Annotated in this window: 101 protein-coding genes, 1 tRNA gene and 1 pseudogene (1 of these 103 cut by a window edge); 39 read left to right on the forward strand and 64 right to left on the reverse strand. The window is 71.9% G+C overall.

The annotated features are described in order from the left end of the window. Positions 1-2,413, forward strand: a pseudogene (locus tag ACIG5E_RS09410) (hypothetical protein); the annotation flags it as partial. A 117-nt stretch (positions 2,414-2,530) separates the two neighbouring features. Then, entirely contained in the window at positions 2,531-3,460 is a 930-nt protein-coding gene (locus ACIG5E_RS09415) for a cellulose-binding protein (RefSeq protein WP_188306039.1), read from the forward strand. 106 nt (positions 3,461-3,566) lie between these two features. Here ACIG5E_RS09415 and ACIG5E_RS09420 read toward each other — a convergent pair whose 3' ends face one another. After that, positions 3,567-3,878, reverse strand: coding sequence for a hypothetical protein (locus tag ACIG5E_RS09420; protein WP_380452942.1), 312 nt, complete (start codon positions 3,876-3,878; stop codon positions 3,567-3,569). Then, a complete protein-coding gene (locus ACIG5E_RS09425; protein ID WP_396532625.1) occupies positions 3,875-4,672 on the reverse strand; it encodes an alpha/beta fold hydrolase in 798 nt (265 codons plus the stop codon). Before ACIG5E_RS09425 ends, ACIG5E_RS09420 begins: the two co-directional genes overlap by 4 nt. 92 nt (positions 4,673-4,764) lie before the next feature. On the opposite strand from ACIG5E_RS09425, the gene ACIG5E_RS09430 reads away from it, so the two are divergent. Together ACIG5E_RS09430 and ACIG5E_RS09435 are read left to right on the forward strand one after the other, a co-directional pair. Beyond that, entirely contained in the window at positions 4,765-5,769 is a 1,005-nt protein-coding gene (locus tag ACIG5E_RS09430) for an ABC transporter ATP-binding protein (RefSeq protein ID WP_396532626.1), read from the forward strand. Between the two features lies 1 nt (position 5,770). Then, a complete protein-coding gene (locus ACIG5E_RS09435) occupies positions 5,771-6,538 on the forward strand; it encodes an ABC transporter permease subunit (RefSeq protein ID WP_396532627.1) in 768 nt (255 codons plus the stop codon). Between the two features lie 21 nt (positions 6,539-6,559). Here ACIG5E_RS09435 and ACIG5E_RS09440 read toward each other — a convergent pair whose 3' ends face one another. Further along, positions 6,560-6,883, reverse strand: coding sequence for an ATP/GTP-binding protein (locus ACIG5E_RS09440; RefSeq protein WP_396532628.1), 324 nt, complete (start codon positions 6,881-6,883; stop codon positions 6,560-6,562). 229 nt (positions 6,884-7,112) lie between these two features. On the opposite strand from ACIG5E_RS09440, the gene ACIG5E_RS09445 reads away from it, so the two are divergent. Beyond that, entirely contained in the window at positions 7,113-8,423 is a 1,311-nt protein-coding gene (locus ACIG5E_RS09445; protein ID WP_396532629.1) for an LLM class flavin-dependent oxidoreductase, read from the forward strand. Positions 8,424-8,513: 90 nt separating this feature from the next. Here ACIG5E_RS09445 and ACIG5E_RS09450 read toward each other — a convergent pair whose 3' ends face one another. Then, the gene (locus ACIG5E_RS09450; RefSeq protein WP_396532631.1) at positions 8,514-8,906 is read right to left on the reverse strand and encodes an SCO5389 family protein; all 393 of its coding nucleotides are present in this window, start codon (positions 8,904-8,906) and stop codon (positions 8,514-8,516) included. A 477-nt stretch (positions 8,907-9,383) separates the two neighbouring features. Between ACIG5E_RS09450 and nucS the strand changes: the two genes are divergently transcribed. Then, a complete protein-coding gene (nucS, locus tag ACIG5E_RS09455) occupies positions 9,384-10,043 on the forward strand; it encodes an endonuclease NucS (protein WP_355252708.1) in 660 nt (219 codons plus the stop codon). 4 nt (positions 10,044-10,047) lie between these two features. Here the strand turns inward: nucS and ACIG5E_RS09460 are convergent, their stop codons facing one another. The 5 genes from ACIG5E_RS09460 to ACIG5E_RS09480 all read right to left on the reverse strand — a co-directional run bounded on the left by ACIG5E_RS09460 (position 10,048) and on the right by ACIG5E_RS09480 (position 16,257). Then, a complete protein-coding gene (locus ACIG5E_RS09460; protein WP_396532632.1) occupies positions 10,048-12,342 on the reverse strand; it encodes an ATP-binding protein in 2,295 nt (764 codons plus the stop codon). 224 nt (positions 12,343-12,566) lie between these two features. Further along, a complete protein-coding gene (locus ACIG5E_RS09465) occupies positions 12,567-12,884 on the reverse strand; it encodes an STAS domain-containing protein (RefSeq protein ID WP_396532633.1) in 318 nt (105 codons plus the stop codon). Positions 12,885-13,278: 394 nt separating this feature from the next. Further along, positions 13,279-14,148, reverse strand: coding sequence for a 3-hydroxyacyl-CoA dehydrogenase family protein (locus ACIG5E_RS09470; protein WP_396532634.1), 870 nt, complete (start codon positions 14,146-14,148; stop codon positions 13,279-13,281). 256 nt (positions 14,149-14,404) lie between these two features. After that, entirely contained in the window at positions 14,405-15,055 is a 651-nt protein-coding gene (locus ACIG5E_RS09475; protein WP_396532636.1) for a response regulator, read from the reverse strand. Continuing rightward, positions 15,052-16,257: a sensor histidine kinase gene (locus ACIG5E_RS09480; RefSeq protein WP_396532638.1), complete on the reverse strand. Its 1,206-nt coding sequence runs from the start codon at positions 16,255-16,257 to the stop codon at positions 15,052-15,054. The genes ACIG5E_RS09475 and ACIG5E_RS09480 overlap by 4 nt, the downstream gene beginning before the upstream one ends. A gap of 156 nt (positions 16,258-16,413) precedes the next feature. On the opposite strand from ACIG5E_RS09480, the gene ACIG5E_RS09485 reads away from it, so the two are divergent. Continuing rightward, complete coding sequence (locus ACIG5E_RS09485; RefSeq protein ID WP_396532639.1) at positions 16,414-16,995, forward strand: hypothetical protein; 582 nt, start codon at positions 16,414-16,416, stop codon at positions 16,993-16,995. Here ACIG5E_RS09485 and ACIG5E_RS09490 read toward each other — a convergent pair. From ACIG5E_RS09490 to ACIG5E_RS09615, 26 genes are all read right to left on the reverse strand, one after another. Beyond that, positions 16,992-17,564: a cob(I)yrinic acid a,c-diamide adenosyltransferase gene (locus ACIG5E_RS09490; RefSeq protein WP_396532640.1), complete on the reverse strand. Its 573-nt coding sequence runs from the start codon at positions 17,562-17,564 to the stop codon at positions 16,992-16,994. The two genes, ACIG5E_RS09485 and ACIG5E_RS09490, sit on opposite strands and share 4 nt — an antisense overlap. Before the next feature lie 22 nt (positions 17,565-17,586). After that, the gene (locus tag ACIG5E_RS09495; RefSeq protein ID WP_030057523.1) at positions 17,587-18,087 is read right to left on the reverse strand and encodes a DUF2550 domain-containing protein; all 501 of its coding nucleotides are present in this window, start codon (positions 18,085-18,087) and stop codon (positions 17,587-17,589) included. A gap of 148 nt (positions 18,088-18,235) precedes the next feature. Next, entirely contained in the window at positions 18,236-18,619 is a 384-nt protein-coding gene (locus ACIG5E_RS09500) for a F0F1 ATP synthase subunit epsilon (protein WP_030282045.1), read from the reverse strand. Between the two features lie 184 nt (positions 18,620-18,803). Further along, the gene (gene atpD, locus ACIG5E_RS09505; RefSeq protein WP_396532641.1) at positions 18,804-20,249 is read right to left on the reverse strand and encodes a F0F1 ATP synthase subunit beta; all 1,446 of its coding nucleotides are present in this window, start codon (positions 20,247-20,249) and stop codon (positions 18,804-18,806) included. A gap of 2 nt (positions 20,250-20,251) precedes the next feature. Next, positions 20,252-21,166: a F0F1 ATP synthase subunit gamma gene (locus ACIG5E_RS09510; protein ID WP_396532642.1), complete on the reverse strand. Its 915-nt coding sequence runs from the start codon at positions 21,164-21,166 to the stop codon at positions 20,252-20,254. 32 nt (positions 21,167-21,198) lie between these two features. Further along, the gene (gene atpA, locus ACIG5E_RS09515; protein ID WP_360254007.1) at positions 21,199-22,773 is read right to left on the reverse strand and encodes a F0F1 ATP synthase subunit alpha; all 1,575 of its coding nucleotides are present in this window, start codon (positions 22,771-22,773) and stop codon (positions 21,199-21,201) included. Between the two features lie 157 nt (positions 22,774-22,930). After that, positions 22,931-23,746 (reverse strand): F0F1 ATP synthase subunit delta, encoded by an 816-nt coding sequence (locus tag ACIG5E_RS09520; protein WP_396532643.1) that lies wholly within the window; start codon positions 23,744-23,746, stop codon positions 22,931-22,933. After that, on the reverse strand, positions 23,743-24,303 hold the full coding sequence (locus ACIG5E_RS09525; RefSeq protein ID WP_396532644.1) for a F0F1 ATP synthase subunit B: 561 nt from the start codon (positions 24,301-24,303) through the stop codon (positions 23,743-23,745). The genes ACIG5E_RS09520 and ACIG5E_RS09525 overlap by 4 nt, the downstream gene beginning before the upstream one ends. A gap of 37 nt (positions 24,304-24,340) precedes the next feature. Then, complete coding sequence (atpE, locus tag ACIG5E_RS09530) at positions 24,341-24,574, reverse strand: ATP synthase F0 subunit C (RefSeq protein ID WP_350504378.1); 234 nt, start codon at positions 24,572-24,574, stop codon at positions 24,341-24,343. 84 nt (positions 24,575-24,658) lie between these two features. Continuing rightward, positions 24,659-25,471: a F0F1 ATP synthase subunit A gene (gene atpB, locus ACIG5E_RS09535; protein WP_396532646.1), complete on the reverse strand. Its 813-nt coding sequence runs from the start codon at positions 25,469-25,471 to the stop codon at positions 24,659-24,661. 285 nt (positions 25,472-25,756) lie between these two features. Continuing rightward, on the reverse strand, positions 25,757-26,200 hold the full coding sequence (locus ACIG5E_RS09540) for a hypothetical protein (protein WP_396532647.1): 444 nt from the start codon (positions 26,198-26,200) through the stop codon (positions 25,757-25,759). A 300-nt stretch (positions 26,201-26,500) separates the two neighbouring features. After that, positions 26,501-27,781, reverse strand: coding sequence for an MraY family glycosyltransferase (locus tag ACIG5E_RS09545; RefSeq protein WP_396532648.1), 1,281 nt, complete (start codon positions 27,779-27,781; stop codon positions 26,501-26,503). A 208-nt stretch (positions 27,782-27,989) separates the two neighbouring features. Next, the gene (glyA, locus tag ACIG5E_RS09550; RefSeq protein WP_396532649.1) at positions 27,990-29,273 is read right to left on the reverse strand and encodes a serine hydroxymethyltransferase; all 1,284 of its coding nucleotides are present in this window, start codon (positions 29,271-29,273) and stop codon (positions 27,990-27,992) included. A gap of 117 nt (positions 29,274-29,390) precedes the next feature. After that, positions 29,391-30,032 (reverse strand): protein-tyrosine-phosphatase, encoded by a 642-nt coding sequence (locus ACIG5E_RS09555; protein ID WP_396532742.1) that lies wholly within the window; start codon positions 30,030-30,032, stop codon positions 29,391-29,393. Between the two features lie 32 nt (positions 30,033-30,064). Further along, positions 30,065-30,712, reverse strand: coding sequence for an L-threonylcarbamoyladenylate synthase (locus tag ACIG5E_RS09560; protein WP_396532650.1), 648 nt, complete (start codon positions 30,710-30,712; stop codon positions 30,065-30,067). 134 nt (positions 30,713-30,846) lie between these two features. Then, the gene (gene prmC / locus ACIG5E_RS09565; protein WP_030282077.1) at positions 30,847-31,713 is read right to left on the reverse strand and encodes a peptide chain release factor N(5)-glutamine methyltransferase; all 867 of its coding nucleotides are present in this window, start codon (positions 31,711-31,713) and stop codon (positions 30,847-30,849) included. A 63-nt stretch (positions 31,714-31,776) separates the two neighbouring features. Continuing rightward, entirely contained in the window at positions 31,777-32,853 is a 1,077-nt protein-coding gene (prfA, locus tag ACIG5E_RS09570) for a peptide chain release factor 1 (protein ID WP_396532651.1), read from the reverse strand. 144 nt (positions 32,854-32,997) lie between these two features. Beyond that, a complete protein-coding gene (gene rpmE, locus ACIG5E_RS09575) occupies positions 32,998-33,219 on the reverse strand; it encodes a 50S ribosomal protein L31 (protein WP_030235761.1) in 222 nt (73 codons plus the stop codon). 139 nt (positions 33,220-33,358) lie between these two features. Further along, positions 33,359-34,489, reverse strand: a complete 1,131-nt coding sequence (locus ACIG5E_RS09580) for an LCP family protein (protein WP_396532652.1) — start codon at positions 34,487-34,489, stop codon at positions 33,359-33,361. Between the two features lie 140 nt (positions 34,490-34,629). Next, complete coding sequence (gene rho / locus ACIG5E_RS09585; protein WP_396532653.1) at positions 34,630-36,729, reverse strand: transcription termination factor Rho; 2,100 nt, start codon at positions 36,727-36,729, stop codon at positions 34,630-34,632. A 580-nt stretch (positions 36,730-37,309) separates the two neighbouring features. Beyond that, positions 37,310-38,248 (reverse strand): homoserine kinase, encoded by a 939-nt coding sequence (thrB, locus tag ACIG5E_RS09590; RefSeq protein WP_396532654.1) that lies wholly within the window; start codon positions 38,246-38,248, stop codon positions 37,310-37,312. Between the two features lie 368 nt (positions 38,249-38,616). After that, positions 38,617-39,714 (reverse strand): threonine synthase, encoded by a 1,098-nt coding sequence (thrC, locus tag ACIG5E_RS09595; protein WP_396532655.1) that lies wholly within the window; start codon positions 39,712-39,714, stop codon positions 38,617-38,619. 10 nt (positions 39,715-39,724) lie between these two features. After that, on the reverse strand, positions 39,725-41,017 hold the full coding sequence (locus ACIG5E_RS09600) for a homoserine dehydrogenase (RefSeq protein WP_396532656.1): 1,293 nt from the start codon (positions 41,015-41,017) through the stop codon (positions 39,725-39,727). A 137-nt stretch (positions 41,018-41,154) separates the two neighbouring features. Continuing rightward, positions 41,155-42,600 carry a diaminopimelate decarboxylase gene (gene lysA / locus ACIG5E_RS09605; RefSeq protein WP_396532657.1) on the reverse strand — a complete coding sequence of 482 codons (1,446 nt, stop codon included), beginning with the start codon at positions 42,598-42,600 and terminating at the stop codon, positions 41,155-41,157. A 90-nt stretch (positions 42,601-42,690) separates the two neighbouring features. Beyond that, positions 42,691-44,352 carry an arginine--tRNA ligase gene (gene argS / locus ACIG5E_RS09610; protein ID WP_396532658.1) on the reverse strand — a complete coding sequence of 554 codons (1,662 nt, stop codon included), beginning with the start codon at positions 44,350-44,352 and terminating at the stop codon, positions 42,691-42,693. A gap of 94 nt (positions 44,353-44,446) precedes the next feature. Continuing rightward, positions 44,447-44,866 (reverse strand): response regulator, encoded by a 420-nt coding sequence (locus ACIG5E_RS09615; protein ID WP_396532743.1) that lies wholly within the window; start codon positions 44,864-44,866, stop codon positions 44,447-44,449. Between the two features lie 181 nt (positions 44,867-45,047). Between ACIG5E_RS09615 and ACIG5E_RS09620 the strand changes: the two genes are divergently transcribed. Further along, a tRNA-Arg gene (locus tag ACIG5E_RS09620) sits at positions 45,048-45,119 on the forward strand. 124 nt (positions 45,120-45,243) lie between these two features. Here the strand turns inward: ACIG5E_RS09620 and ACIG5E_RS09625 are convergent. From ACIG5E_RS09625 to ACIG5E_RS09635, 3 genes are all read right to left on the reverse strand, one after another. Beyond that, the gene (locus tag ACIG5E_RS09625) at positions 45,244-46,242 is read right to left on the reverse strand and encodes a trypsin-like serine peptidase (protein WP_396532660.1); all 999 of its coding nucleotides are present in this window, start codon (positions 46,240-46,242) and stop codon (positions 45,244-45,246) included. Between the two features lie 105 nt (positions 46,243-46,347). Further along, complete coding sequence (locus tag ACIG5E_RS09630; RefSeq protein ID WP_396532662.1) at positions 46,348-47,265, reverse strand: carbohydrate kinase family protein; 918 nt, start codon at positions 47,263-47,265, stop codon at positions 46,348-46,350. A 179-nt stretch (positions 47,266-47,444) separates the two neighbouring features. Beyond that, a complete protein-coding gene (locus tag ACIG5E_RS09635) occupies positions 47,445-49,202 on the reverse strand; it encodes a DUF885 domain-containing protein (RefSeq protein WP_396532663.1) in 1,758 nt (585 codons plus the stop codon). A 197-nt stretch (positions 49,203-49,399) separates the two neighbouring features. Between ACIG5E_RS09635 and ACIG5E_RS09640 the strand changes: the two genes are divergently transcribed. Continuing rightward, positions 49,400-50,155: a TetR/AcrR family transcriptional regulator gene (locus tag ACIG5E_RS09640; protein WP_396532665.1), complete on the forward strand. Its 756-nt coding sequence runs from the start codon at positions 49,400-49,402 to the stop codon at positions 50,153-50,155. 66 nt (positions 50,156-50,221) lie between these two features. On the opposite strand, the gene ACIG5E_RS09645 is transcribed toward ACIG5E_RS09640, so the two are convergent. Continuing rightward, the gene (locus ACIG5E_RS09645) at positions 50,222-51,073 is read right to left on the reverse strand and encodes a fumarylacetoacetate hydrolase family protein (RefSeq protein WP_396532666.1); all 852 of its coding nucleotides are present in this window, start codon (positions 51,071-51,073) and stop codon (positions 50,222-50,224) included. Between the two features lie 273 nt (positions 51,074-51,346). On the opposite strand from ACIG5E_RS09645, the gene ACIG5E_RS09650 reads away from it, so the two are divergent. Beyond that, complete coding sequence (locus ACIG5E_RS09650) at positions 51,347-52,090, forward strand: MBL fold metallo-hydrolase (protein WP_396532667.1); 744 nt, start codon at positions 51,347-51,349, stop codon at positions 52,088-52,090. Here ACIG5E_RS09650 and ACIG5E_RS09655 read toward each other — a convergent pair. The 7 genes from ACIG5E_RS09655 to ACIG5E_RS09685 all read right to left on the reverse strand — a co-directional run bounded on the left by ACIG5E_RS09655 (position 52,001) and on the right by ACIG5E_RS09685 (position 58,814). Then, on the reverse strand, positions 52,001-53,260 hold the full coding sequence (locus tag ACIG5E_RS09655) for a serine/threonine-protein kinase (protein ID WP_396532668.1): 1,260 nt from the start codon (positions 53,258-53,260) through the stop codon (positions 52,001-52,003). The genes ACIG5E_RS09650 and ACIG5E_RS09655 overlap by 90 nt on opposite strands. 107 nt (positions 53,261-53,367) lie before the next feature. Continuing rightward, positions 53,368-54,357, reverse strand: a complete 990-nt coding sequence (locus tag ACIG5E_RS09660; RefSeq protein ID WP_396532669.1) for an ABC transporter substrate-binding protein — start codon at positions 54,355-54,357, stop codon at positions 53,368-53,370. 44 nt (positions 54,358-54,401) lie between these two features. Continuing rightward, positions 54,402-55,154, reverse strand: coding sequence for an amino acid ABC transporter ATP-binding protein (locus ACIG5E_RS09665; protein WP_396532744.1), 753 nt, complete (start codon positions 55,152-55,154; stop codon positions 54,402-54,404). Positions 55,155-55,198: 44 nt separating this feature from the next. Beyond that, positions 55,199-56,170 (reverse strand): amino acid ABC transporter permease, encoded by a 972-nt coding sequence (locus tag ACIG5E_RS09670; RefSeq protein WP_396532670.1) that lies wholly within the window; start codon positions 56,168-56,170, stop codon positions 55,199-55,201. Between the two features lie 28 nt (positions 56,171-56,198). Continuing rightward, positions 56,199-57,146 carry an ABC transporter substrate-binding protein gene (locus ACIG5E_RS09675; RefSeq protein ID WP_396532671.1) on the reverse strand — a complete coding sequence of 316 codons (948 nt, stop codon included), beginning with the start codon at positions 57,144-57,146 and terminating at the stop codon, positions 56,199-56,201. 10 nt (positions 57,147-57,156) lie between these two features. Further along, positions 57,157-57,654, reverse strand: coding sequence for a GNAT family N-acetyltransferase (locus tag ACIG5E_RS09680; protein WP_396532672.1), 498 nt, complete (start codon positions 57,652-57,654; stop codon positions 57,157-57,159). Continuing rightward, positions 57,651-58,814, reverse strand: a complete 1,164-nt coding sequence (locus ACIG5E_RS09685; protein WP_396532674.1) for an LLM class flavin-dependent oxidoreductase — start codon at positions 58,812-58,814, stop codon at positions 57,651-57,653. Before ACIG5E_RS09685 ends, ACIG5E_RS09680 begins: the two co-directional genes overlap by 4 nt. 606 nt (positions 58,815-59,420) lie before the next feature. On the opposite strand from ACIG5E_RS09685, the gene ACIG5E_RS09690 reads away from it, so the two are divergent. Both ACIG5E_RS09690 and ACIG5E_RS09695 read left to right on the forward strand, forming a co-directional pair. Then, positions 59,421-60,374, forward strand: coding sequence for an amino acid ABC transporter permease (locus tag ACIG5E_RS09690; protein ID WP_396532675.1), 954 nt, complete (start codon positions 59,421-59,423; stop codon positions 60,372-60,374). Beyond that, positions 60,371-62,296, forward strand: a complete 1,926-nt coding sequence (locus ACIG5E_RS09695) for an FAD/NAD(P)-binding protein (protein ID WP_396532677.1) — start codon at positions 60,371-60,373, stop codon at positions 62,294-62,296. The genes ACIG5E_RS09690 and ACIG5E_RS09695 overlap by 4 nt, the downstream gene beginning before the upstream one ends. Before the next feature lie 18 nt (positions 62,297-62,314). Here the strand turns inward: ACIG5E_RS09695 and ACIG5E_RS09700 are convergent, their stop codons facing one another. After that, the gene (locus tag ACIG5E_RS09700) at positions 62,315-62,767 is read right to left on the reverse strand and encodes a hypothetical protein (protein WP_396532678.1); all 453 of its coding nucleotides are present in this window, start codon (positions 62,765-62,767) and stop codon (positions 62,315-62,317) included. Positions 62,768-62,942: 175 nt separating this feature from the next. On the opposite strand from ACIG5E_RS09700, the gene ACIG5E_RS09705 reads away from it, so the two are divergent. Further along, on the forward strand, positions 62,943-65,228 hold the full coding sequence (locus tag ACIG5E_RS09705; RefSeq protein ID WP_396532679.1) for an FdhF/YdeP family oxidoreductase: 2,286 nt from the start codon (positions 62,943-62,945) through the stop codon (positions 65,226-65,228). Positions 65,229-65,307: 79 nt separating this feature from the next. On the opposite strand, the gene ACIG5E_RS09710 is transcribed toward ACIG5E_RS09705, so the two are convergent. Next, entirely contained in the window at positions 65,308-66,855 is a 1,548-nt protein-coding gene (locus tag ACIG5E_RS09710; RefSeq protein WP_396532680.1) for an NlpC/P60 family protein, read from the reverse strand. Positions 66,856-67,222: 367 nt separating this feature from the next. On the opposite strand from ACIG5E_RS09710, the gene ACIG5E_RS09715 reads away from it, so the two are divergent. Further along, entirely contained in the window at positions 67,223-68,407 is a 1,185-nt protein-coding gene (locus tag ACIG5E_RS09715) for an anion permease (protein WP_396532682.1), read from the forward strand. 26 nt (positions 68,408-68,433) lie between these two features. Then, positions 68,434-68,682, forward strand: a complete 249-nt coding sequence (locus tag ACIG5E_RS09720; RefSeq protein ID WP_396532683.1) for a hypothetical protein — start codon at positions 68,434-68,436, stop codon at positions 68,680-68,682. A 79-nt stretch (positions 68,683-68,761) separates the two neighbouring features. Here the strand turns inward: ACIG5E_RS09720 and ACIG5E_RS09725 are convergent, their stop codons facing one another. Both ACIG5E_RS09725 and ACIG5E_RS09730 read right to left on the reverse strand, forming a co-directional pair. Further along, positions 68,762-70,315 (reverse strand): MDR family MFS transporter, encoded by a 1,554-nt coding sequence (locus ACIG5E_RS09725; RefSeq protein ID WP_396532685.1) that lies wholly within the window; start codon positions 70,313-70,315, stop codon positions 68,762-68,764. Between the two features lie 161 nt (positions 70,316-70,476). Then, positions 70,477-70,926 carry a MarR family winged helix-turn-helix transcriptional regulator gene (locus ACIG5E_RS09730; protein WP_396532686.1) on the reverse strand — a complete coding sequence of 150 codons (450 nt, stop codon included), beginning with the start codon at positions 70,924-70,926 and terminating at the stop codon, positions 70,477-70,479. A gap of 112 nt (positions 70,927-71,038) precedes the next feature. Between ACIG5E_RS09730 and ACIG5E_RS09735 the strand changes: the two genes are divergently transcribed. Next, positions 71,039-72,100, forward strand: coding sequence for an ABC transporter permease (locus ACIG5E_RS09735; RefSeq protein ID WP_396532687.1), 1,062 nt, complete (start codon positions 71,039-71,041; stop codon positions 72,098-72,100). Positions 72,101-72,234: 134 nt separating this feature from the next. On the opposite strand, the gene ACIG5E_RS09740 is transcribed toward ACIG5E_RS09735, so the two are convergent. From ACIG5E_RS09740 to ACIG5E_RS09755, 4 genes are all read right to left on the reverse strand, one after another. Beyond that, complete coding sequence (locus ACIG5E_RS09740) at positions 72,235-73,458, reverse strand: ROK family protein (protein ID WP_396532689.1); 1,224 nt, start codon at positions 73,456-73,458, stop codon at positions 72,235-72,237. Between the two features lie 86 nt (positions 73,459-73,544). Then, positions 73,545-74,087 carry a GtrA family protein gene (locus ACIG5E_RS09745; RefSeq protein ID WP_396532690.1) on the reverse strand — a complete coding sequence of 181 codons (543 nt, stop codon included), beginning with the start codon at positions 74,085-74,087 and terminating at the stop codon, positions 73,545-73,547. 45 nt (positions 74,088-74,132) lie between these two features. Then, entirely contained in the window at positions 74,133-76,529 is a 2,397-nt protein-coding gene (lon, locus tag ACIG5E_RS09750; RefSeq protein WP_396532691.1) for an endopeptidase La, read from the reverse strand. Positions 76,530-76,694: 165 nt separating this feature from the next. Beyond that, positions 76,695-77,516, reverse strand: a complete 822-nt coding sequence (locus tag ACIG5E_RS09755; protein ID WP_396532692.1) for a rhomboid-like protein — start codon at positions 77,514-77,516, stop codon at positions 76,695-76,697. Positions 77,517-78,078: 562 nt separating this feature from the next. On the opposite strand from ACIG5E_RS09755, the gene ACIG5E_RS09760 reads away from it, so the two are divergent. The 7 genes from ACIG5E_RS09760 (at position 78,079) to ACIG5E_RS09790 (ending at position 88,637) form a co-directional block, all read left to right on the forward strand. Then, the gene (locus ACIG5E_RS09760) at positions 78,079-78,816 is read left to right on the forward strand and encodes a response regulator transcription factor (RefSeq protein ID WP_094742879.1); all 738 of its coding nucleotides are present in this window, start codon (positions 78,079-78,081) and stop codon (positions 78,814-78,816) included. A gap of 78 nt (positions 78,817-78,894) precedes the next feature. Beyond that, positions 78,895-80,025, forward strand: a complete 1,131-nt coding sequence (locus ACIG5E_RS09765) for a sensor histidine kinase (RefSeq protein WP_396532693.1) — start codon at positions 78,895-78,897, stop codon at positions 80,023-80,025. A 285-nt stretch (positions 80,026-80,310) separates the two neighbouring features. Next, a complete protein-coding gene (locus ACIG5E_RS09770; protein WP_396532694.1) occupies positions 80,311-84,060 on the forward strand; it encodes a multifunctional oxoglutarate decarboxylase/oxoglutarate dehydrogenase thiamine pyrophosphate-binding subunit/dihydrolipoyllysine-residue succinyltransferase subunit in 3,750 nt (1,249 codons plus the stop codon). 239 nt (positions 84,061-84,299) lie between these two features. Next, a complete protein-coding gene (locus ACIG5E_RS09775) occupies positions 84,300-86,219 on the forward strand; it encodes a protein kinase (protein ID WP_396532695.1) in 1,920 nt (639 codons plus the stop codon). Between the two features lie 51 nt (positions 86,220-86,270). Next, positions 86,271-86,453 (forward strand): DUF6104 family protein, encoded by a 183-nt coding sequence (locus ACIG5E_RS09780; RefSeq protein ID WP_396532696.1) that lies wholly within the window; start codon positions 86,271-86,273, stop codon positions 86,451-86,453. Positions 86,454-86,659: 206 nt separating this feature from the next. Next, positions 86,660-87,583 carry a DUF4097 family beta strand repeat-containing protein gene (locus ACIG5E_RS09785; protein WP_396532697.1) on the forward strand — a complete coding sequence of 308 codons (924 nt, stop codon included), beginning with the start codon at positions 86,660-86,662 and terminating at the stop codon, positions 87,581-87,583. Position 87,584: 1 nt separating this feature from the next. Further along, positions 87,585-88,637 carry a PadR family transcriptional regulator gene (locus ACIG5E_RS09790; protein ID WP_396532698.1) on the forward strand — a complete coding sequence of 351 codons (1,053 nt, stop codon included), beginning with the start codon at positions 87,585-87,587 and terminating at the stop codon, positions 88,635-88,637. A gap of 57 nt (positions 88,638-88,694) precedes the next feature. Here ACIG5E_RS09790 and ACIG5E_RS09795 read toward each other — a convergent pair whose 3' ends face one another. Together ACIG5E_RS09795 and ACIG5E_RS09800 are read right to left on the reverse strand one after the other, a co-directional pair. Further along, positions 88,695-89,657, reverse strand: a complete 963-nt coding sequence (locus ACIG5E_RS09795) for a zinc-binding dehydrogenase (protein WP_396532699.1) — start codon at positions 89,655-89,657, stop codon at positions 88,695-88,697. Positions 89,658-89,745: 88 nt separating this feature from the next. Further along, a complete protein-coding gene (locus tag ACIG5E_RS09800; protein WP_396532700.1) occupies positions 89,746-90,939 on the reverse strand; it encodes an NADP-dependent malic enzyme in 1,194 nt (397 codons plus the stop codon). 1,036 nt (positions 90,940-91,975) lie between these two features. Here ACIG5E_RS09800 and ACIG5E_RS09805 point away from each other — a divergent pair. The 4 genes from ACIG5E_RS09805 to ACIG5E_RS09820 all read left to right on the forward strand — a co-directional run bounded on the left by ACIG5E_RS09805 (position 91,976) and on the right by ACIG5E_RS09820 (position 95,430). After that, positions 91,976-92,908 (forward strand): ABC transporter substrate-binding protein, encoded by a 933-nt coding sequence (locus ACIG5E_RS09805; RefSeq protein WP_396532701.1) that lies wholly within the window; start codon positions 91,976-91,978, stop codon positions 92,906-92,908. A 36-nt stretch (positions 92,909-92,944) separates the two neighbouring features. Beyond that, the gene (locus tag ACIG5E_RS09810; protein WP_270144178.1) at positions 92,945-93,919 is read left to right on the forward strand and encodes an amino acid ABC transporter permease; all 975 of its coding nucleotides are present in this window, start codon (positions 92,945-92,947) and stop codon (positions 93,917-93,919) included. Next, entirely contained in the window at positions 93,916-94,713 is a 798-nt protein-coding gene (locus ACIG5E_RS09815) for an amino acid ABC transporter ATP-binding protein (protein ID WP_396532702.1), read from the forward strand. The genes ACIG5E_RS09810 and ACIG5E_RS09815 overlap by 4 nt, the downstream gene beginning before the upstream one ends. 114 nt (positions 94,714-94,827) lie before the next feature. After that, positions 94,828-95,430 (forward strand): CGNR zinc finger domain-containing protein, encoded by a 603-nt coding sequence (locus ACIG5E_RS09820; protein WP_396532703.1) that lies wholly within the window; start codon positions 94,828-94,830, stop codon positions 95,428-95,430. Here the strand turns inward: ACIG5E_RS09820 and sodX are convergent. Further along, positions 95,427-95,789 (reverse strand): nickel-type superoxide dismutase maturation protease, encoded by a 363-nt coding sequence (gene sodX / locus ACIG5E_RS09825; RefSeq protein WP_396532745.1) that lies wholly within the window; start codon positions 95,787-95,789, stop codon positions 95,427-95,429. The genes ACIG5E_RS09820 and sodX overlap by 4 nt on opposite strands. A 258-nt stretch (positions 95,790-96,047) precedes the next feature. Between sodX and sodN the strand changes: the two genes are divergently transcribed. The 6 genes from sodN to ACIG5E_RS09855 all read left to right on the forward strand — a co-directional run bounded on the left by sodN (position 96,048) and on the right by ACIG5E_RS09855 (position 99,388). Further along, positions 96,048-96,443, forward strand: coding sequence for a superoxide dismutase, Ni (sodN, locus tag ACIG5E_RS09830; RefSeq protein WP_045699892.1), 396 nt, complete (start codon positions 96,048-96,050; stop codon positions 96,441-96,443). 55 nt (positions 96,444-96,498) lie between these two features. Beyond that, a complete protein-coding gene (locus ACIG5E_RS09835) occupies positions 96,499-96,639 on the forward strand; it encodes a hypothetical protein (protein ID WP_396532704.1) in 141 nt (46 codons plus the stop codon). A gap of 91 nt (positions 96,640-96,730) precedes the next feature. After that, the gene (locus ACIG5E_RS09840; protein WP_396532706.1) at positions 96,731-97,114 is read left to right on the forward strand and encodes a nuclear transport factor 2 family protein; all 384 of its coding nucleotides are present in this window, start codon (positions 96,731-96,733) and stop codon (positions 97,112-97,114) included. A gap of 9 nt (positions 97,115-97,123) precedes the next feature. Beyond that, positions 97,124-97,600 carry a GNAT family N-acetyltransferase gene (locus ACIG5E_RS09845; protein ID WP_396532707.1) on the forward strand — a complete coding sequence of 159 codons (477 nt, stop codon included), beginning with the start codon at positions 97,124-97,126 and terminating at the stop codon, positions 97,598-97,600. A 230-nt stretch (positions 97,601-97,830) separates the two neighbouring features. Next, positions 97,831-98,241, forward strand: a complete 411-nt coding sequence (locus tag ACIG5E_RS09850) for an anti-sigma regulatory factor (RefSeq protein WP_396242274.1) — start codon at positions 97,831-97,833, stop codon at positions 98,239-98,241. A 154-nt stretch (positions 98,242-98,395) separates the two neighbouring features. Next, the gene (locus ACIG5E_RS09855) at positions 98,396-99,388 is read left to right on the forward strand and encodes an RNA polymerase sigma factor SigF (protein WP_396532708.1); all 993 of its coding nucleotides are present in this window, start codon (positions 98,396-98,398) and stop codon (positions 99,386-99,388) included. Between the two features lie 93 nt (positions 99,389-99,481). Here ACIG5E_RS09855 and ACIG5E_RS09860 read toward each other — a convergent pair whose 3' ends face one another. Then, the gene (locus tag ACIG5E_RS09860; RefSeq protein ID WP_396532709.1) at positions 99,482-99,898 is read right to left on the reverse strand and encodes a hypothetical protein; all 417 of its coding nucleotides are present in this window, start codon (positions 99,896-99,898) and stop codon (positions 99,482-99,484) included. A gap of 50 nt (positions 99,899-99,948) precedes the next feature. Between ACIG5E_RS09860 and ACIG5E_RS09865 the strand changes: the two genes are divergently transcribed. Both ACIG5E_RS09865 and ACIG5E_RS09870 read left to right on the forward strand, forming a co-directional pair. Continuing rightward, positions 99,949-100,920 carry a diacylglycerol/lipid kinase family protein gene (locus ACIG5E_RS09865; RefSeq protein ID WP_396532710.1) on the forward strand — a complete coding sequence of 324 codons (972 nt, stop codon included), beginning with the start codon at positions 99,949-99,951 and terminating at the stop codon, positions 100,918-100,920. A gap of 371 nt (positions 100,921-101,291) precedes the next feature. After that, entirely contained in the window at positions 101,292-101,543 is a 252-nt protein-coding gene (locus ACIG5E_RS09870) for a WhiB family transcriptional regulator (protein ID WP_014138019.1), read from the forward strand. A 464-nt stretch (positions 101,544-102,007) separates the two neighbouring features. Here ACIG5E_RS09870 and ACIG5E_RS09875 read toward each other — a convergent pair whose 3' ends face one another. From ACIG5E_RS09875 to ACIG5E_RS09900, 6 genes are all read right to left on the reverse strand, one after another. Next, positions 102,008-103,528: a sensor histidine kinase gene (locus tag ACIG5E_RS09875; protein ID WP_396532712.1), complete on the reverse strand. Its 1,521-nt coding sequence runs from the start codon at positions 103,526-103,528 to the stop codon at positions 102,008-102,010. A 437-nt stretch (positions 103,529-103,965) separates the two neighbouring features. Continuing rightward, positions 103,966-105,024 (reverse strand): SIS domain-containing protein, encoded by a 1,059-nt coding sequence (locus ACIG5E_RS09880; RefSeq protein ID WP_396532713.1) that lies wholly within the window; start codon positions 105,022-105,024, stop codon positions 103,966-103,968. Positions 105,025-105,298: 274 nt separating this feature from the next. Further along, on the reverse strand, positions 105,299-106,852 hold the full coding sequence (locus tag ACIG5E_RS09885; RefSeq protein WP_396532714.1) for a glycoside hydrolase family 3 protein: 1,554 nt from the start codon (positions 106,850-106,852) through the stop codon (positions 105,299-105,301). Positions 106,853-106,858: 6 nt separating this feature from the next. Continuing rightward, positions 106,859-107,686 (reverse strand): carbohydrate ABC transporter permease, encoded by an 828-nt coding sequence (locus ACIG5E_RS09890; RefSeq protein ID WP_396532715.1) that lies wholly within the window; start codon positions 107,684-107,686, stop codon positions 106,859-106,861. Next, the gene (locus tag ACIG5E_RS09895; protein WP_396532716.1) at positions 107,683-108,711 is read right to left on the reverse strand and encodes a carbohydrate ABC transporter permease; all 1,029 of its coding nucleotides are present in this window, start codon (positions 108,709-108,711) and stop codon (positions 107,683-107,685) included. Before ACIG5E_RS09895 ends, ACIG5E_RS09890 begins: the two co-directional genes overlap by 4 nt. 89 nt (positions 108,712-108,800) lie before the next feature. Next, positions 108,801-110,081: an extracellular solute-binding protein gene (locus ACIG5E_RS09900; RefSeq protein ID WP_396532717.1), complete on the reverse strand. Its 1,281-nt coding sequence runs from the start codon at positions 110,079-110,081 to the stop codon at positions 108,801-108,803. A 337-nt stretch (positions 110,082-110,418) separates the two neighbouring features. Here ACIG5E_RS09900 and ACIG5E_RS09905 point away from each other — a divergent pair, with 337 nt between their 5' ends. The 4 genes from ACIG5E_RS09905 to ACIG5E_RS09920 form a co-directional block, all read left to right on the forward strand. Next, entirely contained in the window at positions 110,419-111,210 is a 792-nt protein-coding gene (locus ACIG5E_RS09905; RefSeq protein ID WP_396532718.1) for a GntR family transcriptional regulator, read from the forward strand. Positions 111,211-111,503: 293 nt separating this feature from the next. Next, positions 111,504-111,767: a DUF3311 domain-containing protein gene (locus tag ACIG5E_RS09910; RefSeq protein WP_396532719.1), complete on the forward strand. Its 264-nt coding sequence runs from the start codon at positions 111,504-111,506 to the stop codon at positions 111,765-111,767. Continuing rightward, on the forward strand, positions 111,764-113,374 hold the full coding sequence (mctP, locus tag ACIG5E_RS09915) for a monocarboxylate uptake permease MctP (protein ID WP_396532721.1): 1,611 nt from the start codon (positions 111,764-111,766) through the stop codon (positions 113,372-113,374). The genes ACIG5E_RS09910 and mctP overlap by 4 nt, the downstream gene beginning before the upstream one ends. 155 nt (positions 113,375-113,529) lie before the next feature. Beyond that, on the forward strand, positions 113,530-113,605 hold the 5' portion of the coding sequence (locus ACIG5E_RS09920) for a histidine phosphatase family protein (RefSeq protein WP_396532722.1). It continues 761 nt past the right edge of the window; only the first 76 of its 837 coding nucleotides appear in the window; the start codon lies at positions 113,530-113,532; its stop codon lies off the right edge, out of view.

A 113,605-nucleotide genomic window follows, 5' to 3' on the forward strand; every position in this document is an offset into this window, starting at 1 on the left:
CGCCCTCGCCCAGCAGGAGACCACCCAGCAGCGCGAGAACGCCGAGGCCTACGCCGACCGCGTCCGCACCGAGGCCGAACAGCACGCCACCGAGCTCGCCGAGCGCACCACCGCCGAGACGACCGAGCTGCGCGAGGGCGCGGACCGGTACGCCGCCGAGCAGCGCGCGGACGCCGACCGGTACGCGGCCGAGCAGCGCGAGGCGGCCGAGCAGGCCGCCACCGAACTGCGCGCCCTCGCCCAGCAGGAGACCACCCAGCAGCGCGAGAACGCCGAGGCCTACGCCGACCGCGTCCGCACCGAGGCCGAACAGCACGCCACCGAGCTGCGGGCCGAGGCCGAGCAGTACGCCACCGAGGTGCGCGCCGAGGCCGACGAGCTGCTGGAGCAGGCCGCGGACGCCGCCGAGCAGCGCCGGGCGGAGGCCGCCCAGGACGCCAAGGCGACCCGCGAGAAGGCCGCCGCCGAGCTGACGCTGGCCAACGAGCAGGCCGAGACCGTACGGGCCGAGGCCGGCCGGGAGCTGTCCGAGGCCCGCGCCACCGCCGACGGCATCCGCGCCGAGGCCACCGCCGTCCTGGAGCAGGCACGGGCCGACGGCGAGGACCTGGTCGCCGCGGCCAGGGCCGAGGGCGCCGAGCTGGTCGCCACGGCCGAGGAGGAGGCCGCCGAGGTCCGCCAGTCGGTGGCCGGCCTGCACGAGGCCGCCGCCGAGCAGATCGCCGCGCTGCGGGCCACCGCCGAACAGGACGCCGCGGACACCCGCGACCGGGCCGAGCAGGACGCGGCCGAGACCCGCGCCCTCGCCGAGCGCGAGACGACCGAGCAGCGCGAGCTCGCCGACCGGTACTCCGCCGAGGTGCGCGCCCTCGCCGACCGGGAGACCGCCGAGCAGCGCGAGGCGGCCGAGAAGTACAGCGCCGAGCAGCGCGAGGCCGCCGACGCGTACAGCGCCGACCTGCGCGCCCGGACCGAGGCCGAGACCACCGCCCTGCGCGAGCAGACCGAGCTGGAGCTCACCGCCGAGCGCGAGGCCGCCGAGGCCGAGCTCGGCCGTCAGCGCGCCGAGGCCCAGGCCTACGACGAGCAGCTGCGCGCCGACGCCGAGGCGGAGCTGCGCGCCGCCCAGGAGGCCGCCGAACAGCTGCGCGCGGACGCCGACGCCCAGGCCGCCCGTACGGTGGCCGACGCCGAGGCCCAGGCCGCCCGGACCGTCGCCGACGCCGAGGAGCTGGCCGCCAGGCTGCGCGCCGAGGCCGAGGAGTACGCCCTCGCCACCCGCACCCTGGCCGACGAGTACGACGCCGCCGCCCACACCCGCGCCGACGCCTACGACGCGGAGACCCGGGAGGCCGCCGAGCAGTTCGACAAGGCCACCCGGGAGCGGGCCAAGTCCGTCCTGGAGAAGGCCTTCGCGGACGCCGAGGCGCTCGGCGAGGACGCCCAGACCACCGCGCTGGCCACCACCGCCGCCGCCGAGGAGCAGGCGGACGCGATGGTCGCCGCCGCCCGCAAGGAGGCCGACCGGCTGGTCGCGGCCGGCGAGGCGGCCGGTCAGGCGGAGGTCGAGAAGGGCCGCTCCGACGCGGACGCCCTGCTCGCCGAGGCCCGCCGGGACGCCACCGCGATCCGCGAGCGCGCCGAGGAGCTGCGCGAGCGCACCGACGCCGAGGTGGAGGCGCTGCACGAGCGGGCCCGCAAGGAGAACGCGGCGGCCATGAAGTCGGCCGGCGAGCGGGTGGACGCGCTGGTGACGGCCGCTCAGGAGCAGCTGACGGAGGCCGAGGAGCAGGCGGTGGCCACCGTCGCCGAGGCCGAGGACCGGGCCGCCGCCCTGGTCGCAGCCGCCGAGGACCGGGCTTCCGAGCTCACCTCGGAGGCCTCCGCGGAGGCCAGCAAGGTCCGGCTGTCCGCAGTCCGCAAGGCGGAGGGCCTGCTCAAGGAGGCGGAGACCAAGCTCGCCAACTCCACCGACCGCGCCGAGTCGCTGATCGAGAAGGCCGAGGCCAAGCTGGCGTCGGCCGAGGCGGAGGCCGAGGAGCGGCTCGACAGCGCGGCCACGGAGGCGGAGAGGCGGCTGCACGACGCCGACCGCACCGCGGACGAGCAGATCGAGCTGGCGAAGGCGGAGGCCGAGCGGCTGATCGCCGAGGCGAAGGCCGAGGCCAAGCGGGTCACCGACGAGGGCCGGCGGGAGCTGGACGAGCTGGTGCGCCGCCGCAAGGACATCAACACCGAGATCTCCAGGGTCCAGGACGTGCTGTCGGCGCTGGAGGCGTTCGAGGCACCGTCACCGGCCGCCCAGGCCAACGGGGGAAGCAACACCAAGAAGGACGGGAGTGCCAAGGCCGGTGCCGGAGTTGGCTCTCCCCGGTCGGGTGGCAATCGCTCCAAGAACGCACCACCCGATTGAGCGGACATTGGCGGTCATTGTCCGTGAGAGAACGGCATTTCGCCGTCGACACTCCGGTACCGTGTCAGGATTCCCTCAACCACCTCAGCGGTTCGACGACAGGAAGCCCAGAGTCCCATGAGCGACAGTCATTCCCCTCACGGCTTCGACCTGGTGCGCCGTGGGTACGAGCGCGCCCAGGTCGACGAGCGGATCACCAAGCTGGTGGCCGACCGTGACAGTGCCTTGACCCGGATCAGTGCGCTGGAGAAGCGCATCGAGGAGCTCCACCTGGAGACCCAGACCGCTCAGGCGGCGGTCGCCGAGCAGGAGCCCTCCTACGCCGGTCTCGGCGCCCGGGTCGAGAAGATCCTGCGACTGGCCGAGGAGGAGGCCAAGGACCTGCGCGACGAGGCGCACCGCGCCTCCGAGCAGCACCGCGAGCTGGCTGAGGCCGCCGCCCAGCAGGTCCGCACCGAGGCCGAGAACTACGCCAAGGACCGCAAGGCCAAGGCGGAGGACGAGGGTCTGCGGATCGTCGACAAGGCGAAGAGCGACTCCGCCCAGCTGCGCGCCGAGGCCAACAAGGACGCCCAGAACAAGCGCGAGGAGGCGGACGCCCTCTTCGAGGAGACCCGCACCAAGGCCGCCCAGGCCGCGCTGGAGTTCGAGACCAACCTGGCCAAGCGCCGGGAGCAGTCCGAGCGCGACCTGGCCGCCCGTCAGGCCAAGGCCGAGAAGCGCCTCGCCGAGATCGAGCACCGGGCCGAGCAGCTGCGCCTGGAGGCCGAGAAGCTGCGCACCGATGCCGAGCGCCGGGCACGCCAGACCGTCGAGACGGCCCAGCGCCAGTCCGAGGACATCGTGGCGGACGCCAACGCCAAGGCGGACCGCATCCGCAGCGAGTCCGAGCGCGAGCTGGCGGCGCTGACCAACCGTCGCGACAGCATCAACGCCCAGCTGACCAACGTCCGCGAGATGCTGGCGACGCTGACCGGCGCGGCCGTGGCCGCCGCCTCGCTGCCGAACGACGACACCATGGGCGTGCCCGCCCAGCAGTCGCGCTGACGCAGTCGCGCTGACGCAGCCGCCGGCGCGGTCCTGCGACAGGCCCTCACCCTTCCGGGTGAGGGCCTGTCGGCCGTCTTCCCGTCACTACCTCGGGCCCACTTTCCTAACGGGGATAGGCCCCGTCGGGCCGCTGGTGCCCGCTGCTGAGCTGGTTGCCCTCGTCGTCCGAGACGGTGCCGAACCAGGAGGTGCACCAGACCGACACCGAGTCGGGCCAGTACTGCACCTCGAACGGGTGTCCGGACCCGTAGTCCCCGTACGAGGTGACGATGAAGGTCTCCCCCGGGCGCATCCAGTAGTCCTCGCCGAGCGGCTCCAGGGTCAGCTCCACCAGCCCCTCGCCACGGTTCGTCACCGGCATCCGGCCGGTCACCTCCAGGGCCGAGAAGTCCCAGCCCGCCGCGTCCGGGCTCATCCGGCGGCCACCCGCGCGAGCAGCCGGCGGACGGCGGCGTCGAACGCCCCCGGGGACTCCAGGGCGCTGAGGTGGCCCACGCCGGGGACGACGGTCAGCTCGGCGTCCGGGCAGGCCCGGACCATCCGTTCGGCCTCCTCCAGCGGCACCAGGGTGTCCTGGGCGCCCGCGACGACCGCGAGCGGCACCCGGAGCCCGGCCAGCACGTCCAGGGAGTCCGGACGGGCCGCCATGGCCCGCTGAGCCCAGGCGACGGCGGCCGGCGAGGCCGCGGCCACCATCGCCTGCACCCGCTCCACCAGGTGCTGGGAGTCCGGCCCGAGCTGCCCGGCCGCCACCCGCTCGTCCAGCAGCAGTTGGACGCTGTCCCGGGCGGTGACGGCGGCGGCGATCCGCTCCCGGTTGGTCCGGGCGGCGTCGGTGTCGGCGGTGGCCCGGGTGTTGGACAGCAGCAGGCCGGACAGCCGGTCCGGGTGGCGGCGGGCGAAGGCGAGTGCCACGTAGCCGCCCATCGAGAGCCCGCCGACCACCGCGCGGTCGATCCCGGCCGCGTCCAGGAGCAGCGCCAGGTCGTCGGCGACCGGGTCCAGTGAGGGCTCGTCCCCGCCCAGCTCGGTGCCTCCGAAACCCCGCTGGTCGGGGGCGAGCACCCGGACCTCGTCCCCGGTCAGTCCGGGCAGCGCGTCCAGCTGGGCGGACCACATCGAGGCGTTCAACGGAAAGGCGTGCAAGAGCACGAGAGGTGTTCCGGTACCGCTCTCGCGGACGGACACTGTGGAGGGGAGCTGACTCATGCAGCCACCGTATTCGGGTGGGCCCGGCAGGCCCACTCAGCGGGCCACCCTATCCGCTTTGTCCTAACCTGACAGAGAGTAAGGGAGCGCCAATGATCGAGTTGCACGACCTGACAAAACGTTATGGCAGAACGCTCGCGGTGGACCGACTCGGTTTCACGGTCCCCCAGGGGGTGGTGACCGGCTTCCTCGGCCCCAACGGCGCGGGCAAGTCCACCACCATGCGCATGATCCTCGACCTGGACCGCCCGACCGGCGGAAGGGTCACCATCGACGGCAAGCGCTACGGGCAGCTCAGCGAGCCGCTCAGGAAGATCGGCGCCCTGCTGGAGGCCAAGGCCGTCCACCCCGGCCGCACCGCCCGTGACCACCTGCTCTGGCTCGCCCAGAGCAACCGGCTCCCCCAACGCCGGGTGGACGAGGTGCTCGCCCTGGTCGGCCTCACCCCGGTCGCCCGCAAGCGGGCCCGCGGCTTCTCGCTCGGCATGGGCCAGCGCCTGGGCATCGCCTCGGCACTGCTCGGCGACCCGGAGATCGTCATGTTCGACGAGCCGGTCAACGGCCTGGACCCGGAGGGCATCCTCTGGATCCGCAACCTGATGAAGCGTCTCGCCGGCGAGGGCCGGACGGTCTTCGTCTCCTCCCACCTGATGAGCGAGATGGCCGTCACCGCCGACCACCTGGTGGTCATCGGCAAGGGCCGGCTGCTCGCCGACCTGCCGATGCCGGAGTTCATCCGGCGCAACTCCCGCTCCGCCGTACGGCTGCGCAGCCCGCAGCCCGAGCGCCTGCTCGACGTCCTGGCCGGGGCCGGCCTGCGGCACGAGCCGGGGCCGGACGGCTCCTACGAGGTGGTCGACGGCGACCTCGCGGACCTCGGCGAGCTGGCCGCCTCGCACGGCGTGGTGCTGCACGAACTCAGCCCGCAGCAGGCCTCGTTGGAGGAGGCGTTCATGCAGATGACGGCGGACTCGGTGGAGTACCACGCCGGCGACGGCCCGGGCCGGGACGCGGCCGGGGCGCCCGGCGAGTGGGGCGCGGGCTGGAAGGCGGACGGCGACCGGCCGACCGCGGCGGTGCGGCAGGAGGAGAACTGAGATGACGTCCTTCCCGGCGATCCTGCGCTCCGAGTGGACGAAGATCCGCAGCGTCCGCTCCACCGTCTGGACCCTGGCGCTGGCCTTCGTGGTCACCGTGGGCATCGGCGCGCTGCTGTCCCTGCTCACCAACAACAACTTCACCGAGTTCCGGCGCCACGACCAGAGCCCGTTCGACGCCACCGGCACGGCCTTCTCCGGCATCATGCTCGGCGAGCTGGCCATCATCGTCTTCGGCGTGCTGGCGGTCGGCAACGAGTACAGCAGCGGCATGATCCGGGTCACCCTGGCCGCCGTCCCCCAGCGCGGCACCCTGCTCGCCGGCAAGGCGATGGTGCTCGGCGCGCTGGCCCTCGCGGTCTCGCTGGTGACCGCCTTCGTCACCTTCTTCGTCGGCCAGGCGCTGCTGGGCTCGCACTCCACCACCCTGAGCGAGCCGAACGTGCTGCGCGCGGTGCTCGGCGCCGCGCTGTACCTGACGATGATCTGCCTGTTCTCGGCCGGCGTCACCGCCATGCTGCACAACCAGACCCTCGCGCTGGGCGTGCTGGTGCCGTTCTTCTTCCTGCTCTCGCCGATCCTCTCGGCGGTGCCGAAGGTCAAGACCCTGGCCCACTACTTCCCCGACTACGCCGGCTCGCGGGTGCTGCTGGTGTACGAGCAGAACGGCCAGCCGTACGGACCGTGGGCAGGCTTCGCCATCTGCCTGGCCTGGACCGCGGCGGCCCTGGTCGGCGGCGCACTGGTGCTCAAGAGCCGCGACGCCTGAGGGAGTTCGGGCAGCCGGGAGTCAGTACCGCGGAGCGCCGCGGCCTCGCAGGATGTTGGAGGCCCGGCGCTCCCGCGCTCCCCAGCACGCCCGGTGCCAGTGCCGCCGGTCGTCCACCCCGCCGCCGTGCACCGGCCAGGCCACCACGTGGCCCACCCCGGGCGGGATCTCCTGGTCGCAGCCCGGGCAGCGGTAGAACCGCCCCGAGGTGCCCGCGACCGTCTGCACCACCCAGTCGTCGCCCTGGTAGTTCTCGGTACGGCGCAGCGATCCGCCGAGCGGGGAGACGGCCGGCTCGGCGCTCTCGCGGGTGGCGGCGCTCTTGATCCGGTTGCGGCGGGGCACGTCGGACTGCCTCTCTTCCGGGGGCTCGAAGTCGTTCCAGCCTACGGGTGTCGATCCCTCTCCCGGGCCCCTATCACGGCTTCGGCCGACCGTCCGACGTTTTTGCCGAGATCCACCCGATCATCGGGGAAATTCGGGGTTCAGCGTGCCATTGGCACATGACATCGGATACCCACGAGGGGACAGGCGGGGCCCGCAGACCCTGCGTGCACCCGAGGAGGCCCCCAGGATGACCAAGACCAGCCCCCGCGCCGAGACCCGTCGGCCCGTCGGCGTACGCCCGCCCGCCCCCGGCCCGACGCTGACCTCCGTCCCGCCGCTGACCGCCGTCGCGGGCGAGCCGCTGACCGCCGCACAGCGCACCGGCGCACTGCCGCCGGACACCGCGCCGGTACGGGTCGGCGCCTTCCTGCTGTCCGCCCAGTTCCCCGGGCAGAGCCACGGCGAGGCGCTGGAGCGCACCGTCCGAGCCTCCGTCGAGGCCGAACGCGCGGGCCTGGACAGCGTCTGGCTGGCCGAGCACCACTTCGTCCCGTACGGGGTCTGCCCGAACGCCGCGACCCTCGCGGCGCTGCTGCTCGGCCGCACCCGCCGGATCGGCATCGGAACGGCCGTCAGCGTGCTCTCCACCAGCCACCCGGTGGCGCTCGGCGAGCAGGCCGCACTGCTGCACCTCACCTCCGGCGGGCGCTTCACGCTCGGAGTGGGCCGCGGCGGGCCGTGGATCGACCTGGACGTGTTCGGCAGCGGCGTGGACGCCTTCGAGAACGGCTTCCCGGAGCGGCTCGACCTGCTGCTGCGCTGGCTGCGCGGCTCCCGGGTGGGCGCGGACGGCCCGCAGTTCTCCTTCCCCGAGGTGCCGGTGGTGCCGCAGGCCACCGAATCGCTGCGCCGCCCGGGCCTGAGCAGCTGGCTCGGTCTGGACGACCCGTCCGGCCCGGTGCGCTTCCCGCGCCAGCGCCAGGACACCGAGGGCCTGGGCGAGGAACTCACCACCGCCGGACGGCCGGTGGCCGGCCCGCCGGTGGTGGTCGCCTGCACCTCCCCGGGCGGGGTGAAGCTGGCCGCCGAACGCGGCCTGCCGATGCTGCTCGGCATGCACTCCGGCGACGACGACAAGCTGCGGATGCTGGAGCTCTACCGCACCGCCTGGCTGGCCGCCGGGCGCGGCGAGGAGCAGCTGCGCCGGGTGACCCGCCAGCACGTCGCGGCCGGGGTGGCCCAAGTGGACGACCGCACCTCGGCCGCCCGGGCCACCCTGCTGAACGCGATGCCCGGCTGGTTCGAGTACGGGCTGGGTGCCCACCGCACCGTGGACGGCCGCGAGCGCAAGATGCGCGACCCGCACCAGTACACCGAACTCCTCTGCGACCTGCACGCGGTGGGCACCCCGAAGCAGTGCGCCGACCGGCTGCTGGCCACCGCCGAGCGCACCGGCATCCGGCGGTTCGCCCTGCTCGCGGAGGGCAGCGGCGACCGCGAGGCGACCCTGAACAACATCGCCCGGCTGGGCTCCGAGGTGCTGCCGCAGCTGAGTTGACGCCGCAGCTGAGTCGAGGGGGCGCCCCGGTCCCGGGCCGCCACCCCTCCCCCCGCGCACCGGGGGACGGGGCGGCCGGAACCGGCCGGGTCAGCAGTCCCGCAGCTCCTCGGACTGGTTGAGCAGCTGCTCCCGGACGGAGGTGAAGCGGTCGTACCGTGCCTCGTTGGCCGTCGACGGCAGGAACACCGCCACCCGGTGACAGTTCTGGAACGCCAGCCGGACCCCGAAGTGGCGCTGCAGGGCGCCCCGGATGGCATCGCTGGCCAGGGCGCGCAGCAGCTGGCCGCGGGCCTGCTCGCTGGGCGGCGGCACCTGGTTGTCGGCGAAGTCGGTGCCGTCGACCTTCGCCTGGGCGACCAACGAGCTGATCAGGTCCCAGGCGTACGGCAACGAGACGCGGACGCAGTCGACGAATTCCCGCTCGTCGACCTCGCCCCGCTCGGCCTTTTCCAGCAGGGCCGGTGAGACGTCGAGCGACATGGATTCTCCTCTCGCGGTCCACCCGCGCGGCGCCCGGGTGGTCATGCGTAGTCCAAGCTCACAGTGGGCGAAATCGCAGGTGATGTCCGGAACACCGTGGGACGGGGAGTTTCCGGCACCTTTGCGAAGGCGGCGGCGCCACGGGACGTGACGTCCTGAACACCGACCGCGTCAGAACAGCGTGGCAGTCAACGGCGGGGCAGGCTGGTCATTCCTAGGGATTGCTCCGGAAATAAGCCGTGGTACACCAGATTGGCCTGATCCCGTTGGATCGTTCATCTGAAGTCTCCATCCCCGTTGACAGCGACCCCGCATCCGTACCGTCACACACCGTAGCGGCCCGAGGGGGGCGTACGCCAGAGCGCGGGGGAGCGGCGGCGGGCCCGCCGAACCTCCATGTTCGCGGGGTTCGCGCTTTCTTCACCCGGTCGTCTCGGAATCGCATCAACTGGCCCCGGTGGGCTAGCGTGGTCGACCGTGCGTCTCGTAATTGCCCGCTGCTCAGTCGACTATGCCGGTCGGCTCTCCGCCCATCTGCCCTCCGCCACCAGGCTGATCCTGGTCAAGGCCGACGGCAGCGTCAGCATCCACGCCGACGACCGCGCCTACAAGCCGCTCAACTGGATGTCCCCGCCGTGCGTCCTCAAGGAGGCCGACGGGGTCTGGACGGTGGAGAACAAGGCCGGCGAGAAGCTCATCATCACGCTGGAGGAGGTGCTGCACGACTCCTCCCACGAACTCGGGGTGGACCCGGGCCTGATCAAGGACGGCGTCGAGGCGCACCTCCAGGAGCTGCTCGCGGACCGGATGGAGGTGCTCGGCGCCGGCTGGTCGCTGATCCGCCGCGAGTACCCGACCGCGATCGGCCCGGTCGACATCCTCTGCCGCGACTCCGACGGTGCCACGGTCGCCGTCGAGATCAAGCGCCGCGGCGAGATCGACGGTGTCGAACAGCTGACCCGCTACCTCGAACTCCTCAACCGGGACCCGCTGTTGGCCCCGGTCAAGGGCGTCTTCGCCGCGCAGGAGATCAAGCCCCAGGCCCGCGTGCTGGCCACCGACCGGGGCATCGGCTGCGTGGTCCTGGACTACGACGAGCTGCGCGGCATCGACGACGACAAGCTCAAGCTGTTCTGACCGGTCAGGTCTTCGCCGGAGGAGTCGTCGGCGCCGCGGAGGTGCTCGTCGGTGACGGGGTCGGTGGCGTCGCGGTCGGCGTGCTCGGGGAGATCGTCGGGGACGCCGAACCATGGCTCGGCACCGACGGCTGCGAGGTCTGTGGCCCTGGCTGCTGAGGCTGCGGCTGTCCCGGTGCGGGCTGCTGCGGCTGTTCCGGAGCGGGCTGCCCCGGCTGCGGGGTCTGCGACCCGGTGGCCCCCGGCGAGGAGCTCGGCCGCTTCGACGGCGAGGCGCTCGGCGAGCGCGACGCGCTGCCGCTCGCCGAGGGCCCCGGGCTGGTGGTCTCCGTCCCCGCCGGGCCGCCCGGCTCGGTGCCGCCGGTCCCGGCCGTGCCCGGGCTGTTGTCGGCGGACGGCTTCGGCATCGGCGCGTTGCCGGTGTCGCCGACCTCGTCCAGCCGCCCGTGCGGGTCGTTCCCCTTGTGCTCGTCCGGCCCGGTGATGTTCATCGCCACCGCCGTCCCGAGCACCCCGAAGGTGAGCACGGCCGCCGAGGCCACCACCACCCGGCGCCGCTTCCCGGCGCGGGCCTTCAGCCCGGCCGGCACCCGAGCGGCGATCTTGCGGATCACCGGCCCCCGGCCCGGCGCCGCCGCGGCGGGCGCGGCGGTCGGCAGCTGCCGGCCGTCGGCGCGCAGCAGGTCGACCATCCGGCGCGCGGCGGCGACCCCGCGCTGCTCCCCGGCGGTGGACCGCAGGGTGAGCGCGGTCTCCAGTTCGGCGAGCGCCCGCGAGGGCTGCTGGAGGCAGATCGCGTGCACGCCCGCCTCGTGGTGGAACCAGGCCTGGTCGACCGTCGAGCCGGTCCGCCGGGCCGCCTCCAGGCCCAGCTCCAGCACCCGCTCCCAGGCGCCCCAGCGCAGCGACAGCGCCAGTGCGGGCGCCGCCGCCCGGGCCAGTCGGATCACCGCCTCGTGCCGCCCGGCCGTCCGGTCGGCGAGCAGCACCCCGATCAGCACCTCGGCCTCGGCGGCGATCTGCGCCAGCGACACCGAGCTGTGCCCGACCCACCAGGCGAAGTGCTGGGCGGCGCCGTCGACGCAGCCGCGGGCCGGCCAGTGCGGGGCGAGCAGTTCGAGTGCGCCGGCGGTGAGCCGGTGGTGCCCGCCGATGGACACCGCGAGCCCGGCGTCGGCGAGTTCGGCCAGTGCGCTCTCGCCCTGGCCGACGTCGATCAGCGCGGGCAGGTGCGGCGCGGTGGGGCACTCGCCGCCGAGTGCGACGGCCAGCCGCAGCACGGCCTGCGCGGGCTCGCTGAGCCCCTCGGCGAGCCGGACCGCGGGCGAGGCCGTCTCGGCGACGGAGGGCAGCGGTACGGTGCGCCGCAGCGCGTCCTCCCGGATCGCCGGGTCGGGGTCGCGGACGGGCTCGTCGACCGCGCCGAAGACGTCCCGCCGGTCCTCCTCGGCGGCGACCAGCGCGTCCACCGAGACGTCCCGCTGGCGCAGCAGCGCGGCGGCCTGGACGAAGCGCAGCGGCAGCCCCTCGGACTCGAACCAGAGGTCGACCGCCCAGGCCTTCTCTGCGACGTCCAGGGGCCGCCCGGCCAGCCGGGCGGTGAGGGCGAGGCAGGCGGCCCGGGACAGCCCGGGGACGAGGTGGTCCCGCAGCCGGGAGTCGGCCGGTAGCGGCGGGCTGTCGGGGGCGACCGAGATCAGGAAGGCGCAGCCGGGGGCGGCGGCGAGCAGCTCCTCCAGCTCGGCGCCGGTCGGCTCGGCCTCGTCGATCACGACGATCGCGCCGACCCCGGCGAGGTGGCCGGCCAATTGCCCCGGGTCGGGCCGGAAGCCGGGGGCGTGGTGGGTGGCCGCGAAGAGGTCCTGGAGCAGGTCGGCGGCGGTGCGGCGGTGTCCGCAGAGCTGGACGACGCCGCCGGGGGCGAGGTCGGCGGCGGCCTCGGCGACGGCGGACAGCAGGGTGCTGCGGCCGGAGCCGGCCTGGCCGACCAGGCGTATCGAGCGGCGCTCGGCGAGCAGGCCGAGCAGTTCGGCGATGTCGGCCTCGCGGTCGAGCAGCGGCAGGTCGGTGGGCCCGGCGCCGAGGGCGAGCGGGCCGACGGCGCGGCCGACGCCGCCGACCGGGCCGCGGGCGGGCTCGCTGCGTTCGATCCGGCGCGGGCGGGGCCGCCACTCCTCCGGGCAGGGCCTGGCCTCGGAGCCGTCCGGGGCGCCGACGCCGACCAGCAGGCCGCCGGAGACCAGTTCGCCGCCGCGGGTGCGGGCGGCCTCCTGCCGGAACTCCCCGGATGGCTGTGCCACGTTCTGCTCCGCATCGTGGTCGGCCGCCGGCGCCCCGCGCCGGCCGGCACACGTTCGGTCGCGGCCGCGGGCGGGCTGTGGGCAGCCGGCCCCGGGCGGCCGTCATCTGACGGGCAGACTCTCGCACATCCGGGCCCGCCCGTGCAGCGCGGTCCCGGTGCGGGGAAGGTGAAGGCCGAAACGGCCCAGGCGAGGGGCCTGGCGGGCGCTCGGGCCCGGGAGTCCTAGATGACGTGCGCTTCGGCGATGCCGCCGTCGACGGCCAGGATGCGGTGCAGCTTGGTGGCCACCAGCAGCCGCTGGAGCTGCGCGGGGACGGAGCGCAGCACGAGCCGGCGGCCGATCCGGCCGGCCCGCCGGTGGGTGCCCATGATCACGCCGAGGCCGGTGGCGTCCCAGAACTCCAGTCGGGCGAGGTCGAGCACGAGGTCACCGAGACCGCCGTCCACGGCCCGGTGCAGCTGGGCCCGGGCGTCGGCGGCGGTGCGCACGTCGAGGCGGCCTTCGATGGCCAGCGCCGTGTGGTCGCCGGTGATGCGCATGCTCTCCTCCTTCGCCTGGGCGGCCTGGTCGGGGGTGGGTCCGGCCCCGGCCGGGCCGGGCCGGGAGGCGGGGTGGCCCCCGGATCGGGTGGATCGGGGTGGGCGGCCCGGGCGGAACGCCTGTGACGGCACGGCTCGCGCCCGGTCCCGGTCGCACTGCCGGGCTCCCTCATCTGACGGTGGAGCAGCGCCGCAGGTTGCTGGTTTCCGCCCTGTTCTGAAGCAACTTCACTCGTCCGAGGGAATATACGCAGGAACTCTCCACACCTATGCTCGATTACCGCCCAAATCACCCGTCTGCGGCACCCAGCGTGAGGAAACTCACCCGCCCCGGCGCAGCGGGCCGTACGACGCCCCGGTCGCACGGCCCACCAGGTCGTTCAGCCCCGACGGCTCACTTGCCCTCGTACGGGTAGAAGCCGCGGCCGCTCTTGCGGCCGAGGTCGCCGGCGGTGACCATCCGGGCCATGATCTCCGGGGCGGCGAACTTCTCGTCCTGGGTCTCGGTGTAGATGTTGCGGGCGGCGTGCAGCAGGATGTCCACGCCGGTGAGGTCGGCGGTCTGCAGCGGGCCCATCGCGTGGCCGAAGCCGAGGCGGCAGGCGGTGTCGATGTCCTCGGCGGTCGCCACGCCCGACTCGTACAGGCGGGCGGCCTCGACGACCAGCGCGGTGATCAGGCGGGTGGTGATGAAGCCGGCCACGTCGCGGTTGACCACCACGACCTCCTTGCCGACGCCCTCGGCGTAGGCGCGGGCGGCGGCCAGCGTCTCGTCGCTGGTCTTGTAGCCGCGGACCAGCTCGACCAGCTTCATCATCGGGACCGGCGAGAAGAAGTGGACGCCGACGACCGACTCGGGGCGCCGGGTGACGGCGGCGATCCGGGTGATCGGGATGGCGGAGGTGTTGGAGGCCAGCACGGCGCCGTCCTTGGCGAGCTTGTCCAGCTCGCGGAAGACGCCCTCCTTGACCTCCAGGTTCTCGAACACGGCCTCGACCACGATGTCGGCCTCGGCGACGGCGCCCAGGTCGGTGGTGGTGGTGATCCGGCCCAGCGCGGCCTCGGCGTCCTCGGCGCTCAGCTTGCCCTTGGAGACGAACTTCTCGTACGAGGCGCGGATGCCCGCGAGGCCGCGCTGCAGCGCCTCCTCGGTCACGTCCCGCAGCACCACCGGGTGGCCGGCCTGCGCGGACACCTGGGCGATGCCGGCGCCCATCAGGCCGGCACCGATCACGGCGATCTGCTTGCTGGACGCATTGCTCATGGCTGGGTCTCCCGATGCCGTCGCCGCCCTGCGGGCGGGCCCTGAAGGCGGCTCAGGGCAGGGATCACCGCCAGAAGCCGCATCGCTCGATTTCTCCCGCCTCGCTGGCGCTCGGCGGTCGCTCTCGCGAAGCTCACAGTGTCAATTCGTTCGCTCGCTCCGCTCGCTCACGCGGACTCTAATGCCCAAATCCCCCGTGCAATAGCAATCGGGAGTGTGATCTGCAACCGACGTGGTCAGCTGATCAGGATGCTGGTCAGATGGTCAGTCCGAGGTCCTGGGCCAGGATCGCCGCCTGCACCCGGCTGCGCAGCCGCAGCTTCGCCAGGATCCGGCTGACGTGGGTCTTCGTGGTCGCCTCCGCCATCTCCAGCCGGGCCGCGATCTCCCCGTTGGACATCCCGGCCCCGACGCAGGCCAGCACCTCCCGCTCGCGCCCGGTCAGCCCCGCGACCGCCGCCCGGGCCTCCGGGCCGACCGGCCGTTCCGGGCGGGCGAAGGCGCCGATCAGCCGCCTGGTCACCGAGGGCGCCAGCATGCCGTCGCCGCGCGCAACCGTCCGGATGCCCTCGACCAGGGTGTCCGCCTCCAGGTCCTTGAGCAGGAACCCGGCCGCACCGGCCCGCAGCGCGCCGTAGACGTACTCGTCCAGGTCGAAGGTGGTCAGCACGAGCACCTGGGCGGCCCCGGCGGCGACCACCTGCCGGGTCGCCGAGACGCCGTCCAACCGGGGCATCTGCACGTCCATCAGCACCACGTCGGGCCGCAGCTCCAGCGCCAGCCGGACGGCCTCCTCCCCGTCCGCGGCCTGCCCGACCACCTCGAACTCGGGCTCGGCGCGCAGGATCATCACCAGCGCGGCCCGCACCGCCGCCTGGTCCTCGGCCACCAGCACCCGGATCGTCATGCCCGTCCTCCCTCGCTCTCCCGGCCGCGCGGCAGCACCGCGCGCACGCTCCAGTACCCGTCCCGCGGCCCGGCCTCGAAGCTGCCGCCGAGCAGCCCGGCCCGCTCCGACATGCCCACCAGCCCGGCCCGGGCGCCGGGCAGTTCGCGGCCCGGCTCGCCGCGGTACGGGCTGTCGACGCCGATCCACAGCTCCTCGGGGCCGAACTCCAGCCGCACCGCGACCAGTCCGGGCCCGGCGTGCTTGAGCGCGTTGGTCAGCGACTCCTGCACGATCCGGTACGCGGCCAGCCCGACCGGCACCGGGACGGCACCGTGCTCCCCCAGCTCGGTCAACTCGAACTCCAGCCCGACGTCCTGCCCGGCCGCCCGGGCCTTGGCCAACAGGGCGTCCACCGCGGCCAGGTCGGGCGCCGCGTACGACTCATCGGCCTCTCCGCCGCCGCTGTCCCGAAGCAGTCCGATCATGCGACGCATTTCGGCCAATCCCTGGACGCTGTTCTCCCGGATCACCGCCAGCACCTCGACCAGCGGATCGTCCGCGGCCAACTCCCGCCGCCGGGCGACCGACTGCGCGCCGGTGGCGTGGATCGCGATCGCCGACAGGTGGTTGGCCACCACGTCGTGCAACTCCCGTGCCATCCGGGCCCGTTCGGCGCCGACCGCCTCGCGCCGGTCCATCTCCGAGAGCAGCGCGGTCTGTTCGGCCCGCAGCCGCTCGCTCTCCGCCTCCTGCCGGTGCTTGCGCACCAACTCGCCGGTCCACACCGGCGCCAGGAACACCAGCGAGCTGACCACCACGATCAGCAGTCCCGCGGACGTCCCGGCCACGTACCAGACCAGGCTGGAGAGCACCAGCACGGTCGACCCGCCGGTCAGGTGCAGCACCCGCGACATCCGGCTGCCGCCGTAGAGCACCGCCGCGTACAGCAGGTCGGTGTACATGATCGTCGTCGCCAGCAGGCTCCCCGCGAACACGCTCCCCGCGAACGCCAGCCCACCCAGCGACACCGCGAGCACCGGCCGGGTGCGCCGGACCAGCTCCAGCCCGGCCATCGCCAGCAGCGGCAGCACCACCGCCCAGAGCGGCACCCGCCCGGCCCGGTCGTAGACCCTGAAGACGATCAGCACCGACCCGCCGAGCAGCCCGCTCAGGGCGATCAGCCGGTCCAGTTGGCGCGGGGGGAGGGAGGGTGCGAGCACGCCCCCATCTCACCATCCCCGGCGGCCCGCCCGGCTCCGGTCCACGGAGGAGTCCGCTACATCGAAAGGCGCAGGCCAGGACGGCACCGCACGACGACGACACCGGCACGCCCGCACACGAGGCTGGAAGCACAGCCGAACGACCGGGAGCAGAACGTGATCGTCACCCTCATCGTCGCGGCCGAGATCTCCTGGTGGATCGTGCTCGGCCTCGCCCTCTCCGCCCGTTACCTGCTGCGGTGGCGCCGCACCAGCACCGCGCTGCTGGTCGGCCTGCCGGTGGTGGACCTGGTGCTGTACACACTCACCGTGCTCAACCTGCGCGGCGGCGCCGAGGCGAACTGGATGCACGCGCTGGCCGCGAGCTACGCCGGGTTCTCGGTCGGCTACGGCCCCTCGCTGGTGGCCTGGGCTGACAGGCACTTCCTGCACCGCTTCGCCGGCGGCCCCAAGCCCCCGCCCTCCCCCAAGTACGGCCCGGAGCGCACCGCCCACGAGTGGCAGATCGCCATGCGGACGGTCGTGTCGGCCGTGATCACCCTGACCCTGATCACCCTGCTCGTCCCGCTCTCCGCGGGCTCCGCGCACTTCGGCACCTTCGTCCAGTGGTACTGGAAGCTGGGCATCGCGGCCGTGGTCAACGTGATCGTGGCCGGCTGCTACTCGATCTGGCCCAAGGAGCCGCCGGCCGACGCCGCCGTGGTGGACGACCGGATCGACGAGAAGTCCGGCCGCTAGCGGTTCTCCCCCGGCACCCAGAGCACGTCACCGCGCTCCTTGTTGGCCACCCGGGCCAGGATGAACAGCAGGTCGGACAGCCGGTTGAGGTACTTCGCGGTCAGCGGGTTGACGGTGTCCCCGTGCTCGGCGATCGCCGCCCAGGTGGAGCGCTCGGCCCGCCGCACCACCGTGCAGGCCAGGTGCAGGTTGGCCGCGCCGGGCGTGCCACCGGGCAGGATGAAGCTGCGCAGCTTCTCCACCTGCTCCAGGTAATGGTCGCAGTCCCCCTCCAGCCGGTCGATGTAGGACTGCAGCACCCGCAGCGGCGGGTATTTCGGGTCCTCGACCACGGGCGTGGACAGGTCGGCGCCGACGTCGAACAGGTCGTTCTGGACCCGGACGAGCACGGCCGCCACGTCCTCGGGCAGCGCTCCGACCGCGAGGGCCACCCCGATGGCCGCGTTCGCCTCGTTGGCGTCGGCGTACGCCATCAGCCGAGGGTCGGTCTTGGTGGTCCGGCTCATGTCGCCGAGCGCGGTGCTGCCGTCGTCCCCGGTACGGGTGTAGATGCGCGTCAGATTGACCATGCCGCCACCCTAGCCGCCCAGGTTAGGCGACGTTGACCCTCTGCCCCGGCGGGGCCGCCTCCAGCCAGGCCAGGAAGCCGGTGAGCGCGTCCTCGCTCATCGCCAGCTCCAGCGGCGCCCCGTTGTGCAGGCAGCGCAGCACCACCGAGCCGGAGAGCAGCGCCAGCTCCTCCTGGCCCTCCGGGTAGCGCCGGCCGAGCACCTCGATCTCCCGGCGGGGCAGCACCTTGCGCGGGCGCGGGGCGTACGAGAAGACCCGGAACCACTCGATCGAGTCGCCGCTGTACCGGCCGATACCAAAAACCCACCCCTTGCCGTCGGTCGGGGGGACCGGGGCTGAGGTGGGTTTGCCGTTCTCGTCGAGGTCGGGCTGCGTCGAGGCGTCGGCGGGCATTTTGAGCCGGTAACTGCAGTCGAACGTGCCGCCGACCCGCTGGATCAGGCGGCGGCGTACGGCGAAGGCCATCAGGCCGATCACTCCCAGCGCCACGACCGCCGCACACACCACAAGCGCGAGGACCATGCTCACCTACCTCCTCGCTACCCGCGTTCCCCGTTACGGTCGTACCAGACGACCGCGCTGACCTACCAACTACGACGACAGTCCCGGGGTCACGCTCGCGCGTCCCCGGGACCGTCGGTCGACCCCGCCAAGTCGGGGTCCGGCACACTCAGGCGTGGGCCTTGAGGCCGCGCGCCGCGAACAGCCGGACCTCGGCACGCCGCTCGGCGTGCGCGTCCAGGTCCGACTTGGCCTGCTCCAGTGCGCGCTCGGCACGCGCGACGTCGATCTCGTCCGCCAGCTCGGCGATCTCCGCGAGCAGAGACAGCTTGTTGTCGGCGAAGGAGATGAAGCCGCCGTGCACCGCGGCGATGACGGTGCCGCCGTCCACCGTGCGGATGGTGACCGGGCCGGTCTCCAGCACGCTCAGCACCGGGGTGTGGCCCGGCATGATGCCGGTGTCACCGGAGGCCGTACGGGCGACGACGATGGTGGCCGCACCGGACCACACCTTGCGGTCGGCTGCGACCAGCTCGACGTGCAGCTCAGCCAACGTGGGCTCCTAGGCTCATGCAACGCCCGATTACTCGGGAGTTTCGGTAAGAATAACGGCCCCGCGCCTCCGGCATGAAACCGGCGGCACGGATTTGACCGGAATCACAGCCGATGTGCCGCGAGGGGTGGTCCCCAGGCTCGGGGGCCACCCCTCACGGTCACTCAGCTGCTACCGGCCGCGATTACTTCTTCGCCAGCTCGGCGGCGTTCTTCTCGAGGTCCTCGATGCCACCGCACATGAAGAAGGCCTGCTCCGGGACGGAGTCGTACTTGCCGTCGGCGATCGAGTTGAAGGCCTCGATGGTCTCCGACAGCGGCACGGTCGAGCCCTCGACACCGGTGAACTGCTTCGCCACGTAGGTGTTCTGCGAGAGGAAGCGCTCGATGCGACGGGCGCGGTGCACCGTGATCTTGTCCTCTTCGGACAGCTCGTCCATACCGAGGATGGCGATGATGTCCTGGAGGTCCTTGTACTTCTGCAGGATCCCCTTGATACGGAGGGCCGTGTCGTAGTGGGTCTGCGCGATGTACCGCGGGTCGAGGATGCGGGACGTGGAGTCCAGCGGGTCGACGGCCGGGTAGATGCCCTTCTCCGAGATCGGACGCGACAGAACGGTGGTCGCGTCCAGGTGGGCGAAGGTGGTGGCCGGGGCCGGGTCGGTCAGGTCGTCCGCGGGGACGTAGATCGCCTGCATCGAGGTGATCGAGTGACCGCGGGTCGAGGTGATGCGCTCCTGCAGGAGGCCCATCTCGTCGGCCAGGTTCGGCTGGTAGCCCACCGCGGAGGGCATGCGGCCGAGCAGGGTCGACACCTCGGAACCGGCCTGGGTGAACCGGAAGATGTTGTCGATGAAGAGGAGCACGTCCTGCTTCTCGACGTCACGGAAGTACTCCGCCATGGTCAGCGCGGACAGCGCGACGCGCAGACGGGTGCCCGGCGGCTCGTCCATCTGGCCGAAGACCAGCGCGGTCTTGTCCAGAACGCCCGAGTCGACCATCTCGTCGATGAGGTCGTTGCCCTCACGGGTGCGCTCGCCGACGCCGGCGAACACCGACACACCACCGAAGTTCTCGGCGACGCGGTAGATCATCTCCTGGATCAGAACGGTCTTGCCGACACCGGCACCACCGAACAGACCGATCTTGCCACCCTGGACGTACGGGGTGAGCAGGTCGATGACCTTGATGCCGGTCTCGAACATCTCGGTCTTGGACTCGAGGTCCTTGAAATCGGGGGCCTTGCGGTGGATCGGCCACCGGACCTCGACCTGGGAGTCGAACTCCGCCTGGTCGACGTTCAGCACGTCACCGAGGGCGTTGAAGACCTTGCCCTTGGTGATCTGGCCGACCGGCACGGAGATCGCGGCACCGGTGTCGGTGACCTGCGAACCGCGGACCAGGCCGTCGGTCGGCTGCATCGAGATGCCGCGGACCAGGCCGTCGCCGAGGTGCTGGGCGACCTCCAGGGTCAGGGTCTTCTTGCCCGAACCGTCGGGGTTCTCGACCTCGACGTGCAGGGCATTGAACATCTCCGGAATCGCGTCGACGGGGAACTCCACGTCGACGACCGGGCCGATGACCCGCGCGACGCGGCCCGTCGCCGTGGTCGGCTCAACAGTGGTGGTCATACTCATTCGCTCCCGCGGCTCGCGTCAGCGAGCGCGTTGGCGCCGCCGACGATCTCGCTGATTTCCTGGGTGATCTCGGCCTGACGGGCCGAGTTGGCAAGCCGCGTGAGCGACTTGATGAGCTCGCCGGCGTTGTCCGTCGCGCTCTTCATCGCGCGGCGGCGGGCGGCGTGCTCGGAAGCGGCCGACTGCAGCAGCGCGTTGTAGATCCGGCTCTCGACGTACCGCGGCAGCAGCGCGTCGAGGACGCCCTCCGCCGACGGCTCGAAGTCGTACAGCGGGAAGATCTCCGACTTGGCCGGCGTCTGGTCGCTGAGCTGGACCTCGTCCAGCTTCAGCGGCAGCAGCCGCGCCTCCACCGCGTCCTGCGTCAGCATGGACACGAACTCGGTCGAGACCACGTGGAGTTCGTCCACGCCGCCGTCCTCGGTCGTGAAGGCCTCGATCAGCTCGGCCGCCACCGTCTTCGCGTCGCCGTAGGTCGGCTTGTCCGAGAAGCCCGTCCACGAGTTCCCCACCGCCAGGTTGCGGAAGGTGTAGTACGACAGACCCTTCCGACCGACGATGTAGGTCACGACGTCCTTGCCCTCGCCGCGCAGGCGCTCGGTGAGCGTCAGCGCGGCCTTGATGGCGTTGGACGAGTAACCGCCGGCCAGGCCGCGGTCCGCCGTGATCAGCAGGACGGCCGCGCGCGAGGCGTTCGGGTTCTCGGTGGTGAGCGGGTGCTTGGCGTTGGACCGGGTGGCCACCGCCGTCACCGCCCGGGTGAGCTCATCGGCGTACGGAGCGGAGGCCGCCACCGCGCGCTGCGCCTTGCCGATGCGCGCCGCGGAGATCATCTCCATCGCCTTGGTGATCTTCTTCGTCGCGGTGACAGAGCGGATCCGGCGCTTGTAGACCCGAAGCTGTGCTCCCATGGGTCGTTACGTCCTTTCCCTCGCTACCGGACTCAGGCCTGCTCGGAGAGCAGCTTGCCGTCGGCGGTCTGGTAACCCTGCTTGAAGGCCTCGATCGCGCCGGTCAGGGCGTCGACGGTGCCGTCGGCCAGCAGGCCGGTCTCGACGATGCCGGCCAGCAGGTCCTTGTGCTGCAGGCGGACGTGGTCGAGGAACTCGCGCTCGAAGCGGCGGATCTCGGCGACCGGGACGTCGTCCAGCTTGCCGGTGGTGCCGGCCCAGATGGAGACGACCTGCTCCTCGACCGGGAACGGCTGGTACTGGCCCTGCTTCAGCAGCTCGACCATGCGCGCACCGCGCTCCAGCTGGGCCTTGGAGGCCGCGTCCAGGTCGGAGCCGAAGCCGGCGAAGGCCTCCAGCTCACGGTACTGGGCGAGGTCCAGGCGCAGACGGCCGGCGACCGAGCGCATGGCCTTGATCTGGGCGGAGCCACCGACGCGGGAGACCGAGATACCGACGTTCACGGCCGGGCGGATGCCGGCGTTGAACAGGTCGGACTCCAGGAAGCACTGGCCGTCGGTGATGGAGATGACGTTGGTCGGGATGTACGCCGAGACGTCGTTGGCCTTGGTCTCGATGATCGGCAGACCGGTCATCGAGCCGCCGCCCAGGGCGTCGTTCAGCTTGGCGCAGCGCTCCAGCAGGCGGGAGTGCAGGTAGAAGACGTCACCCGGGTAGGCCTCGCGGCCCGGCGGGCGGCGCAGCAGCAGGGAGACGGAACGGTAGGCCTCGGCCTGCTTCGACAGGTCGTCGAAGATGATCAGGACGTGCTTGCCGTCGTACATCCACTCCTGGCCGATGGCCGAACCGGTGTACGGGGCGAGGTACTTGAAGCCGGCCGGGTCGGAGGCGGGAGCGGCCACGATGGTGGTGTACTCCAGCGCGCCGGCCTCCTCCAGGGCGCCGCGGACGGACGCGATGGTGGAGCCCTTCTGGCCCACGGCGACGTAGATGCAGCGGACCTGCTTCTCCGGGTCGCCCGAGCGCCAGTTGTCACGCTGGTTGATGATCGTGTCGACGGCCACCGCGGTCTTGCCGGTCTGGCGGTCGCCGATGATCAGCTGGCGCTGGCCGCGGCCGATCGGGGTCATCGCGTCGATGGCCTTGATGCCGGTCTGCAGCGGCTGCTTGACCGACTTGCGGGCCATGACACCGGGGGCCTGCAGCTCCAGGGCGCGACGGCCGCTGGCGGCGATGTCGCCGAGACCGTCGATCGGGTTGCCCAGCGGGTCCACGACGCGGCCGAGGTAGCCGTCGCCGACCGGAACCGAGAGGACCTCGCCCGTGCGGCGCACGGTCTGACCCTCCTCGATGCCGCCGAACTCACCGAGGACGACGACACCGATCTCGCGGGTGTCGAGGTTCAGCGCGAGGCCGAGCGTGCCGTCCTCGAACTTCAGCAGCTCGTTCGCCATGACCGAGGGCAGGCCCTCGACATGCGCGATGCCGTCCGCCGCGTCAGTGACCGTGCCGACCTCTTCCACAGAAGCGGCGTCCGGCTGGTACGACTGGACAAAGTCGGCCAGCGCGTCCCGGATCTCCTCCGGACGGATCGTAAGCTCCGCCATCAGGCTTCCCTGCTCTCCTAGTTTGCGATCCTCGGCCCGCCATTGAGGGCCGCAAGTACTCGACTCTCGGCCGGGTCGTATGAACCGGCCGTACGTTTTGCCGACTCCTTGGGGAGCCGGTTTCCCGACCGAGGGTCGGATTTGCTGCTCTGTTTGCTCAGCCTTCGAGCGACTGGCGAGCGCCTTCGAGGCGGCTCGACACGGTGCCGTCGATGATCTCGTCGCCGATCTGCACCCGGACACCACCGACGACCTCGGGGTCGACGTCGATGTTCAGGTGGACCTGGCGGCCGTACATCCGACCCAGAGCACCGGCGAGGCGCTCCTTGTGGGCGTCCGACAGCGGCACCGCGCTGGTGACCAGGGCCACCATGCGGTCGCGGCGCGCGGCGGCGAGCTTCGAGTAGGACTCGAGGCCCTGCTCCAGGCTACGGCCACGCGGCGCGTTGACGAGGGCGGTGACCAGCCGGACGGTGCCGGCGTTGGCGCGGCCGCCCAGCAGCTTGTCGACCAGCTGGGCCTTCGCGGCCGCACCGGCCTTCGGCTCGGTCAGCGCGGCGCGCAGCTCGTGCGAACCGCTCACCACCCGGCCGAAGCGGAACAGCTCGTCCTCGACGTCGTCCAGGGCGCCGGCCTTGTCCGCGGCGATGACCTCGGCGTAGGCGGCGAGCTCCTCGGCCGCGTCCACCAGGTCGCGCGAGCCCGACCAGCGGGAGCGGACCAGGCCGGAGACCAGGTCCACGGTCTCGCCGGAGACCTGACCGGTCAGCAGCGAGGTGACCAGCTGGGCCTTGTCCTGGCCCGACCGGGACGGGTCGGTCAGGACGCGGCGCAGCGACACCTCACGGTCCAGCACGGCCGTGACGGCGGTGAGCTCCTCGGCGAGCTTGGCCGCGTCCACCGAGGTGGAGTCGGTCAGGCTGTCGAGGTTCTGCCGACCGGCGGCAAGCGCCTCGCGGCTGGCGCCGATCACTTGGCCGCACCCTGAGCAACGGTGGCCTTGGCCTCCAGCTCGTCCAGGAAGCGGTCGATCACGCCGCTCTGCCGGGCGGAGTCCTCCAGGGACTCACCCACGATGCGGGAAGCCAGCTGGGTGGCCAGCGAACCCACGTCCTGGCGCAGGGCGGCAGTCGCCTGCTTCTTGTCGGCTTCGATCTGGGCGTGACCGGCGGCGACGATGGCCTCGCGCTGACGCTGGCCCTCCTCGCGCATCTCGGCGAGCTGGGCGGCACCCTGCTCGCGAGCCTGCTCGACGATCCGGGCAGCCTCGTGGCGCGCCTCGGAGAGCTCGGCGCGGTACTGCTCAAGCAGGGCCTGGGCCTCGGCCTGAGCGGCCTCGGCGCGCTCCATGCCGCCTTCGATGGCGTCCCGGCGCTCCGACAGCACCTTCTCGATGCTGGGGAGGAGCTTCTTGCCGAGCAGACCGAAGACGATGAAGAAGCAGAGCAGGCCGATGATGACCTCGGGCCACGCGGGAAGCAGGGGGTTCATCTTCTCCCCCTCTTCCGCGAGCTGAGCCGCGAAACTCATATCTGGACCTTCCTCGAAAGGGTCTAACGGCGGGGAATTACTTGCCGGCGCCGAAGACGAACGGCATGACGATGCCGATGAGGGCGAGCGCCTCGGTCAGCGCGAAGCCGATGAACATGTTGGAGCGGATCAGGCCGGCAGCCTCGGGCTGACGGGCCATGGCCTGGACACCGTTACCGAAGATGAGACCAACACCGATGCCGGGGCCGATCGCGGCGAGGCCGTAACCGATCGAGGCGACGGAACCGTAGACCTCAGCGAGGTTCTGCATTTCAGCTTGTCCTTTGCGGGGTGGTGGACCGGTGGTGGTTGGCCACCGGGCGTTCGGGAGGGGTGGCAGCCGAGGCTGCGAGGCTCAGTGCGCTTCTTCCAGAGCACCGGCGATGTAGCTGCTGGCCAGCATCACGAAGATGTAGGCCTGCAGGAACTGGACCAGCAACTCGAAGGCGGTCAGGCCGACGGCGACCACGAAGGAGGCCGAGCCGTAGAGCGCGCCCAGGGTCGGGCTGAGCAGGTACCAGGAGGCGATGGAGAACATCACGATCAGCAGGTGGCCGGCGAACATGTTCGCGAAGGCTCGGACCGCGAGCGTGAAGGGGCGCACGAAGATGTTCGAGAAGAACTCGATCGGCACCAGGATGAACATGACCCAGCCGGGGATGCCCGACGGCCAGCAGAGGTTCTTCAGACCGCCGACGAAGCCGTGCTTCTTGAAGGTCAGCGTCATGTAGGTGATCCACACGACCGCGGCCAGACCGGCCGGGAACGCGATCGACGCCGTCACCGGGAACTGCGCGAACGGGATGATCGACATGATGTTCATCAACCAGACGAAGAAGAACATCGAGACCAGCATCGGGACGTACTTCTCGCCCTTCTTGCCGATCGTCTCCATCACGATGGAGCGCTTGACGAAGTCGTAGCCGATCTCACCGACCAGCTGCAGCTTGCCGGGAACCAGGCGCGGCTTGGCGAAGGCGGCCCAGAAGAACACGACCACCAGCAGCGCGACGATGATCGACAGCAGCATCGGCTTGTTGAAGTCGATGCCACCGACCGAGAAGATCGGCTTGAACTGGAACTCGTTCAGACCCGGGGCCGGGAAGCCGCAGCCAGCGTCCCCGAAGTGGCAACCGCCTGAGGCGAGGGGCGTGAGTTCAGCACTCACCACGGACTCCTTCGTCGTGACGCATGATTACGGCAACCTCGGTGTGTCGGCGTGGCCTGCGACCACGGAGCGGCACTGGAACTTGATGGGTTTCTCGCCGACCCCGCCCGGCGGTGCGCTGCACCGCGGCGGGATCATCGAAGACTGCGCGGGTCCGGGGGGCGATCCGTCCAATGACCGGACAGACCTGGCCTCTTCCCGTACTCCGTTGTTGCGACGGACGATAGCAGCCCGTCAGCGCGGCATAAACACCGCCCCCCTCGTTGGGGGGACAGTCAGGCCTCGTCACGGTTGACGACCCTTGTCCGAGGGCTTGTCACCCTTGTTTTCCGAGGCGTTGGGGTCGACGTAGAAGGTCTTGGCCTTGAGCGCACCGCGCACCTGGAAGCCCGTCCAGACCAGGACGCAACCGATCAGCGTGAAGGCGAAGGCCTGACGGTTGAAGAGTTCGGTGTCCCTGAAGACCAGTAGGACGACCGCCACCAGCAGGATCTGCGTCATGTAGACCATGAGCGCCGCGGCCATCATGATGTGCGGGTTCGACCTGGTCAGCCGGTCGAGCGCGACCTGGCCGGAGGCGAAGAAGGCCATCACGAGCAGCGCACCGATGAGGGCGCCGAGCAGGCCCTTCCCGCCGGCGACGGCGAAGGAGATCGCCATGGCGATGATCCCGGCGACCGCAGTGGGAATCGCGGCGCCTCGGAGGATCCGGGCGTCGGTGGACGGCATGTCGGCAGCTCCGGCGGCATGTCGATGTGGCGGGGGACGGGCACAGATGGTGGCGGGGTGTCACCGGACCGAGTGGCCGCCGCCGGGCCGCCCGCGAGTGCGGCGGTCCCGTCGAGGGAGACCGACTGGGGACGGAAGTCCTCCACCTGTCAGGTCTTTCGGCGTGTTCTCGGTACTCGTGAACGGTATCACAAACTATTTGATGAGAGCTTTACCATGAATGTGTGGCCCCTGTCACACTGACGGCCCAGCGGTTCCGCCGTACGGGTGAGCCCATTTGACGGAGCGTCAACTCGGCCGTCACCGGCGGCCGGTGGCCTTGTGGTGGTCGGAGGGTGCGGACGAGCCCCGGCTGGCTTCACCGAGAAGTTGCTTGTCCTTTGCCGACAGTTCAGCCATCGGGGCGGCGGACGACCGCCGCCGGTACCGCGGCGGGACGAAGGACTGCACCGCCCGGGGGGCCCGCGGACGGAACCGCGGGGTCAGCAGCACCACCAGGCCGACCAGGCAGAGCCCGGCGAGGGTCAGCACCACCGTGCGGCCGGTGTTGGTCACCGAGAAGGCGACCGTGCCGAAGGCGATCAGCGCGGCCCAGAAGTACATGATCAGTACGGCGCGGCTGTGCGAGTGCCCGACCTGGAGCAGCCGGTGGTGCAGGTGGCGCTTGTCGGCGGCGAACGGGGACTGGCCGGCCCAGGTGCGGCGCACCACCGCGAGCAGCAGGTCGGCCAGCGGCAGCGCGATGACCGTCAGCGGCAGCAGCAGCGGGATGTAGATCGGCACCAGGGTGTGCACGGTGGCGGTCTGCGAACCGGTCTCGCTGTTGATCAGGTCCGGGTCGACGCGGCCGGTGATCGAGATCGCGGCGACGGCCAGCATCAGGCCCAGCATCATCGAGCCGGAGTCGCCCATGAAGATCCGCGCGGGGTGCATGTTGTGCGCCAGGAAGCCCAGGCACATGCCGATCAGCAGCACGCTGAACAGCACGGCGGGGGCCGCGTCGGTGATCGCGTAGCCGTACCAGAGCCGGTAGCTGTACAGGAAGAAGGCGATCGCGGCGATGCAGACCATGCCGCCCGCCAGGCCGTCCAGACCGTCGATGAAGTTCACCGCGTTGACCATGACGACGACCAGGGTCACCGAGATGACCATGCCCTGGGTCGGGCTCACCGCGACCGAGCCGACCCCGGGCACCGGGAGGCTGATCACCGTGACGCCCTGCCACACCATCACACCGGCGGCGATCATCTGGCCGCCGAGCTTCACCAGGGCGTCCACGCCCCACTTGTCGTCGAGCACACCCAGCAGGAACATGATCCCGGCGCCGGACAGCAGCGCGCGGATGTCACTCCCCCCGTTGAACACCTTGCTCAGGTTGTCCAGCTGCGAGGCGACCAGGATGCCCGCGCACAGCCCGCCGAACATCGCGATGCCGCCGAGCCGCGGAGTGGGCTCGCGGTGCACGTCGCGGGCGCGGACCGGGGGCATCGCGCCCGCCGCGATGGCGAACTTCCGGACCGGGCCGGTCAGCAGGTAGGTGACGGCGGCGGTGCAGAACAGCACCAGCAGATACTCACGCACCACTGGCCTCCTGCATCACTGTCGAACGGGGAGGTACCGAAGGTACTCCCCTGCCTTCCCGGGGTTCGAGGTGCGTCGCCACGGCACACACCTTATTGAGTCGGACGCCCGGGACGCGCATCGCGGTTCGCTCTCCCGGGTAAGAGAGCCGGATACCCGTCGGCGGCACCTCTCGACCGGTTCGCCCGCCGGCGCCCACTCACGCCCCTCAGCCCCGCTGTGCGAAGGCCGCCGCCAGCTCCCGGACCCGCTGCGCGACCGGCCCGGGCGCATCCCCGGACAGCAGCCGGGCGATCAGCGCGGCGATCTCGACCAGCTCCGCCACGCCCATCCCCTGGCTGGTCACGGTGCCCGTGCCCAGCCGGATCCCGGAGGCATCGGCGGCCGGCGCCGGGTCGTACGGCAGTGCGCACTTGCCGAGCAGCAGCCCGGCCGCGGCGCAGCGCCGTTCGGCCTCCGCGCCGGTCACGCCGAGCGGACTCACGTCGGCGGTCACCAGGTGGGTGTCGGTACCGCCCGTCAGAGGGCGCATTCCGGCCTCTGCGAGCCCCCTGGCGAGCGCCTGCGCCCCGGATACCGTCCGCTCCGCGTACGCCCGGTAGGCGGGCGTCCCGGCCTCCGCGAGGGCCACCGCCTTGCCGGCCACCTCGTTCATCGCCGCGCCGCCCTGGCTGAACGGGAACACCGCCCGGTCGATCCGCTCGGCCAGCTCCGCCGTGGACAGCAGCAGGCCCCCGCGCGGGCCGCGCAGCAGCTTGTGGGTGGCCGCCACCGTGACGTCCGCGTACGGCACCGGGGAGGGTGCCACTCCGGCCGCGACCAGGCCGGTGGTCTGCGCGACGGAGGCGATCAGATAGGCGTCCACCTCGTCGGCGATCTCCCGGAAGGCCGCCCAGTCCGGGTGCCGGGGGTGGGAGATCGAACCCGCCACGATGGCCTTGGGGCGGTGCAGCCGGGCCAGCTCGCGCACCTGGTCGAGGTCGATCAGGCCGTCGCTCTCGCGCACGCCGTAACCGGTGAAGGCGAACCAGCGGCCGGAGAAGTTGGCCCGTGAGCCGCAGCTGAGGTGGCCGCCGTGCTCCAGCGACATCGCCAGCACTCCGTCACCCGGCCGCAGCAGCGCCGCGTAGGCCGCCAGCATCGCCGAAGTCGCCGACCTGGGCTGGACGTTGGCGTGCGGGGCGGAGAACAGCTGGCGCGCCCGGTCGATCGCCAGCAGCTCCGCGGCGTCGGCCAGCGCGCAGCCGGTGTGGTGCCGGCGGCCGGGGTAGCCCTCGGCGTACTTGTCGATCAGCGGCCCGGTCAGCGCCGCCAGGACGGCCGGGCTGGTCAGGTTCTCCCCCGCCAGCAGCTGGATCGTCTCGGCGCGCCGCTCGGCCTCGGCGGCCAGCAGGTCGGCGATCTGCGGATCCGCCCGGTGCAGCGCTTCGGACGCCCACGGGCGCCCCCTCGTCGTCGCGGTCGAACCGGTCGCGGCATCGGTGACGGTCATGACAGGGCTCCCGGGCGCTGCAGGGACGGTCCACCCAGCGTAGGACCGTCTCGGCCACCCGGCTCGGCGGCGCAGGGCCGTTCGGCCCCAGGGCGGGCCCGAAGGGGGGCCTGGGCCCTAGCGGGGCGGCTGGACGCCGGTGAGCGCGGTGACCACCGGGTCGACCGCGTGGAATATCTCCTCGCCGCAGTTGCGGAACATGCCGATCGGGGCCCCGTACGGGTCGTCCACCTCGTCGGACTCCGGGGTCGCGGCCAGCAGCCAGCCGCGCAGCGCGGCGGCCGCCCGGACCAGGGCGCGGGCCCGCTCGGTGACGTCGGCGCCGCGGCGCGGGTCGGGCAGGGTGCCCGGGTCGATCGTCCGCACCAGGCGGGTGAACTCCTTCAGCGTGAAGGTGCGCAGCCCCGCCTCGTGGCCCATCGAGATCACCTGGGCGCGGTGGTCCAGGGTCGCGGTGAGCACCAGGTCGGCCTCGACCACGTGCTCGTCCAGCAACTCCCGGCCGGTGAAGCCGCCGCTGTCGGCGCCGTACTCGTTGAGCACGGTCGCGGCGTGGTCCTCCATCGGCGCGCCCACGTGGCCCCAGGTGCCGGCGCTCTCGACCAGGATCCGCCCGGCCACCCGGGGGCTGAGCCGGGTGTCCAGCTCACGCCGGGTGAGCCGCTCGGCTATCGGCGAGCGGCAGATGTTCCCGGTGCAGACGAAGAGGATCCGGAAGTGGTCCAGCGGCCTGGGCCCCACGCTCAGGTACGGCGCTATGCCGGGCCCGTCGTGGAGCGAGGCGGTGGGCGTCAACTTCCGGCCTCCAGGTCGGGGACGACCTCCCTCAGCTGCTCGATGCTGATCGCGCCGGCCCGCAACAGGACCGGCACCTTGCCGGTGACGTCGACGATGGACGAGGCGGTGGCGTGCTCGGCCTGCCCGCCGTCCAGGTAGACCGAGATCGCGTCGCCGAGCTGGGCCTGCGCCTCGTCGCAGGTCGCCGGGGACGGCCCGCCGGTCTTGTTGGCGCTGGAGACGGCGAGCGGGCCGGTGGTGTTCAGCAGCTCGATGGCGACCGGGTGCAGCGGCATCCGGACCGCGACGGTGCCGCGGGTCTCGCCGAGGTCCCAGCGCAGCGAGGGCTGGTGCCGGGCGACCAGGGTGAGGCCGCCGGGCCAGAAGGCGTCGACCAGCTCCCAGGCCTGCTCGGAGAAGTCGGTGACCAGGCCGTGCAGGGTGGTCGGCGAGCCGACCAGGACGGGCGAGGGCATGTTGCGGCCGCGGCCCTTGGCGGCCAGCAGCTCACCGACGGCCTCCGGGGAGAAGGCGTCCGCGCCGACACCGTAGAGGGTGTCGGTGGGCAGCACGACGAGTTCGCCGCGGCGGATGGCCGAGGCGGCCTCGCGCAGGCCGGTGGCGCGGTCCCCGGCGTCGGCACAGTCGTAGCGGCGGCTCATCGGTGCGGTCCCCTTCCGAAATGGCTCATGACGTTCACGGCAACAGCGGTCTTCACAGCGCGGCTTTGCGCGCGGTCGTGCTGCGTTGGATGTTCACAACCCGACCCTTCGGGCGGTTGTGCTGCGTTGGATGTTCACAACCCGACCCTTCGGGCGGTCGTGAAGCGCGGCCGGTTGTTCAGGTCGCGGTGGTCGGCGGTGTCCGTCCAGCCGCGTTCCTCGTTGAAGATCCACGGCACCTGGCCGCCCTGCTGGTCGGCGTGCTCGATCACCACCGCGCCACCCGGGCGCAGCAGTCGGGCGGCCACCCGCTCGATGCCGCGGATGGTGTCCAGGCCGTCCTCGCCGGAGAACAGGGACATCTGCGGGTCGTGGTCGCGGGCCTCGGGCGCGACGTACTCCCACTCGGTGAGCGGGATGTACGGCGGGTTGGAGATGACCAGGTCGAAGCGGCCGTCCCAGGAGCGGTCGTCCTCGAAGGCCTTGGTGGCGTCCCCGGCGTGCAGGGTGACCCTGGCCCGGTCCGGGCTGGCCTCGATGTTGCGCCGGGTGTACTCCAGCGCCCCCTCGTCGAGTTCGAAGGCGTGCACGGTGGAGCGCGGCAGTTCCTGGGCGAGGGCGAGCGCGATGGCGCCGGAGCCGGAACACAGGTCGACCACCAGCGGCTCGGCGACGTCCATGTCGCGCACCGCGTCTATCGCCCACTCGACGACCGACTCGGTCTCCGGCCGGGGCACGAACACCCCGGGGCCGACCTCCAGTTCGAGGTAGCGGAAGAACGCCCGCCCGGTGATGTGCTGCAGCGGCTCGCGGGCCTCGCGGCGCGAGACCGCCTCCCAGTAGCGGGCGTCGAAGTCGGCGTCCTTCACCGTGTGCAGCTGGCTGCGCTTGACGTGGTGGACGTAGGCGGCGAGTTCCTCCGCGTCGAAGCGCGGCGACGGCACGCCGGCCGCGGCCAACCGCTGGGTGGCCTGGGCCACCTCGGCGAGCAGCAGGTTCATCCGTACGACCTCTTGTTTCTGCGCTCCGGCTTCAGGCTTGCGTCGGGCTGGGGCGCGCCGGTCTCAGTTCTCTTGGGCCGCGGCGAGCTTGGCCGCCGCGTCCTTGTCGACGCAGGACTGGATCACCGCGTTCAGGTCGCCGTCCAGGACCTGGTCCAGGTTGTACGCCTTGAACCCCGTGCGGTGGTCCGAGATGCGGTTCTCCGGGTAGTTGTACGTCCGGATCCGCTCGGAGCGGTCCACCGTACGGACCTGGCTGCGACGCGCGTCCGAGGCCTCACGCTCGGCCTCCTCCTGCGCGGCGGCCAGCAGCCGCGAACGCAGGATGCGCATCGCCTGCTCCTTGTTCTGCAGCTGGCTCTTCTCGTTCTGGCAGGACGCCACGATACCGGTCGGCAGGTGGGTGATCCGGACCGCGGAGTCGGTGGTGTTGACCGACTGGCCGCCGGGGCCGGAGGAGCGGTAGACGTCGATCCGCAGGTCGTTGGCGAGGATCTCGACCTCGACCTCCTCCGCCTCGGGGGTGACCAGCACGCCCGCCGCGGAGGTGTGGATGCGGCCCTGGGACTCGGTGGCGGGGACGCGCTGCACGCGGTGCACGCCGCCCTCGTACTTCAGCCGGGCCCAGACGCCCTGGCCGGGCTCGCTGCTGCCCTTGGTCTTCACGGCCACCGAGACGTCCTTGTAGCCGCCGAGGTCGGACTCGTTGGAGTCGATGATCTCGGTCTTCCAGCCGATCCGCTCGGCGTAGCGCAGGTACATCCGGAGCAGGTCGCCGGCGAACAGCGCGGACTCCTCGCCGCCCTCGCCCGCCTTGATCTCCAGGATGACGTCCTTGTCGTCGCTCGGGTCGCGCGGGACCAGCAGCAGGCGCAGTTCCTCGGTCAGCTCCTCGCGGCGCGCCTCGGATTCCTTCACCTCGGAGAGGAACTCCGGCTCCTCGGCGGCGAGTTCGCGCGCGGCCTCGATGTCCTCGCCGGCCTGCCGCCACTGCCGGTAGACCCGGGTGATCGGGGTCAGCTCGGCGTACCGCTTGGCCAGCTTGCGGGCGTTGTTCTGGTCCGCGTGGACGGACGGGTCGGCCAGCCTCGTTTCGAGGTCGGCGTGCTCGACGAGGAGCTCTTCGACTGCCTCGAACATGGGGGCCTTCTTCCCGGGGACTCGGAACGTGTGGGGGTTCGGAACGGTGGAACTGTGGAACGCGCGCTGGGACGCGAACGGCGCCGGTCCCCAGCGCCCCCGACAACGAGTACGGGGGCACCGGGAACCGGCGCCGAGGGAGCGCTAGGCCTTCGCGCTGTGCTGCTTGCCGAAGCGGGCCTCGAAGCGGGCCACGCGGCCACCGGTGTCGAGGATCTTCTGCTTGCCGGTGTAGAACGGGTGGCACTGCGAGCAGACCTCGGCGCGGATCTCGCCACTGGTCTCGGTCGAGCGGGTGGTGAACTCGGCGCCGCAGGTGCAGGTCACGCGGGTGACCACGTACTCCGGGTGAACGTTGGACTTCAAGGGGTTCTCCTAGTTTTCGGGAGGGCACCGGGTCGGCGGCTGGAGTGCCGCACGTGAACCGGGACCGACGGACCAGTCTGCCAGGACCGGCCGCATCTTCCCAAACCGGGTTCCGTTCCGGGATATTCCGGGCGCCGTTTCAGCGTACGGCGGCGGCCTCCCCGGACGGCGCGGAAGCCTTCCCGGGCGCCGTGGGGGCCTTCCCGGGCGTCGTGGGGGCCGCCTGGGCCGGGTTCTCCGGCTGGGCGGAGACGATCGCCTGCGGGACCGGCCGGTCGGCCTTGAGCGCGGCCCAGACGTTCCCGGCCTGCGGCTGCTGCTCGACCACCCGGTTGGGGTCACTGGGGGCGGTGACCACCGGCAGGGTGACCATGGTCAGCTGGTCCGGCCCGATCCCCTTGAGCTCCTGCACCAGCCCCACCAGGGAGTTCACCGAGCCGAGCGCGGAGTCGGTGGTGATGCTCTTCGTCATGGTGTCGCCGATCGACCACAGCTTGACCGGGTCGGAGAACAGTCCGATCCCGCCGGCCTGCTGGAGCAGCGACTTGACCATCTGCTTCTGCAGCTCGATCCGGCCGAGGTCGCTGCCGTCGCCGACGCCGTGCCGGGTGCGCACGAAGGCCAGCGCCTGCTGCCCGTCGAGGTGGTGCTGCCCGGCGGGCAGGTCGAGCCCGCTGTCCTTGTCGTGGATGGCCACCGTGGTGCTCACGGTGGCCCCGCCTATCGCGTCCACGACCCGGGCGAAGCCGGCGAAGTCCACCTGCAGGTAGTGGTCCATCCGCAGCCCGGTGAGCTGCTCGGTGGTCTTGACCGCGCAGGCCGCGCCGCCGGTCTCGAAGGCGCTGTTGTACATGGCGCGCTTGACAGCCGGGACGGCCTTGCCGGCGCCGTCCGTGCACTGCGGGCGGTCGACCAGGGTGTCGCGCGGGATCGAGACGATCGAGGCCCGGGAGTGGTCCTGGTTGACGTGCACCACCATCGCGGTGTCGGAACGGGCGGAGTCACCGGTGGCCCCGCCGGCCAGGTCGCCGTTCTCGCCGACCCGCGAGTCGGAGCCCAGCACCAGGATGTTGAAGGAGCCGTCGGTGGCGGCCGGGGGCCGGGCGTCGCCGAGGCGGGAGTCGATGTCGACGCTCTTGATGTTGCCGTTGAGCTTCAGGTACGCCCACCCGGCCGCCCCACCGCCGACGACGACGAGCGCGACGAACGCACAGGCGGCCACCCGCAGGACCTTGCGGCGGCGACTCGGGACCCTCTTGTGCTCGGCCATACGGTCCAGAGTAAATCGGACAAGAAGATCAAATAGTCGCAAGTTGTCCCAACTCTGGAACAAAGCGGCCCAGAACGCACGGAACCCCGGACCGCTCACGCGATCCGGGGTTCTGTGCTTCGACAGCCGTCCGGCTACGGTCAGTCGCCGGAGCCGGGGGTGGTCTTGGCGATCTGCATCAGGAACTCGGCGTTGCTCTTGGTCTGCTTCATCTTGTCCAGGAGCAGTTCGATCGCCTGCTGCGAGTCGAGCGCGTGCAGCACCCGGCGCAGCTTCCAGACGATGGCCAACTCCTCGCTGCCGAGCAGGATCTCCTCCTTGCGGGTGCTGGAGGCGTCCACGTCGACGGCCGGGAAGATGCGCTTGTCCGAGAGCTTCCGGTCGAGCTTGAGCTCCATGTTGCCGGTGCCCTTGAACTCCTCGAAGATCACCTCGTCCATGCGCGAGCCGGTCTCGACCAGCGCGGTGGCCAGGATGGTCAGCGAGCCGCCGTTCTCGATGTTGCGCGCGGCACCGAAGAACTTCTTCGGCGGGTACAGCGCGGTCGAGTCGACACCACCGGACAGGATGCGGCCGGAGGCCGGCGCCGCCAGGTTGTAGGCGCGGCCCAGACGGGTGATCGAGTCCAGCAGGATGACCACGTCGTGGCCCAGCTCCACCAGGCGCTTGGCGCGCTCGATGGCCAGCTCGGCGACGGTGGTGTGGTCCTCGGCCGGGCGGTCGAAGGTCGAGGAGATGACCTCGCCCTTCACCGACCGCTGCATGTCGGTGACCTCTTCCGGACGCTCGTCGACCAGGACGACCATCAGGTGGCACTCGGGGTTGTTGTGGGTGATCGCGTTGGCGACCGCCTGCAGCACCATGGTCTTACCGGTCTTCGGCGGCGCCACGATCAGACCGCGCTGGCCCTTGCCGATCGGCGACACCAGGTCGATGATCCGGGTGGTCAGCACGCCCGGGTCGGTCTCCAGGCGCAGCCGCTCCTGCGGGTAGAGCGGGGTGAGCTTGTTGAACTCGGGGCGGCCGCGGCCGGTCTCCGGGTCCATGCCGTTGACGGAGTCCAGCCGCACCATGGCGTTGAACTTCTCGCGGCGCTCGCCCTCGCGCGGCTGGCGCACCGCACCCGTGATGGCGTCACCCTTGCGCAGGCCGTTCTTGCGGACCTGGGCGAGCGAGACGTAGACGTCGTTCTGGCCCGGCAGGTAGCCGGAGGTGCGCACGAACGCGTAGTTGTCGAGGATGTCGAGGATGCCCGCGACCGGGATCAGGACGTCGTCCTCGCCGATCTGCGGCTCGGGCGCACCGGTCTCGAAGCCCTCGCGGCCGCGACGGCCCCGACGGTCGCGGTAGCGGCCGCGCCGGCCCCGACGGCCCTCGCCGAACTCGTCGTCGTCGTAGCCGCCCTGCTGGATCTGCGGCTGCTGGGTCTGCTGGCCGCCCTCGCGGCGCTGCTGGCCGTCGCCCTGGCTCTGCTGCTGGCCCTGCTGGCCGCCCTGGCGGTCGGCGCGCTCGCGGCGGTTGCGGCGGTCGCGGCGCGACTCGCGCGACTCGCCGTCCTGGGTCTCGGCACCGTCCTGGCGCTCGGTGCGCTCGGTGCGCTCGGTGCGCTCGGTGCGCTCGCCCGTCTCGCGGCGGTCACGGCGCTCGCGGCGGTCACGACGGGTCTCGCGACCCTCCTCGCGGCCCTCGAAGCCGCGGGTCTCGGCCGGACGCTCGGTCTGCTTGGGCTCGGCCACCGCGACGGTGGCGGCCTCGGCGGCCTCGGCGACCGGGGCGGTGGGGGCGCCGGCGGCCGAGGTGGCACGGCGGCGGGTGCGCTCGGCACGGGCCGGCGCGGCGGTCTCGGCGGCGGCCTGGACCGGGATCTCGATCTGGGCCTGCGCCTCGGCGGCCGGGGCCGCGGCAGCGGCGGCGGCCTTGCTGCGACGGGCGGGCTTCTCGGCCGGGGCCTCGGCGTCCGCCTTGGCGGCGGTGCGCTTGGCGGCCGGGGCGCCACCGGCGGCGAGCAGCGGGTCCCCGCCGCTCTTCTCCTTGATGGTCTCGATCAGCTGGCTCTTGCGCATGCGTCCGGTACCGGTGATGCCCAGGTCCGCGGCGAGCTTCTGCAGCTCGGCGAGGACCATTCCGTCCAGGCCCGCGGCGGCGCTGCGGCGGCGGCGGGCCGGGGCGGCGGGGGCGGCGGCCGCGTCCGACGCTTCGGCGTCCGGGCGCGCGCCCATCAGATCGGTGGAGTCGCTCACTAAGGGTCCTTCCCTGGAGCGGACGTCGGCCTGTCTGGCTCGGCGACCGGTTGTGCTGTCCTGACCAACGCTCGACTGCGTCGGTCCGAGGCGGTGGTCCCTCGAATGGCGGGAGCCCGTCGAGGGAGAGCTGCGAGGTGCGGTGCATGAAGCACGGTGGTGCTGAGTTGGCGCGTGGGCCGGCCGTGTGTCGACCTCCCCAGAGGGCGTTGTGCCCCCACGCTGCCTGCGAATCCCGGGCCCCCGTCGCGTGACGGTGACCCGCGCTCCGCCCGTCCTGGCCTCTAGATGGGAGGCCGCGGGTGGGAGTCAGGTGCCGTCACGGCTTCGGGATGCGGCCGCATGTCGCGCAGGCAGGCTGCGTACGCGCTGCGGTGGGCTCCCGGAGAATCGTCGCCCCGGACATCGCGGCGGCTCCACGGCAGTGGAGCGCTGGGATCGGGACGCGGCGCACCGAGCCCCGGAGGGCACATGGTGCAGCAATGAGATTAACACTACCGACCCCCTCAGACATTCCCCGACCTCGGGCCTGCCAATCGTGTCCGGACGGCCCTGCTCGCCACAGGGCCAAACCAGCTGCTCAGACGTCCAGCGGGAGCACGGTGGCCCCGGTGCGGTCGACGCCCAGCCGGTGCGCGGCGAACGCCGGATCGCCGCCGTGGCCGTGGTGCCCGGCGAAGGAGAACACCTTGTCGACGCCCGCCTCGTCGGTGAGCGCCAGCACGGTCGGGCCGGCCCCGGAGATGACCGCGGGGACGCCCTCCGCGCGCAGCGCGCCGACCAGCGCGGCGCTGTCCGGCATGGCGGAGGCGCGGTAGTCCTGGTGCAGCCGGTCCTCGGTGGCGGCGAGGAGCAGTTCGGGCCGCCGGGTCAGCGCCTCCACCAGCAGCGCGGAACGGCCCGCGTTGACGGCGGCGTCGGCCAGCGGGACGGTCTTCGGCAGCAGGCCGCGGGCGGTCTCGGTGAGCACCTCGCCGGCCGGGACGAACACCACCGGGACGACCTGCTCGGAGGGCTCCAGGGCAATCGCCCTGGCCGACTCCTCGTCGGTCCAGGCGATGGTGAAGTTGCCGCGCAGGCAGGCCGCGACGTTGTCGGGGTGGCCCTCCAGCTCGGAGGCGAGGGCCAGCAGCGCGTCGTCGTCCAGCGCGGACGGGCCGCCGATGGTGACCGCCCGGGCGGCCACGATGCCGGCGCAGATGGCGGCCGAGGAGGAGCCCAGGCCGCGGCCGTGCGGTATCCGGTTGGCACAGACCACTTCGAGGCCTCGCGGCTGGCCGCCGAGCCGGTCGAACGCGGCCCGCATCGAGCGGACCAGCAGGTGGCGCTCGTCCCGGGGCAGCGTCTCGGCGCCCTCGCCGGCGATGTCGACGGCGAGGCCGGAGTCGGAGACCCGGACGACCACGTCGTCGTACAGACCCAGCGCGAGCCCGAAGGCGTCGAAGCCCGGGCCGAGGTTGGCGCTGGTCGCGGGAACCCTGACCCGGACGGCGGCGGCACGGAACGCAGGACCGGCCATGCGGTGGACTCTCCTGGGGAAATCGGGCGGCGCGGAGCGCGTCGTCGGTGCGAGGGTGGGGGAAAGGGCCGCGGGCCCCTCGGGCCTGGCGGTCACAGTCGTCGGCGCGGCCCGTACCTGGACGGACCCGGGGCATGTGCCACACGGCCGAACCCAGAGTATCGAAGAGAGGTTCCCCAGTGGTACACCCCGTGGGCCTTCGATCTGGTGTGTTGCCGGTTCTGGCCGGAATGCGCACCCCCCTCAGTCAAAGAGGGGGGCGGATTCGGATCGGAATGCGAAGCGGAATTGACACAAAAGAGTCACTGGAGAACTTTGACGGGCCGACCCCCGAAAGGGTCGGCCCGTCGAAGCGTCAGACCCCGTTGTCAGTCCAGCAGTCCGAGCCGCCGGGCCGCCGCCTCCGGGTCGATCGGGACGACCTGCGGCTGCGGCGCGCCGGCCACCGCCCAGTCCGGGTCCTTGAGGCCGTTGCCGGTCACCGTGCAGACGATCCGCTGGCCCGGGTCGACCAGGCCGGCCTCCGCCTTGGCCAGCAGACCGGCCACCGAGGCGGCCGAGGCGGGCTCCACGAAGACGCCCTCCTGCGCGGCCAACAGCCGGTAGGCGGCTAGGATCTGACGATCCGTCACCTTGTCGATGAGGCCGCCGGACTCGTCCCGCGCGGCGAGCGCGAAGTCCCAGGAGGCCGGGTTGCCGATCCGGATCGCGGTGGCGATGGTCTGCGGCTTGAGGACGGGCGCGCCGTCCACGATCGGGGCCGAGCCGGAGGCCTGGAAGCCCCACATCCGCGGGGTGCGCGAGGCCATCCCGTCGGTCGCGTACTCCCGGTAGCCCTTCCAGTACGCGGTGATGTTGCCCGCGTTGCCCACCGGCAGGACATGGATGTCCGGAGCGTCGCCGAGCATGTCGACGATCTCGAAGGCCGCGGTCTTCTGGCCCTCGATCCGCGCCGGGTTCACCGAGTTGACCAGGGCCACCGGGTACTTCTCGGACAGTTCGCGGGCCAGCGTCAGGCAGTCGTCGAAGTTGCCGTCGACCTGCAGGATCTTGGCGCCGTGCACCAGCGCCTGGCCCATCTTGCCCAGCGCGATCTTGCCCTGGGGCACGAGCACCGCGGAGACCATCCCGGCCCGCACCGCGTACGCGGCGGCGGAGGCCGAGGTGTTGCCGGTGGACGCGCAGATGACGGCCTGCGCGCCCTCCTCCTTGGCCTTGGAGATGGCCATCGTCATCCCGCGGTCCTTGAAGGAGCCGGTCGGGTTGGCGCCCTCGACCTTGAGGTAGACCTCGCAGCCGGTGCGCTCGGAGAGCACCTGGGCGGGTACCAGGGGCGTACCGCCCTCCAGCAGGGTGACCACCGGGGTGGCCGCGGTGACCGGCAGGCGGTCCCGGTACTCCTCGATCAGGCCGCGCCACTGGTGGGTGTGCGCGCCTCGGACGACGTTCTCGGCAACGGCGTTCATGGCTGGTTCCTTATTCCCCTTCGACCCGCATGATGCTGGCCACGTCCCGCACGCTGTCCAGCGCGCGGAGCTTGTCGACCGTCGCCGACAGCGCGGCGTCGGTGGCACGGTGGGTGACCACGACGAGCGAGGCGTCGCCGTCGCGGCCCTGCTGGCGCACGGTGTCGATGGAGACGCCGTGCTCGGCGAAGACGGACGCGACCTGGGCGAGCACGCCCGCCCGGTCGTCCACGTCCAGGCTGACGTGGTAGCGGGTGACCACCTCGTCCATCGGCTTGGCGGGCAGCCGGGTGTACACGGAGTCCCCGGGACCGGTGGCCCCCGCCAGCTTGTTGCGGCAGACCGCGACCAGGTCGCCCAGCACCGCGGAGGCGGTCGGCGAGCCGCCCGCGCCCGGGCCGTAGAACATCAGCCGGCCGGCCGCCTCGGCCTCGACGAACACCGCGTTGTACGCCTCGCGGACGGAAGCCAGCGGGTGCGAGAGCGGGATCATCGCCGGGTGGACCCGCGCGGTGACGGACTCGCCGTCGGCGGCCCGCTCGCAGATCGCGAGCAGCTTGACCACGCAGCCCATCGCCTTCGCGGAGGCGATGTCGGCGGCGGTGACCTCGGTGATGCCCTCGCGGTAGACGTCCGCCGCGGTGACCTTGGTGTGGAAGGCGATGCCGGCCAGGATCGCGGCCTTGGCGGCGGCGTCGAAGCCCTCCACGTCGGCGGTCGGGTCGGCCTCGGCGTAGCCGAGCGCGGTGGCCTCCTCCAGCGCCTCCGAGTAGCCGGCGCCGGTGGTGTCCATCTTGTCGAGGATGAAGTTGGTGGTGCCGTTGACGATGCCCAGCACCCGGTTGACCTTGTCCCCGGCGAGGGACTCGCGCAGCGGGCGCAGCAGCGGGATCGCGCCCGCGACCGCGGCCTCGTAGTACAGGTCCACACCGGCCGCGGCGGCCGCCGCGTGCAGCTCGGTGCCGTCCTTGGCGAGCAGCGCCTTGTTGGCGCTGACCACCGAGGCGCCCTGCTCGAAGGCCGACAGGAGCAGCGATTTGGAGGGCTCGATCCCGCCCACCACCTCGACCACGACGTCGATGTCGCCCCGGCCCACCAGAGCCTCGGCGTCGGTGGTGATCAGGTGCTCGGGCACCCCGGGGCGCACCCGGCCGGCCCGGCGGACCGCGATCCCGGCGAGCTCGACCGGGGCACCGATGCGAGCGGCGAGGTCGTCGGCCGTCGTCGTCATGATGCGCGCCACCTCGGAGCCCACCACACCACAACCCAGCAACGCCACCTTCAGCGGGCGCGTACGCATCATCCGACTCCGCTCTGCATTCTTCGTGCTTCGGTATTTCCGGCGGTTTTCCGGGGCCGCCGGGAACTTCGGTCCGTACCAGTCTCGGGGACTTTCCGCACGGATCTACGGTCGTTCCATGATCTGAGACGAGAATTTCGTCATCCGATATCCAGGCGCAGGAGATCCTCCTCCGTCTCGCGCCGGACGATCACCCGCGCCGCACCGTCCCGGACAGCGAGCACGGGGGGCCTGAGGGCGTGGTTGTAGTTGCTCGCCATCGAGCGGCAGTAGGCGCCGGTGGCGGGCACCGCGATCAGGTCACCCGGGCTCAGGTCGGACGGCAGGAAGGCGTCCCGGACCACGATGTCGCCGGACTCGCAGTGCTTGCCGACCACCCGGACCAGCATCGGCTCGGCGTCGCTGGTGCGAGACACCAGGGCCACCGAGTACTCGGCGTCGTACAGCGCGGTGCGGATGTTGTCGGACATCCCGCCGTCCACGCTGACGTAGGTGCGCAGGCCCTCCAGCGGCTTGACCGTGCCGACCTCGTACAGGGTGAACGCGGTCGGGCCAACGATCGCCCGGCCCGGCTCCACGCTCAGCCGGGGGGCGTTGAGGTCGGCGGCGGCGCACTCGCGGCGGACGATCTCGGCCAGCGCGGCGGCGATCTCGGCCGGCTCGCGCGGGTCGTCCTCGCTGGTGTACGCGATGCCGAGGCCGCCGCCGAGGTCGATCTCGGGCAGCTCGACGCCGTGCTCGTCCCGGATCCCGGCCAGCAGGCCGACCACCCGGCGGGCCGCCACCTCGAAGCCGGCCATGTCGAAGATCTGCGAGCCGATGTGCGAGTGGATGCCGCGCAGCTCCAGGCTGTCGTGACCGAGCACCCGGCGCACCGCCTCGGCGGCGGCCCCGCCTCCCGCCCGTCGCCCACCACCACCCTCAACCGAGCCGCTTCGCGGCGCAGCCAGATTCAGAGACAGGCCGAACTTCTGGTCCTCGTGCGCCGTGGCGATGAACTCGTGGGTGTGCGCCTCGACGCCGACGGTGATCCGGATCAGCACCTGCTGGCGCACGCCCTGGCGGGCGGCGATCGCGGCCAGGCGCTCGATCTCCTCGTAGGAGTCGACCACGATGTGGCCGACGCCGGTCTTCACCGCGTGTTCGAGCTCGTCCACCGACTTGTTGTTGCCGTGCAGCGCGATCCGCTCCGGCGGCATCCCGGCGGCCAGCGCCACCGCCAGCTCGCCGACGCTGCACACGTCGAGGTTGAGGCCCTCCTCGTGCAGCCAGCGCACGATCGCCTTGGAGAGGAAGGCCTTTCCGGCGTAGTAGACGTCCGCGTCGGCGCCGAAGGCGTCCCGCCAGGCCCGGGCCCGGCTGCGGAAGTCGTCCTCGTCCAGCACGTAGGCCGGGGTGCCGAACTCGGCCGCCAGCTGCTTGACGTCGATCCCGCCGACAGTGGCCACGCCCTCGGCGTTGCGGGCGACGGTGCGCGACCAGACCTTGGGGTCGAGCGCGTTCAGGTCGGCCGGCGGGGCCTGGTAGTGGCCCTCGGGCAGGACGTCGCCGTGGCGGGGGCCTGCGGGATGTGCGGAACGACTCATGTCCGGGTTCCTTCGAGACCTATGGCGAGGGGCGGCGACGGTCTCCATTGACCGTCAGCCGCCCCCCCGCTGTGCGCTTGGGGGTGGTGCTTACATCCGCTCGGGCGTCGAGACACCCAGGAGCGTCAGGCCGTTGGCGAGCACCGTGCGCGTCGCCTCGACCAGCCAGAGGCGGGCCCGGTGGGTGTCCGTGAGCTCCTCGTCGCCCTTGGGCAGGAACATGCAGTTCTCGTACAGGCGGTGGTACTTGCCGGCGAGCTTCTCCAGGTAGACGGCGACCCGGTGCGGCTCGCGCAGCTCACCGGCCGCGGCCAGCACGCGCGGGAACTCGGCGAGGTGGCCGAGCACGTCGGACTCCCACTCGGTGGCGAGCAGCTCGGGTTTGAAGTCCTCCGCCGTGCCCTTGTCCACGCCCAGCTCGGCGGCCTTGCGCGCGACACCGCACATCCGGGTGTGGGCGTACTGGACGTAGAAGACCGGGTTCTCGTTGGTCTGGCTGGTCAGGATGTTGATGTCCAGCGTGATCGTCGAGTCCGTGGAGGAGCGCGCCAGGGTGTAGCGGGCGGCGTCGACGCCGATCCACTCGACCACGTCGTCGATCGTGATGATGTTGCCGGCCCGCTTGGACATGCGGACCTCTTCGCCGTCGCGAAGCATCTTCACGAACTGGCCGATCTTCACCTCGATGTTGCGGTTCATGTCGTCGCCCGCGCAGGCCGCGATGGCCTTGAGGCGGTTGACGTAGCCGTGGTGGTCGGCGCCCAGCATGTAGAGCGCGACCTCGGCGCCGCGGTCCCGCTTGGACAGGTAGTACGCGGCGTCGGCGGCGAAGTAGGTCTTGTCGCCGTCGGCCTTGATCAGGACGCGGTCCTTGTCGTCACCGAAGTCGGTGGTGCGCAGGAAGACCGCGCCGTCCTGCTCGAAGACGTGGCCCTGCTCGCGCAGCCGGTCGATGGCCTTCTCGACGGCGCCGGAGTCGTGCAGCGTCTTCTCGGAGAACCACACGTCGAAGTGGGTGCCGAACTCGTCCATCGAGCGCTTGATCTCGGCCACCATGAGCTTGAGGCCCTCGGTGCGGAAGAGCTCCAGCTGCTCGGCCTCGGGCAGGTCGAGCACGCCCGGGATCGCGTCGGTGAGCGTCTTGGCGATGTCGACGATGTACTCACCGACGTAGCCGCCCTCGGGCACCTCGCGGCCGTTCGCGGCGGCCTGCAGGGAGGCGGCGAACTTGGTGATCTGCACGCCGGCGTCGTTGAGGTAGTACTCGGTGGTGACGTCGGCACCGGAGGCCCGCAGCACGCGCGCCAGCGAGTCGCCGACGGCGGCCCAGCGGACGCCGCCGATGTGGATCGGGCCGGTCGGGTTGGCGGAGACGAACTCCAGGTTGATCCGCAGGCCCTTGAGGGCCTCGTTGCGGCCGTAGGCCTCGCCCGCCTCGACGATGGTGCGGGCGAGCGCACCGGCGGTGGCGGTGTCCAGGGTGATGTTCAGGAAGCCCGGACCGGCGATGTCGACCTTGGCGACGCCGGTGATCCCTCGCAGGCGCTCGGCCAGGACCTCGGCAACGGCTCGCGGCGGCTTGCCGGCCGCCTTGGCGAGCTGGAGGGCCACGTTCGTCGCGTAGTCGCCGTGGTCCCGGTTCTTGGGCCGCTCGACCGTCACGTGCTCGGGCACGGCGACGGCCAGCTCGCCCGCCTCGACGGCGGAGCTCACTGCGGCCTGGATTGCCTGGGAAAGGTCTGCGGGGGTCACGACGCCAAGCGTAGGCGAGACGGGGTACCCGCCCGCCACCCGGTTTGCCGGTTGAGACGCCCGGCGGGGCCCTGGCGCCGCCCGCCCAGGGGTGTCAGCCGCGATCCGTACGCTCTGTTCGCTCAGGGCGAAACCCTGCGGGCCGTTCCTCGGGCCGCATCAGGCGCCGGACCAGGGCCACCAGGTCGGCGGGGTCGAAGGGCTTGCCGAGGTAGCCGTCCACACCGACCGCCTCCCCCAGGTCGAGGTCCGCCGGGGTGCAGGCGCTCACGATCGCGATCGGCAGTCCGCTGGTGTCCGGGGTCGCGCGCAGCCTGGCCGCCGTCCGCAGGCCGTCCAGTCGCGGCATCACCACGTCCAGCGTTACCACGTCGGGCTTCACCCGGCGGATGACCTCCAGGCACTCGGCGCCGTCGGCGGCGGTCACCACCTCGAAGCCCTCAAGCTCCAGGTTGACCCTGATCAGCTGGCGGATCACCTCGCTGTCGTCCACCACGAGGACCCGCCCGGACACTCCCGACACCTCACCGAGGGTATCGGCGGCCCCGCCACCCCGTCCGGCCTTTGGGCACTTCCGCCCGCCGGGCCGCCGTGGGCCGCCCCGACGATCTCTCCGGAAACCCGTGCACGGACCGCCCTCGAAGCCTGGTAGTGTTCATCACGTCGGAACGCGCGAGTGACCGACAGGCCGATCGGCCCCCGTAGCTCAGGGGATAGAGCACCGCCCTCCGGAGGCGGGTGCGTAGGTTCGAATCCTACCGGGGGCACTTCGCAGTAAGTGCAACTGAGGCCCAGATCAGTGGAGTTGACCACGGATCTGGGCCTTCGTCATGTTCGGGCGCAGTTCGGTGGACCCCGCCCGGGGAGGACGGGGCCGTCGGGCCGGGCGGCTCAGGAGGCGGCGGCCTCGGCCTGGGCGTACAGGTCGGCGATGGTGTGGTCGAAGTAGGCGCTGTACGAGGTGTCGTCGGTGTCGCCGCCCTGCTGGTAGCCGCCGGTGGCGCCGACCACGTCGCCGGTGGCGGTGTTGATCCACGGGCCGCCGCTGGTGCCGCCCGGGTAGGACGGGCACTGGATGACGCGCTGGTAGGCGCTCTGCTGGGCGGTGGTGTTGGTGCAGAGGTTGGGCACCTCGGCGTCGGCGGGGTAGCCGTAGAGACGGACGGTGGCGCCGAAGGGCTCGTCGGTGCCCAGCCGGTTGCCGCCGACCACGTCCTCGACCTTGCGGCCTTTGCTGGGGGCGGTCTCCAGGATCGCGAAGTCCTCGTCCACGTCGCCCTTCTGGGACCAGCCGGCCGCGGTGTGGATCGCGGTCACCTGCCAGGTGCCGTACGGGGCGGAGCCGTCCCGGTAGCCGGGGGCGAAGGTCACGCCGTCGGTGCTGGTGAGGCAGTGCGCGGCGGTCAGCAGCAGGTTGCCGGTGGCGCTGTGCAGCACGCTGGCGGTGCAGAAGTGGTTGCCGGGCGCGACCGAACCGCTGAACAGGGCGCCGACGGTGGCGGTCTCCCGGTTGTCGGCGGGGGCGGGGCCGGTCGTCCCCAGGGTGACGCCGTGCGCGTCGGGTGCGGCGGGGGCGGTGGCCGACGGGCTGTCGCTGGGGGTCGGCGTGGCGGTCGGGGTCGGCGTCGGGGTCGGGCTGCCGCTCGGGGTGGTGTCCGCGGCCGGGGCGGGCGAGGCGGGCGCCGCCGTGGTGGCGGCCGGGGAGGTCGCCGGGGCGGGCGCGACGGCCCTGGTGCTGCGGGCCTCCTTCCCGGCGGCCGTGGCGTCGGACAGGCCGAACCCGTGCATTCCGGCCACCACCGTGGCCACCACGACGGCGGACAGCGCGGTGAACAGCGAAGGGGCCAGCAGACGGTGGCGGCGCGACCTGTGGCGGCGGTGCTGGCCCATGCCTGTCTCTCCTGCCGTGGTCGATGGCGTCTCGTTCGGTCAATGACTATGACGCCTCAGCCTGGAAAGGTCGTTACCGCAGGCTTGGAGCTCGATGAGAAAAGGTCACCGCCCCAGGAGGGTATCCAAAACGGACGCCTCGATGAAGGCGGTGTGCGTCCCGGCGGAGGTGCAGGCGAACGCCCCGGCGGCCGAACCGGCCCGGGCACAGTCCAGCGGCGCGTGACCGCGGAACCAGGCGTACAGGAAACCGGTGACGAAGGCGTCCCCGGCGCCGTTGGTGTCCACCACCGGACGGCCGGGGTCGACGGCCGGCAGGTGGCGCAGCGCGCCGTCCTCGCGGGTGAGCAGGTGACAGCCCTCGGCGCCCGCGGTCGCGACCACCACGGCGGCCCGGCCCTCGGCGAGGATCGCGCGCATCACCTGCTCGTGCCGGCCGCGGCAGCCGGCCACCGAGAGGAACACCAGGTCGGAGCCGAGCGCGTAGTCGCGGTGGTGCGGGTTCTCGCCGTCCCAGTCGTGCAGGTCGGTGGAGGTGGTGCGGCCGAGCCGGTGGAGGTCGGCGTACATGTCCCGGTTGACGCCGGTGATGGAGAGGTGGACGTGCCGGCTGCGCTCGACGTACGGGAGGTGGAAGTCGCGCGGCAGCCGCAGGTCGGCGGGGTGGCGGCCGTCGAAGAAGGAGAACCGGCGGCCGGCCGCGTCCACCAGGTTGACCCCGCGCGGGGTGCCGTACGGGCTGACCAGGTGCGCGAAGTGCAGGCCGTGGCGGCGGTAGGCGGCGCGGATCAACTCGCCCTGCGGGTCGTCGCCGAGGAAGTCCAGGAGGGCGGTGCGCAGGCCGAGGTGGTGGGCGCCGAGGGCGACGCCGTTGCCGGTGTGGCCGACGTAGTCGCGCACCGGCTCGACGAACCGCGAGTCGCCGGGCGGGATCTCCAGCCGCTCGACCCGGACGACGGTGTCCACGCCCGTACCGCCCACCACGAGCAGGTCGAACTCCGCCGACTCGGACTGCTGCGGCATGGCGGCGCCTCCTCGATCCCTGGACGGTGGCCAGGAGTCAAGCAGGCGCCGGAGGTTGACTGCAAGACCTTGCTGCAAACTTTCAATCACCGCCCTCAGCCGGAAGGCGACCAGCGCGGCAAGGGCCAGGGCCCGGGGACTCTCGACCGAGTCCCGGGGCCCTGGTTCCGCGCACCCCGTCAGAGCGCCGACAGCTCCGCGACCAGGTCGTCCAGCCCCAGCGAGCCCTGCGAGAGCGCCGCCATGTGCCAGGCCTTGAGGTCGAACTCCTCGCCGCGCGCCTCGTGCGCCGCCCGCGCCGCCGCCCGGCCGCGCAGCCAGGCACGCTCGCCCAGCTTGTAGCCGATCGCCTGGCCGGGCATGCCCAGGTAGCGGACCAGCTCGCTGTCCAGGAAGTCGGTGGACAGGCCGCAGTAGCGGCCGAAGAAGTCCCGCGCGTACTCCGGGCTCACCGGCTCGCCCGGCCGGTACGGGGAGTCCGCCGGGAAGTCCAGGCCGACGTGCATGCCGATGTCGACGATGACCCGCAGCGCCCGCATCATCTGGGCGTTGAGGAAGCCCAGGCGGTGGCCGGGATCGGTGAGGTAGCCGAGCTCGTCCATCAGGCGCTCGGCGTACAGCGCCCAGCCCTCCATGTTGGCGCTCACCCCACCGAGGCTCACCTGGTAGGTGGAGAGCCGGTCGGCGACGTACACCCACTGCGCGAGCTGCAGGTGGTGGCCCGGGACGCCCTCGTGGTACCAGGTCGAGACCAGGTCCCAGACCGGGAAGCGCTCCTCGCCGAGCACCGGCAGCCAGGTGCGGCCGGGGCGGCTGAAGTCCAGCGAGGGCTGGGTGTAGTACGGCGCGGCGGCGCTGCCGGGCGGGGCGATCCGCGACTCGACCCGGGTGACCGGCTCGGCCAGGTCGAAGTGGGTGCCCTGGAGGTCCCGGACGGCCTGGTCCATCAGGCCCTGCAGGAACTCCCGGGCGGCGTCGGCACCCTGGATCGCCGGGCCGTCCGACTCCAGCCACTTCATCGCCGCCATCGGGTCGGCGCCCGGGCGGACCTTCTCGGCCTCGGCCTCCATCTGCGCGTACAGGTCGTGGAACTCGCTCCAGGCCCACGCGTACGCCTCGTCCAGGTCCAGGTCGGCACCCGTCCAGTAGCGCACCCAGCGGCCGTAGCGCTCCCGGCCGGCGGTGTCCGGGGTGCCGGCCGCGGCCGGGCCGTACACGTCGCGCATCCAGTCGCGCAGCGCGGCCAGCGCCTCGGCGGCGGCCACCGCGTGCCCGGACAGCTCGGCGCGCACGCCCTCCGGCGCGTCCTGGACGAACTCGCCGAACCATCCCGCCCGTCGCCCACCCCCGCCCTTGTCCGAGCCGCTACGCGGCGCACCTTCTTCTGGGGTGTCCCCCGCCAGCCACTCGCCGAACTGGCCGACCACCGTCTCCACCTGGCGCGGGCCGGACAGCAGACCGCGCTCGATGCCCTCGGCCAGGGTCTGCCGGTACTGCTCCATCGCCAGCGGGAACCGGGCCAGCCGACGGCCGATCAGCTGCCACTCGGCCTCGGTGTCGGTGGCCATCAGGGTGAAGGCGTCCCGGGTGTTGTGCACCGGGGAGCCCAGGTTGCGCACCGCGCGGTACTCCTCCCCCGCGTCGTGGACGGCGAGTTCGGCGGTCAGCCGCTCGCGCAGCAGCCGGGCGCAGCGGCGCTCGGCGTCGTCCTCGGCGGCGCCGGCCCGCTCGGCCTCGTCCAGCCGGGCCAGGGTGCGGCGGGCGAGGTCGGCGATCGCCTCGGCCCCGGCCGGGGACAGGTCGGGCAGCCGGTCGTCCTCCGGGTTGAGGCCGAGGTAGACCGCGGTCAGCGGGTCGAGGTCGGCCAGGGCCTGGACGTACCCGTCGGCGATGCGGCGGGGCGTGTCGCCGCCGGAGTTGATCAGTTCTTCAGCCATCCGGACATCATCGCGTTGCCCGGGCCGATTGCAAGCCCCCGGCGCGGACCGTTGACCTGCTGCGGTCCGCGATCTGACGGCCGGTGGGCGACGCGGTGGGCGGACGGTCGCGACACCGGGCGGCACAAACACCCGTTCGGAAAGATCCGGTGCGCGACAGGTCCCGATCGATCCGACGCCCATTACGCTGAGGCTCCATGGAAGCCCGCCCCACCACGGCAACCGACCCGGCCCCCGCCCCGGCCGCCCCCGCAGCGCGCCCGCGCCGCTCCGGCTACCGGCGACTGCCGGTCGAACAGCGGCGCGAGCAGCTGATCGCGGTCGCCCTGGAGCTGTTCGCCTCCCGGCCGCCCGAGGAGGTCAGCCTGGACGACGTCGCCGAGGCCGCCGGCGCCTCCCGGCCCCTGGTCTACCGCTACTTCGCGGGCGGCAAGCAGCAGTTGTACGAGGCCGCGCTGCGCACCGCGGCGGACGAGCTGACCAGCCGGTTCGCCGTACCGCTGACCGGGAGGCCGTCCGAACAGCTGGCGGCCGTGCTGGACGGCTACTTCGCCTTCGTGGCCGAGCACGACGCGGGCTACTCGGCGCTGCTGCGCGGTGGTTCGGTGGTGGAGACGGCCCGCACCTCGGCGATCGTGGACGACGTCCGGCGGGCGGCGCTCAAGCGGACCCTGCGGCACCTGGGGGTGCGGGAGGCCGGGCCGCGGCTGACGCTGCTGGTGCGCTCGTGGATCGCGGTGGTCGAGGGGGCGTCGCTGAGCTGGCTGGACGAGGGCCGCACGCTGCCGGTGGACGGGCTGCGCGACTGGCTGGTGGACCAGTTCACGGCGATGGCGGCCGCGACGGCGCTGCACGATCCGCAGACGGCGCAGGTGCTGGCCGGGCTGCTCGCGCTGGAGGGGCCGAGGGCGGAACGGGCCGAGCGGCTGCGGGCGGTGCTGGAGACGCGCTGACCGCCTTCCCGACCCCCGTGCCAAGGGTCGGGGCGGCCTGGCGGCCGGGGCCCGGTGCCTTGCGCCTTACGCCTTGCCGAGCACCTGGCGCTGGCGGCCGAGGCCGTCGATCTCGATCTCGACGACGTCGCCCGGGGCGAGGAAGGGCGTGCCGGGGCGGCCCAGGGTGACCCCGGCCGGAGTGCCGGTGATGATCACGTCGCCGGGCTCCAGCACCATGAACTGACTGGCGTAGCGGACGAGTTCGAGCACCGGGAAGATCATCTCCGCGGTGTTCCCGTGCTGCCGCTGCTCGCCGTTGACCCAGAGCCGCAGCGCCAGCGCCTGCGGGTCGGCCACCTCGTCGGCGGTGACCAGCCAGGGCCCGAGCGGGGTGAAGGTCTCCGCCGACTTGCCCTTGTCCCACTGGCCGCCGCGCTCGAACTGGAAGGCCCGCTCGGTGACGTCGTTGGCGATCGTGTAGCCGGCGATCACCCCGGCGGCCTCGGCGTGCGAGTCCAGGTAGCGGGCGGTGCGGCCGATCACGACGGCCAGCTCGGCCTCGTAGTCGGTCTTCTCGCCGCCGCGCGGCACCAGCACCTCGTCGTACGGGCCGACCACGGTGGAGCTCGGCTTGAGGAAGATCACCGGCTCGGCCGGGATCGCGGCCCCGGCCTCGGCCGCGTGGTCGCGGTAGTTGAGCCCGATGCCGACCACCTTGCCCGGCCGGGCCACCGGCGCACCCACCCGCAGGCCGTCCAGGTCCACCACCGGCAGCGCGCCGGCGGCCACCTCGCGGGCCAGCGCGGCGGTGTCCAGCCCGGTCAGGAAGGCCCCGTCGAGGTCGCGGGCCCGCCCGGAGAGGTCATACGCCGTGCCGTCCTGGCCCAGCACGACCGGGCGCTCGGCGCCCGGGGGTCCGACGCGGAGGAGCTTCATCGATCCGTCACCAGCCTTTCGTCGCAGCTCACCGGGGCGGCGCGGACACCGCTCCCGAGTCTGGCAACGAGGTATATCAACGGCCCGGGCCGGTGGACCAGACCGTCCCGATGGGCGGATTTCCATCAAATCGCACAGCGGCGCGGGGCCCCGAATCGGTGGCCCGTACGGTTGACACCCGTCGGCACCGGGCGGATCAGCCGGCAGCGAACTCCTGCACGCCGAGGGCGAACGCCCGTGTGCCGCGGCGCCGAGGGGCGCAGGATCCAGGGCATGGAGATCACCCGGGTACGCGACGAATTGCACATGATCACCCTGGAGTTCGGCACCGCCTACCTCTGGCGTGACGACCACGGACTGACCCTGGTCGACACCGGCGTCGCCGGATCGGCGGACGGGATCGAGCAGGCCATCCGCACGCTCGGGCTGGAGCCGGGGGCGGTGCGCCGGATCGTGCTCACCCACCACCACGAGGACCACACCGGCTCCGCCGCCGAGCTGGCCCGCCGCTGGAGCGCGGAGGTGGTGGCGCACCGGCTGGAGGCCCCGGTGGTCCGGCGCGAGCAGCCGTCGGCGCCGCCCGTGCTCAGCCCCTTCGAACAGCAACTGTGGGACACGCTGCCGCCGATCCCGCCCGCCGAGCCCTGCCCGGTGCACCGCGAGGTCGAGGACGGCGACGTGCTGGACATCGGCGGGGGCGCGGTGGTCCTGCACGTCCCCGGCCACACCGACGGCAGCATCGCGCTGCACCTGCCCGGGCCCGGGGTGCTGTTCACCGGGGACATCGTGTCCAACGTCCAGGGGCAGACCAGGCCCGGGGTGTTCCACACCGACCCGGCCCGGGCCCTCGCCTCCTTCCACCGGCTGGCCGCGCTGCCGGTGGAGACGGCGGTCTTCGGGCACGGTGACCCGATCGCCGCGGGCGCCTCAGCCGCGCTGAGCGCCGCCGCTGCCGCCGCCGCCCCGGCCGCTACTGCCGACGCTGCCGGCGCCGCCGAGCAGCAGCCGGGCGCTTAGCGCCGCCCGCGCCGGGCCCGGGCCGAGCCGGTCGGCCTCCCGCCGCCAGTGCGCGAGGTCGCGCCGCAGGTCGGCCCGGGCCTCCCCGGCGGTGCCGGGCTCCTCGGCCAGCGCCTCCAGCAGCGCGACGGCGGCGGCCCGGCTGCCGTCCCGGGCCAGCCAGAGGGCCAGGTCGTGGCAGGTGCGCAGGGTGCGCGGGTCGGCCGGGCCGCAGATCCGGGCGAAGTCGGGGACCAGCTGCGCCAGGATCTCCACGGCCTCCCCGGCCCGGCCCTCGACGCCGTGCCGCCAGGCCAGGTCGGCCCGCCGGCGCAGCTGCTCGGGGCTGGGGTCGTCCGGCCGCAGCATCCCGGGCCGGATCCGGCGCAGCCGCTCCAGCACCTCGGCCGCGTCGGCCGGCCGGTCCGCGGGCCGCTTGGCGAGCAGCTGGGCGACCAGCTCGGCCAGCTCCGGGTCCTTGCCGCGCACCCGGGGCGGGGTCTCGTCCATGTGCTTGTGCATGTACTCGTACGGCGAATCGGCGCGGAACGGCCGCCGGCCGGTGCTGACCTCGTACAGCATCACGCCGAAGGCGTAGAGGTCGGCCCGGCCGTCCACGGTGCCGCCGGACCAGCACTCGGGCGCCAGGTACGGGACGGTGCCGACCACGCTGCCGGTCGAGGTGAGCCCGGTGGACTGGGTGAGCAGCCGGGCGATGCCGAAGTCCAGCACCTTGGCGCGGTCCCCGCTGTCCGCGATCATCACGTTCTCGGGCTTGATGTCCCGGTGCACGATCCCGCTGCGGTGCGCGGCGTCCAGCGCCTCGCAGACCTGTGCCATCCAGGCGAGGGCGCGCCCGTGGTCCGGCGGGCCGGCCTTGAGGATCGCGGACAGCGGGCGGCCGCGGACCAGCTCCATCACCAGGTAGTGGATCTCCCCGGTGGCGTCGCTGACCCGGCCGTAGTCGTGCACCGTGACGATGTGCGGGTTGGACAGGTTGCCGGCCAGTTTGGCCTCGCGGACGAACCGCCCGACCGCCTCCCGGTCGGCGGCGTGCTCGGCCAGCAGCAGCTTCACCGCGACCGGCCGGTCCAGCACGGTGTCGATCGCCCGCCAGACCACGCCGAAGCCGCCCTTGCCCAGCCACTCGTCCAGCCGGAAGCGACCGCCGAGCACCTCGCCCTTGTGCATGCCCTCCCCCAACTCGACCGTACCCGAACGGCGTTCGCCGCCGGAGGGGTCGGGGGGTCACCATAGCGGCGGGCGGGGACGAACGGGTGAACGAAGCGGGGCCGGTTCTACGGCTTGGGCTTCGGAAGGCCCACCGGGTTGATCTCGGAGGTCCGCACCGCCTCGTTCTCCAGGCCCCAGCGCTTGAGCACCTGCCCGTACGTCCCGTTCCCGATCACCTCGTCGAGGGCCTCGTTGAGCGCCTTGACCAGCCCGTTGTCCTTGTGGGTGGTCGCCGCGATCTTGCCGAGGACGTCCGCTCCGCCGCCCGAGTAGGTGCCGACCACCTCGGTCTCGCCGGTCTGTACGGCGTGGAAGGCCAGGCTGGGGTTGGGGCCGGTGTAGACGTCGATCCGGCCGGAGGAGAGCGCCAGGTAGTACTCGGTGCCGGAGAAGTACTTGATGTCGATCGGCTTGAGCCCGTTGCGGACGTTCTCCTCGCTCCAGGCGATCAGCAGCTTCTCCTGGTTGGTGCCGGTGGCGACGCCGACGGACCGGCCGGCCAGGTCCTTGGCGCCGGTGACCTTGATCCCGCCGCCCTTCTTCGCCTCGAAGCCGAGGACGTCCAGCCGGTAGGTGGCGAAGTCGTACTTCTCCTTGCGCTCCTCGGTGACGGTGATGTTGGACAGGCCGGCGTCGTACTTCCCGCTGTCCAGGCCGACGAAGATGTTCTCCCAGGAGACCGGGTTGAACTCGACCTTGAGGCCGAGCACGTTGCCGATCAGCGAGGCGATGTCCGGCTCGACGCCGATGATGGTCCTGTCGTCGTCGGCGTAGAAGTCCAGCGGCGGGGTGGTGCCGATGGAGTCGACGACCTTCAGCGTGCCCCTTCTCCTGATCTCCTCCGGTACCAGCGCGGCGATCGCTTCGACCTTGGGCGTGGTCACCCGGTGCTGCTCGGGCGACAGGTTCACCACGGTGCCGTTCGGCGCGGTGCTGCCCCTGGCCGGGGCGAGTTCCGCCGAGGCCCCCGTGGCACCGCTGCCGCAGCCGGCCAGGACGAGGGCGGCGGCGAGCGCGCCGGCGGCGGTCACGAGGGCGCGACGGGGTAGGGACATGGCGGAACTCCTGCTCGGTGAAGGGGGGTTGGGGGTTGCGGCGACTACAGCACCTTGGCCAGGAAGGCCTGGGTGCGCTCGTGCCGGGGGCGGTCCAGGACCTCGGCGGGCGGGCCCTGCTCGACCACCACTCCGCCGTCCATGAAGACCACGGTGTCGGCGACCTCCCGGGCGAAGCCGATCTCATGGGTGACCACGATCATCGTGGTGCCGCTGCGGGCGAGGTCCTTGATGACGTCCAGCACCTCGCCGACCAGCTCGGGGTCGAGCGCCGAGGTGGGCTCGTCGAACAGCAGCACCTTGGGCTCCAGGGCCAGCGCCCGGGCGATCGCCACCCGCTGCTGCTGCCCGCCGGACAGCTGCCGGGGGTAGGCGGCGGCCTTGTCGGCCAGCCCGACCCGCTCCAGCAGCGCCAGCGCCGTCGCCCTGGCCTCGGCCCGGGGCCGGCCGAGCGCGGCGATCGGCGCCTCGACCAGGTTCTCCAGCACGGTCAGGTGCGGGAAGAGGTTGAAGTTCTGGAACACGAAGCCGATGCCGGTGCGCTGGCGCAGCACCTCGCGCTCCTTGAGCTCGTACAGCCGGTCGCCCGAGCGCCGGTAGCCGATCAGCTCGCCGTCGATGGCGACGTAGCCGCGGTCGAGCTTCTCCAGGTGGTTGATCGCCCGCAGCAGGGTGGACTTGCCGGAGCCGGACGGGCCGAGCACCACGGTGACCGAGCCGGCCGGGACGTCCAGGTCGACCCCGCGCAGCACGTCCAGCCGGCCGAAGCTCTTGTGCAGGCCGCGGACCTGCACCATCGGGGCGGTCTGCGGCTCGGTGGCCTGAGGCTCGGTGAGTGTCGTCACGGGGTTCCTCCGGAGGTACGGGCAGGCAGGCTCCGCGCGAAGGCCCGGAGGCGCTGCAGCGGGGTGGGCGGCGGGGTGCGCCGGGCGCCGCGGGAGAAGTAGCGCTCGACGTAGTACTGGCCGATCGACAGCACCGTGGTCAGCACCACGTACCAGACCGTGGCGACCATCAGCAGCGGCACCACCCGGCCGGTCCGGCCGTAGATCACCTGGGCCTGGTAGAAGAGTTCGCCGATGGCCATCACGTAGACCACCGAGGTGCCCTTGAGCAGCGAGATCACCTCGTTGGCGGCGGCCGGCAGGATGCTCCGCATCGCCTGCGGCAGCACGATCCGCCAGGCCTGCCGCGCGCGCGGGATGCCCAGTGCGGCGGCGGCCTCGCGCTGGCCGGCGTCCACCGCGAGGACGCCACCGCGGATGATCTCGGCGGCGAACGCGGCCTGGTGCAGCCCGAGGCCGAGCACCGCGGCGCCGAGGGCGCCGAGCACGCCGACCGTCTCGAAATCGCCGAAGGTCGGGCCGAACGGGATGCCGAAGCCGAACCGCTTGTAGAGGTAGGAGAGGTTGAACCAGAACACCAGCTGGACGATCAGCGGGATCGAGCGGAACACCCAGACGTACGCCCAGGCGAGGGTCCGCAGGATCGCGCTGCGGGACAGCCGCATCGCGGCCACCACGGCGCCGAGCGCGAAGCCCAAAACGGTGCCGTAGGCGGTGAGTTCGAGGGTGCGGCCGATCGCCTGCAGGATGGTGTCGGCGGTGAAGTAGAGCCGGAAGGTGGCCCAGTCCCAGGCCGGGTTGGTGGCCAGGCCGTGGAGGAACTGGACCAGCACGACGAGGGCGGCGATCCCGGCCGCCCAGCGCCACGGGTGCCGGGCGGGGACGGTCCGCAGGCCGTCCAGTTCCTCGGGATCGAGGCCGGGGGCAGGTCTTGACAGGGACGGTGGTGCTTGGGTGCTGACGGTCATCGGGGTGCTCCTCCAACGGGCCCTGTGGTCACGGGTGTTCGGGCGGACTGATCTGCGACTCCTTGATCGCCGAGTCGGTGAGCCCCCACTTCCGGAGGATCCGCTCGTACGTCCCGTCCTTGATCAGCTGGTTGACCGCCGCCTGGAAGGCCGGGGTGAGCGGGGAGCCCTTCCTGAAGGCGAAGCCGACGTCCAGCCGGTGGAACTCGTTGAGGAAGCGCACCCCGGCGGCCTCCTGCGAGGCCTGGTGGCGCAGACCGTTGATGGTGGACATCTCGACGTCCACCCGGCCCTGCTGGAGCCCGGTCAGCAGCGCACCGCCCTCGCTGAACGCCCTGACCTCGTAAGGCTTCTTCCCGGCGTCGGCGCAGACGCCCTTCCTGCCGTTGAGGGTGGTCTCGAAGGTGGTGCCGGCGCCGGTGCCGATGGTCAGCCCGCAGAGCTGGGCCAGGTCGGTGACCGGCTGGACCGCCGTGTTGTCCTTCTTCACCGCGAAGCCCTGGCCGTCGTCGATGTAGGTGACGAAGTCGACGGTCTTCAGACGGGCGGTGGTGACCCCGAAGTTGCCGGTGCCGACGTCGTACTTGCCGCTGCCCAGGGCGGGCAGGATGGTCTCGAAGGCGGCGTCCTCGCGCTGCACGGTCAGGCCGAGCAGCTTGGCGACGGCATCGGTGAAGTCGATGTCCACCCCGACCGGCTTCTTGCTCGCCTGGTCGGCGTAGAAGGCGCTGGGCGGGGCGCCGACGGACGAACCGAACTTCAGCACACCGGACTTGCGCACCTCCTCGGGCAGCAGTGCGGCCGCTGCCTCCGACCGGCCCAGGCCGGAGACGACGTCCTCGGTGACGGTGGCCGCGGGCCCGCCCGCCCCGGCCGCGCCCGCGATCTTCGGGTCCGAGCCGCACGCGGCCAGCGCCAGGACCGGCAGCAGGGCGGTGGCCGCGAGGAGACGGCGGCGGACGGTGGTGGTTCTCACGGGGGGCCTTTCAGGAAGTGGGTGCCAGTACGGGCAGGGACTTCTCGAAGGGGAGCGGGCCGATGGCCAGGGGGTCGGCGGCGGCGTCGAACAGCGGGGTGTAGCCGGCGGCCAGGTAGAGGCCCTTGGCCTCGGGCTGGCGCGGGCCGGTGGTGAGGAAGATCCGGCGGTAGCCGGCGGCCGCGGCGGTGCGCTCCAGTTCGGCCAGCACCCGGCGGGCCAGGCCGCGGCGTCGGTGCGCGGAGTCCGTCCACATCCGCTTCACCTCGGCGGTGTGCTCGTCGTGGCGCAGGTACGCGCCGCCGGCCACCGGTGCGCCGTCCTCCAGCAGGAGCAGCAGCGCGCCGTGCGGCTCGGCGAAGGCCTCGGCCGGGTAGCGGGTCATCTCCTGGTGGGCGCCGGGGCCGTAGCGGGTGACGTACTCGTGGGTGAGCTCGCGCAGCAGCGGTTCGACCAGCGGGTCGTCCAGGGTGACCCGGCGGAACCCGGTGATCGGCACGGGGCTCACGCCTGCACCGCGATCAGCTGGTGCCGGTCCCGCTCCGCGGCCTCGGCGGCCTTGGCGGCGTCCCGCTTGGCGACCTCCTCGCGGACGATCGGGATGACGTAGCGGCCGAAGTCGATCGCGTCGCCCAGCAGGTCGTAGCCGCGCGCGGAGAGGATGTCCACACCGAGGTCGTAGTAGTCCAGCAGCGCCTGGGCGACCGTCTCCGGGGTGCCGACCAGCGCGTTGGAGTTGCCCGCCCCGCCGGTGGCCGCGGCGGTCGGGGTCCACAGCGCGCGGTCGTAGCGCTCGCCGGCCTCGGCGATCTCGATCAAGCGCTGGGAGCCCACGTTCTCAGGTGTCGCGGCCTCCGCAGCGGCGGCGACCGGGCGGCGCCGGGGTGCCGACGCGCCGCTCTCCCGGCGGGCCCGGATGGTGGCCACCGTGCGGTGCGCCTTCTCCCAGGCCAGTTCCTCGGTCGGCGCGATGATCGGCCGGAACGCCACCTGGATCCGCGGCAGGTCGGTCCGTCCGGCGGCCCGCGCCGCCTCCCTGACCCGCTCGATCTGCTCGGCGGTGCGGGCCAGCGGCTCGCCCCACAGGCAGTAGATGTCGGCCTCGGCACCGCCGGCCGCGTAGGCGGCGTCCGAGGAGCCGCCGAAGGAGACCGCCGGGCGCGGCTGCTGGACGGGGAAGACGTCGGAGACGAAGTCGTTGAAGCGGTAGTGCGGGCCCTCGTGGTCGAAGGGCTCCCGGCTGGTCCAGGCCTTCTTCACGATGCCGATGTACTCGCGGGTGCGCTCGTAGCGCTGGTCCTTGGTGAGGAAGTCGCCCTCGCGCTGCTGCTCGTGGTCGGTGCCGCCGGTGATGAAGTGGACGGTCAGCCGGCCGTCGCTGATCCGGTCGAGGGTGGCGAAGGTCTTGGCGGCGAAGGTCGGGTAGGAGACGTTCGGCCGGTGCGCGAGCAGGATCTGCAGCTTGTCGAGGTGCGAGGCGAGGAAGGCGGCCGCGGCCGCGGGCTCCGGGGAGCCGGAGCCGTACGCGAAGAGCACCCGGTCCCAGCCGTGGTCCTCGTGCGCCCGGGCCAGCCGCAGGGTGTAGTCGCGGTCGAAGGCGGCGGTGGTGCGCGGGTCGGTCTCCGAACCGTCGGAGGTGGCGGCGATGCCGAGGAATTCGACGGGCATGGCGGAACCTTTCGGGGTGGGCTGGCTCCGGCGGGCCGCGGGCAAGCCGGAGGCGGCCGCGGCGGCGGGTGGCCGTCGGGCACGGGGCGGTACGGGTACGAGGGGAGGGAGTGCCGGAGCGCAGTGCGAAGTCGGCGACGACAGCGGAAAGCTGATGTGTCGTCAGCGAATGCGGACGAGGCCGGGCCGTGGCGGGGCACACCGAGGGAGGGCTCCCCGCTGGGAGATCAGGCCGGACGGGCGGCCCGCTGCCGGGTCAGCCGCGACACGCCGCGGACCACACCCGACCGAAGTCGATGTGGTCGCGGGTGACCAGGGGCTGCACGGCGTACATGGCCTCAAGTTGAGCAGTCGGCCGAGCGGTACGTCAACCGCGCATCATTGCCGCACTGTTGCGATCTCCTGTCGCTTTTCCGACGTGCCGCAACCGGCCCCGATCGCGCCCTGCCCGCCCTTGACAGTCGTCGATCGCGCATGCGTACGATCGACGCGGAGTGCAGTGCATCGCACCGGCCGCGTTGAGGGACGCGGGCCGGCGCCCGAGGGCCCGTACGTGATCACCCCCGTACCTCTCCCCCGCCCGCACTCCGCCCAGGAGCCGCCGCCATGGCCACCCCGCAGGACGTCCTGCCCGCCCCCGCCCTCAGCAAGGCCCCACCGCCGGCCCCGGCGCCCGAGGCCCGGATCGTCGCCCGACGCAGGCCCGGCCAGTGGATCGCCGCGGCCGTCGCCCTGCTGCTGGCCGCGATGGCGGTCAGCTCGGTGATCCGCAACAAGGCCTTCCAGTGGAGCGTGGTCGCCGACTGGTTCACCGCCCGGTCCGTCCTCGACGGCCTGACCCTGACCCTGTGGCTGACCGCCGTAACCCTCGCCCTAGGCTTCGTGTTCGGCACCGTCCTCGCCACCATGCGGCTGTCCGCCAACTCGGTGCTGCGCACCATCAGTTGGGGCTACGTCTGGATCTTCCGTTCCACCCCGCCGCTGGTGCAGCTGCTGTTCTTCTTCAACATCGGCGCGCTCTACCCGACCCTCGGCCTCGGCATCCCCTTCGGCCCCGAGTTCGTCACGGTGAAGACCGTCAACCTGATCGGCCCCACCCTGACCGCCGTCATCGGGCTCACCCTGCTGGAGGCCGCGTACGCCGCCGAGGTGATCCGCGGCGGCATCCTCTCCGTCGACCGCGGCCAGCTGGAGGCGGCCGCCGCGCTCGGGCTCGGCCGGTGGCGGGTGCTGCGCCGGATCGTGGTGCCGCAGGCGATGCGCGCGATCGTGCCGGCCGCCGGGAACATGCTGATCGGCGCGCTCAAGGGCACCAGCATCGTCAGCGTGCTGGCCGTCTCCGACCTGCTCTACTCGGTGCAGCTGGTCTACCTGCAGTCCTACCAGGTCATCCCGATGCTGATGGTCGCCACCCTCTGGTACCTGGTGGTCACCACCGTGCTGTCCGTCGGCCAGTACTACGTCGAGCGTCACTTCGCCAAGGGCGCCAGCCGGGAGGGCCTGCCGCCCACCCCGCTGCGGCGCGCCCGGGCGGCCCTGGTCAAGGCGGTGCGGGCATGACGGCGCTCGTGATCGTCGGCGCCGGCCCGCGCGGCACCGGGCTGCTGGAGCGGATAGCCGCCAATGCCGCCGAACTGCTGCCCGCCGACCGGCCGTTGGAGATCCACCTGGTCGACCCGCACCCGCCCGGCGGGGGCCGGATCTGGCGCCACGACCAGTCCCCGCTGCTGCGGATGAACTCGATGGCCGAGGACGTCACCATGTTCACCGACGAGCTCGCGACCATCGACGGACCGGTCCGCCCCGGCCCCTCGCTGGCCGAATGGGCCCGGCGGCAGCGGGAGTTCGCGCCCTACCGGGAGGTCGCCGACCCGGCCGTACGGGCCGAGCTGCGCGAGCTGGCCCCCACCGACTTCCCCACCCGGCGGGCCCAGAGCGCCTACCTGGACTGGGCGTTCCGCCGCGCCGTCGCCGACCTGCCGGACCACATCACGGTCAACGTCCACCGGGACACCGTGCGGTGGATCGACGGACCGGCCGACGGCCCGCAGACCGTCCACCTCGGCGACACCACGCTCACCGCCGACCACGTCGCCCTCACCCTCGGCCACCTCGACTCCGCCCCGCACCCCCGGCACACGGCCGACGCCGCCTTCGCCGCCCGGCACCGCCGCTTCCACCTCCCGCCCGCCTACTCCGCCGACGTCGAGGCCGAGCTGGCCCGGATCGCCCCCGGCGAGCAGGTGGTGCTGCGCGGCCTCGGCCTGGCCGCCGTCGACCTGATCGCGATGCTCACCGAAGGACGCGGCGGCCGCTTCGAGCCCACCGGCGACGGCCAGGCCCTGCGCTACCGCCCGTCCGGCCGCGAACCGGTGCTGCACCTCGGCTCCCGGCGCGGCGTCCCCTACCACTCCAAGACCGACTACCGGCTCCAGGGACCGCCCGCCCCGCTCCCCCGCTACTTCGACGCGACCGCCGTGGACGCCCTGCTCGCCACCTCCGGACCGCTCGAACTACGGCGCGACGTCTGGCCGTTGATGGCCAAGGAGATCGGCTTCGGGCACTACCACGAGCTGTTCCACGCCCACCCCGGCCGCACCGCACTGCCCTGGCCGGAGTTCCTGGCCCGCTACGACCGGCACGGCTGGTACACCCCCGAACTCGCCGCCCTGGTCGCCGAGGCCGTCCCCGACCCGGCCGACCGGATCGACTTCGAGCGGCTCGACCACCCGCTGGCCGGGCTCGAACTGCGCACCGCCGAGGAGCTCCAGGCTCACCTGCGCGAGTACGTCACCGCCGACGCCGACCGCCGCGCCGACCCGGCCCACAGCGCCGACCTGGGCGCCTTCCTCGCCCTGCTCTCGCTGTTCGGCCAGCTCCCCCGACTGGTCGCCGGCGGCCGGCTCACCGCCCGCTCGGTCGCCCAGGAGGTGGACGAGTGGTTCTTCGGCTACTTCAACTTCCTCGCCTCCGGCCCGCCCGGCTTCCGGCTGCGCCAGCTGGTGGCGCTCTCCGAGGCCGGGGTGGTGCGCTTCCTCGGCGCGGGCGTACGGATCGAGCGGGACGAGAGCACCGGCACCTGGCGGGCCTCCGGCGCCACCGTGCCCGGCCACAGCGTGACCGCCACCGCACTGGTCGAGGCCTACCTGCCCAAGCACGCGCTGGCCCGCACCCTCGACCCGGTGCTGGGCGAACTGCACCGCGCCGGAAGGGTGGTGGAGGAGGTGGTGAGCGACGCCGAGCACACCCACCGCTCCGGCCTGGTCACCATCGACCCCGCCGACAGCCGGCTGATCGACCCGGCCCTCGGCGGGGCCCCGCACCCGCGCCGCACCGCGCTCGGCCCGCACACCAGCCTGCGCTCGGCCGCCGCCTTCGCCCGCCCGCGCACCAACGCCCCCGCCTTCCGGCAGAACGACGCCGCCGCCCGGGCGCTGCTGCGGGCGCTGGCCGCGCTCCCGTCGGCGGCGCTGGTGGGGTGAGGCCCCGCAACCGGGCGTTTACGGCCCGAAGATCTCCTCCACCAGGTCCTCGTCCGAGACATGGTCCGGCGCCTCGAAGACCACGTCGGCGACGCCCTTCAGGCCGAGCCCCCGCTCCAGCGCCCCGACGCAGGCCTGGGCCTCCTGGTCGGTGGCGAAGTCCCACACCCGCAGCCGCCGGATCAGCACCAGCAGCTCCGTCCGGCTGATCCTCGGCGCCCAGCGGCGGTCCGCCCCGCCCTTGCGGCCGGCCTGGGCGAGCCGGTGCCGGTAGCCAGCCAGGTCCAGCCAGGCCCGGACGGTGCTCGGGTGGTGCTCGCCGAGCGTCCGGGCGAGGTCGGGCAGCAGCCCGTGCAGCCGCATCGCCGCGCCCTGCAGGTCGCCCCGGTTGGCCTGGTGGACGGCGAGGTCGTGCCGGGCCTTGAGGACCCGGCTGTCCTGCGGGCCCCAGGCCGCGGTCGCTCTCAGCACCGTTGCGTCCGAGAGGCCGGATCGCCTTGACGGCAATACGGCGACCCCTGACCTGCTATGCGGAGCCTGCTTGGCCATGACGGCCCTCCCCCCGCCATGTCCCAGGTGGAAGGATGGGCGAAGAGCCCCGCAACGGTGCGGCGGCTCGCACCAGCAACGCCCGAGGAGCGCAGTCATGGCCAAGCAGGCCCCGCAGAGCGACCCGGTGCAGGACGCCCCCGAGGTGTCCGCGCCCCAGCACGCGGCCGCCGGCCTGCCCGCCGTCGGCCACAGCCTGCGGATGGCCGCCGAACAGATGGGCGCCCGCCGCACCCTCGCCACCCTGCTCAAGGTCAACCAGCCGAACGGTTTCGACTGCCCCGGCTGCGCCTGGCCCGAGCCGGACAAGACCCACACCGCCGAGTTCTGCGAGAACGGCGCCAAGGCCGTCGCCGAGGAGGCCACCGAGCGCCGGATCCGGGCCGAGTTCTTCGCCGCCCACCCGGTCGCCGACCTGGCCGAGCGCTCCGGCTACTGGCTGGGCCAGCAGGGCCGGCTCACCCAGCCGATGCTGCTCGACGAGGGCGCCACCCACTACACGCCGGTCTCCTGGGACGACGCCTTCGCGCTGATCGCCGAGGAGCTGCGGGCTCTGGACACCCCGGACGGCGCCGCCTTCTACACCTCCGGCCGCACCAGCAACGAGGCCGCGTTCGCGTACCAGCTGTTCGCCCGCCGACTCGGCACCAACAACCTGCCGGACTGCTCCAACATGTGCCACGAGTCGTCCGGTTCGGCGCTCACCGAGACCCTCGGCGTGGGCAAGGGCAGCGTCAGCCTCAAGGACCTCTACCAGGCCGACCTGATCATCGTGGCCGGACAGAACCCGGGCACCAACCACCCCCGGATGCTCTCCGCCCTGGAGCGCGCCAAGCGGGCCGGCGCCACCATCGTCAGCGTCAACCCGCTGCCGGAAGCCGGCCTGGAGCGGTTCAAGAACCCGCAGAACGCCCGCGGCCTGGTCGGCCACGGCACCAAGCTGACCGATCTCTTCCTGCAGATCCGCCTCGGCGGGGACCTCGCCCTGTTCCGCGCGCTCAACCGGATCATCGTGGAACGGGACGGCGTCGACCGCGCCTTCGTCGCCGAACACTGCCACGGCTACGAGGAGTTCGAGGCGCAGGTCCGCGGGACCGAGCGGGCGGAGGTGCTCGCCGCGACCGGCCTGCCCTGGGAGCAGATCGAGGAACTCGCCCGCCTGGTGCTCTCCTCCGAGAAGGTCATCGTCTGCTGGGCGATGGGCCTCACCCAGCACAAGCACTCCGTGCCGACCATCCGCGAGGTGGTCAACTTCCTGCTGCTGCGCGGCAACGTCGGCCGCCCCGGTGCCGGGGTCTGCCCGGTGCGCGGGCACAGCAACGTCCAGGGCGACCGAACCATGGGCATCTTCGAGCGGCCGTCGACGGCCTTCCTCGACGCGCTGGGCAAGGAGTTCGGCTTCGAGCCGCCGCGCGAGCACGGCCACGACTCGGTGGACACCATCCGCGCGATGCGCGACGGCAAGGTCAGGGTGTTCTTCGCGATGGGCGGCAACTTCGTCGCGGCCACCCCGGACACCGACGTCACCGAGGCCGCGATGCGGCGCTGCCGGCTGACCGTCCACGTCTCCACCAAGCTCAACCGCTCGCACGTGATCACCGGTGCCCGCGCCCTGATCCTGCCCACCCTCGGCCGCACCGACCGGGACGTCACCCCCTCCGGCGCCCAGTTCGTCAGCGTCGAGGACTCGATGGGCCAGGTCCACGCCTCCCGCGGCGGCCTGCGCCCGCCCGCACCCGGTCTGCTCTCCGAGACCGCGATCATCTGCCGGCTCGCCCGCACCGTCCTCGGGCCGCAGGACACCGTGCCGTGGGAGGAATTCGCGAGCGACTACGACACCCTGCGGGACCGGATCGCCCGGGTCGTGCCCGGCTTCGAGGACTACAACGCGAAGGTCCGCCGCCCCGGCGGCTTCACCCTCCCGCACGGCCCCCGCGACTCCCGCACCTTCCCCACCGCCACCGGCCGGGCCAACTTCACGGTCAACGCGCTCACCGCCCCCGAAGTCCCGCCGGGCCGCCTGCTGCTGCAGACGCTGCGCTCCCACGACCAGTACAACACCACGATCTACGGCCTCGACGACCGCTACCGCGGCATCAAGGGCGGCCGCCGCGTCGTTCTGGTCAACCCCGCCGACGCCGCCGAACTCGACCTCCCCGAGGGCCGGTACGTCGACCTGGTCAGCGAGTGGACGGACGGCACCGAACGCCGCGCCCCCCACTTCCGCGTCGTCCACTACCCCGTCGCCCGCGGCGGCGCGGCGGCGTACTACCCGGAGACCAACGTCCTGGTGCCCCTCGACTCCACCGCCGACATCAGCAACACCCCCACCTCCAAGGCCGTCGTCATCCGCTTCGAGCCCGACTCGGCCCCGGCCGGATAGCCGTCCGCTCCCGCCCTTCACCGGACAGCACGGAGGCCGCCCCACGTCAGCGGACGTGGGGCGGCCTCCTCGTACCGGGTCAGTGCAGCAGACCGCCGAGCGGCAGCGTCGCCGTGGGGCTGCCGGGCGCGGAGGCGCTGGACGAGCCGGTGGTGCTCGGGGTGCCGGTGCCCGTCGGGGTGTTGGTGGGCGTCGGCGTGTTCGTGGGCGCGGGGGTGTTCGTCGGGGTCGGGGTCGGCGTGCCGGTGGGCGAGCCCGTCGGCGTACCGGTCCCGGACGGCGTGCCCGGGTTGCTGGGCGTGCCGGTGCCCGAGGGCGTCCCGGTGCCCGAGGGCGTGCCGCTCGGCGTCCCCGGCGTGCTCGGGGTGCTCGGAGTGCCGGTGGGCTGCTGGGTCGCCGGCGGGGCCGGGGTCGGGCTGGGGGCAATCGGGGTGGTGGCGGAGTCCCAGCCCTTGGGCAGGTCCGGCACCTTCCAGGCGCCGCCCGCGTCGTCCGCCGCGCCGTCCGGGTCGGGCCGGACGGCCCCGAGGATCGCCATCGAGCCGATCGGCGACACCTTGATGAAGGCGCCGGGCCGCGGCGCCTGGACGATCAGCCCGCCGCCGATGTACATCGCGACGTGCGAGGCGTCCTGGAAGTAGACGACCAGGTCGCCGGGCCGCAGCTGGTTCAGCGGGACGTGCGGCAGCTGGGCCCACTGCTCCTGGCTGGTGCGCGGGATGGGCTTCCCGGCGTGCAGCCAGGCCTGCGAGGTGAGGCCGGAGCAGTCGTAGGAGTCGGGCCCGGTGCCGCCCCACAGGTACGGCTTGCCGAGCTGGGCGAGCGCGAAGGCGACGGCGGCGCGGCCGGACAGCGAGGGGGTGCGCTCGCCCTTGCCGAGGGCGCCGGAGGCGAGGAAGGCGAGCTGGGCCTCGTCGGCCTTGGCCTTCTCCAGCTGTTCGAGTTCGGTCCGCTGCGCGCCGGTGAGCGAGGAGACCAGCTGCTCGACCGAGGCAAGGTCGGCGGTGACCTTGGCCTTGGCGGCGTCCTGCTGGACGACCAGTGCCTGCGAGGTCTTGAGGGCCTCCTCGGTCTGCTTCTTCAGCCCGTCGAGCGCCTCCCGGTCGGCCTTCAGCCGGTCCAGGAACTCGGACTGCGAGCGGCTGGCCGCCTGGAGCAGTTCGGCGATGGTGACGGCCTCGTACGGGTCCTTGGAGAGCAGCAGTTCGGCATACGCGGAGGCGGCGCCGTTGCGGTACTGGGCGGCGGCGAGCTGGGAGGCGATGTCCGTCCCGGCGTCGACCTGCTTCTGCTGCCGGTCGAGCTTGCCCTGGAGGTCGGTGAGCGCGGTCTGTTGCTCGGTGACCTTGGCGACCGCGCCGTTGTACTGCTCGGTGGCGGCCTCGGCGCTCTGGTACAGCCCGTGGAGCTGGTCGAGGAGCGGCCCGAGGGTGGCCTTGGCGGCGGCCAGTGGGTCGGCTCCGGGCGCGACGGTGACCCCGGCACCGGGGTCGGGCGCGGCGTAGGCGGCCTGGGTGGCCACCGGGAGGGCGAGCGCGGCGGCCGCGAGGACGGCTCCGCACCTCAGCGCCGCCCGTACCCAGGGCCGTACGCCCGACATCTCCGTGCGCTGCGCAGCCCCGCCCATGGGATGGTCCTCCCCGCCCTTGCCCTGTCCTGCCCCGATGCGCCGCCTCCGGGTTCCCCCCGGGAACGATCCCGCAGATCCTCCCACGGGTTACTCGCCGGAAACAGAGCGCACGCGGACTGGGAGGTTAAATCTCCCTTGATCCGTTGACCTGTGAGACAGCTCTCATCAAAAGCGGGCGAACCGGGACGCACTCGGCTAATGTCCAGCTCAACGCGACCCAGGTCACCCCTTCGAAAGCTTCCGGCCACCACCAGGACACCGGCGGAACCACGATTCCCGGCTCAGTTCACCTTCCGTTTACCAAACAGACCTACGGTCGCGACGACACCAACGTCCGTGCGACAACTACGACGATTGTTTGGGTATGGAACACATCTCGTTCCTGGTGGCCGTTGTGATCATCACGGCGCTCGCCTTCGACTTCACCAACGGGTTCCACGACACCGCCAACGCGTCCGCCACCGCGATCGCGACCGGGGCCCTTCGTCCGAAGGTCGCGGTCACCATCGCGGCCCTGCTCAACTTCGCGGGCGCGTTCCTGTCCGTGAAGGTCGCCACCACCATCTCCGGCGGCATCGTCAACGAGAAGGCGGGCGTCCACCCCGAGATCATCTTCGCCGCACTGGCCGGCGCGATCCTGTGGAACCTGCTGACCTGGCTGCGCGGCCTGCCGTCCAGCTCCTCGCACGCCCTGTACGGCGGCCTGATCGGCGCCACGATCGTCGGCGTCGGCATGAACGGCGTCCACTTCGACACCGTGATCACCAAGATCATCATCCCGGCGGTCGCCTCCCCCTTCGTCGCCGGCCTGGCCTCCTGGGGCGCCACCAAGCTGGCCTACGCGATCACCCGCAAGGGCAGCTCCGCGGCCACCGACAAGGGCTTCAAGACCGGCCAGATCTTCTCCTCCTCGCTGATCTCGCTCGCGCACGGCACCAACGACGCCCAGAAGACGATGGGCATCATCACCCTGACCCTGGTCTCGGTCGGCGCCCTGCCGCACGGCGCGCTGCCCCCCACCTGGGTGATCGTCTCGGCGGGCGCCGCGATCGCGCTCGGCACCTACATGGGCGGCTGGCGGATCATCCGCTCGATGGGCAAGGGCCTGGCGGACATCAAGCCGCTGCAGGGCTTCGCCTCCGAGTCGGCCGTCTCGACCGTCATCCTGACCTCCTCGCACATGGGCTTCGGCCTCTCCACCACCCAGGTCTGCACCGGCGGCATCATGGGCGCCGGCCTCGGCGGCCCGAAGCCGGAGCTGCGCTGGAGCCTGGTCCGCCGCATGGTCTACACCTGGGGCCTGACCCTGCCGGCCGCCGGCCTGGTCTCCGGCGGCGCGGCCGCGGTGGCCCGGCAGGGCACCTGGGGCGTCGCCCTGGTCGGCGCCGCACTGGTGGCCGGTTCGGCCGCGATGTGGATGCTCTCCCGTCGCGAGCGGGTCGGCGCGGACAACGTGAACGACATCGCCGAGATCACCCCCGTCGAGATCGCCACGGCCTCCCCGGCGAACGCCGTCCCCACCCCCGCCTCGACCACGGTCGCGGCCTGAGCGCCGCAGGCTGAGGAGCACTCACCATGCACATCAAGTGGAACGCCCTGGCCCAGACCGCCGGCATCAGCTTCGGCGTCACCGTCGCCGTGGTCGCCGTCTTCGCCCTCGGCATCCTGGCGCTGTCCCGCCGTGAGGCCGCGCTGGGCGCTCGCGAGGCGGAGGGCGGGCAGGCCCCCGGCGGCCGGCCGGCCCTGCTGGCGGGCGCCTACGCCTGCTTCGCGCTCTGCGCCGCCGCCGTGGCCTACGGCCTGGTGCTGATCGCCGCGCCGTAGTCCCGTCCGTCCGGAGAACCGCAACGGGCCGGGGAGTGTCTCGACACTCCCCGGCCCGTTCCGCGTGCCCCGCGCCCGGTCAGCCCTGCTGGCTCGTCCTCAGCGCGGTCTCCCGGATGAACAGCACCGTGACGAAGGCCAGCGCCGCGAAGGGCGCCGCCCACAGGAAGACGGTGCCGACGCCGTGGCCGAAGGCGTCCGTCACCAGCGGCAGGATCGGGGCGGGCAGCTTCGCCAGGTCCGGGATGCCGCCACCGGCCGCCGCGTGCCCGGCCGGGATGTGCGCCGCGGCCAGGTTCTCGGTCAGGTAGTGGCCGACCTTGTTGGTCATCAGCGCGCCGAGCGCGGAGACGCCCATCGCGCCGCCCATGGTGCGGAAGAAGGTGACGACGGAGCTGGCCGCGCCGAGCTCGTGCCGGGGCACCGTGTTCTGCACCGCGAGCACCAGGTTCTGGCTGGTCAGGCCGAGGCCGACGCCGGTGATCGCCATGTAGAGGGAGAGCAGCCCGTAGTTGGTGTCGACCCGGGCCGTGCCGAGCAGGCCGAAGCCGATCGCGAGCAGCGCGGTACCGGAGACCAGGTAGGCCTTCCACTTGCCGTACTTGGTGATCAGTCGGCCGGCCACCGCCGAGGAGACCGCCAGGCCGATGATCATCGGCAGGGTCATCAGGCCGGCCATCGTCGGGGACTTGTCCCGGGCCAGCTGGAAGTACTGGCTGAGGAAGGTGGTCGCGCCGTACATCCCGACGCCGACCAGCACGCTGGCGATCGCGGCCAGGGTGACGGTGCGGTGCTTGAACAGGGACGGCGGGATGACCGGCTCGGCGGCGCGGCGCTCGACCACGACGGCCAGTGCGGCCAGCAGCAGGCCGCCGCCGACCATCGCCGCGGTCTGCCAGGACAGCCAGGCGTAGTTGGTGCCGGCCAGCGTGATCCAGATCATCAGCAGGCTGACCGCGGCGGTGATGACCAGCGCGCCCAGGTAGTCGATCTTCACCGGGCGCTTGACCACCGGCAGCTTGAGGGTGCGCTGCACCACCAGGATCGCGGCCAGCGCGAACGGGATGCCGACGTAGAAGCACCAGCGCCAGCCGAGCCAGGAGGTGTCCACGATGACGCCGCCGATCAGCGGGCCGCCGATGGTGGCGAGGGCGAAGACCGCGCCGAAGTAGCCGCTGTAGCGGCCGCGCTCGCGCGGCGGGACCATCGCGGCCAGGCAGATCTGGCCGAGCGCGACGACACCGCCGGCGCCGATGCCCTGGAGCGCGCGGCAGGCGATCAGCTCGCCGGTGTTCTGCGACAGGCCGGCCAGCGCGGAGGTGGCGATGTAGATCAGGAGGGCGATCTGGAGCAGCAGCTTCTTGCTGGCCAGGTCGGAGAGCTTGCCCCAGATCGGGGTGGAGGCGGTCAGCGTGAGCAGGGCCGCGGTGATCACCCAGGTGTAGGCGGACTGGCCGCCGTGCAGGTCGGTGAGGATGTGCGGCAGGGCGTTGGAGACGACGGTCGAGGAGAGCACGGCGACGAACAGGCCGAGCAGCAGGCCGGACAGTGCCTCCATCACCTGCCGGTGGGTCATCGGTCGGTCGTCGACGCCGGCTGCGGCGCCGGTCGAGGCCTGGGTGGTCACGGTCATCTGGGTCCTTCGGCGAGGCGGGCGGAGTGCGGAGCGGGTGCGGGGATGCGCGGGCATGAAAATTTGTTGCCTTAAGCAACCATAAGCCCGATGGTTGACTAAGGCAACTTTCCTCGTGCTCCAGCAAGGTCCGCACCGGGCCCGCACCCGGGCCCTTCGACTCACTCCGCGGGCGGCTCCCCCAGCACCTCGTTGAAGCGGTGCAGCAGCTCGGCGAAGCGGTCCACGTCCTCGCGCGACCACCCACCCATCACCCCGCGCACCCGCCGCATCCGGACGTCCCGGGCGGACTCGAAGCGCCGCCGCCCGTCCTCGGTCAGCGAGACCAGCGCCGCCCGGCGGTCCAGCGGATCCGCCTCCCGGGCGACCAGGCCGAGCTCCTCCAGCGCGCGGATCTGCCGGCTCACGGTGCCCTTGCCGACCGCGAAGTGCACTCCGACGTCCGTCACCCGCACCCGCCCGGTCTGCTCGATGTAACCGAGCAGGCTGTACGCCATGCCGTCCAGCCCGGGGTGCACGCGGCGTGAGAGTTCCGCCACTCTCGCGCGTCCCCGCCGGAACATCAGCCCGACCTCGCGCTCCACTGCCACCAGGGCTTCCTCGTCCGTCACCGCGCCAGTATCGCCCAGCGGGGGTGGCCGAGAACCGGCGCGGGAGATGGGACAACCCAACTAGTTCATGGTATTAAGTATCCGATTTCCGCCGATACGCAGGGAGATGTGGATGGCCGCCCCGGGGCAGGGTTTCATCGCTGAACTGAAGGGCGCGGTCACACCGCGTGCGGCGCTGCTCGTGATCGGCGTGCTGCTGTTGCAGCTCGGCTTCATCACCTCGTACGTCGGGGCGCTGCACCACCCGACCCCGCACAAGCTATCGATCGGGGTGGTCGCCCCGCCGCAGGTCACGCCCAAGCTGGTGCAGGCCCTGGAGTCGGTGCCGGACGAGGCCGTCAAGCCCGTCACCGCGCCGGACGCCGAGACGGCGACCCAGCAGATCAAGGACCAGAAGATCTACGCCGCGCTGGTCGTGAACCCGAACGGCACCGAGGACACCCTGCTCACCGGCAGCGCCCGCGGCACCTCCGCCGCCAAGGCCGCCGAGAGCATCACCACCGCGCTGGACAAGTCCCAGGGCCGCACCGTCAAGGTCGAGGACGTCGTCCCGCTGGCCAAGGGCGACACCAACGGCCTCACCGCCTTCTACCTGGTCATCGGCTGGTGCGTCGGCGGTTACCTGGTCGCCTCGATCCTCGGCATCAGCGCCGGCTCCAAGCCGGCCAACGTCCACCGCCTGCTGATCCGCCTCGGCGTCCTGGCGCTGTACTCGGTCGGCGCGGGCCTCGGCGGCACGATCATCGCCGGACCGGTCCTGGACGCGATGCCCGGCTCGATCCTGGCCCTGACCGCCATCGGCACCCTGGTGGTGTTCACCGTCGGCGCGTTCACCATGGCGCTGCAGTGCCTGTTCGGGATCATCGGCATCGGCCTCGCCGTGCTGGTCTTCGTGGTGCTGGGCAACCCGAGCGCCGGCGGCGTCTACCCCGCCCCGATGATGCCGCCGTTCTGGCGGGCGATCGGCTCGCTGATCCCCAACGGCGCCGGCACCAGCGCCACCAAGTCGATCGCCTACTTCGGCTCCACCAACCTGGGCATGCCGATCCTGGTCCTGGTGGTCTGGGCGGTCCTCGGCATCGGCGTCGCCTTCCTGGCCGTCCTGCGCGGCCCGCGCGCCGAGGTCGACGCGATCGGCGCCGGGACCCCCGCGCAGACCCCCGCCGGGGCCTGAGCCCCAGCGCACGACCCACCGAGCCCCCGGCCGCTGCGGCCGGGGGCTCGGTCGCGTTCCGGTGCGGCACGGGCTCAGCGGGTACGGGCTCAGCGGCTCCGGGCTCAGCGGGTACGGGCTCAGCGGGTCCGGACTCAGCCGCCCGCGAGCGGGCCCGGGTCGGACACGATGGCGCGCACCACACCCACCGCCGCGCCCAGCAGCGGTCCGCGCCGGCCGAGCCGGGAGACCGTCAGCCGGTCCTCCGCGAAGGGCCGCACCGTCACCCGGGCGGCCAGTTCGCGCCGCATCGCCGGCAGCAGCCAGGCCGCCAGCCGGGCGTAGCCGCCGCCCAGCACCACCTGGGCCGGGTCCAGCAGGTTGACCGCCCCGGCGGCCGCGATGCCGAGCGCCGAGCCGGCCCCGGCCAGCGCCGCCCGGGCCGGCTCGTCCCCGGCGCCGGCGCGTTCGGCGAGCAGGGTCACCCAGTCTCCGCGCGCGCCGGCCAGCCCGGCCGCCCGCAGCACAGCGGCCTCGCCCGCGTACTGCTCCAGGCAGCCGTGCGCCCCGCAGGCGCAGCGCGGCCCCTCCGGGTGGACGGGGACGTGGCCGAACTCGCCCGCGTAGCCGCGCGCGCCGCGCAGCAGTCGGCCGCCGACCACGACGGCCGCGCCGACGCCGGCCTCGGCGGAGACGTACAGGAAGTCCTCGGCGCTCCCGCCCAGCCACCGTTCGGCCAGTCCGCCGAGGTTGGCCTCGTTGTCCGCCTCGACGGGCAGCTCGGCCAGCCCGCCCCCGGCCAGGCGCAGCGCCGGGCGCAGTTCGGCGGCGAGCGGGATGTCCTGCCAGCCGAGGTTGGCGGCCCGCTGGAGCATCCCGCTGCCGCCGACCAGCCCGGGCACGGCCAGGGTCAGCCCGGCCGGGCGCAGGCCGGACTCGGCGACGGCCGCGCGCACCAGCTGGGCGAGGTCGGCCATCACGGCGGCGGGCTGGCGGCCGCGGTTGGCGCTCTCCTGGCGCCGCCAGGAGCGGACCTCCCCGCGCAGGTCAACCACGCAGACGCCGAGGTGCCGGACGCCGATCTCGGCGCCGAGGCCGCCGGGCCCGAGCGGGTTGAGCCCGAGCGCGGTGCCGGGGCGGCCGACCTTGCCGCTGGGGGCGGCGGGGCCCTCCTCGACGACCAGGCCGGCCGAGATCAGCTGTTCGGCGAGCGAGGAGACCGCGGCCCTGGTCAGTCCGGTCTCGGCGGCCACCTCGGCGCGCGAGCGGGGGCCGCGCGCGATCACGCCGAGCACCAGGGCCAGGTTGGCCCGGCGCATCCCCTGCTGGCTGGCGGGCCCGGTCCGGACGCCGTCCGGCTCCGCGCGCATGTCGCTCATGCGCCCCACCTCACTTCGTTCGGGAGGCGCTTCGCACAACGCGCGCCTCTCATCTGTGAGCTCGCTCCGCTCGCTCACGTCATGCCCTACGGCACATCCCGTGGCATCTCGGGTGCAGCGTAACCGGGTTCCGGCCCCGCGTGCGTCCGCGCGACGGGGCTGGTGAAGACCCAGCGCCGCATCGCCCAGTACCGGAACAGCATGGCGACGAAGGTGCCCAGGACCATCCCGCTGAGGAAGTCCGCGATCTCCTGCTGGAAGGGGGTGACGTACGGCTCGCGCAGCTCGAAGGCGTACCGGGAGAGCGCCAGCGGGATGTCGTTGACGCCGATCGCCACCGCGCTGACCAGGTAGAACAGCAGGGCCTCGGGTCGGCGCCCGTCCGTCCGGAAGGCCCAGCGGCGGTTGAGCACGTAGGAGACGACGGTGGCGATCACCGTCGCCACCGTCAGCGCCACCACCGGCTTGTGCTCCAGGACGGTGAACTTGAGTTCGAGGTCGATCACCGTGGTGAGCACGAAGCAGCCGCTGCCGACCAGCAGGAACTTCACCAGTCGGCGGTGCCGGACCAGGAACGGTCGCAGCCGCGCCGGCGCCAGGGCCAGGACGCGTTGCGTGGGGGACGGCATGTCCGCAGTCTGGCACGCGGACCGGCCGTCCCCCTGTCGATCACGTCAGGCCGCGGCGACCAGCACCCCGGCCGGCTCCAGGGCCAGTGTGAGCACCTCGCGCACGTCGGCCACCGGGTGGACGGTGAGCCGCTCCAGCACCTCGGCCGGGACGTCGTCCAGGTCGGCCTCGTTGCGCTTGGGGATGATCACGGTGGTGAGGCCGGCCCGGTCGGCGGCGAGCAGCTTCTGCTTCACCCCGCCGATCGGCAGCACCCGGCCGGTCAGCGACACCTCGCCCGTCATCGCCACGTCGGTGCGCACCTTGCGGCCGGAGAGCAGCGAGGCCAGCGCCGTGGTCATGGTGATGCCGGCACTCGGCCCGTCCTTGGGGACGGCCCCGGCCGGGACGTGCAGGTGCACGCCGCGGTCGCGCAGCGAGGTGACCGGCAGCTCCAGTTCGGCGCCGCGCGAGCGCAGGAAGGAGAGTGCGATGTGCGCGGACTCCTTCATCACGTCGCCCAGCTGCCCGGTCAGGGTGAGCCCGGTGCCGCCGGTCTCGGCGTCGGCGAGCGAGGCCTCGATGTAGAGGACGTCGCCGCCGGCGCCGGTGACCGCGAGGCCGGTGGCCACGCCGGGGACGGCGGTGCGCCGTTCGGCGGGCTCCTGGGCGGACTCCGGCACGTGGTGCGGTCGGCCGATCAGGGCGCGCAGATCCTGCGCGCCGACCGAGGCGGGCAGCTCGCGCTCGCCCAGCTCGGCCTGTGCGGCGATCTTGCGCAGCACCCGGGCGATCGAGCGCTCCAGGGTGCGCACGCCCGCCTCGCGGGTGTACTCCCCGGCGAGCCGGCGCAGCGCCTCCTCGTCCACGCTGACCTGCCCGTCGCCGAGGCCGGCCTTCTCCAGCTGGCGCGGGAGCAGGTGGTCGCGGGCGATGACGACCTTCTCGTCCTCGGTGTAGCCGTCGAGCCGGACCAGCTCCATCCGGTCGAGCAGCGGCTCGGGGATGGCCTCCAGCACGTTGGCGGTGGCGAGGAAGACCACGTCGGAGAGGTCGAGCTCGACCTCCAGGTAGTGGTCCCGGAAGGTGTGGTTCTGGGCCGGGTCCAGCACCTCCAGCAGGGCGGCGGCCGGGTCGCCCCGGTAGTCGGAGCCGACCTTGTCGATCTCGTCGAGCAGGACGACCGGGTTCATCGAGCCGGCCTCCTTGATCGCCCGCACCAGGCGGCCGGGCAGCGCGCCGACGTAGGTGCGCCGGTGGCCGCGGATCTCCGCCTCGTCCCGGACGCCGCCGAGCGCGACCCGGACGAACTTGCGGCCCATGGCGCGGGCCACCGATTCGCCGAGCGAGGTCTTGCCGACGCCGGGCGGGCCGACCAGGGCGAGCACCGCGCCCCCGCGGCGGCCGCCGATCAGGCCGAGCCCCTGGTCCGCCCGGCGCTTGCGGACGGCCAGGTACTCGACGATCCGCTCCTTCACGTCGGCGAGGCCGGCGTGGTCGGCGTCGAGCACGGCGCGGGCGCCGACGATGTCGTACGCGTCCTCGGTGCGCTCGTTCCAGGGCAGCTCCAGGACGGTGTCCAGCCAGGTGCGGATCCAGGAGCCCTCGGGGGACTGCTCGGAGGAGCGCTCCAGCTTGTCGACCTCCTTGAGCGCGGCCGCCCGCACCTTCTCCGGGAGGTCGGCGGCCTCGACCCGGGCGCGGTAGTCGCCCTCCTCGTCGGCCGGGTCGCCGTTCAGCTCGGCCAGCTCCTTGCGGACGGCCTCCAGCTGGCGGCGGAGCAGGAACTCCTTCTGCTGCTTGGCCACGCCCTCCTCGACGTCCTTGCGGATGGTGTCGTTGACCTCCTCCTCGGCGAGGTGGTCGCGCAGCAGGGTGAGCGCGTACTCCAGCCGGGCGACCTGGTCGGCCTCCAGCAGCACCTTGAGCTTCTGCTCGGCGGTGGCGAAGGGCGCGTAGCCGATGTTGTCGGCGAGCTCGCCGACGCCCTCGATCTGCGCGACCCGGTCGACGATCTGCCAGGCGCCGCGCTTGCGCAGCCACTGGGTGGACAGCGCCTTGTACTCCTTGACCAGCTCGGCGGCCCGCCCGGCCACCGGCATGCCGACCGAGGACTCCCGGAACGGCGTGGTCTCCACCCAGAGCGCGGCGCCGGGGCCGGTGGTGCCGACCCCGATCCGGACCCGGCGCACGGCGCGCACCAGCGCGGCAGGGTCCCCGTCCGCGAGGCGGCCGACCTGCTCCACCGTGGCGAGCGTGCCGGCCGCCGCGTACGAGCCGTCCACCCGCGGAACCAGCAGGACCTGGGGCTTGCCGGAGCCGGCGGCCGCGGCGCGGGCGGCCTCGACCGCGGCGCGCACCTCGGCGTCCTTCAGGTCCAGCGGGACGACCATGCCCGGGAGGACGACCTCGTCGTCGAGCGGCAGCACGGGCAGGGTGAGCGGTGTGGACGTCGATGCCATGATCTCTCCCTAGTCAGTGAACTTGAGTCGACCTGACTAAGGCTTCACGGGCTCCGGATGTTCCCGGCACCTTGTTCGCCGCAAGCGAACGCCGCGTCACCGGGACGGCCAAGAGGAGGCGCCGTCAAAAGGACCGGGAAAGAACGACCCAAGAGACCCCGGGCGTCAGCGCACGGTGGACGGGCGGGCACCGGCCCGCACCGCCGCGGAGGCCGAGGAGGCAACGGAGGCCGAGGAGGCAGCGGCGCCGACCGCCGGGGCCTGCGCCGAACGGGTGCGCGGCCGCGGCGGGCGCCGCTCGATCCGCCGCAGCCAGCGTGACAGCACCACCCCGGTGAGCACCGCGGCCGGATGCCCCACGGCCGTGACCACGTCCTTCTCGACGGCGATCTGCTGGGCGATCATCAGCCCGACGCCGCCCAGCGCCAACACCCGCCCGCGCCAGGGCAGCAGCCCGGCCACCGCACCCAGGCAGGCGAGCACGCCGTAGCTGACCCCGATGTCCAGGTAGTCCATCGCCTCCGGCGCCATCCGCCCGGTCTCCACCGCGGTGATCACCACGCCCTGGGAGAGCAGCGTCGCCGCGACGTGCCCGATCGCGAACACCGCCGCGGCCCGGCCGGTGCCGACCCTGCGCTCCAGCGGCGCCAGGGTGAAGGCGAAGCCCCACAGGTAGGGCATCCACACCTCCCCGGCCACCCAGAAGCCACTGAGCACAAGGGCGCGCAAAGGGTGCTGGAGCAGGTTGTGGCCGTCCGAACTGGAGGCCTCCTGCAGACGCTGGACGAGTTCCGGATCGGCGACTTTGGCGAAGGTGGTGGTGGCTCCCACCACGGCGAGATATCCGAGGGTGAAGGGAGTGCGCCGGGGCGTCGGCACGCGTTCCAGCAGCCATTCGAAGACGCCGGTGCGCAGTCCGAACCGGAGCATTCCGTACGGCACCCCCGCGGGCGCGCTCCGGGCGGCCTCCCGCCGCAGTCCCGCCATGCCGCCTCCGCTCCACGCCCGCCGACACCGGTGCTCGCAGGTGCCCAACGTACCGGCGCGTGCGCCGGATTCCGCCCGGCGGGGCGTTGTCGTGGCCACGGTACGTCGAGGTTCTGAGAGGCACCTGAGAAAAGCCCGTGAAGACCGTCGACGCGAAGATCCGCCGGATTCCCGGCATTGGTCCAGACCTTCTCCCCATTAACGCGTCAGTAGGGCCTCTGACCGGCGACTTGGTGTCAACTGGACTGCATACGTACCGTTACGCAGAGAAAATTCGCCGGGTAAGGTATCGGCCCGTGCCCACTCAAGCGGTGGGTCCACGGGCGGCCGGACAGCCGGCCCACGGGCCGGAAACGTCCGGTCCACCTGCCGGAAAGCATCTGCTGTCCGTACGCTGCGAAGTGCGTGGGAGAAGTGGACGGGAGACCATCCGTCCACACGACTCCCGGGCACGCGACGGGACGGCGGACCCGGCACAGTCCACGACGGAACAAGACTACGAGCGGAGCCCCGCCATCCCCACAGGTGGCCGGCCCGCAGCCCTGGGGGCGGTGGCGTGACCGTGACAGAAATTCAGCAGGACAACCCCAACACCGGTGGCACAGTGAGCAGTCAGCGCAGAGTGCTGGTGGTGGAGGACGAACCCACGATCGCCGAGTCGATCGCGGCCCGACTGGGCGCGGAGGGGTTCAAGGTCGCCGTGGCCCATGACGGCCCCGGCGCGGTGGACGGCTTCCACACCTGGCAGCCGGACCTGGTGGTCCTGGACATCATGCTGCCCGGCTTCGACGGGCTGGAGGTGTGCCGCCGGATCCAGGCCCAGCGCCCGGTCCCGGTGCTGATGCTGACCGCCCGCGACGACGAGACGGACCTACTGGTCGGCCTCGGCGTCGGTGCCGACGACTACATGACCAAACCGTTCTCGATGCGCGAACTGGCCGCCCGGGTCAACGTGCTGCTGCGCCGCGTCGAGCGCGCCCAGCAGGCCGCCCGCACGCCCGCGCTCGGCAGCCTGCGCTTCGGCGAGCTGGAGATCGACCACGTCCAGCGCCGGGTCCGGCTCGCCTCGGGCGACGTCCACCTGACGCCGACCGAGTTCGACCTGCTCGCCTGCCTGGCCGCCCAGCCGCGCGCGGTGCTCACCCGCGAGCAGCTGCTGGCCGAGGTGTGGGACTGGACCGACGCGTCCGGCACCCGCACCGTCGACAGCCACGTGAAGGCGCTGCGCCGGAAGATCGGCGCCAGCTGGATCCGCACCGTGCACGGCGTCGGATACGCACTGGAGGCCCCGCTCTCCTGACGGGGGCTTCGGGCGACGGGCCACCGGGGGGCCCGTGTCCGACACCGCCGTGAGACCTCGCGGGGATCACAGGGACCAATGACCTTTCCACAGCAACGCAACGGGGACGCCGACGGCGCGCGCCCGCAGACGCTGGCCGCACGCGCGGCCAGCCGGGTCTGGGCCGACATCCGCCCGCTCGACCCGGTCCGGTCGATCAAGGGCAAGCTCGCCCTGCTGGTGATCGTCTCCGTGTTCCTGGCCACCGGGATGGTGGTCGTGGCGATCCGGTCCGAGACCCAGATCCGGATCATCATGGTCTTCTCCATGATCGCCTCGCTGCTGTTCATGCAGTTCCTCGCGCACGGGCTGACCGCCCCGCTGCGCGAGATGACGGCCGCCGCCCGCGCGATGGCCTCCGGCGACTACAGCCGCCGGGTCGAGGTGAACTCGCGCGACGAGATCGGCGAGCTGGCCGCCGCCTTCAACGGCATGGCCGCCGACCTGCAGGCCGCCGACCAGCACCGCCGCGAGCTGGTCGCCAACGTCTCGCACGAGCTGCGCACGCCCATCGCCGCGCTGCGCGCCGTGCTGGAGAACGTGGTGGACGGCGTCGTGCAGCCCAATCCGGCGACCCTGGGGGCCGCACTGGAGCAGACCGAGCGGCTCGGCCGCCTGGTCACCCACCTGCTGGACCTCTCCAAGATCGACGACGGCGTGGTCGACCTGGACGCCCGCCCCTTCGAGGTGCGCGAGTTCCTGGACGGCGTGCTGCGCGGGGTCACCGTGGACGGCGCGACGGCCGGCGGGGCGTTCTCCCGGCGCGGCGACGTCCGGCTGGCCCTGGAGGTCAGCCCGGCCGGCCTGACCGCCGTGGCGGACCCGGAACGGCTCCACCAGGTGGTCGCCAACCTGGTCGACAACGCCTGCAAGCACTCCCCTCCCGGCGGCACCGTGACGGTGCGCGCGAGACCGGACGGCGAGGACGGCGGCCTGCTGCTGGAGGTCCAGGACGAGGGTCCGGGCATCCCGCCGGCGGACCGCGGCCGGGTCTTCGAGCGGTTCAGCCGCAGCGGCACCGCGACCGCCTCCGGTCCGGGCTCCGACGGCGGCACCGGGCTGGGCCTGGCGATCGCCCGCTGGGCGGTGGACCTGCACGGCGGGCGGATCGCCGTCGCCGAGTCGCCGCGCGGCTGCCGGATCGAGGTCCGGCTGCCCGGGCAGTCCTGAGCGCCGGGACATTTGTCACAGATCCGACACAGACGCATACGAAGATCGCCTGCGGATCACCCTGGGTCTTTGTCCGTTTTCGCCCCGATTTGGGGGGCGATCGGGCCCGATCGGTTCCCCTCAGATACGGCTTTCTAACGTAGTTTTTCAGCCAATCTGCAGGTCAGGACTGTGATCTGGGCGACGCCTGGGGCCCGGGGACTGCGCGATCACTGGTCAGGGGCGTAGCCTTAATCCCCGCTGTCCAAACATCCCAAAAGGAAGCGGAAGAGGGCGGTTGCCGCCGTGTCGCCACAGTCCCCTGAAACCCCCAACAGCTCGGCAAGCTCCACTGGCTTCGGCCCCAATGAGTGGCTCGTCGATGAGATCTACCAGCAGTACCTCCAGGACCCGAACTCGGTCGACCGAGCCTGGTGGGACTTTTTCGCCGACTACAAGCCCGGTACCGAGGTGACCCCAGTGACCCAGGCCGCGACCCAGGCCGGCCCCACGCCGACCCCTGCCGCTGCCCCCGCGCCCGCCGCTGCTGCTGCTCCGGCCGCACCCGCGCCCGCCGCACCGGCCGCACCGGCCGCTCCGGCCCCGGTTGCCGCCCCGCTCGCCGCCGCGCCCGCCGCGCCCCCGGCCCCCAAGGCCGCCGCCGCTGCCCCGGCCCCGGCCGCCGCCCCGGCCGGCCCCGAGCTGGTCCAGCTGCGCGGCCCGGCCAAGGCCGTCGCCACCAACATGGACGCCTCGCTGGAGGTGCCGACCGCGACCTCGGTCCGCGCCGTCCCGGCGAAGCTGTTGATCGACAACCGCATCGTCATCAACAACCACCTGCAGCGCGCCCGCGGCGGCAAGGTCTCCTTCACCCACCTGATCGGTTACGCCCTGGTCCAGGCCATCAAGGCCGCCCCGGGCATGAACCACAGCTACAAGGTGGAGGACGGCAAGGCCTTCCTGGTCAAGCCGGAGCACGTCAACCTCGGTCTGGCGATCGACCTGGTCAAGCCGAACGGCGACCGCCAGCTGGTCGTCGCGGCCATCAAGAAGGCCGAGACCCTCGACTTCTTCGGCTTCTGGCAGGCCTACGAGGACATCGTCCGCCGGGCCCGCGCCAACAAGCTGACCATGGACGACTTCACCGGCGTCACGGTCTCGCTGACCAACCCCGGCGGCATCGGCACCGTGCACTCCGTGCCGCGCCTGATGCAGAACCAGGGCACCATCGTCGGCGTCGGCGCCATGGAGTACCCGGCCGAGTTCCAGGGCTCCGCCCCGGAGACCCTGTCCCGCCTGGGCGTCTCCAAGATCATGACGCTGACCTCGACCTACGACCACCGCGTCATCCAGGGCGCGGCGTCCGGCGAGTTCCTGCGCGAGATCCACCGCCTGCTGCTCGGCGAGAACGGCTTCTACGACGAGATCTTCGAGTCGCTGCGGATCCCGTACGAGCCGGTCCGCTGGGCCACCGACGTCGCCACCACCCACGACGACGAGGTCAACAAGACCGCCCGCGTCATGGAGCTGATCCACTCCTACCGGGTCCGCGGCCACCTCATGGCCGACACCGACCCGCTGGAGTACAAGCAGCGCAAGCACCCCGACCTGGACGTCACCACCCACGGCCTCACCCTGTGGGACCTGGAGCGCGAGTTCGCGGTCGGCGGCTTCGGCGGCCAGAAGATGATGAAGCTCCGCGACATCCTCGGCCTGCTGCGCAACACCTACTGCCGCACCGTCGGCATCGAGTACATGCACATCCAGGACCCGAAGCAGCGCAAGTGGCTGCAGGAGCGCCTGGAGAAGCCGTACGCGAAGCCCGAGCGCGAGGAGCAGCTGCGGATCCTCCGCCGGCTGAACTCGGCCGAGGCCTTCGAGACCTTCCTGCAGACCAAGTACGTCGGCCAGAAGCGCTTCTCGCTGGAGGGCGGTGAGTCGCTGATCGCGCTGCTGGACGCGACCATCGACTCCGCCGCCGAGCACCGCCTGGACGAGGCCGTCATCGGCATGGCCCACCGCGGCCGTCTGAACGTGCTGGCCAACATCGTCGGCAAGCCGTACGGCAAGATCTTCGGCGAGTTCGAGGGCAACCTCGACCCGAAGTCGATGCACGGCTCCGGCGACGTCAAGTACCACCTGGGCTCCGAGGGCACCTTCACCGGCCTGGACGGCGAGCAGATCAAGGTCTCGCTGGCCGCCAACCCCTCCCACCTGGAGACGGTCGACCCGGTCGTCGAGGGCATCGCCCGCGCCAAGCAGGACATCCTGGACCAGGGCGGCACCACCTTCCCGGTGCTGCCGATCCAGATCCACGGTGACGCGGCCTTCGCCGGCCAGGGCGTCGTCGCGGAGACCCTGAACATGTCGCAGCTGCGCGGCTACCGCACCGGCGGCACCGTGCACATCGTGGTGAACAACCAGGTCGGCTTCACCGCCGCCCCGGCGTCCTCGCGCTCCTCGATGTACTGCACCGACGTGGCCCGCATGATCGAGGCCCCGATCTTCCACGTGAACGGCGACGACCCGGAGGCCGTGGTCCGCGTCGCGCGGCTCGCCTTCGAGTTCCGCCAGGCGTTCCACAAGGACGTCGTGATCGACCTCATCTGCTACCGCCGCCGCGGTCACAACGAGGCCGACAACCCGTCGTTCACCCAGCCGCTGATGTACGACCTGATCGACAAGAAGCGCTCGGTGCGCAAGCTGTACACCGAGGGCCTGATCGGTCGCGGCGACATCACCATGGAAGAGGCGGAGCAGGCGCTCCAGGACTTCCAGGGCCAGCTGGAGAAGGTCTTCGCCGAGGTCCGCGACGCGGCCCAGGCGCCGGCCGACACCACCACGGGCAAGCCGGTCGCCGACTTCCCGGTCTCCATCCAGACCGGCATCTCCCAGGAGATGGTCAAGCGGATCGCCGCCTCGCAGGTCAACCACCCGGACTGGCTGACCGTCCACCCGCGCCTGCTGCCGCAGCTGCAGCGCCGCGCCGCCTCGGTCGAGGACAACACCATCGACTGGGCGATGGGCGAGACCCTCGCCATCGGCTCGCTGCTCATGGAGGGCCACCCGGTCCGCCTGGCCGGCCAGGACAGCCGCCGCGGCACCTTCGGCCAGCGGCACGCCGTCCTGATCGACCGCAAGACCGGCGAGGACTACACCCCGCTGCAGTACCTCACCGAGGACCAGGCCCGCTACACCGTCTACGACAGCCTGCTGTCGGAGTACGCGGCCATGGGCTTCGAGTACGGCTACTCGCTGACCCGCCCGAACGCGCTGGTCATGTGGGAGGCGCAGTTCGGCGACTTCGTCAACGGCGCGCAGACCATGGTGGACGAGTACATCGCCTCCGCCGAGCAGAAGTGGGGCCAGCACTCCGGCGTCACCCTGCTGCTGCCGCACGGCTACGAGGGCCAGGGCCCGGACCACTCGTCCGCCCGCCCGGAGCGCTTCCTCCAGCTGTGCGCGCAGGACAACATGACGGTCGCCATGCCGACCCTGCCGTCGAACTACTTCCACCTGCTGCGCTGGCAGGCGCACAACCCGCACCACAAGCCGCTGATCGTCTTCACCCCGAAGTCGATGCTGCGTCTGAAGGCCGCGGCGAGTGCGACCGAGGAGTTCCTGTCGGGCTCGTTCCGCCCGGTCATCGGTGACACCACCGTCGACCCGGCGCAGGTCCGCAAGGTGGTCATCACCTCCGGCAAGTTCTACTACGACCTGGCGGCGGCCCGGACCGAGCGCGGCATCACCGACACCGCGATCGTCCGCATGGAGCGGCTCTACCCGCTGCCGGTGGCCGAGCTCCAGGAGGAGCTGGCCCGCTACGGCGACAACGTCCAGTTCGTCTGGGCGCAGGAGGAGCCGGCCAACCAGGGTGCCTGGCCGTTCATCGCGATGAACCTGGTCGACCACCTGCAGGTCGTCATCGGCCGCAGCGGCGGCGACGCCCGTCTGCGCCGGGTCGCCCGCACCGCGGCCTCGTCGCCGGCCGTCGGCTCGGCCAAGCGGCACGGCGCCGAGCAGCAGGCGCTGATCGAGGAGGTCTTCGCGCTCTGACGCGCTGAGACCCCGCACCGCGAACACGCCCGCGGCTCCCGTCCCCTCGGTGAGGGGACGGGAGCCGCGGGCGTTCCTGTTCACGTCAAGGTCGCAGCTCTGCAACCAAACGGGGACCAGCCTGCACGGCTTCCTGACGGATCGATAGGTTATGCCTCGCCGGATCGCCGCTCGGCGCCCGTCATCGCGCCGCGGCCCCGGCCGAACGACCTCACCGCTCTCCCAGGGGGATCCACCGCATGACCGCCGACACGCCGCACCCCGGCAAGCTCCCTCCGGTCTTCCAGCCGCTCCTCCCCGACGACCCCCGGGAGGTCGGCGGCTACCGACTGTTCGCCCGGCTCGGCGCCGGCGGCATGGGCCGGGTCTACCTCTCGTACACGCCGGGCGGACGCCCGGTGGCGCTCAAGGTGGTCCGTCCCGAGTTCGCCGAGGACGTCGAGTTCCGCCGCCGGTTCGCCCAGGAGGTCAGCAACGCCCAGCGGATCCACGGGCTGTACACCGCGCAGGTGATCGACTCCGGCGGCCTGGACTCGGACGCGCCCTGGCTGGTCACCGCGTACGTGCCGGGCCCGTCCTTGCAGCAGGTGGTGCGGGAGCACGGCGCGCTGCCGGTCCGCACCGTGCTGCTGCTGATGGGCGGCATCGCCGAGGCGCTGCAGGCGATACACAGCGTCGAGGTGGTCCACCGCGACCTCAAGCCCGCCAACGTGCTGGTCGCCGGGGACGGCCCGCGGGTGATCGACTTCGGCATCGCCCGGGCCGCCGACGCCACCGCGCTGACCGGCACCGGCTACCGGATCGGCTCCCCCGCCTTCATGGCCCCCGAGCAGGCCCAGGGCCGCACCGTCACCCCCGCCACCGACGTGTTCGCGCTCGGCGCCCTGGCCGCGTACGTGGCCGGCGGCACCGCGCCGTTCGGCGACGGGCCGGACACCGCGGTGCTCTACCGGGTGGTGCACGAGGAGCCGGACCTGGAGGCCGTTCCGGCGGACCTGCGGGAGCTGATCCAGCGCTGCCTGGCGAAGTCCCCGGAGGACCGCCCCAAGCCCGCCGAGATCATCCAGACCGCCCGCAACCACCCGGAGGTCGGCGGCCAGCTGCGGTTCGGTGAGGACTGGCTGCCCCGGCAGGTCAACACCGAGATCACCCGCCGCTCCGATCTGCCCAGGACGCCGCCGACCCCGCTGCCGGCCGCGCCCACCGCCCCGCCGGCCCCGGCCGCTCCCCCGCAGCCGGCCGGCGCGCCGACCCAACCGGCCACCGCGGCGATCCACGCTCCGCAGCAGCCGGCCTCGCCCCCGCCGGGCTTCGCCCCGCCGCCGCTCGGCGCGTACGGCGCGCCGCAGCCGCCCACCGAGACGCCGACCGCCCCCGTGCTGCCCACCCCGCCGACCGTCCAGCTCCAGCCGGATCCACCGTCCTTCGACACCCCGCCGCCCGGCCCGGCGTTCACCGCCGCCGTCCCGGTGCCCGCGCCCGAGCCGGAGGCCCGGCGCAGGGGCGGGGTGTCCTGGAAGGCGCTGCTGACCGTCGCCCTGGTGATGGCGGTCGGCGGCACGGCGGGCGGCGTCGTGCTGATGAAGAAGCTGGACGACGGCAAGAAGCCGGCCGCGAGCACCACCCCGGCCCCCGTCCAGACGGTGACGCTCCCCCCGGGCCCGCAGTCCGCCCAGCCGACCGTGCCGGCGCCGACGCAGGCCGCGGCGACGACCCCGGCCACCCCGTCGAGCTCGTCGACGGGCGGGACTGCCAGCCCGGCCGCGAACCGGCCGGTCAAGTACACGGTGGTCTACCAGGACCAGGTGCTCAGCATCCCGCCGTCCGGCAACTACCAGTTCGACCTGCAGAACGGGAAGGTGGTGCCGGACAACACCGTGCAGTGGACGGTCGGCACCTCGGGCGCCGAGTTCCGGATCAGCAGCGAAACCGACGCGTTCATCGCCAAGGACGCCTCTCCCCTCACCCCCGAGCAGTGCGCGGCCGGGATCGACCGCGAGCCGGCCGCCCAGTTCAAGTTCGAGAACATCCCGGTCGAGCGGTCGTTCTGCGTGCGGGCCCGGGCGAGCCGGTCGATCGTCGTCCTGAAGGTGCTGAAGCTCGGCTCGAACGACGGCTCGGCGACCTGCGCGCTCACCTACTACCGCAACGACGGCTGACCGGCCCGGTCTATCCTGACCGGGTCAATCCCCATCGGACCGGAGCGAACCGTGTACTTCACCGACCGAGGCATCGAGGAGCTGCAGAACCGGCGCGGCGAGGAGGAGGTCAGCTTCGAGTGGCTGGCCGAGCGCCTGCGCGAGTTCGTCGACCTCAACCCGGACTTCGAGATCCCGGTCGAGCGGCTGGCCACCTGGCTGGCCCGGCTCGACGACGAGGACGACGACGAGTGACGTCCTGACCCGGTGGCGACCGCCGCCGGACGGAGGGCCCGGGAGGCAACCGCCTCCCGGGCCCTCGGCGTTTCCCCGTAGGGGGCGGCTCCGGGTCGGGTCAGGGCCCGTCTCGGGGGCGGAACCGCTTGCTTTTCCCGGCACGCGATATATCGTCTTTGGAAGAGAACGCGATACATCGCGATCCGCGACGGGAGGCGGCAGAGATGAGCCAGTGGACGATCGAGGGGCCGGGCAGGACCACCTTCGAGGACGCGGTCCGCGCGCTGCACGTGCGCGTCATCGACGGCACCGTGAACGTGGTCGCGGCCGAGGGCCCGGCCCGCCTGGAGGTCACCGACCTCAAGGGCGAGGCGCTGCACGTGACGCTGGTCGACGGCGTCCTGACCGTCACCTACAAGGACATCAACAGCTGGGGCGAGTTCGGCGACTGGATCAAGTCGGTCGGCTCGGTCCGCAACTTCTTCGACTCCTTCAAGCGCAAGCGCTCCGTCGACGTCACCCTGACCGTCCCGGCCGGCACCGACGTCAAGGTCGGCACCGTGTCGGCCCACTCCACCGTCACCGGCATCGACGGGCACGTCTCGGTGCAGGGCGCCAGCGGCGACACCACCCTGGCCGGGGTCACCGGGCGGATCGACGCCAGCACCGTCACCGGCGACGTCGACGCCCAGGCGGTCGGCGGCCAGCTCAAGGTCAACACCGTCTCCGGGCAGCTCACCGTGATCGCCGGCACCGCCGACCGGGTCCAGGCCAACACCGTGACCGGCGCCGTCACCCTGGACCTCGACGTGGCCGGCGAGACGGACGTCAAGGTCAACACCGTCAGCGGCCCGGTCGTGGTCCGGATCCCCTCGCTGGCCGACGCCACCGTCGAGGCCGGCTCCACCAGCGGCGACGTCTCCAGCACCTTCGACGAGCTCACGATGAGCAGCACCTGGGGCGCCAAGAAGATCTCCGGGCAACTCGGCGAGGGCCGCGGCAGCCTCAGCGTCACCACCGTCTCCGGCGCGGTGACGGTGCTGCGCCGCCCCGACACCGAGGACGACGCCCCGGTGGTGGTCAAGGAGCTCCCGGCCTCCCCCGCCACCGACAAGCCCGCCGGCCCCGACCTCACCAAGGAGGCCTGAGATGACCCCTGTGTTCGGCCACGGCCGGCTCCGGCTCTACCTGCTGAAGCTGCTGGACGAAGCCCCGCGGCACGGCTACGAGGTGATCCGCCTGCTGGAGGAGCGCTTCCAGGGCCTGTACGCCCCCTCCGCCGGGACGGTCTACCCGCGGCTGGCCAAGCTGGAGCAGGAGGGCCTGGTCAGCCACAGCACCGAGGGTGGCCGCAAGGTCTACCGGCTGACCGACGCCGGGCGGGCCGAACTCGAAGCCCGGCGCGGCGAGTTGGACGAGCTGGAGCTGGAGATCCACGACTCGGTGGCACAGCTCGCCGGGGCGATCCGGGAGGACGTCCGGGACAGCGCCAAGGATCTGCGCGAGGAGCTGTGGCAGGCTGCCAAGCAGGCCCCCCGGCCGGAGCGCGACACTAAGGCCGGAGCCGGCGGCGACCCGTGGGCCGGGCCCTGGGGCGACAACGAGTCCTGGCAGCGCGCCAAGGAGGAGTTCACCCAGTTCAAGCGGCACGCCAAGGAGCAGGCCAAGCGTGCCCGGGAGCAGGAGCGGGCCGCCAAGGCCAAGGCGAAGGCCGCCGAGGAGGAGGCCCGTAGGCTGCGCGAGCAGGCCAAGGCCTCCCGCACGGCCGCCCAGCAGGAGGCGCTGCGGATCAAGCGCCGGGTCGAGCAGCAGGTGCGCGAGCACGCCGCGAAGGGCGACTGGCCGACCGGGCTGGCCGAGGGCCTGTCCGAGCTGACCAAGGGCCTGGCCGGGCTGGCCGACGCCGCCCGCTGGGGCCACCCGGCGACGGACGAGCCGGCCGAACCGGGCGAGCGGATCACCGTGACCCGGATCGACCTGGACAAGGACCAGGACGAGACGGCCGCCCCCACCGACCTGCCAGCGTGGGCGCACACCGACCCGGACGGGGACCCGTCCCGCGAACTGGAGCGGCTGCTCGACCGCTTCCGCGACCAGGTCCGCGACGCGGCCCGGGACGGCGGGGTGAACGCCGACAAGCTGGCCGAGGCCCGCTCGGTGCTGGGCGCGGCCGGCGAGCGGCTGAAGCGGCTGCTCGGCTGACCCGAGCCTTCGGTGCAGGCCCGGTGCCGCCGTACGGGGACACCGGGCCGTCGCGCGTCAGGGGTTGAGCACGATCTTGCCGAAGACCTCGCCCTTGGCGAGCCGGGCGAAGCCGTCCCGGGCCTCGGACAGCGGCAGCACCGAGTCGATCACCGGGCGGACACCGGTGTTGGCGCACAGCGCCAGCAGCCCGGCCAGCTCCTCCTTGGTGCCCATGGTCGAGCCGACCACCCTGAGCTCCAGGAAGAAGATCCGGTTCAGCTCGGCGGCGCTCGGGTTGGGGCCGGAGGTGGCACCGGAGATGACGATGGTGCCGCCCGGGCGCAGCGACTTCACCGAGTGCGACCAGGTCGCGGCGCCGACCGTCTCCATCACCGCGTCCACCCGGGAGGGCAGCCGGGCGCCGCTCTCGAAGGCCGCGTCCGCGCCGAGCTCGACCGCCCGGCGGCGCTTGGCCTCGTCCCGGCCGGTGACCCAGACCCGCAGGCCGGCCGCCTTGCCGAGGACGACCAGCGCGGTCGACACCCCGCCGCCGGCGCCCTGCACCAGGACGGTGTCACCGGGCTTGACCCCGGCGTTGGTGAACAGCATCCGGTAGGCCGTCAGCCAGGCCGTGGGCAGGCAGGCGGCCTCCTCGAAGCTCAGCTCGGCAGGCTTGGGCAGCAGGTTCCAGGTCGGCACGGCCACCTGCTGGGCGAAGGTGCCCTGGTAGCGCTCGGTCAGGATGGACCGGGGCTCGTTCGGGCCCACCCCGTGGCCGGTCTGGCCGATCACCGAGTGGATGACGACCTCGTTGCCGTCCTCGTCGACGCCGGCGGCGTCGCACCCGAGGATCATCGGCAGCTTCTCGGCGGGCAGGCCGACGCCGCGCAGCGACCACAGGTCGTGGTGGTTGAGGCTGGCGGCCTTGACCGTCACCACGCTCCAGCCGGGGCGGGCCTGCGGCTCGGGGAGTTCGCCCAACTCCAGGCCGCCGAGCGGGTCGTCGGCGTCGATACGGGCGGCATAGGCAGCAAACATGCCCCGGACACTAGCCGGGACGGCCGAGGCCGGGAACCACGCGTACGTGTGACGCGCGTCCCGGCCTCAGGCTGGGTTCGTCGGATCGTCAGATCCGCGCCACGCCCTCGGCGCGGGCGGCGTCGGCCACGGCCTTGGTGACCGCCGGGGCGACCCGCTCGTCGAACGGCGAGGGGATGACCTTCTGCGGCGTCAGCTCGTCGGCCACCACGCCGGCCAGCGCCTTGGCGGCGGCCAGCTTCATGCCCTCAGTGATCCGGGAGGCCCGCACCTGCAGGGCACCGGCGAAGATGCCCGGGAAGGCCAGCACGTTGTTGATCTGGTTCGGGAAGTCGCTGCGCCCGGTGGCGACGACCGCCGCGTACTTGTGGGCCACCTCGGGGTGGATCTCCGGGTTGGGGTTGGCCATCGCGAAGATGAACGCGCCCTCGGCCATGGTCGCCACGACCTCCTCCGGCACGGTGCCGCCGGAGACGCCGATGAACACGTCCGCGCCGACCAGCGCGTCGGCCAGCGAGCCCTTGAGGCCCGAGCGGTTGGTCTGCTCGGCGATCTCGGCCTTGACGTCGGTCAGATCCTCGCGGCCCTGGTGGACCACGCCCTTGCGGTCGCAGACGGCCACGTCGCCGATGCCCGCGGCCAGCAGCATCTTGGCGATGGCGATGCCGGCCGCGCCGGCGCCGGAGATGACGGCCCGCAGCGAGCCGATCTCCCGGCCGGTCACCTTGGCGGCGTTCCACAGGGCGGCGGTGGTGACGATCGCGGTGCCGTGCTGGTCGTCGTGGAAGACCGGGATGTCCAGGGCCTCCTGGAGCCGGCGCTCGATCTCGAAGCAGCGCGGGGCGGAGATGTCCTCCAGGTTGACGCCACCGAAGGAGGGGGCCAGCCGGACCACCGTCTCGACGATCTCGTCCACCCCGGTACAGGCGAGCGCGATCGGCACCGCGTCCACGCCGCCGAACTGCTTGAACAGGATGGCCTTGCCCTCCATCACCGGGAGCGAGGCCTCCGGGCCGATGTCACCGAGGCCGAGCACCGCGGTGCCGTCGGTGACCACCGCGACGGTGTTGGACTTCCAGGTGTAGTCGTTGACCAGCTCCGGCTGCTCGGCGATGGCCGTGCAGACCCGGGCGACACCGGGGGTGTAGGCGAGGGACAGGTCGTCCGCGTCGCGCACCGGCACGGTCGCCCGGATCTCCATCTTGCCGCCGCGGTGGAGCGCGAAAACGGCGTCGACCGGATCGTCGGTGTCCTGGGTGCTGCTGATGATCTCCGCTGCCACGATGACCTCTTCGTCATTGATCTGGCGAGGTGCGCGGCCGACGGGCAGTGCGGCCCCGTCCGGAAACCGGAAACCGGGTACGCCGAAAGCGGACCCGGGGTCGGGGTGGGGCGCTGCCGTCGGGTGGCGCCCTCGGATGAGGGTTTTTTATGGGGTCTTGTCTTGATCCGCTTGTGCTACCGGGCCGAGCGTAGGTCGGACGAAGGCATCGCACCTATGCCTTTTCGTCCTCGTCACGTGCCGTTCATCGCCGTGCTGTCGCGTCGACTGGGATCCGGCGTCGGAAGCGCCGGGCCCCGGCGGCGGCAACGGCGTGGAGGCACGCGCACCCGCGGGAGTGAACGCAGACCCGTTGGGGATTCGGTGCTCCGGATACGGAGCCACGTGATGACTTCCGGTCCTGAACACCCCGAGCCTGTCGGGGCTCGTCGGTCTGGTTCGAGCGTTCGGGGGTCACCCGGTACCGAATTCTGACACACCCGCTGCCGGGCCCGGCAGGGTGGGATGGCACGATCGCATGTCCGCCATTCCGCGTACACCGGCGCGACACCGCGGCGACCGCGGTCGGCCCCAGCGGTGGTCAACGGGGGCATCTGAGCCCGTCCGGGGCAGCGGGCCACCCCGGCGGGGCTTACGGGCAGAGCACAGGCGGATCTGCATACTTATACGCAGGGTGACAGGGGCACGCGATCCGTCCGAATAGCGGACACCGCGAGCCCTTGTTATCCGATTTTGATCTGAATGAGGGCCACCTGACCGTCCTCAGATGGCAGGATTCCCCCCATCTCGGATCGAGCCGGCCACTGGTCGAGGCGGTTCAGGTCGACGTCCACCTCGGCGGAGGGTGGCGGAAGCAGTACCCCGCACCACCCTGGGCGGCCCCCATGCGCCCAGGCAACTGCACAACCCGGCAACGCCCGTACGACGACGTACAGCGACATACCCATCCGTACGGCTCCGTACGGCCAGCTGCCCCGGTGCGCCGCTTCCGCGGCGCGCTCCGCCCGATTTCTCTCCCCAGGAGGAGATCCCCCTCATGACCGCCCGTACCCAGCGCACCCGCCTCTTCGCCGCCGGCGTGGCCGCCGTGTCCGTGTCCCTCGTGCTGACCGGCTGCGGCAGCAGCAAGTCGTCGTCCGGCTCCTCGGCCGGCGTCAACGCGAGCGCGTCGGTCCCCGCCGTGACCGCCGACCCGGCGCTGGCCGCGCTCGTCCCGGCCGACGTCAAGTCCGCCGGCAAGATCGTCGTCGCCACCGACGCCTCCTACGCGCCCAACGAGTTCAAGGACGACAAGGGCGCCATCGTCGGCATGGACGTGGACCTGGCCAACGCCATCGCCAAGAAGCTGGGCCTGACCGCCGACGTCCAGAACGCGACCTTCGACGCGATCATCCCGGGCATCACGGGCAACAAGTACACGATGAGCATGAGCTCCTTCACCGACACCAAGGAGCGCGAGGCGTCGGTCGACATGGTCACCTACTTCAGCGCCGGTACGGGCGCCGCGGTCAAGAAGGGCAACCCGGAGAAGATCGACCCCACCGACCTGTGCGGCAAGAAGGTCGCCGTCCAGACCGGCACCACCCAGGCCGACGCGGTCAAGGACACCATCAACCCCGCCTGCACCAAGGCCGGCAAGCCGACCGTCCCGAACGACGGCGACAAGTTCGACCTGCAGACCGACGTCACCCAGTCGCTGGTCTCCGGCCGCGACCAGGTCATGCTGGCCGACTCCCCCGTCATCGACTACGCGATCAAGCAGACCAACGGCCAGCTGGAGAAGGTCGGCCAGGTGACCGACACCGCCCCGTACGGCGTCGTGCTGGCGAAGAACTCGCCGCTCTCCAAGGCCGTTCAGGGCGCCGTCCAGTCCCTGATGGCGGACGGCACCTACAAGAGCATCCTGGAAAAGTGGGGCGTGCAGGCCGGTGCGATCGACAAGTCCGTCGTCAACGGCGCCACCAGCTGAATCCGCTGTTCTGAACACAACCCCTGAGGCCACAAAGTGAACTCTTCCGACCAGGGGTCGGTGCACCCGGGACGGCCCGAAACCCTCAAGGCCGTCCCGGTCCGCCACCCCGGACGCTGGGTCGGGGCAGCAGTCGTCGCGGTCCTCGCGGCGATGCTGATCCACGCCCTCACCACTAATCCCCAGTTCCAGTGGGACGTCGTCGGCACCTACCTCTTCGACTCCTCGATCCTGCACGGCCTCGGCGTCACCCTCGAACTGACCTTCCTCTCCATGTTGATCGGCGTCTCGGGCGGCGTGATCCTCGCGATCATGCGCCTGTCGCCGAACCCGGTGCTCTCCAGCACCGCCTGGTTCTACATCTGGGTCTTCCGCGGCACCCCGGTCCTGGTCCAGCTGCTGTTCTGGAACTTCCTGGGCACGCTGTGGGCCAACATCTCGTTCGGCATCCCGTTCGGCCCGGCCTTCTGGTCCGAGCCGACCAACCAGGCGATCCCGCTGTTCGTCGCCGCCCTGCTGGGCCTGGGCCTCAACGAGGCCGCGTACATGGCGGAGATCGTCCGCGGCGGCATCCAGTCCGTGCCGCTCGGCCAGACCGAGGCCGCGCACGCGCTGGGCATGAGCCAGTTCAACACCATGCGGCGGATCATCCTGCCGCAGGCCATGCGGGTGATCATCCCGCCGACCGGCAACGAGACCATCTCGATGCTGAAGACCACCTCGCTGGTCTCGTCGATCGCCCTGGAGGAACTGCTCCGGGCCGGCCAGAACATCTACTCCCGCACGTTCCAGACCATTCCGCTGCTGATCGTCGTCAGCATCTGGTACCTGCTGATGACCTCGATCCTCACCGTGGTCCAGTACTACATCGAGCGCTACTACGCCCGCGGCGCCAACCGGGTGCTCCCGCCCACGCCGCTGCAGCGACTGCGCCGGCTGTTCGCCGGCAAGCCCGTCCCGCCGGCCAAGGACGACGTGGTGCCCGGCCTCGAAGGAGGTGGCCACGTATGACCGACCTGACCAAGCCCGTGGCGGACGCCCGATCCGTACCGATGGTCGAGGCACAGGGCGTGCGCAAGTCCTACGGCCTGGTGGAGGTGCTCAAGGGCATCGACCTGGAGGTCAAGAAGGGCGAGGTGTTCGTCCTGGTCGGCCCCTCCGGGTCCGGCAAGTCGACCTTCCTGCGGTGCATCAACCACCTGGAGAAGATCAACGGCGGCCTCCTCTCGGTGGACGGCGAACTCGTCGGCTACCGGATGAAGGGCGACCGGCTGCACGAGCTGAGGGACCGCGAGGTCGCGCAGAAGCGCCGGGACATCGGCATGGTGTTCCAGCACTTCAACCTGTTCCCCCACATGACCGCCCTGGAGAACGTCATCGAGGCGCCGGTCCAGGTCAAGGGCGAGAACAAGGCCGAGGCCCGGGAGCGCGGGATGGCGCTGCTGGAGCGGGTCGGCCTCGCCGACAAGGCCAGGAGCTACCCCTCGCAGCTCTCCGGCGGCCAGCAGCAGCGCGTGGCGATCGCCCGCGCCCTGGCCATGAAGCCCAAGCTGATGCTCTTCGACGAGCCCACCTCGGCGCTCGACCCGGAGCTGGTCGGCGAGGTGCTGGACGTCATGCGCGGTCTGGCCGAGGAGGGGATGACGATGATCGTCGTCACCCACGAGATGGGCTTCGCCCGCGAGGTCGGCGACGCGCTGGTGTTCATGGACGGCGGTGTGGTGGTCGAGTCCGGCAACCCCCGCGAGGTGCTCACCAACCCCCAGCACGAGCGCACCAGGGCCTTCCTCTCCAAGGTGCTCTGAGCCCGTACGGTCGGCGCCCGGCAGGCGACTTCCTGCCGGGCGCCGCCGCTTTCCCCAGCCGGGTAATAGGCTGGAAGCAGTCAGCCCGTTACCGATACTCCTGGAAGGACCGCCGTGGAGCTCGCCTCGTACGCCGACCTCGCCGTTCGGCTGGTGAACACCGAGGAACCCGAGCGCGGCACCGACACGCTGACCTCGGTGGACGCCGTGCGCGCCCTGTTCTCCGACTCCGCCCGTGCCGCCGCGCTGGCCGACGAGTCCGACGTGCCCCGGCTGCGGGCGGTGCGGACCAGACTGCGCGGGGTCTTCGAGGCCGCCGCCGAGGGAGACGAGGTCCGGGCCGTCGACCTGCTGAACAGCCTGCTGATGGAGTACCCCGTCAGCCCGCTGGTCTCCGGGCACGATTACCTGGACGACGCCGGTCGGCCGCGCTGGCACCTGCACCTGGCCGACAACTCGCCCACCGCCACCGCGCACTTCAGCGCCGTCGCCTGCATGGGCCTGGCCGTCCACCTCACCGAGCTGGGCGCCGACCGGCTCGGCATCTGCCAGGCCGCGCCGTGCCGCAACGCCTACCTGGACACCTCGACCAACCGCTCCCGCCGCTACTGCTCCGACCGCTGCGCGACCCGCGCCAACGTCGCCGCGTACCGGGCCCGCAAGCGGCAGGAGGCCGAGGCCGCCCTGCACCGCGGGAATCAGCACTCCGGAAACTAGACCTCTTCGACCCACACCCCGAGGCGACGGGCCAGGCCCGGCAGCCGGGACAGCCGGGGGCCGAGCAGCAGTCGCTCCAGCCCGCGGCCCGGCGCCAGCCAGGCCGGGCTCGGGCGCAGCCGCAGCAGCACCCGGCCGAGCACCAGTTCGTCCGGGACCGGGCCGTAGCTGCGGCTGTCACTGTCCACCGGGCGGTTGTCGGACAGCAGCCACCAGCCCTTCGCGCGGCGCTCGGCGGCCCGCTTCACCACCAGCAGGTCCTGCTGGAAGGGGTGCCGGAACAGCACCACCGCGCCGGGCCGGATCGGCGCGCCGTAGCGGACCAGCAGCTGGTCGCCCTCGCGCAGGGTCGGGACCATCGACGGGCCCGCCACGTCGACCAGCCCGAACGGCACCACTCCGCCGCCCGCGCCGCCCTGCGGTTCCGTGCTCCGCGCCACGACTCCTCCTCCCGGACCGCCCGCCCCCAGTCTGCCGTACGGACCGTCATCTGTTCGATGTCCGGATTACCCCGGTTCCGGGTCCGCCTTTTGCCCTAGGCCCACCGCCCGATCGCGAAACCCGGCGGGCGGAAGGGTAATCTCGGGCGCGGGAAGACGATCTAAGGAAGGACTCCCATGTTCTCTCGTCTGTTTGCACCTCGCGCCACCGCTCACGCCCACTGCGACCTGCCCTGCGGTGTCTACGACCCGGCGCAGGCCAAGCTTGAGGCCGAGTCGGTCAAGGCCACCCAGGAGAAGTACCAGGCCAACGAGGACCCGCACTTCCGCGCCCGCGCCATCATCATCAAGGAGCAGCGCGCCGAGGCCGTCAAGCACCACATCTCGGTGCTGTGGAGCGACTACTTCAAGGCCCCGCACTTCGAGAAGTACCCGCAGCTGCACCAGCTGATCAACGACACCCTGAAGGCCGCCTCGGCCGCCAAGGCGTCCACCGACCCGGCCACCGGCCAGGCCCTGCTGGACCTGATCGCCGAGGTCGACAAGATCTTCTGGGAGACCAAGCAGGCCTGAGCCTGACGCGTCGCCACCCGACCGCCCCCGTCCGCTCCGTCGGACGGGGGCGGTCGTGCGTTCCGCTCGGCGCAACAACTACGCGGCCCCGAGCGCCGAGGAGAAGCGGACCTTCCTCAAGTCCTTCCCGCTGCTGGCGAACGTCTCCGCGATCAGCACCCTGGCCGACTTCCTACGCACCGTACCGGCCCGCTGACCGGCCCGAACGGAGCCCCCGATCGAAGCCCCCGGCCGGGCGTACGCTCGAAGGTGCGAAGCCGACGGAACCCGACCGGAGGAGCGAGACCATGAGCACCATGGCGGCCCCCGCCGCCTTCGACACCCGCGCGCTGCGCGAGGGCATCGAGCGCTGCGACGCCGAGGCCCTGCTGGCGCTGTACGCCGAGGACGCCGAGCTGCGCGTGGTCGACCGCACCACCCAGCCCAGCCACCCCCTGGTGATGCACGGGCGGGACGAGATCGGCGCCATGCTGGACGACGTCTACGGCCGCGAGATGACCCACAAGCTGGAGCAGGTGGTGGTCCAGGGCGACCACGTCGCCTTCCTGGAGTCCTGCCGCTACCCCGACGGGGTGCGGGTGCTCATGGCCTCGATGGCCGACCTGCGGGACGGCCGGATCGTCGACCAGACCTCCGTCCAGGCCTGGGACGAGACCGGGCCCGAGCAGTAGGCTCGCGGCATGATCCGCACCGCCGTCGTCACCGACGTTCCCGTCATCCTGACCATGATCCGCGAGCTGGCGGAGTACGAGAAGGCCCCGCAGGAGGCGGTGGCCACCGAGGAGCAGCTGAGCGAGGCGCTGTTCGGCGCCAACCCGGCGCTGTTCGGCCTGATCGCCGAGGACGACGCCACCGGCGAGCCGGTCGGCTTCGCGGTCTGGTTCCTCAACTTCTCGACCTGGCGCGGCACCCACGGGATCTACCTGGAGGACCTGTACGTCCGCCCGGAGGCGCGCGGCGGCGGCCACGGAAAGGCGCTGCTGCTGGAGCTGGCGCGGATCGCCGTCGAGCGCGGTTACGCGCGGGTGGAGTGGTCGGTGCTCGACTGGAACCAGCCCTCGATCGACTTCTACAAGTCGCTCGGCGCGGTGCCGATGGACGAGTGGACGGTGTACCGGCTCACCGGCGAGGCACTCCGGGCCGCCGGCAGCCGTTGAACGGACGCACGGAGTACGGGCAAAGGCCCTGCCACCCTGCGTCGCAATGCCTTACCATGAGTAACTCCCGCACCGGGTGCGGAGGACAGGCACAACGCTGGCGGAACCGCGGCTTCGATACCCCCGGTCAGGGGTACCAACGGCGGAACCGGTAGCGGTAGAACAGCGGTAGCAAAGGGGCCCCCACCGGGGGTACCGAGCAAGCACAGCGCGTCACCCAGGAGGCAAGGGTGTCCCAGATCGACAGCGATCTCGGCGTTCAGGACTTCGTGGAGGTCCGGCTGCCCGCGGCGGGGGCCTACCTCTCCGTGCTGCGAACAGCCACGGCCGGGCTCGCGGCCCGGTTGGACTTCACCCTCGACGAGATCGAGGACCTGCGGATCGCGGTCGACGAGGCCTGCGCCATCCTGCTCCAGCAGGCGGTGCCGGGCTCCGTGCTGTCCTGCGAGTTCCGGCTGGTCGGCGACTCGTTGAAGGTGACCGTCGCCGCCCCGACCACGGACGGCAAGGCGCCCGAGCGCGACACCTTCGCATGGACGGTGCTCTCCGCGCTGGCCGGCGAGGTGGACTCCTCGGTCGCCGAGGACAACACCGTGTCGATCAGCCTGCACAAGAAGCGCGGCGGGTCCACCGCCCACTGACGGGCATCGAGCAGCACCCTGCAAGGGCCGTCCGCCGTTCCCCACCCGGGGCCCGACGGACGGCTCCCGGTACCGCCCCCCGGGCGGTACGACCAACGAGACGATGCCGGGGCCGACGGCCCCGGTGCTCCCGGAACGGAACGGGGGAATGGCCGTGAGTGATCTGGACCGTACCGGCCTCGCGACGGCGGGACCTGCCGTACCGACCCAGGCGAGCGTTTCCGGCCTCGCCGCCAACGACGAAGCGCACCCGAAGGACGCCCACCGGATGAGCCACCCGACCGAGCCGACGTCTGAGCCGACGCCCGCCTCCGCTCCTCCGCCGGAACCGGCGGAGGAGGCCGCGGACCTGCACGGCGCCGTGCCCGCCCAGGGCTCGCACCGCTCCGGCGCACCGGACCGGGAAGCCGCCCGCGCCCTGTTCGTCCGGCTGTCCGCACTGCCCGAGGGCTCCCCGGAGCGCGTCGAGCTGCGCAACCAGCTGGTGCGGATGCACATCCCGCTGGTCGAGCACCTGGCCCGGCGGTTCCGCAACCGGGGCGAGCCGCTGGACGACCTGACCCAGGTCGCCACCATCGGACTGATCAAGTCGGTGGACCGCTTCGACCACGAGCGCGGGGTCGAGTTCTCCACCTACGCGACGCCGACCATCGTCGGCGAGATCAAGCGGCACTTCCGCGACAAGGGCTGGGCGGTGCGCGTCCCGCGCCGTCTGCAGGAGCTGCGGCTGTCGCTCACCACGGCGACCAGCGAGCTCTCCCAGCGGCACGGCCGCTCCCCCACGGTGCACGAGCTGGCCGAGCACCTGGGCATCTCCGAGGAGGACGTCCTGGAGGGTCTGGAGTCCGCCAACGCGTACTCCACGCTGTCCCTGGACGTGCCGGACAGCGACGACGAGTCGCCGGCCGTGGCGGACACCCTGGGCGCCACCGACGAGGCACTGGAGGGCGTCGAGTACCGCGAGTCGCTCAAGCCGCTGCTGGCCCAACTGCCGCCCCGCGAGCAGAAGATCCTGGTGCTGCGGTTCTTCCGGAACATGACCCAGTCGCAGATCGCCGCCGAGGTGGGAATCTCCCAGATGCACGTGTCCCGGCTGCTGGCGCGCACCCTCGCCCAGCTGCGGGAGAAGCTCCTCGTGGAGGAGTAGCAGCGAGCAGGAACACCGACGGCCGCCCAGCTCCCGCTGTGGCGGCCGTCCGGTTGTCCGGAGCGTTCCGGGGCCTCCGGCGGCCCAGCGCGCTCAGCCCTCCCGCTGGGCGTACAGCGCCGCGGTGGACTTCGGGTTGAGCAGCGCGCCGATGCCCACCAGGCCGAGCAGGCCGACCAGCACGCCGACCGCGATCATCGCGCCGCCGCTCTGGACCATGTAGTAAGCCACCGGCAGGCAGATCGAGTTGGTCAGCACCGCCGGACTGCGGCCCCAGCGGCGCTCCTTGAGCAGCGCCCGGGCGGCCAGCACCGGCAGCACCCCGAGCAGCACGATGACCAGACCGCCGAACTCGTTCAGGGCCAGCTGCTTGGCCTGCCCGGACAGCGCGGACACCATGTCCGAGACGCCGACGACGGCCAGCGCGGCGCCCTCCAGAGCGGTGATGGCGGCGCCCAGGGTGAGCGAAACCGGGCGAGGGGGTGCGGGGGCGGAGGTTTCTGCGGTCACTCCAGCAGGGTAGCCGCCGGGCGGTCCGTACCGCCCCGTAGGCTTTCCCCATGCGCGCTCTCCTGGTCGTGAACCACAAGGCCACCACCACCAGTGGCCGGACCAGGGACGTACTGATCCACGCCCTGCGCAGCGACCTCAAGCTGGAGGTCGCCGAGACGCAGTACCGGGGCCACGCGCGCGACCTGGCCCGTGAGGCGGCGGTGGACGGCACGGTGGACCTGGTGGTCGCGCTGGGCGGTGACGGCACCGTCAACGAGGTGGTGAACGGGCTGCTGACGAACGGCCCGGGCGAGAAGGTCCCGCGACTGGCCGTGGTGCCGGGCGGTTCGACCAACGTCTTCGCCCGCGCGCTGGGCCTGCCCAACGACCCGGTGGAGGCCACCGGTGCCCTGCTGAACGCGCTGGAGCAGGGGCACGAGCGGCCGATCGGGCTGGGCAAGGCGATGACCGAGGGGCTGCCGGACCGCTGGTTCACCTTCACCGCCGGCCTCGGCTTCGACGCCGGGGTGGTCGGCCGGGTCGAGGAGCAGCGCCGGGCCGGTCGAAAGTCCACCCACGCGCTGTACGTCGGGCAGGCGGTCCGGCACTACTTCACCCAGCGTGAGCAGCGCCGCTCGGGCCCGGTGGCCCTTGAACTCCCGGGCCACGAAGCCGTTCCGGGCCTGGTGCTGGCCATAGTCAGCAACACCTCTCCGTGGACGTTCCTCGGCAACCGTCCGGTCTACCCCTCACCCCTCGCCTCCTTCGACACGGATCTGGACGTCTTCGGCGTCACCCGGATGACGGCGTTCGGTACCGCTCGAACGGTCCGTCAGATCCTGCGGTCGTACGCGCCTTCGGGCGACGGCGCCCCACCGGCCGGGCCGTCCGGAAAGCACGTCGTCTCCTATCACGACGTCAGGCACTTCACCTTGGTTTCCCAGGAACCCGCCCCGTTCCAGGTCGACGGGGACCATCTTGGAGACCGGAGTCGCGTCAGTTTCACAGGCGTACGACGGGCACTGCGTGTGATTGTGTGACCGGAAGGGGGGTTCGCCCTTCTTCTCGAACGCACAAGCCCCCTTCACTCCATAGAAGTACTGGCTGTGAGCTAGGCGACACCGAAGAATCAAAAATTCCTCCCCGAAGGGGGTTGTATCCGAGCCCGAGGTTTGCGAACCTCTACATGGCGATCGGGACACATCGCAGCGACGGCAACTCCGGAACCACAGGAGCGCCGACCGCGGGGTGCCCCTCGAATCGCCGAATCCCCCCCAGCACAGACCACCCGGGCCCGACGGGCCTTTGGTCTCTTTTGTTGTTGTGGGATTCGTGAAAGCGTTCACATTCACAAGCCACCATTCGATTATGCCGATCGGGCCACCCCCGCGGCAGGAGGAGTTGGACGACCATGGACTGGCGCCACCGCGCTGTCTGCCGCGAAGAGGACCCGGAGCTGTTCTTCCCGATCGGGAACACCGGTCCTGCTCTGCTGCAGATCGAGGAAGCCAAGGCCGTGTGCCGCCGCTGCCCGGTGATGGAGCAGTGCCTCCAGTGGGCGCTCGAGACCGGCCAGGACGCCGGCGTCTGGGGCGGTATGAGCGAGGACGAGCGTCGCGCGATGAAGCGCCGTGCCGCCCGCAACCGTGCCCGCACCGCCTGATCAGCAGCGTCTGATCACACGCCGTAGCACCAGCAGTAACCGCCGTACCGATCAACACATGATCAAAGGCTTCCCTGCACCTCCTGGTGAAGCCTTCCGCACAAAGGGCCTAGCCCCGCGAAGTCCCGCGACACAGGACCGTCCAGCCACTTGATACTGTTCACTTAGAGCAATATCGTGGAGCTGTGACGCTCACCGTGTGCAACGCACATGCCAGGTGTCGCACCACCCAGAGCCCCCGTTCCGGCCGACTCCCCCCGACGGCCGGAACGGGTTGAGAGGCCCTGTCGACCCACCCCCCCCGGTCGACAGGGCCTCGTTTCTGTTTCCGCGTCCGAACGATCGCGGGGCTCGCGGAGCGTTCACCCGGCGCTCTTGACCGAGTGCACGCCCCTGCCGCGCGCCTGAATGCGACGAAGTCTCAGACGAATCTCAGCGAGGACCGGTCCCCGCCGGGACGGGGCTCAGCGGACCGGGATCTCCAGGATCACCTTGGTCCCGCCGTTCGGGCCGGCCACCATGTCGAAGGTCCCGCCCAGCTCGCCGGTGGCCAGCGTCCGGACGATCTGCAGCCCGAGGTTGCCGGCCGTCTTCGGGTCGAAGCCCTCCGGCATGCCGCGGCCGTCGTCCTGCACGGTGATCAGCAGGTACTCCTCCGGCCGGGCGCCGCCGTTCCAGCTGTCCGACCAGCCCTTGCCGGTCGCCGGGGCCCGTCCGCGCAGAGCACTCACCTCCAGGTTCCCGGAGGCCGTCGGGCCGAAGGCGTGTTCCAGGGCGTTCTGCAGCAGCTCTGTCAGCACCATCGACAACGGGGTCGCCACCTCGGCGGAGAGGATGCCGAAGCTGCCGCTGCGGCGGGTCGCCACCCGGCCGTCCTGGGACAGCTCCATCACCATCGCCAGCACCCGGTCGGCGATCTCGTCGAAGGCCACCTGCTCGTCCAGCGCCTGGGAGAGCGTCTCGTGCACGATCGCGATCGAGCCGACCCGGCGCACCGCCTCGTCCAGCGCGGCCCGGCCGGACTCGGACTCCATCCGACGGGACTGCAGCCGCAGCAGGGCGGCGACGGTCTGCAGGTTGTTCTTCACCCGGTGGTGAATCTCCCGGATGGTGGCGTCCTTGGTCATCAGCTCGCGGTCGCGCCGGCGCAGCTCGGTGACGTCCCGGCAGAGCACCAGCGAACCGGTCAGGGCCCCCTTCGGCTTGAGCGGGATCGCGCGCAGGGTCACCACTCCCCCCTGCGCCTCCACCTCGGTCTGCCGGGGCGCCCAGCCGCTGGCCAGCTTCACCAGCGCCTCGTGGACGGCCGAGCGGGCGGGCGGGGTGAGGTCGGCGGTGGCCCGGCCGAGGTGGCTGCCGACCAGGTCGGAGGTGAGGCCGAGCCGGTGGTAGGCGGAGAGGGCGTTGGGGCTGGCGTAGGTGACGATGCCGTCCGCGTCCAGGCGGATCAGGCCGTCGCCGACCCGGGGGGCGGCGTCCATGTCGGCCTGCTCCACGCCGGGGAACGGGAAGCCGCCGGCCGCGATCATCTGGGCCAGGTCGGAGGCGCTCTGCAGATAGGTGAGCTCCAGCCGGCTGGGGGTGCGCACGGTCAGCAGGTTGGTGTTGCGGGCGATCACCCCGAGCACCTTGCCCTCGCGCCGGACCGGGATCGACTCGACCCGGACGGGCACCTCCTCGCGCCACTCCGGGTCGCCCTCGCGCACGATCCGGCCCTCGTCGAAGGCGGCGTCCAGCAGCGGTCGGCGCCCGCGCGGGACGAGGTGGCCGACCATGTCGTCGTGGTAGGAGGTGGGTCCGGTGTTGGGCCGCATCTGCGCCACCGAGACGTAGCGGATGCCGTCCCAGGTGGGGATCCACAGCACCAGGTCGGCGAAGGAGAGGTCGGAGAGCAGCTGCCACTCCGAGACCAGCATGTGGAGCCATTCCACGTCGGCCCCGGTCAGGGTGGTGTGGCGGCGGACGAGTTCGTTCAACGAGGGCACATGGCGAGGGTAGCGCCGCCGGTCGGGGGCGGGCTCGGCGGACGGCGTGGTGGTGGCGGATGACCGTCCGGAGTTGTTTAGACCAATTTGCCGGGCGGCCTGGACAACCCTGATTGGTCTAGTCCACAATGAAAGGGCACCAAGGAGAGGCCCACCGCGCAACTGCCCTGACCGCGCGCGGCCTTCTCCTCGGTCGGACGCCACCGAACGAGGACCCCGCACAGTTCTCGATCGACACCGGTGCCCGACGACAGCTCCGGGCTGCGGTGCCGCATGGGTTGAGGGTCCCGTGTCGGCGCCGTGGCCCGTAGTACTTTCCGGCCCGCGTCCGGCTCTCTCCCCCGAACCACGTTCCGCCGCTCGAAGAACCGGCCTTCGTCCACAGGCTGTGGACGGGGCCGATTCCCTTGCCGGAGGCGAGCGGGCGAGTAACAGCCTCAGTGGGTCTCGGTGACCTTGGCCAGGGCGCGCGGGGCGTCCGGGTCCTGGCCGCGGGCGATGGTGACCTCGTAGGCCAGCTGCTGCAGCGGCAGGATCTCCAGGATCGGCTGGACCTCCTCCGGCACACCGGCCGGCAGCGCGAAGCCCGCCGAGGCGGCGTCCACCTGGGCCTGCTGGCCGATCACCACGAGGTCCGCGCCGCGGCCGCGCAGCCGGTTCAGCACCGGCTGGAGGGCCTCGCCGCCCTTGCCGTCCGGGACGATCGCGATCACCGGCGAGACGTTGTCCACCATGGCCAGCGGGCCGTGCAGCAGGTCGGCGCCGGAGAACGGGGTGGCCGGGATGTACGTGGTCTCCATCAGCTTGAGCGCGGCCTCCCGGGCCGTCGGGTAACCGTAGCCGCGCGAGGTGATCACCAGGCGCTGGGCGAAGCGGTAGCGCTCGGCCAGCGCCCTCACCTCCGCCTGGCGGGCCAGCACGCCGGCGGCCAGGCCCGGCAGCTCCTCGGCGGCCGAGCCGTCCCCGCCCCGCAGGCCCTCGACCAGCAGGTAGAGCGCCAGCAGTTCGGCGGTGTAGGTCTTGGTGGCCGGCAGCGCCTTCTCCGGGCCGGCCAGCACGTCGATGTGGAACTCGGAGACCTCGGCCAGCGGGGAGTCGGGGTTGTTGGTGACGGCCAGGGTGATCGCCCCCGCCTCACGGGCGGCCTTGGTCGAGGCCACCAGGTCCGGCGAGCCCCCGGACTGGCTGACGGTGATCACCAGGACGTCGGTGAGGTCCGGCTTGGCGCCGTACGCGGTGGTGGTGGACATCGAGGTCAGACCGGCCGGCTTGCCGAGCAGGATCTCGATCAGGTACTTGGCGTAGAGCGCCGCGTTGTCGGACGTGCCGCGCGCGGTGAGCAGGACGAAGCGGGGGCTGCGGGCGGCGATCCCGGCCGCGATCTCGCGGATCTTCGGCGCGCCCTCGTCGAGGATGCGCTGGAGGACGGCGGGCTGCTCGGCCATCTCCGCCGCCATGATCCGGCCGGGGACGGAAACAGTCTGCGGGTCGGACATCTGGATGCCTCCGATGAGATGGGTCCACCCCGCCCGGGCGGGTTGCCCGACGGGACCTCTACGGCGGCGAGTCCGCACACTCGCTGCGGTTCTTCGCGGGCAATCCTACGAGCGCGCTCCCGGCGCGGCACCCCCGATCCGCCGCCTCCCGGAAGGGTGACGAAAACGCAGGTCGACGCCCGGGAAACGGGACGGGCCCGCCATGCGACATGCGCATGACGGGCTCGTCGGCCGGCGCCTCCCGAACACGGCCGGTGACGTCTCCCCCTGCGGTTCAGCCGATCGCTCCCGGCTGCCCGGTGAGCACCTCCACGGCCGCCAGCCCGCAGACCCGGGCGGCGCCGTGGGTGGCGATGTACAGCGCGCCGACCGACTCGGACTGGGGCAGCCCCATCTCCACCACGGCGGCGTCCGGCCGGGCCGCCACCAGGCGGCTCAGCGCGGCGGCCATCCACGCGTGCCGGTGCGCGTCCCGCACCACCAGCACCAGGCGGCGGCCCTCGGCGCCGGCCACCAGCTCGGCGGCCAGCGCGTCCAGCAGCTCCGGCGCGGCCTCGGTGGCCGACACCTCGCGGGTGCGGGTGCCCGGGAAGCGGTCGGCCAGCATCCCGGCCACGCCCCACGGGGTCACGTCGCCGACCGCGATGTTCGGCTCGTCCGAGAACGAGGCCACGTACGGGCGTTCGCTCACCGGCAGCACCTCGCGACCCGGCGCCCGGACCACCTTCAGTGCCCGGCGGGCGGCCCGCAGGCCCACCGCGAGGTCCGGCTCGGGCTGCTCGCCCTGGGCCGCGATCCGCCCCCAGCTGCCCAGCGCCCGGACCCGGTCGGCGGCGTCCGCCAGCCGCTCCTCGGTGAGCCCGCCGGAGCGCACGCCCGCCACGATGGCGTCGCGCAGCATCAGCACGGTCTCCTCGTCGGCCAGCCCGCCGCCGACGCAGATCGCGTCCGCGCCGGCCGCCAGCGCGAGCACCGTGCCCTCGCCCATGCCGAAGGTGTCGGCGATGGCGCCCATCTCGATCGCGTCGCTGACGATCAGGCCCTGGTAGCCGAGGCCGCCGTCGGCCGGGGCGGCGCGCAGCAGGTCGCGCAGCACGGTCGGGCTCAGGGTGGCCGGCAGCTTCGGGTCCAGCGCCGGGACCATGATGTGGGCGGTCATCACGGCCTTGGTGCCGGCCGCGATCGCGGCCTGGAACGGCACCAGGTCGCGGGCGCGCAGCACGTCCAGGTCGACGTCGATGACCGGCAGGCCGTGGTGCGAGTCCACCGCGGTGTCGCCGTGGCCGGGGAAGTGCTTGGAGCAGGCGGCCACGCCGGCCGACTGCAGGCCCTCCACCCAGGCGGCGGTGTGCCGGGCGCACAGCTCCGGGTCGGCGCCGAAGGAGCGGACGCCGATCACCGGGTTGCGCGGGTTGGAGTTGACGTCCGCGGTGGGCGCCCAGTTGTAGTTGACGCCGGCCGCGGCCAGCGCCCGGCCCAGCTCGCGGGCGACGTCCCGGGTCAGCGCCGGGTCGTCGATCGCGCCGAGGGCGAGGTTGCCGGGCCAGGAGGAGCCGGAGCCGGCCTCCAGCCGGGTGACGTCGCCGCTCTCCTCGTCGATCGCGATCAGGAGGTCGGGGTTCTCCGCGCGCAGCGCCCGGGTGAGCGCGGAGAGCTGGTCGAGGTCGACCACGTTGCGGTCGAACAGCGCGACCGAGCCGAGCCCGGCGGCCAGGTGGCGGCGCAGCCAGGCGGGCGGCTCGGTGCCGACGAAGCCGGGCTGCAGGACGGTCAGGGCGTCCCGGTGCAGCTGGTCGCTGGCCGGGGCGGTGGGTACGAGGATGCTCACGGTGGCTCAGCCCTTCACGGCGCCGTCGGTCAGACCGCCGACCGCCTTGCGCTGCAGGAAGACGAACAGGATCAGCACGGGGATGGCGAACATCGTGGAGGCCGCCATGGTCGCGCCCCAGTCGTTGCCGAAGGCGGTCTTGAAGGAGGACAGCCACAGCGGGAGGGTCTTGCCCTGCTCCTTGTTGACGATCAGGACGAGCGGGAACTCGTTCCACGCCGTGATGAAGCCGAACAGCGAGGTCGACATCAGGCCGGGGGCCAGCAGCGGGAAGATCACCTTCACGAAGGCCTGGGTGCGGGTGCAGCCGTCCACCATGGCCGACTCCTCCAGTTCCTTCGGCACGGCGGCGATGAAGCCGCGCAGCGTCCAGATGGTGAAGGGCAGGACCATCATCATGTAGAAGAGGGTCAGCGGCAGCAGGCTGTTCAGCATGTCGTTGTCGCGGGAGATCATGTAGACCGCGATGGTCATGACCTCCCAGGGCGCCATCTGCGCCATCATGATGACCAGCACGAAGGTCTTGCGGCCGCGGAACCTCATCCGCGCGACGGCGAAGGCCGCCAGGGTCGCGATCACCAGCGAGATCACCACCGCGCCGACGGTGACGACGACGCTGTTGGTGACGTACGTCCAGAAGTTCGGCGCGTCGACCGCGGTGGTGAAGTGGTCGAAGGTCGCGTCGAAGGGGATGAAGACCGGCGTCTTGCTGATGATGTCGTTGTTCTGTTTGAACGCGGTCGCGATCATCCAGTAGACGGGGAAGACGAAGAAGACGATGAGGACGACCGCGATCACGTTCGGCCAGGTACGTCCGAAGAGAGAGCGCCTCACAGCTCGTCCTCCTGCTTGATGATGATGCGGAAGTAGTAGGCCATCAGGACGCCCAGCATCAGGATGGTGAGCACCGCGATCGCGGCGCCGACGCCGTAGTGCTGGCTGCCCGAGCCCTCCAGGAAGGCGTGCACCGGCAGGGTCCGGGTGAGCTTCTCGGGGCCGCCGCCGTTGATCGCGTAGATCTGGGTGAAGGACTTGAACACCCAGATGACCTCCAGGAAGGTCGTGGCCAGGAAGAAGGGCTTCAGGTTCGGGAAGATCACCGCGGTGAAGATCTTCGAGGAGCCGGCGCCGTCCATCCGGGCGGCCTCGTACAGCTCCTTGGGGATGGTGGTCAGGCCGGCGTACATGTTGAACGCCACGAAGGGGATCGACATCCAGACGATCAGCAGGATGACGACGAAGAAGGTCGAGTACTCGTCGCTCATCCAGTTGTAGTGCGCCATCGAGTGCCAACCCAGCTTGTCCAGACACCAGTTGACGACGCCCCACTGCTCGTCGAACAGCCAGGTGTAGACCGTGGTCGCGGCGACCACCGGCATCGCCCAGGCCATCAGCAGCGCGATCGACAGCGCCAGCCGCATCCTCTTGCCGAGGTGGTTGAGCAGCAGGCCGACCAGGGTGCCGCCGACCATGATCAGCACCACGTTGACCAGGGTGAAGACGACGGTGCGCCCGGTGACCGACCAGAACTCCGGGTCGCTCAGCTGCTCCTTGTAGTTGTCGAAGCCGGTCCACTCGGTCAGGTGCATCACCAGCTGGCGCCGGTTGAGGTCCTGGAACGACAGCAGGAAGGTCTTCAGCAGCGGCCAGCCGAGCAGGACGACGGTCGCCACGACGGCCGGCAGCAGCAGCAGGTACGGCGCGGAGCGGGCGCCGAGACCGGGGCCGCCCGCGGATCTGGTGCCCTTCGGCGCGGCGCCCTCGGCCCCGCCGCCGGCGGCACTGGTGTCAATCTCGGCCACAACAGCCTCCCCTGACTCCGGGGACTGCGTCTGCACCCGGCCCGAATGCACAGCCATCGTTCTCACTTCCTCACAACCCGGCCACGACGGACGGGCGTCGCCCACCGACCCCCGCCGGGGGCTGGTGAGCGACGCCGCTCAATGCCTCAGTTCTTCTGGTTGAGCCGCTTGGCGATCTCGTCGTCGTACTTCTTCGCGGTGGACGCGTAGTCGGCGCCCTGCAGGACCGCGGTCAGGAAGTCCTTGATCGGGTTCGGGGTGTTCTCGACACTGGCCCAGTTCGGGGTGTTCGGGGTGATCCCGCCGACCGCGGTGGCCTCCTGGGCGGCCTTCGCGAAGTCACCGGCGACCTGGCTGTTCAGGGCCGGCTTGTTCGGGATGTCGCCGGCCGCGGCGACCATGCCCTCGTTCTTGTCGTTGAGGGCGATCTTCAGGAAGTCCTTCGCCATCTCGGTGTTCTTGCTCTGCGAGGCGATCGCGAGGTTCGAGCCACCGATGAAGACGCCGGACGGCTTGTCGGCGGTCTTGCCCGGGATCGGGAAGAAGCCGATCTTGTCCTTGGCCATGGCCTTCTCGTCCGGGAGCTCCCAGCCGAGGGCGATCATGGTGCCGATGTCACCCTTGGCGAAGACGTCCTTCTGCTGCGGGGTGGCCTCGTCCTTGTCCTTCGGGCCGGTGACCGAGTAGCTCTGCAGCTTCTTGTAGGTCTCGAAGGCCCGCTGGGCCTCGGGCGACTCCAGGCCGCCGACCCACTTGCCGCCGTCCTGCTTGGCGATCTTGCCGCCCTCACCGGTGAGGAAACCGAAGTAGGTGTACCACTCCTGGCCCGGCAGGTAGATCGGGTCGGCGACACCCGGGGTGGCCTTCAGCTTGTCCAGGTCGGCGTAGAGCTCGTCCAGGGTCTTCGGGGCGGCGGTCAGGCCGGCCTTGGCCCACAGGTCCTTGTTGTAGGCGACCACCCGGTTGGAGACCCACCACGGCGCGGCGTACTGCTTGCCGTCCAGCATCGCGGCCTCGTTCTGGTTGGCGGCCCAGCCGTCACCACCCAGCGCGGACTTGTCCTTGGTGATGTCCAGCAGACCGCCCGAGGCGGCGTAGCCGGAGGTCTGGGTGTTGCCCAGCTCCAGGACGTCGACGGAGCCCTCGGACAGCGCGGCGGTGATCTTCGGGCCGATGTCGGTCCACTCCTGGGCCTGGAAGTCGACCTTGGAGCCCGGGTAGGTGGACTCGAACTCGTTCTTGACCGAGTCGGTCCAGCCCTTGGGGGCCGAGCCGCTCATCGTCCACACCTTGAGCGTCTTGCCCTTGTACCTGTCGGCGGCCGTGGAGGACGACGTGGAGTCGTCCTTCTTGCCGTCCGAGCCACAGGCCGCGAGACCGACGACCATTGCTGCGACGCCGACCGCCGCGATGAGCTGACGCTTCACGCCATCCTCCTGAGGGATGCCTGGGTTACCCCCGTCGGGCGGCGGCGGCAGATCCACGCAAAGCGGGAGAACTGGTGCCGCGGACCCCTTCGAACGGGTGGGGGGATTCATCGATACCGGCCTAGTGGTGTAGACCAGATGCCTGGAGCTTGGCCTAGACCAATGGGCCTGTCAACGGCTGTTCGACCGATCTCGACCACCCGTTATCAAGCCGACACCGCACATCGTTCATCGCGTGATGAGGTATTCGTTCCGCAGCCATACATGCAACGATGTGGTCCGTTAACGATGTGGCGGGGCGGTAAAAGGCCCCGCGAGAAGCGGGAGAACAGGTCCGATGAGCAGCGACGGGGGAACCACCGCCCAGGCCGACGACCCCGAGGTGAAGAACCTCCCGGCGCAGGCCGGCGCCGACCCGACCGCGCGCGTCCCCAAGTACTACGGCCTCAAGCGCCACCTCCTCCAGCTCACCGAGACCCAGCCCGCGGGCACCCCGGTCCCGCCCGAGCGCGCGCTGGCCGCCCAGTTCGACACCTCGCGCACCACCGTCCGCCAGGCCCTGCAGGAACTGGTCGTCGAGGGCCGGCTGGAGCGCATCCAGGGCAAGGGCACCTTCGTGGCCAAGCCCAAGGTCGCCCAGGCGCTGCAACTCACCTCCTACACCGAGGACATGCGCGCCCAGGGCCTGGAGCCCACCTCCCGGCTGATCGAGATCGGCTACATCACCGCCGACGACCGGCTCGCCCCGCTGCTGGACATCAAGCCCGGCGGCCGGGTCCTGCGGATCGAGCGGCTGCGCCTGGCCAACGGCGACCCGATGGCCATCGAGGTCGCCCACCTGTCCGCCAAGCGCTTCCCCGCCCTGCGGCGCAACCTGGCCAAGCACAACTCGCTGTACGCGGCGCTGCGCGAGGTCTACGGGGTCACCGTGGCCGAGGCCGAGGAGACCATCGAGACCACCCTCGCCAACCCGCGCGAGGCCGGGCTGCTCGGCTCCGACCTCGGCCTGCCGATGCTCCAGCTCTCCCGGCACTCCTTCGACGGCGAGGGCAACCCGGTGGAGTGGGTCCGCTCGATCTACCGCGGCGACCGCTACAAGTTCATCACCCGGCTGAAGCGTCCGGAGTAGACGCACACCGTTGTTCCACCACGGGCACCGGCGCGCGCGACCCGCGCGCCGGTGCCCTTTCACGTCACTTCGCGTCCCTTCGTGTCCGGATGGCGGAAAGTTGCGTCATATCGGGTGACATGGATCACCCCATGCCCTAGATTGCGCAGCCGTACTGACTGCCGATCACCGATGGTGCTGCTCGGCGGGCTCGCGGGCGTGCGCGGCGCTTCCGGGGGCTGCGGCGCCGACGGGGAGAACCCTCCGGAGCGGAGCCGAAGATGCCCTCTGATCAAGCCCCCGACCAAGCTGTCATGCCCGAGCCAGCCGGGACCCCCGTCCCGGCGGTGACCCCCGAACGGGTGCTGGCCGGGCTCGCCCTGCTCGTGCCGATCGTCGTGATGCTCTGGGTCTCCTCGTACGACAAGTCCGACCCGGTGGTGGCCGGGGTGCCCTTCTTCTACTGGTACCAGCTGCTCTGGGTGCCGGTGTCGGCCGTCTTCACGGTCGCCGCCTACCTGCTGATCAACCGGGACGAGAAGGCCCGCAAGGCGGCCCGGAACGGCGGTGCGCGATGAAGGACGTCAACGTGCCGGCCCTCGTGGTCTTCGTGCTGTTCTTCCTGCTGGTCACCGTGATGGGCTTCCTCGCCTCGCGCTGGCGCCGCGCGGACGACTCGGCGCACCTGGACGAGTGGGGCCTGGGCGGGCGCAGCTTCGGGACCTGGGTGACCTGGTTCCTGCTCGGCGGCGACCTCTACACCGCGTACACCTTCGTGGCCGTCCCGGCGGCGGTCTACGTGACCGGCGCGGCGGGCTTCTTCGCGGTGCCGTACACGATCATCGCCTACCCGCTGGTCTTCCTGTTCCTGCCGCGGCTCTGGTCGGTCTCCCGGGTGCACGGCTACGTGACCCCGGCGGACTTCGTCCGCGGCCGCTACGGCTCGCGGCCGCTGTCCCTGGTCGTCGCGCTGACCGGGATCCTGGCCACCATGCCGTACATCGCCCTGCAGCTGGTCGGCATCCAGGCGGTGCTGGACGTGCTCGGCGTCGGCGGCGGGGAGAACGCCAACTGGTTCGTCAAGGACCTGCCGCTGTTCATCGCCTTCGGCGTGCTGGCCGCCTACACCTACTCCTCGGGCCTGCGCGCCCCGGCGCTGATCGCCTTCGTCAAGGACGCCCTGGTCTACATCGTGATCATCGTCGCGGTGATCTACATCCCGATCCGCCTCGGCGGCTACGGGCACATCTTCAGCGCGGCCACGGAGCACTTCAAGCAGGTCAAGACCGGCGCGATGACCCTGCCGGCCGACAAGCAGTGGACGTACGCCACGCTGGGGCTGGGCTCGGCGATGGCGCTGTTCATGTACCCGCACTCGGTGACCGGCGTGCTGGCCTCCAAGTCCCGCAACACCGTGCGCCGCAACATGGCGATCATGCCCGCGTACTCGCTGATGCTCGGCCTGCTGGCGCTGCTCGGCTTCATGGCGATCGCGGCGGGCGTGGGCAGCGGCGTCAAGGGCTACAACTCCCAGCTGTCGGTGCCGCAGCTGTTCGCGAGCATGTTCCCGGACTGGTTCACCGGCGTGGCCTTCGCCGCGATCGGGATCGGCGCGCTGGTGCCGGCCGCCATCATGTCCATCGCGGCGGCCAACCTGTTCACCCGCAACGTCTACAAGGAGTGGCTCAAGCCCGCCGCCACCCCGGCCGACGAGACCCGGATCGCCAAGCTGGTCTCGCTGCTGGTCAAGGTCGGCGCGCTGGTCTTCGTCCTCGGCATGGACAAGCAGGCGGCGATCAACCTCCAGCTGCTGGGCGGGCTGTGGATCCTGCAGACCTTCGTGGCGATCGTCGGCGGCCTGTTCACCCGCTGGTTCCACCACTGGGCGCTGTTCGCCGGCTGGGCGGCCGGCATGGTCTACGGCACCTGGCTGGCCTACGGGCTGGCCAGCCCGGCGACCAAGCACTTCGGCGGCAACGCGGCGAAGATCCCCGGCATCGGCGAGATGGGCTACATCGGCCTGACCGCCTTCGTGCTCAACCTGGTCGTCGCGGTGGTGCTCACCCTGGTGCTGCGGGCGCTCAAGGCGCCCGACGGCCCGGACGAGACCAAGCCCTCCGACTACAGCGCCGAGGCCGGCGACGACGAGCTGGAGAACGCGCCGGAGCCCGTAGCGGCGCACTGATTGGCCCTGCGCGCGCCCTGTGATCGCGCCGCCTTCTCCGTGAACACTGGAGGAGGCGGCGCGATCATATGTATGAACAGGCGTGCACGCCGGGCACCACCAGACCGGACCGGCATCCGGCCGGAACCTGATCGACCCACGGGGAGCTCGCGGCCATGGCAGAACTCGGCATCACACTCAACGGCCAGCACAAGTCCACCCAGCACCAGCCCGTCCAGCACCAGTCCGCCC

It is taken from the genome of Kitasatospora sp. NPDC053057 (assembly GCF_044546945.1).
Taxonomy (GTDB): Bacteria; Actinomycetota; Actinomycetes; order Streptomycetales; family Streptomycetaceae; genus Kitasatospora.

What these genes read in the sequence shown, in the direction of transcription:
- ACIG5E_RS09765 (WP_396532693.1), top strand. Translation starts at nt 78,895, where the DNA reads ATGACCTTTCCACAGCAACGCAACGGGGACGCCGACGGCGCGCGCCCG.
- ACIG5E_RS09910 (WP_396532719.1), top strand. Translation starts at nt 111,504, where the DNA reads ATGCCCGAGCCAGCCGGGACCCCCGTCCCGGCGGTGACCCCCGAACGG.
- atpD (WP_396532641.1), bottom strand. Translation starts at nt 20,249, where the DNA reads ATGACCACCACTGTTGAGCCGACCACGGCGACGGGCCGCGTCGCGCGG.
- prfA (WP_396532651.1), bottom strand. Translation starts at nt 32,853, where the DNA reads ATGTTCGAGGCAGTCGAAGAGCTCCTCGTCGAGCACGCCGACCTCGAA.
- ACIG5E_RS09725 (WP_396532685.1), bottom strand. Translation starts at nt 70,315, where the DNA reads ATGACCGTGACCACCCAGGCCTCGACCGGCGCCGCAGCCGGCGTCGAC.
- ACIG5E_RS09450 (WP_396532631.1), bottom strand. Translation starts at nt 8,906, where the DNA reads ATGTCGCTCGACGTCTCACCGGCCCTGCTGGAAAAGGCCGAGCGGGGC.
- ACIG5E_RS09740 (WP_396532689.1), bottom strand. Translation starts at nt 73,458, where the DNA reads ATGAGCGACATGCGCGCGGAGCCGGACGGCGTCCGGACCGGGCCCGCC.
- prmC (WP_030282077.1), bottom strand. Translation starts at nt 31,713, where the DNA reads ATGAACCTGCTGCTCGCCGAGGTGGCCCAGGCCACCCAGCGGTTGGCC.
- sodN (WP_045699892.1), top strand. Translation starts at nt 96,048, where the DNA reads ATGTTCTCTCGTCTGTTTGCACCTCGCGCCACCGCTCACGCCCACTGC.
- ACIG5E_RS09905 (WP_396532718.1), top strand. Translation starts at nt 110,419, where the DNA reads ATGAGCAGCGACGGGGGAACCACCGCCCAGGCCGACGACCCCGAGGTG.
- ACIG5E_RS09495 (WP_030057523.1), bottom strand. Translation starts at nt 18,087, where the DNA reads ATGGTCCTCGCGCTTGTGGTGTGTGCGGCGGTCGTGGCGCTGGGAGTG.
- atpE (WP_350504378.1), bottom strand. Translation starts at nt 24,574, where the DNA reads ATGCAGAACCTCGCTGAGGTCTACGGTTCCGTCGCCTCGATCGGTTAC.
- lon (WP_396532691.1), bottom strand. Translation starts at nt 76,529, where the DNA reads ATGGCATCGACGTCCACACCGCTCACCCTGCCCGTGCTGCCGCTCGAC.
- ACIG5E_RS09650 (WP_396532667.1), top strand. Translation starts at nt 51,347, where the DNA reads ATGGAGATCACCCGGGTACGCGACGAATTGCACATGATCACCCTGGAG.
- ACIG5E_RS09580 (WP_396532652.1), bottom strand. Translation starts at nt 34,489, where the DNA reads ATGGCCGAGCACAAGAGGGTCCCGAGTCGCCGCCGCAAGGTCCTGCGG.
- ACIG5E_RS09670 (WP_396532670.1), bottom strand. Translation starts at nt 56,170, where the DNA reads ATGACCGTCAGCACCCAAGCACCACCGTCCCTGTCAAGACCTGCCCCC.
- ACIG5E_RS09755 (WP_396532692.1), bottom strand. Translation starts at nt 77,516, where the DNA reads ATGGCGGGACTGCGGCGGGAGGCCGCCCGGAGCGCGCCCGCGGGGGTG.
- ACIG5E_RS09655 (WP_396532668.1), bottom strand. Translation starts at nt 53,260, where the DNA reads ATGCACAAGGGCGAGGTGCTCGGCGGTCGCTTCCGGCTGGACGAGTGG.
- thrB (WP_396532654.1), bottom strand. Translation starts at nt 38,248, where the DNA reads ATGGCCGGTCCTGCGTTCCGTGCCGCCGCCGTCCGGGTCAGGGTTCCC.
- thrC (WP_396532655.1), bottom strand. Translation starts at nt 39,714, where the DNA reads ATGAACGCCGTTGCCGAGAACGTCGTCCGAGGCGCGCACACCCACCAG.
- ACIG5E_RS09660 (WP_396532669.1), bottom strand. Translation starts at nt 54,357, where the DNA reads ATGTCCCTACCCCGTCGCGCCCTCGTGACCGCCGCCGGCGCGCTCGCC.
- mctP (WP_396532721.1), top strand. Translation starts at nt 111,764, where the DNA reads ATGAAGGACGTCAACGTGCCGGCCCTCGTGGTCTTCGTGCTGTTCTTC.
- ACIG5E_RS09870 (WP_014138019.1), top strand. Translation starts at nt 101,292, where the DNA reads ATGGACTGGCGCCACCGCGCTGTCTGCCGCGAAGAGGACCCGGAGCTG.
- ACIG5E_RS09790 (WP_396532698.1), top strand. Translation starts at nt 87,585, where the DNA reads ATGACCCCTGTGTTCGGCCACGGCCGGCTCCGGCTCTACCTGCTGAAG.
- ACIG5E_RS09880 (WP_396532713.1), bottom strand. Translation starts at nt 105,024, where the DNA reads ATGTCCGACCCGCAGACTGTTTCCGTCCCCGGCCGGATCATGGCGGCG.
- ACIG5E_RS09845 (WP_396532707.1), top strand. Translation starts at nt 97,124, where the DNA reads ATGATCCGCACCGCCGTCGTCACCGACGTTCCCGTCATCCTGACCATG.
- ACIG5E_RS09695 (WP_396532677.1), top strand. Translation starts at nt 60,371, where the DNA reads ATGACGGCGCTCGTGATCGTCGGCGCCGGCCCGCGCGGCACCGGGCTG.
- ACIG5E_RS09435 (WP_396532627.1), top strand. Translation starts at nt 5,771, where the DNA reads ATGACGTCCTTCCCGGCGATCCTGCGCTCCGAGTGGACGAAGATCCGC.
- atpA (WP_360254007.1), bottom strand. Translation starts at nt 22,773, where the DNA reads ATGGCGGAGCTTACGATCCGTCCGGAGGAGATCCGGGACGCGCTGGCC.
- ACIG5E_RS09720 (WP_396532683.1), top strand. Translation starts at nt 68,434, where the DNA reads ATGCACATCAAGTGGAACGCCCTGGCCCAGACCGCCGGCATCAGCTTC.
- ACIG5E_RS09630 (WP_396532662.1), bottom strand. Translation starts at nt 47,265, where the DNA reads ATGCCGCAGCAGTCCGAGTCGGCGGAGTTCGACCTGCTCGTGGTGGGC.
- ACIG5E_RS09425 (WP_396532625.1), bottom strand. Translation starts at nt 4,672, where the DNA reads ATGAGTCAGCTCCCCTCCACAGTGTCCGTCCGCGAGAGCGGTACCGGA.
- ACIG5E_RS09715 (WP_396532682.1), top strand. Translation starts at nt 67,223, where the DNA reads ATGGAACACATCTCGTTCCTGGTGGCCGTTGTGATCATCACGGCGCTC.
- ACIG5E_RS09510 (WP_396532642.1), bottom strand. Translation starts at nt 21,166, where the DNA reads ATGGGAGCACAGCTTCGGGTCTACAAGCGCCGGATCCGCTCTGTCACC.
- ACIG5E_RS09865 (WP_396532710.1), top strand. Translation starts at nt 99,949, where the DNA reads ATGCGCGCTCTCCTGGTCGTGAACCACAAGGCCACCACCACCAGTGGC.
- ACIG5E_RS09540 (WP_396532647.1), bottom strand. Translation starts at nt 26,200, where the DNA reads ATGCCGTCCACCGACGCCCGGATCCTCCGAGGCGCCGCGATTCCCACT.
- ACIG5E_RS09525 (WP_396532644.1), bottom strand. Translation starts at nt 24,303, where the DNA reads ATGAGTTTCGCGGCTCAGCTCGCGGAAGAGGGGGAGAAGATGAACCCC.
- ACIG5E_RS09415 (WP_188306039.1), top strand. Translation starts at nt 2,531, where the DNA reads ATGAGCGACAGTCATTCCCCTCACGGCTTCGACCTGGTGCGCCGTGGG.
- sodX (WP_396532745.1), bottom strand. Translation starts at nt 95,789, where the DNA reads ATGGTCCCGACCCTGCGCGAGGGCGACCAGCTGCTGGTCCGCTACGGC.
- ACIG5E_RS09465 (WP_396532633.1), bottom strand. Translation starts at nt 12,884, where the DNA reads ATGCGCATCACCGGCGACCACACGGCGCTGGCCATCGAAGGCCGCCTC.
- ACIG5E_RS09775 (WP_396532695.1), top strand. Translation starts at nt 84,300, where the DNA reads ATGACCGCCGACACGCCGCACCCCGGCAAGCTCCCTCCGGTCTTCCAG.
- ACIG5E_RS09420 (WP_380452942.1), bottom strand. Translation starts at nt 3,878, where the DNA reads ATGAGCCCGGACGCGGCGGGCTGGGACTTCTCGGCCCTGGAGGTGACC.
- ACIG5E_RS09430 (WP_396532626.1), top strand. Translation starts at nt 4,765, where the DNA reads ATGATCGAGTTGCACGACCTGACAAAACGTTATGGCAGAACGCTCGCG.
- ACIG5E_RS09665 (WP_396532744.1), bottom strand. Translation starts at nt 55,154, where the DNA reads ATGGTGCAGGTCCGCGGCCTGCACAAGAGCTTCGGCCGGCTGGACGTG.
- ACIG5E_RS09690 (WP_396532675.1), top strand. Translation starts at nt 59,421, where the DNA reads ATGGCCACCCCGCAGGACGTCCTGCCCGCCCCCGCCCTCAGCAAGGCC.
- ACIG5E_RS09635 (WP_396532663.1), bottom strand. Translation starts at nt 49,202, where the DNA reads ATGGCTGAAGAACTGATCAACTCCGGCGGCGACACGCCCCGCCGCATC.
- ACIG5E_RS09785 (WP_396532697.1), top strand. Translation starts at nt 86,660, where the DNA reads ATGAGCCAGTGGACGATCGAGGGGCCGGGCAGGACCACCTTCGAGGAC.
- ACIG5E_RS09445 (WP_396532629.1), top strand. Translation starts at nt 7,113, where the DNA reads ATGACCAAGACCAGCCCCCGCGCCGAGACCCGTCGGCCCGTCGGCGTA.
- lysA (WP_396532657.1), bottom strand. Translation starts at nt 42,600, where the DNA reads ATGAGTCGTTCCGCACATCCCGCAGGCCCCCGCCACGGCGACGTCCTG.
- ACIG5E_RS09640 (WP_396532665.1), top strand. Translation starts at nt 49,400, where the DNA reads ATGGAAGCCCGCCCCACCACGGCAACCGACCCGGCCCCCGCCCCGGCC.
- ACIG5E_RS09560 (WP_396532650.1), bottom strand. Translation starts at nt 30,712, where the DNA reads ATGAGCCGCCGCTACGACTGTGCCGACGCCGGGGACCGCGCCACCGGC.
- ACIG5E_RS09735 (WP_396532687.1), top strand. Translation starts at nt 71,039, where the DNA reads ATGGCCGCCCCGGGGCAGGGTTTCATCGCTGAACTGAAGGGCGCGGTC.
- ACIG5E_RS09490 (WP_396532640.1), bottom strand. Translation starts at nt 17,564, where the DNA reads ATGGTCAATCTGACGCGCATCTACACCCGTACCGGGGACGACGGCAGC.
- ACIG5E_RS09805 (WP_396532701.1), top strand. Translation starts at nt 91,976, where the DNA reads ATGACCGCCCGTACCCAGCGCACCCGCCTCTTCGCCGCCGGCGTGGCC.
- ACIG5E_RS09745 (WP_396532690.1), bottom strand. Translation starts at nt 74,087, where the DNA reads ATGCCGTCCCCCACGCAACGCGTCCTGGCCCTGGCGCCGGCGCGGCTG.
- ACIG5E_RS09815 (WP_396532702.1), top strand. Translation starts at nt 93,916, where the DNA reads ATGACCGACCTGACCAAGCCCGTGGCGGACGCCCGATCCGTACCGATG.
- ACIG5E_RS09625 (WP_396532660.1), bottom strand. Translation starts at nt 46,242, where the DNA reads ATGGGCCAGCACCGCCGCCACAGGTCGCGCCGCCACCGTCTGCTGGCC.
- ACIG5E_RS09710 (WP_396532680.1), bottom strand. Translation starts at nt 66,855, where the DNA reads ATGGGCGGGGCTGCGCAGCGCACGGAGATGTCGGGCGTACGGCCCTGG.
- ACIG5E_RS09895 (WP_396532716.1), bottom strand. Translation starts at nt 108,711, where the DNA reads ATGGCTGTGCATTCGGGCCGGGTGCAGACGCAGTCCCCGGAGTCAGGG.
- ACIG5E_RS09795 (WP_396532699.1), bottom strand. Translation starts at nt 89,657, where the DNA reads ATGTTTGCTGCCTATGCCGCCCGTATCGACGCCGACGACCCGCTCGGC.
- ACIG5E_RS09705 (WP_396532679.1), top strand. Translation starts at nt 62,943, where the DNA reads ATGGCCAAGCAGGCCCCGCAGAGCGACCCGGTGCAGGACGCCCCCGAG.
- ACIG5E_RS09645 (WP_396532666.1), bottom strand. Translation starts at nt 51,073, where the DNA reads ATGAAGCTCCTCCGCGTCGGACCCCCGGGCGCCGAGCGCCCGGTCGTG.
- glyA (WP_396532649.1), bottom strand. Translation starts at nt 29,273, where the DNA reads ATGACCGTCACCGATGCCGCGACCGGTTCGACCGCGACGACGAGGGGG.
- ACIG5E_RS09685 (WP_396532674.1), bottom strand. Translation starts at nt 58,814, where the DNA reads ATGCCCGTCGAATTCCTCGGCATCGCCGCCACCTCCGACGGTTCGGAG.
- ACIG5E_RS09600 (WP_396532656.1), bottom strand. Translation starts at nt 41,017, where the DNA reads ATGATGCGTACGCGCCCGCTGAAGGTGGCGTTGCTGGGTTGTGGTGTG.
- ACIG5E_RS09470 (WP_396532634.1), bottom strand. Translation starts at nt 14,148, where the DNA reads ATGAGCAATGCGTCCAGCAAGCAGATCGCCGTGATCGGTGCCGGCCTG.
- ACIG5E_RS09840 (WP_396532706.1), top strand. Translation starts at nt 96,731, where the DNA reads ATGAGCACCATGGCGGCCCCCGCCGCCTTCGACACCCGCGCGCTGCGC.
- ACIG5E_RS09475 (WP_396532636.1), bottom strand. Translation starts at nt 15,055, where the DNA reads ATGACGATCCGGGTGCTGGTGGCCGAGGACCAGGCGGCGGTGCGGGCC.